This is a genomic window from Maribacter sp. TH_r10 (genome assembly GCF_033101095.1).
GTDB classification, from domain to species: domain Bacteria; phylum Bacteroidota; class Bacteroidia; order Flavobacteriales; family Flavobacteriaceae; genus Maribacter_A; species Maribacter_A luteus.
This window is the reverse complement of the sequence record NZ_JAWMPY010000004.1, coordinates 230,687-346,029: the sequence shown is the minus strand read 5'-3', so window position 1 is coordinate 346,029 and position 115,343 is coordinate 230,687. Positions and strand designations below refer to the sequence as shown.

Below are 115,343 nucleotides of genomic sequence, written 5' to 3'. Positions count from 1 at the left end.
ACAGCAATAATTTGGAGTTTATGTCAGATTTTAAGGTAATGTTTTCTATCGCCGCGGAGATGAAGATTTCATCACCTTGCGCATAGGAATATTCTTTTCCGTTACAAAGTAGTGTGCCTTCCCCTTGGTACACCACGATCACATAAAAGCTTCCGTTTGCCTTTACCGTATATTCCCCGTCTAGATCCAGTTCACTAAGACCAAAGCAATCGGTATGTGCTTTATTGAAAATCGTGTTGAAGGTAAACCCTTCCGAGGCTTCTACAAGTTCAGGTTTCACCTTCCATTTGTCCATAGCCTCTTCGAGCGTATAATCGTCATAGTGGAAACAATCGAGCATCGTTTTTTCGCCCACTCCCTGATGGATCAGTTCATCGGTTATTTGAAGTCCGGCCGGTGTGGTTTTTTCAACCCGCATGGTATAATCGGTAGGTTCCTGTACTTCCATTAAAAAGCAGCCACTGCCGATAGCATGGGGTACTCCGCCATAGATCATAAAGGCGTCGCCCGGTTTTACCTCTATTTTATGCAGGCTGTTCAACATACCTTCTATATCTTGATCATAGAAATAGCCTTCCCACTGTTTCCGGGTAACCCCTTTCTTGAACCCCATATAAATGACACTTTTTTCACCATCGATTTCGCGGGTGTTCAGAACATACCAGGATTCTGTTTTTCCGAAGGAGGAATTTAAAATATCCTTGGCATAACGTTTATCGGGATGCACTTGAATGGTTAAGCGCTCTTGGGAATCGAGCATTTTTATCAATACCCCTGTTGTACCGAATTTTTCGGCCAATTTTTCACCTAAGTACAATTGCTTGTCCGAATCTATCAAATCTTTTAGAGGCAATAGTCCGGATGGGGTTTCAACTTTGGTAAGTCCTTCGTCCACAGGTCGATTCTTGCCCCTGGCGGTTACGGTGGACATGATCCATTCTTCGGGAAAACTATTATCTACTTCAGGAGAGTCTTTTTTCCAGCGATCGATCAAGGCACCGCCGGAATAGGTGCGCCAAACCCTATTGGTAACTTGTTTTAAAGGTATATGGGCGTATTGTTGTAAGTCTTTTTCCATTTTTTTAATTCATTAATTCTATTACTCCTTTAATTCCGGAGACCGATGTAAAAATCGCGAACAATAGGATAAGTGTCAATATAATATTGGAAACCTTACCCGCTTTATGTTCGCCCATAAGGTCTTTGCGATTTACCAGGTAAAATATACTTATCACGGTAAGGGGCAATATAATCGCATTCAACGCTTGGGAAATGATCATGACGAATACGGGTTGCGCATTGAATATGGGAACGACCAAGCCCAATAACGATATAAGAAAAACGATAAGCCTGTATTTTGGCAAACTCATATCGCGTTTGGTTTCATTATAGTCACAAATGAGCCAAGGTAGCATCAGGATATTGGGGAATTGTGAAGACACACCTGCAGAAACTATACCCACGGCGAAGATCGATGTGGCAAAACTGCCGGCCAAAGGTTGCAAAAGTTCGATCATTTGTGAAGCTTTGGAGAGTTGAATGCCCTCTACGTATAAAGTGCCTGCGGCGGCGGCCATAATGGATCCACTGATAATGAACATCAGGGTCACCGAAAAAATGGCATCGTTCCGTTGTTTTTTTATATCGGCCAATACCCAACCGGCTTCTTTTACCAAGGTCGTCCTAATAATGAAAAGACCTGAAAAAACCGTTGTGCCTATCAAGGAGGCAATAATCAAAAACGGACTCTTGTCACCACTTATCGTGTCGGGTACTTTAGGAATAAGTCCCTTTAAGATTTCTATGGGTGGCGGCATCATAATAAAAAAATTGAGGATAAAGCTGGCGGACATAATGGCTACAATCACAGCTAAGGCCCTTTCGAAAAATTCGGTTTTACCGTTCCAGAAGATGAAATAGACCAGCGTTATAAAGAAAAGGGCGAAGTAGAGCGGTGATATGCCCCCATCCACAATGGTTTTTGACCATTCGTAGCAGATGTCGGCAACAATGCCCATAACCCCCATGACACTACCGCATACCCCAACGGTCAAGGCAATGATAAAGAAAATACCGACGGCAGGATGAATGTGTTTTTTAAAGGCCTGTAGGGCTGTCTCACCGGTTACCAAGGTATATCGGCCGTAAAGGTTGATCATGAAATAAGTGGTAAGACAAGAAGCGAGGATCGTCCAAAGCAAAGACATGCCATAGTCGGCCCCGGCCTTTGCCATCGAGGTAACGCTACCTGTACCAATATTTAATCCGAGTAAGAAAATACCGGGTAAAAAAAGTGCGACGTAGGCGGAGAGTTTAGATCGCCAAGTTTGTTTTTCAGATTGCATTTAGGATTTTTTTATCAAAAAAAATTAAGCATGTGGGTCGGTTTGTCGTGTTACTTACATTATGCCTGTGAATTGTTTAAGCAAACAAGGTATGAAGATAGTCAACTATGCTGAATTAGGGTAATAAGACCATGTTTTAGTAAACGGTTTTTTGTTACGAAAATAACGATTGGGAACCCTGTTATTTAATAAGGACCTGTTTTATGCAGCCTCACTTATTCAGGAAGCGTGGGCATCTTGAAGATAACTGAAAAACCTCTTGTATGTTTCAAGGGTGCAAACTTGGTTAATAGGTCGTATTTCACTTGTTCGTTCTTCGGGGGTTTGGTAAGGTTCAAAGAATTCTACCTGGGGTAAATCTTTCGTAGATAAAACCTTTCTATTTGTCGGGGAAAGGCTCTAATTCGTTGATTGTGTTCTTGTTCTTAAGCTTCGGAAGATTACTTTGCGTAAAAATTTTAAAAACATTCAAATGAAATCGAAATATATTTTAATGGTCATGGCATGTGCATTTTTCGTAGTTGCGTGTAATGGTAAAAAATCACAAAAACGGCAGAATGATCAAGAACCACCTTCCGCCGATGAAATTATAAAACATATGGATAAAAATGAGGATGGAGTTCTTTCAAAAGAAGAAGTACAAGGTCCGTTGAAGGAAATGTTCGCGGAAATAGATAGTAATAAAGACGGTTCCCTTTCATTGGAGGAGATTGAAAAAGCGCCAAAACCAGAAGGAGGAAGGCCACAACGATAAAGGGAATTTTTTTAAAATCCTAACGGGGCCATGCGTACAGTTCCCTCCAAGTACGGCGTTGCCCTGAAGGGATTGTAAATATCAAAGAGGAAAGTGTTGAGGAGGGTTTAATATTTGGAGACAAATATGATGGAAGGAATTTTCAAAGCTGAATGAAGTGAAGAATGATTTAAATGATACTTATGTTCGGTAGAAACAGTAAAATATTGCGATTGCTTGTAGTAGGACTATGGCTATTGGTTCCGATAACGGTATTGGGCTACTCCCATCCAGAATCTAGTACTTCACTGTTTCAGGGAGAAAACGGTCAATGGATTCTCGAGATTCGGGCTGCACGTTCTGCCTTTGAGCAAGTGGTACAAGAAGAATATACGGTAGAAGGTTATTGCCCTCCCGAAGCATTTGAAGAATTGATTACCTCCTTGCTTTCTAAACACCTATCGCTTTATTTTAATGGTAGGAGCGTTACGCTAAACAACCCTATGGTCACTTTGGGAAACGAAGTCACCGTGAATTATAAAATAGATGACCCCGGCCAATTAGAAACCGTGGATATCGAAAACACGTTTTTCCGACATATATACAATAGTAGAAGTGCTATGGTCGTATTGAGAAACGGGATGGAAAGAAATCTACTTATATTAGATAGGAACAACGATTATATTGCCCACTTAACAATGGAAAATGACGGATTTGCGGTGGATGACGAACCCTATGGTATAGTGGGCAATTTTCAAAATATACTTTTTATAGTCGCTTTTGTGGTAACCTTAATGGCATTCGGATTGGTGGTGGGGTTAAAGCCTTTGCGTATAGCGAATGTCAGTTGATAAGAACCTAAATCCCTTACAACCGGAATACCGAAAAATTCAATCAATAAAGGGAAGTTTATTTTATGCATTCCTTTACTAGGGTACTTCCAATTTTGATATTATGATTGGCGAAAAAGGATGGAATATGTGTAGCGTAGACCTTTCAATTAAAACTGGTCCTAAATTTCATCGGTGATAGCTTTACTTTCTTTTTGAATAACTTACTAAATGATTGGGGGTGCCCAAAACCCAAACCGTAGGCTATTTCACTTACCGTTAGTTCGGTGGTGGATAGTTTCTCTTTCGCTAAGGCAATCAATTTTTCGTGAATGTGCTGCTGTGCGCTTAGGCCAGTGAGCGATTTAAGTAAATTACTTAAATAAGAAGGTGATAGGTTCAATTGATCGGCAATGAATTTGACCGATGGTAGCCCATTCTCAACCAAGTTTTCTTCCTTAAAATATGTACTCAATACTTTTTCGACCTGGATCAGTATATTATGGTTGCTTTTCTTGCGTGTGATGAATTGACGTTGGTAGTAGCGGTTCGCATATTGCAATAGTAGTTCAATCTGCGCAATGATGATGTGTTGGCTAAACTGATCCATATTGCCCTCTATTTCTTTTTTGATATTTAGAATGATACCTTCAATAAGGGTTTCTTCCTTTTTGGACATAAAGAGCGCCTCATTAATGTCGTAGTCGAAAAAATCATATTCCTTAATGGAGTTTGCCAAGGTGGTATTCCAAAAAAAATCGGGATGAATCAATAAAAGCCAACCAGAGGGTTTTAGGTTTTTCTTATTATTAGGTTCAATACTTAAACGCTGCCCTGGTGAGATAAAGGATAGGATTCCTTCGTTAAAATCATATTCTTGTTGTCCATAGCGAAGTGTGCCTACTTTTCTTTTTATTCCGATTGAATAAAAATCGAAGGTCCAATGTTCCCCGATATATTCGGGAAGAATTTTCGTTTTCCCATAATCGATAAGACTCAACAAAGGGTGTATTGGATTAGATAGTCCCCTAATTTTATGAAATTCGCTTATTGATTTTATTCTCCTGATTTTCATGGTTTAAAGGTACTGATTATAAGAATATGCCACCTGAAACCTCAATGCGTTGGCCATTGATCCACCCAGCCTCAGGGGCGCAAAGGAAAGCGACCACCCCACCGATATCCGAAGCTTCCCCAATTCGGCCCAAAGCCGTAAGGTTTGCGATCGCATGTCTCTTTTGTTCATTCTTCTTGTTCTCACCACCTCCAAAGTCGGTGCCAATGGCGCCCGGAGCAACAGTGTTCGCTGTGATTTTTCGGGATCCCAGTTCTTTCGCCAGATATCTGGTAAAAACCTCGACGGCCCCTTTAGCAGCCCCATAGGCCGATGAACCGGGAAAAGAAAACCGTGTTAGGCCAGATGAGATATTAATGATCCTTCCACCATTGTTCATCAGCTTTAGGGCTTTTTGGGTCAAGAAAAATACCCCTTTTAAATGAATGTCGATCATTTCATCAAAATCATCTTCTGTTGTTTCCAGAAAGGGTTTATAGATTCCTGTCCCGGCATTGTTCACCAAAAAATCAAAATGCGGCGTTCCGTATTCCTTGTTCAGGTAATCCGAAACGTTGCTAAAGAACGCATCGAATCCATCACTGTTGGCCGTGTTCAATGGAAAAGCCTTTACTTTTCGGTCGAGTGCCCCGATTTCGGCAACAACATCGTTTGCAGCGGAAAGGTTGCTGTTATAGGTGAAAATAATGTCTGTTCCTTTTTTTGCCAGCGTAATGGCCATATCCCTGCCTAGGCCACGACTGCCGCCAGTAATTAATGCAATTTTATTGGTTGTCATTGGTCTTGAATTTTGTTTTAGCTAAAGTCAATAAAAATTACAGTCCATAAGTAGCCAAATCATAGGTTGTTGTAGGCAGAACCATGATTGATTAATTTTTGGGCCACAGGAGGTAGATAAAAAAAAGGGTCAACCAAATTATTGGTTGACCCTTTTTTATTTATTAAACCGGATTTTAGACCGATGCCATGTCCAAGGCTATTTTAACGGATTCAGCGATTGGCGTAGTAGGTCTACCCAAAATCTTTGATAATTGATAGGAATCATCAAATAGATCGTCTTTTGAGGCGCTAACGTCCCAACTTGCCAAACCTAAAGCCAAACCATCGGGTAGACCAATGTTTTTAAGGATATTGGCATATTCCTCTTCAGAAATGTTATTGTAGGGAATGGTTTTTCCACATTGTTCGGAGATTATCCCCGCCAAATCCTGTAAGGTATAATAAGAATCCCCAGCCAGCTCATAGGTTTTTCCTTTATGGCCTTCATCGGCAATTACGATGGCAGCTGCTTCTGCATAGTCCGCACGTGGGGCAGATGCTATTTTTCCCTTCCCTGCACTTCCTAGAAAAGCACCTCCTCCTATTGCTCCGGGAATTGATGCGGTGTAGTTCTCTGAATACCATCCGTTACGAAGAAGGGTATAGTCAATACCCGATTCCTTCAATGCTTTTTCCGTGGCCAAATGTTCTCCAGCCAAGTTAAGACTTGAGGTTTCCAAATGTAAAAGACTTGTATAAACGATCCAATTGACCCCTGCCTCTTTTGCTGCATTTATGATATTGATATGCTGCTCTGTACGTTTGCCCAATTCACTTCCCGAAATGAGTAGTAAGCGGTCGATTCCTTGAAGGGCATTGGTCAGGATTTCAGGTTTACTGTAGTCAAACTTACGGACTTCAACCCCTAGGGCCGATGCTTTTTCAGTATTTCTGGCCAATGCGACGATACTATCCGATGAAACCCTATTTTTCAATTGTTCTACAACAAAGTTCCCTAATTGGCCCGTGGCCCCTGTTATTGCAATTTTCATAACTGTGTTTTTTAATGTTTAAATTTTACAGTTCAAAAGTACAGTGGGAGGTAAGGGTTGAAAAGGTAAAAAACTGCCGTCGTATGGTAAAATTGCTACTGACGTTGTTTTTGGTAATCGGTGGGCAACATGTTTACCCTTGTTTTAAAGTATTTCGTAAAATTCGTAGGATCATCAAAACCTATTTCATAGGCAATTTCTTTTATGGTGAGTGTAGAATGGACCAATAAACGTTTGATTTCCAGTATAACACGGTCCTCGATAAGTTGTTTTGCGGTAGTGTTCGTATATGATTTTAAGGCATTGTTTATTTGTTTTGGGGTTACGTTCAGCTTTTGGCAGATATCAGCAACCCGTATTTTGTAGTTGACGTTTTCATCCAATGTTTTTCGAAACCTCATGTATAGGTTGAGCGAGTCGTTACAGACAATTTCAACCCGTTCCCGTTTGTTGCGTTCTATTTGGATCAGAAAATTTTTAAGCAGATTGCGTTGGTATTCACCCGAGTCAAAAAGTAATCCCTTTTGTTGTTCGGTAATCATTTCCTTTAAGAGTGTCAGTACTTCCTTATTCGCGATATGGCTTTGTGGGTTAATAGCATGGTTGAATATAGTATAGTCGTAGAGGTAATGATAATCCTGTTCTTCCTTGATCAGGAATTCAGGCGTGAAAAGAACAGCATAACCTTCTAGCTGTGGGTTATTGGAAAATCGTTGTACTTGCCCCATGGCAACCGGGATAACCGTGTTTTCGGCATAGGCAATGGTTTCAAAATCAACTTCATGGATCCCACGTCCCTTGATGATAACAATAAGCTGATAGAAATTAAGGCGATGGGGGTCATATCCATTCTGGTCGGAGAAGTCAATGACTTTTTTTAGGGGGATTACCTCCAAACCTAAATTGGACTGATTGCTTTCAAAGTCAAATTCGGAAATTATTTCTTTGTCCATAAATGTAATTCAAACGGATATTTTTTTGAATGGCCTATATCAAATGACTAACTGTTTTACCTTCCCATTTGGCCAAATTTCCTATAAAAAGGAGTAGTAAGCAAATTAGGGTCATGAAAATCTTTATTTACTAAAGTGAAACAATTAATTGATATGGTATAAGGACATTACCCTGTTCAAATCCAATGAGCCATTGATTTCATAGAAATAGTCCAGTTGCCATTCTTGTGTTTTTATGGCCTGTTTATTATTGGCAATGTCCCATTTGGGATACACTCGGAATGCTCTTTTCCCTTCTTTGGTCTCGTTGGAGATAATACCATTTTTCAATAGTACGGATTTAGGAAATACGAATTGCCCTAACCTTTTGTCTGTACGTACATTCACCGTCAACAAATCAAAATTGTCGGTATGGTTAAAAGGTTCTATGGGTCCTATGCCTTGGCGTTTCCAGAAGGTAACGAATTGTCCGGCTTTTTTAGGGGTGATCTTGGCACTCCTGCTTCTGATGTTCCGTTTGTTCAATTTAAAGTTGCAAGCGCCATATGCTTTGCTTTCGGGTTCTAGAATCAAATCGGATAGTACAAACTTAAGCTGGTCGTAAATATGGATTTTTATTTGGGAGAGGTTCTTGTCCATTTAATTTATGCGCTACAAGCGTGAATTTAAAATACAAAGAGTTCGGTTTATCTGCCTAGAAAATCCTTTAACCTTTGTTTTATGAAATAGTTCCACCCCCCAACACAACTTTCCCTTTTGAACTCGGGAACATTTGTGGGGAAATCTTCAACGATTTCCATAGTGACTCTAAGGGTAACCCTATTCTTTTCTTCAATCAATTTAAAAGTAACGAAAGCATCTCCAGGATATTCGGCATATTTCCAGTTAAAGGTAATGCTCTGGTACGGTGTTACTTCCGTTATTTCCCAAAGATGGGTGAAAATTCGGTTCTCGTTTTTTACAACAAACCTGGTCTTAAAACCGACGACAGGGGTAAACCCGTCGATATTATCGAAAAACCAATGCTTCATTTGCCCTACCTCGGTCAGGGCTTTCCATATATCCTCAACGGGACGCTTAAATTCCTGTTCAATGATTATGGGAGAATCAGTGGTTTTCATGGTTTTGTTATTGCTATTTAATTTTATTGATTGTTCAATATTTTTGCCTTTACATCATTTAAATAACTACGTCCTATAGTATAGCGCGTATTGTCGATTTCGAGACTATTGCCCTCAACCACTTGTACTTTGTCAATACAGATAGTAAATGATCGGTGAATACGAATGAATTGATCCGCTGGTAGCTCTTCGGTAAAACTGCTCAAGGTTTTATGAACGATATATTTACCCGTTGTGGTTTTTATTCGTATATAATCCTTTAAACTTTCCACGACCACTATTTCGTCCAAATAGATTTTCTGTAATTTCTTTTTGTCGACCTTGACAAAAATACTGGGGTGGTCATTGTTACTGTTGCGTTCTACCGTTCCGTGTGATTTTTTCAGTTTTAAGATACGGTTGACCGATTTTAAGAACCTGGGAAAAGGAATCGGTTTTACCAAATAATCAATGACTTCCAAATCATAACTTTCCAAAGCGAATTCCTCATGTGCGGTGGTTATGACGATCATAGGGGCTTCATGCAATGTTTTCAGGAACTCCAAACCATCTAAAATAGGCATGTTGATATCCAGAAAAATAATATCTACACTATGGCTCTGTAAATAGGTAGATGCATCCACGGCATTGGAGAATGTATCAACAAGTTCCAGTTCTTTAACCTGTTCTATATAATTCTTTATTACATTGATGGCCAATGGTTCATCATCTACAATAATCACTTTTAATTCCATTATACCTTTATCTTTAATTCAACATGAAATACATTGTCCCTCTCATAAATCTGTAGGTCATAATCGTTTTTGGCATAAGCCAATTCTAACCGTTTTTTTACATTCGATAGCCCTATGCCACCATTTTTGGAGGAAGGTTTTTTCTTCTTTCTTTTTTCAGGAATGGTATTCGAGACCTTGAATAAAAGAACATCGCCTACGATTCTGATATTGACATCGATATACATTTTCCCAATACTTTGGCTGGCCCCGTGTTTAAAACAGTTTTCAATAAACGTTATAAGCAGCATGGGGGATATTTTCTTGTTCTCCAGATTGCCTGAGAGATTCATGTTCACCACCAAGGAATCATTAAAACGTATCCGTTCCAAATCTATGTAATTCTGTATACAATCGATCTCTTTTTTTAGGTCTTGTTTTGGTTTGTTCGACGCATATAAGAGATAGCGCATCAATTCCGACAGTTTTAGTACGACCTCCGGTGCCTTATCTGATTTTTCCAGAGTAAGGGAATAGATATTGTTCAAGGTGTTGAAAAAGAAATGGGGAGAAACCTGTGATCTCAAAAATTTTAATTCAGTGGTCAACTGCCGTTTTTCCAGATCGTGCAATTTATTGGTTTCCCGAAGCCAGTCCGCGGTGATTTTTATTGCTGTCACAAAGGATACCACGTACAATTCCCCGAGCATAGTGGTTATGGCATAGTTCAAGGTTAAGGTGTTTACAACCTCGGTCGCCTCTGGCATTACATTGGTACTGACGAAATAATACGTGAGATTGAATTTGACCAAGAGCATGATCAATAATGAGCCCAATACCAAGAGTGCGTAAGAGACGTATTTTTTATGGTAAACATACTTAGGCATAAGGTAATACACATTAAAATAGGAAAGGGCAATGTGTATGGGGAAACCGATAAGGTTTGTCTTTAAGGAATAGAGTAAATCACTATGAACATGACTCCATCTTAATGTGTTGAAAATAAAATAAATAGACCAAAATGTAATGTGGTGAACATAAGTGATGTCATAATCTTTGGACATCTTTTTCCTGAAAAAACCATTAACCCGTTCGTTTACGGGGGCATGTTTTTGTACAGGATTTAGTTCATTTTTGATGACGTTGGGCATTTGTCTGTCGTTGTTGGTCTAAAAATGTTCGGTTTGTAGTAAAAAGTACAAATATTTATGATGTCATAATTGCGGGGGTAAGTTACTTAAATTTTATAATAATCCTTCCAATTATGATATTCCGAAGTGTTTTATCCGGATTTCTAAACTAACCAATAAAGATGAAAAATTACTTGCTGTCAGCTTTTGTAACAATAGCTATTATTTCCTCTTGTACTGAGAAAAAAGAAACCTTAGGACAATCAAAGAGTATTGTTGATTACGTGGATCCGTTCATTGGAACGGGAGGGCACGGGCATACTTATCCTGGGGCCACTTCGCCTTTTGGTCGGGTACAGCCAAGTCCTGACAACGGTACTACCGGTTGGGATTGGTGTTCGGGTTACCATATTACCGATTCCATTATATCGGGTTTTGCACAATTGCACCTGAGTGGTACGGGTATAGGTGATTTGGCCGATGTGCTTTTGATGCCGACCAATTCGGAGATGGATCTAGGGTTGTTTGGAAAAAAAAGGGATTCTTTACCATATACATCCTATTTCTCACATAAAGATGAAGAAGCTTCCCCAGGGTATTATAAGGTACTTTTGAAAGATCCTGATATTGAGGTTGAGCTTACCGCTAATGATTATGTGGCGTATCATACATATACCTATAAATCGGCAGGTGAACCTTCTTTTGTTATCGATTTGGGATATGCGGTCAATTGGGACAAGCCACTCGAGAGTAGCATAAAGATGGAGGATAGTCGGCATATTGTCGGGTCTCGTTTTAGTACGGGTTGGGCAAAAAACCAAAAAGTGTTTTTTGCCATAGAAACTTCAAGCCCGATCATTCAACAGCGATTCATAGGGGATACACCGATAGGCATTGCGGCGACAGAAGTGAATGGGGTAAAAGCAGGAGGGCAGTTTTTCTTTAAGGATAATACGGAAAGCGTTGAGGTTAAAATTGCCGTATCATCGGTAAGTATCGAGAATGCCAAAGAGAATTTAAGGTTACAGGGCAATTCAAGCTTTGGGGATGTGCGTGAAAAAACACGGGGGGATTGGAGTGGTCTTTTGTCCAACATCAAGGTAGAGACCCCGACAGATAGTTTAAAGACAATTTTTTATACGGCACTTTACCATGCCCAAGTGGCCCCGACCATATTCAATGATCTTAACGGGGAATTCAGAATGCAGAACGATAGTATTGCCAAAACTGATTTTAAGATGTATTCATCTTTATCCTTGTGGGATATCTATCGTGCGGAAACACCTTTGTTAAGTATTATGGATCCCAACCGATTAGACGATATGGTCAAATCCATGTTGGCTTATTATGATGAGAGTGGGGTGTTGCCGGTATGGGTTTTATCCGGTAATGAAACAGGGACAATGCCCGGATACCACTCTGTTTCCATTATTGCCGAAGCCATTATGAAAGGACATTCGGCTTTTGATGTGCAAAAAGCATATGGTGCCATGAAAGCGACCATGATGGGCGATGAAAGGGGATTGAAAGCATATAAGAAATATGGATATATACCTTTTGAGGTAATGGATCAGTCCGTTTCCATAAGTCTTGAATATGCATATAATGATTGGTGTGTAGGGCAAGTGGCTAAGAAATTGGGCTACGAAGAAGATTTCAAATATTTTGATGAACGATCTAAAGCTTACCAGAACTTTTTCGACATCAGCTCAGGTTTCTTAAGGGGTAAATCGAAAGACGGAAAGAATTTTCACGAGCCTTTTGATCCCAAGTCATCAAACCATATTGAGGATACCGATTATACCGAAGGTAATGCTTGGCAACATAGCTGGTATGTATTGCATGATGTTAACGGATTGATAAACCTACATGGAAGAAAAGAGTCTTTTGCCCTAATGGTAGAGCAGCTTTTTACTGAGGATTCTGATTTAAGTGGTCATAATGTTTCCCCGGATATCTCAGGACTCATAGGGCAATATGCCCATGGTAACGAACCGAGCCACCATATCGCCTATATGTTGAACAAGGCAGGTGCCCCATGGCGTACCCAATATTGGGCACGAAAAATAATGGATACCCAATATAGTACTCAGCCAGACGGTTTGAGTGGAAATGAGGATTGTGGGCAAATGTCTGCGTGGTACATTATGAGTGCCATGGGTATTTATCCTATGAACCCAGCTTCGGGCGAATATGAAATAGGAAGTCCCATATTCGAAAAAACCACCATTAAGTTATCCCAGGATAAGACTTTCGTGATATTGGCCCCTAATACATCAAAAGAGAACATCTATGTACAATCCGTAAAACTGAACGGAGAACCTCTTGATAAAACTTTCATTACCCATAACGATATTATTTCAGGTGGTACCCTAGAGTTCGAAATGGGCCCTGAACCTAATAAACATTGGGGAGTACAAACCGCAACTAAATAAGGTCGTATGAACATTATAGATGTATCGATAATTCTTCTTTATGTTGTCCTTACCCTAGCTGTAGGTATTTGGGTATCTAAAAGGGCTTCAAAGGGTCTTAAATCTTATTTTTTAGGGGGCAACGGTATCAAATGGTATTATTTGGGTCTTAGTAACGGTTCGGGAATGTTCGATGTTTCCGGAACTGCCTGGATGGTAGGTATCCTGTTCCTTTATGGCGTAAAAAGTTTTATGTTCATGTGGTTATGGCCCGTATGGAACCAAATATTCATCATGATGTTCTTGGCCGTATGGATTCGGAGATCCAATATCATGACCGGTTCGGAATGGATGCTGACCCGTTTTGGTGATGACCGTGCAGGTAGGGCCGCCCATAGTATCGTGGCCATTTTTGCCGTAGTCGCGGCCGTAGGGTTCATAGCCTATTTCTTTGAAGGGGTAGGTAAGTTCATGACAGTTATTTTACCGTGGGATTTTGCATTGCAGGTCGGTGAATCTGTTTTGCTGAGTTCCGAGCAATCCTACGCTTTGATCATTATAGGTCTTACTACTTTATATACGGTAAAAGGGGGTATGTTTTCCGTTGTCGCTACCGAGGTACTGCAATATGTTATTATGGTAATAGCCGGTATTTTAGTGGCCGGATATGCTTTTTATGAATTTTCGGATGTTCAGATCAATTATATAATATCGGATGAATGGAAAAATGTCAGTTTTGGATGGGAGTTGGGCATACATTGGAGCGATAAGTTCGATTCATTCAACAAACTAATAGATTCAGAAGGGTATAAAATGTTCGGTGCTTTTATCGGCATGTCACTTTTTAAAGGTTTCTTTGCCAGTATTGCAGGCCCTACGCCTGGTTTTGACATGCAACGTATCCTTTCTACCCGCACGGTTAAGGAAGCTGCATACATGAGTGGTTTCACGGCTTTGGTGCTTTATATTCCTAGGTATTTGCTTATTGCGGGTATCGTGGTCATCGCATTAGTGGTTCTTGGTCCCGGGATGGCGGCCGATGCTGGTTTAACAGGGGCCGAATTGGAAGTTATACTTCCCAAGGTCATTAATTTTCATGTTCCAGTAGGGATCAAAGGGCTTCTTTTGGCTGGGTTGTTGGCAGCCTTCATGAGTACCTTTTCCGCATTCGTCAATGCAGGCCCGGCTTATATCGTGAATGATATCTATAAGAAATATTTTAAACCCGTGGCTTCGGATAAACATTATATTAAAGCAAGTCATATTGCTTCGATCTTAGTGGTTGGTCTTGGGGTTTTTATGGGCTTCTTCGCAGAATCGATAAATTCACTCACCCTTTGGATAACCAGCGCTTTGTTCGGTGGTTATGTTGCTGCTAACTTTTTAAAATGGATATGGTGGCGCTTTAATGGTTGGGGGTATTTCTGGGGTATGGCCTCTGGTTTGTTGATCGCGACCCTTCAGTTTATATTAGATCAGAACAAATCAAATTTGGAAGTGGGTACATGGTTGCATGATCTTGCCCAAATACCCGCCATTTACATCTTTCCGATTATTTTTGCGGTGTCCCTGTTAGGGTCGTTCCTTGGTACCTTTTTAACTCCTGCCACCCGTATGGAAACCTTGAAGGGTTTTTATAAGAACGTGCATCCATGGGGTTACTGGAAACCTGTTGTTGAAGCATTGAACAATGAAGGGGACCATATAAAAAAGAACGGCGAATTTTGGAAAGACATGGCAAATTGCGCCATAGGTATTATATGGCAGTCAAGTATGATCGTTTTACCGATATATTTCATGGTTAGGGATTATCCCAAAACATGGGCGGCATTGGGTATTTTTCTGGTTACTTCGATAATCCTGAAGTATACTTGGTTGGACAAAATCAGAAAAATCCCGAATTAAATAGTATAATTTAAATTAAAGAAAGAGATAGAATGAAAATTCCTTGGCAAGATAGACCTGATCATTGTAATGATGTACTTTGGCGGTATAGTGAGAATCCCATTATCAATAGGAACGATATACCTTCATCCAATAGTATTTTCAATAGTGCGGTCGTACCTTTCGAAGATGGCTTTGCCGGTGTGTTCCGATGCGATAACAAAGCCGTTCAAATGAATATTTTTGCGGGTTTCAGTAAGGATGGTATACATTGGGAGATAAATCACGAACCCATTCAGATGCAGGCCGGAAATACCGGAATGATAGAATCTGATTATAAATATGATCCCAGGGTCGTGTTCATCGAAGATAGATATTGGGTTACATGGTGCAATGGGTATCACGGACCAACCATTGGTATAGCCTATACTTTTGATTTTAAGGAATTCTTTCAGTGTGAGAATGCCTTTTTACCTTTTAATAGAAATGGAGTATTGTTTCCTGATAAAATTAATGGGCGTTATGCGATGCTAAGTCGCCCCAGCGATAATGGCCATACACCTTTTGGAGATATTTATGTGAGTTTCAGTCCGGATATGAAGTACTGGGGCGAACATAGATGTGTTATGAAAGTGACCCCTTTTGAAGATAGCGCATGGCAGAGCTGTAAGATCGGTGCGGGTACCGTTCCCATCCATACCAAAGAAGGGTGGCTCATTTTCTATCATGGGGTAATCAATACCTGTAACGGTTTCCGTTATTCGGTTGGTTCGGCAATATTGGACGAGAACGAACCTGATAAGGTCAAATATAGAACACAGCCCTACTTATTGGCTCCTACTGAATTGTATGAGCAAGTGGGGGATGTACCCAATGTGGTATTCCCTTGTGCGGCCTTACATTCTATAGAAGAAGATAAAGTGGCGCTTTATTATGGCGCGGCAGATACCGTTACCGCAATGGCATTCGGGCGTATTTCGGAAATCCTGGAATTTACGAAGAAGAATAGCCTTTAACGCAATACCCTAGTTATGGATCACGAATTGAATGCCAAGAAAATAATCAGCCTAATACTTCTATTGTTATACATGGGGACTGTTTGGCTGGTGGCACAAGAAACACCTAGGCAGTATGTGTCTTTTAAAACTGTGGATAAAATAAAAATTGACGGTTTAGGCAATGAGGATTCTTGGGAAAAAGCCGAATGGAGTGATTCTTTTATTGATATAGAAGGAAAAAAAGAACCTACTTATAAGACCCAAATGAAAATGGTTTGGGATGAAGATTACCTGTATTTCTTTGCAAAAATGGAAGAGCCAAACGTTTGGGGAACATTGAAGCAAAGGGACACGGTTATTTTCTATAACAACGATTTCGAGATTTTTATCGATCCCGATGGGGATACCCATAATTATATGGAGTTTGAAATGAATGCCTTGAATACGGTTTGGGATCTTTTCTTGACGAAACCTTACCGAAATCAAGGTAAAGTACTTGATAATTGGGACATTCAAGGTGTAATGACGGCGGTACATGTAGATGGCACCTTGAACAATCCCAATGATATAGATACGGGTTGGAGCGTGGAGATCGGGATTCCATGGGATGTTCTGAAAGAAGCAAACTCCCATAATGACATCCCTGTCAACGAATTCTGGCGTTTTGGTTTTTCAAGGGTCAATTGGAATTTTGATGTGACCGATGGAAGGTATTCCAGAAAAAAAGATGCAACCGGTAAATATTTACCGGAATACAATTGGGTTTGGTCCCCACAATGGGTTATAAATATGCATGAGCCCGAAAAATGGGGGTATGTTTATTTTTCTGAGAAGCAAGTAGGGTCAAAAGATGTTTTTACCATACCTGAAGATGAGCATGTTAAATGGTACCTCTACGAATTGTACCGTGATTTGATCAATAGTGATAAACAGGAAGTAGCTTGGAAAAAAGCGGACGGACAGGTTTTTGGGGAGTCAAAAAAAATCTTGGGAAAAAAGATAACCCCAATATTGGAAAACCAAAAATCAGGGTTTCTTCTTTGGGCAAAAAGTCCGTTTACGGGAAAAACTTTGATGATCAAGGATGATGGTAAATTTTTAAGTGTAGATTAATTCCATGCGTATATACAGAATTGTATTTTTTGTTTTTACAGGACTTTTGTTCCAAACATCTTGTAAAAAAGAAGGGCAACCCATTGTAGAGGAAAATTTGACCGAATTCGTAAATCCTTTTATAGGTACTGATGGTCCGGGTAATACGTATCCCGGTGCGACAGTGCCTTATGGGATGGTTCAGTTGAGCCCAGATATAGGAATCCCGGGATGGGATAGGATTGCCGGTTATTATTATCAAGATACCATAATCAGTGGTTTCTCGCATACGCATCTTACCGGTACGGGTGCCGGGGATCTTTATGATATTTTGGTCATGCCATCAAACAGCAGGTCGTCTAAAAGAATCAAGGAAAACGGATACCGGCCTTACTCAACCTTTGACCATGAAAAAGAGAGTGCTTCTCCGGGATATTATTCGGTTGATTTGTTGGATTTTGATATAAAAGCGGAAATGACGGCAACCAAAAGGGTAGGTGTACAAAGGTATACTTTCCCTGCCGATGACAGTACCAAGGTAACTGTGGATCTTGGTTATGCACTTAACTGGGATAAACCGACCGATACTTATGTAGAGGTGGTCAATGATTCATTTATAAGGGGGTACCGGATGTCGGCAGGTTGGGCCAAGGACCAACGCCTTTACTTTTCAATGCATTTTTCAAAACCCTTCAGAAGTTATGTGGTTTATAAAGACGGTCAGGAAGTAAATGCGCCCGTCAAAGGTGTCAATACGAAAATTGAGTTGAACTATGCTATGGTCGATCGTGAGCATTTGATTATCAAAACCGGACTTTCAACAGCTGGTTTTGAAGGGGCGGATGCTGCAGTAGCTGAAGAAACAAAGGGTTTTTGTTTTGATTGTTATAAAGAAAGTGCCAAAGAGGTGTGGCAGAAAGAACTATCGAAAATACGGGTTAGTAGCAACGATAGGGACAAAAAAGGTACATTCTATACTATGATGTATCAATCGATGTTGGCACCCACCTTGTTAAGCGATTTGGATGGAAAATATAAAGCGGCCAATGATACTATTGGTGTAGCAGAAGGTTTTGATCGGTACGATACTTTTTCCCTCTGGGATACTTTTCGGGCCGCGCATCCATTATACACGATAATCCAACAAGAAAAAGTACCCGATATGGTAAAATCCATGTTGGCGCATTATAAGGAAACTGGGATTTTACCGGTTTGGTCCATGCAAGGTAATGAAACGAATATGATGATCGGTTACCATGCCGTGCCGGTAATTGTGGATGCTTATTTCAAAGGGTTTCCTTTTGACAAGGAATTGGCATATAAGGCATGTAAGGAAAGTGCAATGGTCAATGATCGCCAAATAGATGTTTATCGGGAAAAGGGTTTCATCCCTGTGGATGACGGGCACGAGAATTGGTCGGTATCCAAGACGATGGAGTATGCCTATGATGATTGGTGTATTGCGATGTTCGCCAAGGATTTAGGTCATGAACAGGATTATAAGGAATTTTTGAAACGTTCCGAAAATTGGAAGAACCTTTATAATGAAAAGACCTCATGGTTACAGCCAAAAAATGAAAATGGCAGTTTTATTACACCATTTGTTCCCAAGGAATACTCACCCTATTTCTGTGAAAGTAACGCCTGGCAATACTATTGGTACGTGCCTCAGGATATTGAAGGGCTTATAGCCAAAACAGGGGGCAAGGAGCGTTTTAACCAAAAGCTCGATTCCATGTTCACCTATTATCCCAAAGCTGGTGACAAACTCCCGATTTTCAGTACGGGAATGATCGGGCAATATGCCCATGGGAACGAACCCAGCCATCATGTGGCATATCTTTATAATTATTTAGATCAACCATCGAAGACTCAGACTTTGGTGCGACAAATTCTGAAAGAACAATATGCCAATGCGCCGAATGGCCATTGTGGTAATGAAGATTGTGGGCAAATGTCGTCATGGTATATTTTTGGGGCACTTGGTTTCTATCCTGTAAATCCGGCACAAGGCATTTATGATTTGGGTATACCTTTGTTCAAAGAGGTTGAAGTTGAAGTGGGAGAAAGTAAAGTACTCAGGATAATCCAGAAGAATTTCTCGGCAGAAAACAAATACGTTGAATCCGTAATTTTAAATGGGGATACATTGGATAGGAATTTCATCACACATAGCGAAGTCATTTCGGGTGGTGAATTGGTTTATGTAATGACCAACGATCCCGAGAATATGGATGGGAAAAAATTGAAATCCCCCGAAAAAAATAAAATATATAGATAATTATGGGAACAGGAAGACATTTGAAAATCGGCATTTCCGTTATTATGGCCATGTTTCTCTTTACGGCCTGCAATGAGGCGGATTCTAAAACGGTTGTTACGGAAAGTAGTGAAGAACAAGATCTATTGGGTTTCGTTAATCCGTTGATGGGGACCGATTCCGATTTTAGTCTTTCGAACGGGAATACCTATCCGGCAATCGCAACACCATGGGGAATGAATTTTTGGACACCCATGACTTCAAAAATGGGTGACGGGTGGACGTACAAGTACCACGACAAAAAAATACGGGGAATCAAGCAAACGCATCAACCTAGTCCGTGGATCAACGATTATGCGGCCTTTTCCTTAATGGCGGTAACAGGCGATTTAAAATATCAGGAAGATGAGCGGGAGTCATTTTTCTCACATAAGGCTGAGACCGTACGACCAGATTATTACAGTGTGTATTTGGCAGATTATGATGTAGTCGCCGAGGTTTCCCCAACAGAACGGGCGGCACATTTTAAATTCACCTTTCCGGAAGACCAATCTTATATTCTTTTAGATGGATTTTTCAAAGGCTCAATGGTCAAGATAATCCCAGAAGAACGAAAGATTATCGGGTATTGTCGAAATAATAGTGGGGGAGTTCCTGAGAATTTCCATAACTATTTTGTGGCTGAATTCGATACGGATTTTGAACTGAACCATACCTGGGGCGACAATTGGAAATTGAGTGAAAATTCAAAAGAAAATGAAGGTGACCATGTTGGGGCGATAGTTGGTTTTAAAACAAAAAGAGGTCAGGAAATTCATGTAAAAGTAGCATCCTCTTTTATAAGCCCCGAGCAAGCACAGTTGAATTTGGATAGGGAAATCGGGGAAGATACTTTTGAAACCACTAAAGAAAAAGCCACAGCTGCTTGGCAAAAAGAACTTAGTAAAATCCAAATAGAAGATGACAATATAGATCATATAAGAACTTTTTATTCTTGTTTGTATCGCGTATTGTTATTTCCAAGAAAAATGTACGAATTGGATAAGTCCAACGAAATTGTACACTATAGCCCCTATAATGGCAAGGTTTTGCCGGGATATATGTTCACTGATAACGGATTTTGGGACACCTTTAGGGCAGTTTTCCCATTTTTCAATCTAATGTATCCGGAGCAGAATGGCCATATCATGGAAGGTCTTGCGAATACCTATAAAGAATCCGGGTGGTTGCCGGAATGGGCCAGTCCGGGTCATAGGGATTGTATGATCGGTTCAAACTCATCACCGATTATTGCCGATGCCTTTTTAAAGGGGATCGATATGGGCGATAGTGAGGTGTTGCTCGAGGCCATGGTCAAAAATGCTACAACATCGGAGAACAGGCCATTGTCTAATGGGAATGTGATTCGTTCCGTAGGTAGGGAAGGGATAGATTATTATAATAAATTAGGTTATGTACCTTACGATGTGGGCATCAACGAAAATGCGGCCCGAACCTTGGAATATGCCTATGCGGATTTCACCATTGGGCAAATGGCGACAAAATTGGGAAAAACCGAATTGGCCGATACGTTCTATAAGCGTTCCATGAATTATAAAAACCTATTCGATCCATCTACAAAATGGATGCGTGGTAAAAATGAGGACGGCACTTTTCAAAGTCCATTCAATCCCTTGAAATGGGGAGATGCCTTTACCGAAGGAAACAGTATTCATTATACCTGGTCAGTATTCCATGATATAAATGGATTGATCGGATTAATGGGAGGGAAAAAAGGCTTTGAAAACCAGTTGGATGCTGTTTTTGACATGCCCCCCGATTTTGATGATTCCTATTATGGGTTTACCATTCATGAGATACGGGAGATGCAGATCATGAACATGGGTAATTATGCGCATGGGAACCAACCCATACAGCACATGATTTATTTGTACAATTACGCCAATGCATCGTATAAAGCACAGGAAAAAATAAGAACCGTATTGACCAAATTGTATTCCGCCACTCCTGACGGATATTGTGGTGATGAGGATAATGGGCAAACGTCTGCTTGGTATGTGTTCAGTTCTCTTGGTTTTTATCCGGTCACACCAGGTGTGGATGAATATGTGATAGGCAGTCCGTTATTTAAAAAAGCCAGTATTTCTTTGGAAAACGGCAATCGTTTTGAAATTACTGCTCCTGGTAACGGCAAGAATGATTTTTATATTAAATCGGCAAGTTTGAACGGTGTCGATTACAATAAGTCCTATATAAAATATGAAGACATTATAAAGGGAGGCACATTGCAGTTCACAATGGATAATCAACCCAATAAAGAATGGGCAAGTGATGAGTCGTCGGTGCCCTATTCTTTAAGTAATCCAAAATAGGTTTTGGTTTTGAAGGACTTTGATTATTAAAAACATATAACTTAAAATGTTATGAAAAATAGGGCATTACTGGTAGTTTTTATATTGGTTTTCGGCTTGCTTTGCGCTTCGGTTTTAGCTCAGAACGCCTCGGTCAAGTATGGGGGCAAAACTACTTCAAAAGACCTTTTTGGCGGTAGAGTGATGGTTGCTGAAAATATCCCAAGTCCCATAGAAAATAATTCACCTTTACAGGAACCTAAAACATTCAGCGTTGAGGTTTTTAAAGATCAGCCAGTAAATTTTGGGGGTGAAACAGGTGATACCGTTACGGTAAAAAGGCTGCAAAATGGACGTGTTGTTTATAAAAAAATAAAAGTCCCTGTCTATAAGAAGGGAACCGATGTTTCGATTGAGGTCAAACTAAGGTCCAATGGGGACAAATGGGATAAATCCGGCTCCTGTTTTGTAGTTACGAACCCGGAACTCATAGGTGTTATCGATGTTTCTTTGGGTAAAGAAAAGTTTCCTGAAAACTCATTTGCGGACAAGGGTTTTGGAGGGGTGTTAAAGACCAATGAATATGTGCCTGCCTTGGAATTAATGCGTTTTATGTCTCCGTTCGGAGTGGGGCATTACAGTGATGAAAAAAAGTATCCCAAAATTGAATATAATAGACCGGTTTATATCCCCAAATGGGAAAACGAAGTAGTTTGGGAGAAGGATATCTCTGAGCTCGAATCTGTGGTAACTGGAGAGTTTTATATTGGAGTATGGATAGATGCTTGGACTCCAGATGGATATTCCGTGGATGTATCTTTGAAATATTCAGGAAGGCCTAGGCCTAAATTAAAAGTTTTGCCCTTACTGAATACGGTGTATTATGTTGAAGGTCAAAAAATACCCGATTTCTTCGCCGCCAAGACCCTTGATTTGAACTTTAGCACAAACCAGGAAATGAGGAATGTGAAGTTGTATTATACGACAACAGGGCATGGAGGTCATAGTGGGGGAGATGAATTCATTAAATTGAAAAACGAAGTGTTTTTTGATTCAAAATTGGTGTTTAGCAAAATTCCATGGAGGGATGATTGTGCATCATTCAGAAGGTTTAATCCATCTTCCGGGGTATGGACGAAAAAAGATTCAGCATATGCTTATAATGAAAATTTTGAACGGGAATTTAAGGAGATTGAAGAGCGTTTAGCTTCTTCGGACCTATCAAGGTCAAATTGGTGCCCTGGTTCCAGTGTAATGCCTTATAGGATTCCCTTGGGGGAACTCAAAAAAGGATTGCACGGTTTACAAGTTAAAATACCCGGGACAGCCAATAAAAAGGATCAATTCAATCATTGGCTTGTTTCAGCATATATAACATACACAGAGTAACTTAGAATATAGATTCATTAAGGGTATAAGAAATCAAAAATCAGGGAGCATGAAGAATAAACTAACAGTGGTATTTTTGTTGATCATTAGTATTTCGTTGGCCCAAAAGTCCCCTGTTGACTACGTGAATCCTTTTATAGGCACCTCCAATTTCGGAACCACCAATCCAGGCCCGATTGCCGTTCGTGGTATGGCGAATGTTTCCCCCTTTAATGTGGCAGGGCCTCAAAATCTACCGTTGGAGAAAGACAGTCGATGGCTTTCTACCCCTTATGTACATGAAAATACCTTTTTAACAGGTTTTAGCCATGTGAACCTGAGTGGGGTGGGTTGCCCTGAACTAGGGGTGATTTTGGCGATGCCGACTACAGGAGCCATTGTGACCGACCATTTGGAGTATGGCAGTACCTATTCCAATGAGATAAGTCAGGTAGGTTATTATTCCAATATTTTGGATAAATATGATATTAAGGCCGAAGCCACGGCTACTACAAGGGTTGGGGTCAGTAAGTATTCGTTTCCTGCTGGGGAGTCGAATATTCTACTCAATTTAGGTTTGGGGCTTACCAATGAGGAAGGCGCAAGTATTAGAGTAGTATCAGCCACTGAAATCGAGGGAGTACGTTCCGTAGGTTCCTTTTGTTACTATAAACCGGAAGAAGCTTACCCTGTATATTTCGTGGCACGTTTTTCCAGACCTGCCGATGAATTTGGGGTATGGAAAAAGCCAGCAACATACAAAGGGGTAGAATCTGAATGGATGGGATATAATGGTAAAACCCGATTGATGAAAGGTTTTACCAAAGAAGTAGTCGGTGATAGCATCGGTGCTTATATGCGATATAATTTTGAAAGTCCGACCGAGGTTGAAATGAAAATCGGTATTTCATATGTAAGCTTGGACAATGCAAGGGAGAATTTGGAGAAGGAAACCTCGGGAAGGACTTTTAATGAAATTTTACTTGATGCCCGTAAAGAATGGAACCAATACCTGTCCAAAATAGAGGTTGAAGGTGGTAGCGAAGAGGATAAGACCATTTTTTACACCGCTCTGTACCACACCTTGATTCACCCCAATACCTTAAACGATTTCAATGGGGACTACCCTAAAATGAAAACACGGGAAACCTTAAATACAAAAGGCACCCGATACACTGTATTTTCCCTTTGGGATACCTATCGAAATCTGCACCAATTAATGGGTTTGGTATATCCCAAGCAGCAATCGGATATGGTAAAGAGTATGCTGCAGATCTATGATGAAAGCGGTTGGCTTCCCAAATGGGAATTGAATGCCACTGAGACCACGACCATGGTCGGTGATCCGGCCGGAATCATTATTGCCGATTCATATTTGAAGGGCATCCGTGATTTTGATGTGGAAAAGGCCTATAAGGCCATGCTTAAAAGCGCTGGGCAGTTAGAGGACAATCCACTACGTCCCGGCCTTCAGGATTATATCGAAAAAGGATACCTCACTACAAAAACCACCAATAGTGGTTCGGTATCCACCACCCAAGAGTATAATATTGCAGATTATGCCATTGCCCAATTGGCAAGGGAATTGGGTAAGAAGGACGATTATAAACGCTTTTCGAAACGGGCAATTTCATATCGGAAACTGTTCGATAAGGAATTCAACCTCCTTAGGCCCCGAAATGATGATGGTAGTTGGTTAACTCCCTATAATCCCGAGTCGGGGGCCAATTTTGAAAAGAACCTTGGTTTTATAGAGGGCAATGCATGGCAGTATACCTTTATGGTGCCTCATGATATCAAAGGGTTGATGAAATTAATGGGAGGACCAAAACCTTTTGCACAACGATTACAGGATGTTTTTGATAAGGGGCAGTTTGATATGGCCAATGAACCGGATATTGCCTATCCGTATCTCTTCAATTATGTGAAAGGCCAAGAATATAGGACCCAGAAAATGGTTTCCGGTTTATTGAGCAAGCATTTTAAAAACAGTCCTGATGGTATTCCCGGGAATGACGATACCGGCACCATGTCGGCCTGGGCGGTTTTTTCCATGATGGGCATATATCCTGTGAATCCCGCAGAACCCATGTATGCTTTAACCAAACCTAAGTTCGATAAAATCACCATTCATTTGGATGGGGAATATTATAGAGATAAGGCTTTGGTAATCAAATCCGGTAAATCTTTCAAAGGAGAGGCTATTCAAAAAATCAGTATCGATGGCAAGCCCTTGAAAGGGTACTTTATTTGTCATCAGGATTTGGTGAGCACTTCAGAAATTATCATTGATTAGATATTGTTGAAGGGGTGATGGTTTTCACTCGATAATTCAGTGGTACTCGGGATGTTGAGTAGTCAAGCTTTATGGCTTTATTCCTCGTAGTGGAACTATGGGATAATTCTATGTTTCTTTTTACCGGGGTTTACTTGATAAAAAGGGTGTCTTGCAAAATTTGTCATCGTTTTACTGTTAAATTATGGTGCTCTAATTTGTGATAAATTAGGTTATTACGACCTAGGAGAAAAGAATAAGAGGCGCCTATCATAGTATTTTAAATCAATACCTTTTTAAAGAACTGTTCTTTAGCTTTTCTACTTAGTTATTGGTCGAAAACATTTCAAAATCAGGGGTGGAATTTCAAATTTAGTGTATTAACATTATTTTAATAATATTTTAAGGTGTTGTTAATATTTAATTGAGGAAATCAGAAATCATTTAACTAACAAAACTATTCTAGTATGAATCAAAAATTTAATTATGTATTGCTGTTTGTTGCGTTGCTCTTTATCCAAGGAGCAATAGCCCAAACCGTATCAGGTACGGTTATCGATAATTATGGTACGCCTGTTCCCAGTGTCAATGTGATTGAAAAAGGCACAACAAATGGTACATCGACGGATTTTGACGGAAACTATTCTCTTGATGTTTCCGATCTCTCAGGTACATTGGTATTTTCTTCCTTGGGTTTTGTGAGCCAGGAAATTAGTATTGGGGGTAAATCTTCAATAAATGTTACATTAACAGAAGATGTGGAGCAGCTAGGTGAAGTGGTGGTTACCGCTTTGGGTATTAAAAGGGAAAAGAAGGCTTTAGGTTATTCGGTTCAGGAAGTTTCAGGTGAAGATATCTCAAGTGCAGGGGATGGTAATGTCACAACTGCTTTACAAGGAAAAGTAGCAGGGGTGAACATCACAACTACTGGAGGTATCGGAGGTAATTCAAGAATTGAATTAAGAGGTAACAGTTCCCTTGCGGACAACAATGATGTATTGTGGGTCGTTGATGGTGTGCCTTTTTCTTCAGGTGATACTAGTGATGGTGGTATTTGGGGAGGTACTTCCAATGGTGGAGGCCTTTTAGATATCAACCCAGAGGATATTCAATCTATGTCAGTGCTAAAAGGAGGTAGTGCAGCAGCTTTATATGGCTCCCGAGGTGCTAACGGTGTTGTTGTCATTACCACAAAACAAGGGAGCAAATCTCAAGGTTTAGGGATTTCGTATACTGGTAGTGTTGTTGCTTCAAATGCAGCATATTTTTTGGATTTGCAAGAAGAATTCGGTCAGGGGTCCGAGGGTGTTTATGATAGATTAGGTACTTCTAGCTGGGGTCCGCAATTCGATGGTGAGGCAAGAGAGGCCTGGACAGGGGAAATGTTGCCTTATGTAGCTGAGAAAGATAGGTTGAAAAACTTTACAAGGACAGGGGTGACCAGTAGGCATTCCGTTTCTCTTTCTAATGGAGGGGAAAAAGGTTCTTATCGAGCCACTATTTCTAAAGATTGGACAGAAGGAATTTATGCCAACAATGAAATAAAGAAAACAAATTTTGATTTAAAGGCTTCTTACGAGATTAACCCATGGCTTAATATTGACTCTAAGATTTCTTATATTAATACTAAGGGGCAGCAACGTCCAGAAATAGGTTATTATAGTGTGGTTTCTTATTTTAATTCAATGCCTATGAACATAAGGCTTCAAGATTTGAGTCCAGGATACGAGATTATTGGAGGCGAACATGTTGAGACCTTATATACAACTGCAAATGCAAACTATCGAAACCCTTATTTTTTACAGGAACAAGTAGTTAATAATGATGAGCGTAATCGTTTCTTTGGTAATTTTACCGCGAACATATCCTTAACGGATGCTTTGAAACTACGATTACGGTATGGTCTCGATAACTATAGGTATGAGACAGAAAGTGGTTATCTCTACGGGGATAATGTTAGTGACCAGAAGCCTAATTATAATACAGGGGAAAAATTCTTCTCCGAAGAAAACATGGAATTATTGTTGACCTACAATAAAGATCTTAGTGAAGATTTTAATTTAGGGGTCAGTGCAGGAGCAAATAAAATGTACAGTGATTCTGATGAGTTGTCTGCGAGCTCTGGAAAATTGATTTCAGAAGAAACCTACTTTTTGTCAGGAGCTGAAGATTCTTCAACAATAAGCGCAACTGAAAATTTTACAGAACGCGAAATACAATCTGTATATGGTTTTGTGGATTTATCGTATAAAGGCTATTTGTTTTTAAATGCGACTGCAAGAAATGACTGGTCCTCAACCTTACCAGATGATAATAACTCATATTTTTATCCCTCGGTGAACCTTAGTGGTTTGGTTTCCGAAATGGTTGAAATGCCCGATTGGGTTCAATATTTCAAGTTGAGGGGTTCATGGGCCCAAGTAGGTAAGGATACCGATCCATACAATACTTCCCAAGTATATACCTTAGGTTCGGGAAGATTTAATTTGACTACATCCAGTGAGCCCAATTTATTGGTCAATAGTGATTTGAAACCTGAAATTTCAACTTCTTCAGAAGTTGGGGCTGAGCTTAGGTTGTTCAAAGGGATTTTAGGAATCGATTTTACATATTATTCAGAAGATACAGAGAACCAAATCGTAATTGTTGATCTTGATCAAAGTACAGGGTATCAAGGTAAATACGATAACCTTGGTTTGGTTGTAAATAGGGGTATAGAGCTTATGACCACGATTACCCCTATTAGAAAGGAAGATTTCAGGTTTGATATCACCTTGAATTATGCGAAGAACAAGGGTGAAGTGAAAGAATTGGTGACTGCTGAAGATGATGATGAGTTTTATACTTTTATTGAAGACAACGGAGGTGTCCAGGTAAGGGGAACAGAAGGAGAGAAAATGGGAGACATTTTCGGTTATGCTTATGAAAGAAGTGATGACGGTCAGATTATCGTCGATGAAGATGGTTTGCCTGTAAGGGCGGCCGAAAGACAGGTTCTTGGTAATATTCAACCTGACTTTACTGGTTCTATAGGACTTAATGTCAATTACAAGAACTTTTTCATAAGTGCGTTGTTAGGAATGCAAGAAGGTGGTGAAATCTATTCTTTGACAGAAGCCAGTGCTGTTGGCTCAGGAAATGCCTTAAGAACTGCAGAAAACGATAGAATGGCATTTTTCGTTGATGGTGTAATGGCAGATGGTTCATCTCCTACACAAATTGTTTCGGCCCAAGAATATTGGGGTAGGGTTTCAGGAATAACAGAGGAATTTATCTACGATGCCTCATATATGAAACTGAGAGAGGTTTCTATAGGTTACAATTTACCATTGTCACTTTTCGGAGGAGAGTCTAATTTCATTAGAGAAGCTAGAATATCATTGATAGGGCGTGATTTGTTTTATATTTATAGGGATACACCGGGAACTGTTCCGGATGCCAGTGCATTTAGCACATCATACGGTGCTAAGGCATTTGATTTTTCTCCTGTACCCGTAACAAGATCGGTTGGTTGTTCTGTAAACCTTAAATTTTAATAGTTAAAAACATGAAAAAAAGAATAATATTTTTAGGAATGGTGCTATTGACTTTTGTGGTTGGTTGTACTGAGGATTTTGAAGAGATGAATACGCCTAGTAATGTAATTACGAAGGTTGATCCTTCTTATGTGATTAATGGGATGTTCCAAAATCCACTTAGTAATTATCAAAGGAACATTAATCTATACCCTGATTTTTATTCCCAGTACTGGTCAAATATCGTGTCAGGTTTTGAATCGCCACGATATGAGTATGTTGATGGGTGGATAGGAAATCAATGGAATGAGTTTTATACGGGTCCTTTAGCGGATTATAATGCACAAATCGGTTTTTACGGAGAGGATCCCGCATATACCAATGTACTGGCCCAAATGGAAATTTGGATGTGTGCCGAATGGCAAAGAATGACTGATACTTATGGTGATATCCCTTATTTTGGGGCAGGTACCGGAGAGACTGTTCCATACAATTCACAGCAAGAAATTTATTATGATCTTATAAGTAGATTGAAAGTGGCTGTTGATGCTATTGATTCTGATGATTCCTCCCAATATGCCTTTCCAGCTAATTATGACCTTATTTATTCTGGAGATTTGGAAAAATGGAAGCGATTTGGTAATTCATTGCGATTAAGATTGGCCATGAGAATGTCCAATGTTGATCCTGATAAAGCACGTACCGAGGCTGCCGCAGCTATAGCTGATGGAGTAATGACAAGTAATGCGGATGGAGCCCATATTCCATTGTGGAGTTCGGGTTGGTATGATTATCATCATCAAATGGCTTGGAACTGGGATAATACAAGGGCATCTAGAACCTTTACAGATTATTTATACGGCCAATCAAGTGTAGGTGAGGATCCTCGGGCATGGAAATGGTTTACCTATAAAGATGATGACGATGTACTTGCAGATGAGAGTGTTATCACAGGTATCGAAAATGGATATAATACTTTACCCGCAAATGCTAAGGCATATGCAACTATTAATTTGGATGGAGGTTATGTAGGCTTTGTAGGTGATGGGGCCGATATCCTAATGTATATGCCTTATATGTTTTATTCAGAAACCGTGTTTTTGAAAGCAGAGGCGGCCCTTAGGGGATGGACAGCTGGAGATGCTAATGGACTATATATTGAAGGTGTACAGGCGTCTATGGATTATGTTGGTGTAGATGCAACATCAGCCAGCGATTATATTAGTGGTTTACCAAGTTTGACAGGGCCTAACGAAGAACAATTAAAACAATTGATTACCCAAAAATATATTGCCAATTTTCCAAATGGATCTGAAGCATGGGCAGATTTCAGAAGAACCGACTATCCAGACATTTCTCTGCCATTGGATGGTGTAAGTGGTAGTTCTAGTGTCGCAGCTGATACATGGGTGAAACGAATTAGGTATCCTGATAATCAGCATAGTTTAAATAGTATCAGTATGCCAAGTACCCAAAATACCGTCGATAGTGATAGGATGGACATACGACTATGGTGGGATACTGCCGATACCAAAACAAAATCTGGTGGTTTAATGAGTAGCAACTTTTAACCTTTAAAAAAGTATTATGAAAATTAAAAATAGAATAAATAAAATTGCGATAGGTCTATTATCGGTGACCATGGCTCTTTTCCTGGTAATTTCTTGTGATGATGATGACGATTCCACAGGAAGTTTCAGTCTTACTGAATTGGAAAGTGTTATTTCCCAAGCAGAAGCATTGATATCGGAAAGTGAAGAAGGTATAAATGCAGGTGATTATCAACCTGGTTCCAAGGCTGAATTGGAAAGTGTTGTTACTTGGGTAAATTGGAGAATAAACAATTCTAAATCTCAAGAAAACATCGATGATGCTGCTTACAAATTGAATGCGGCCATTGAGACCTTCTTAGCTAGTACTGTCTCACCCGCAATGCCATGGATTCAACAAGAAAATGATACCTATATTAGAATTTCCGATAATATCAAAACGGTATTAGACGGGGCTTTCACGATTGAAACGCAAGTGTATGCAGTTGATCTTAACCAAAAAGGGTACTCGAACAACTTGTTTTCTGCAGAACAGTCTGGACCCGATAGTGGCTTTGGAGTCAGGTATTTCGGTACGGGAAATATTCAGATCGTAACAGGTGATGGAAGTACTTGGTTAGATTCTGGCGATCAAGCTGCCGGTAAGATGGTTGGTGGTGAATGGATTGATCTGGCTTATACCAATTCCGGCTCTGAGCAAAAACTATATATTAATGGTGAATTAGTTGCTGAACAAAGTCATACGCACCTTTTGGCTGCAGATGTTTCTTTCGTAATAGGTAACAGTCCAACTTGGACAGATCGTGTCGTTAATGCTTTGGTAAGGGAATTTAAAATATGGGATACTGTATTGGATCAAAGTACTATTCAAGGTAATATTGGATCTTCAGTTGATGGGACCGAAGTTAATTTGGAATGTTACTTCCCGTTTGGGTCTGATCTAGGGTCTAGTTTCAGTGATGCTACAGGCAATTATACGGCCACCTTGGAGGGCTCAATTGATTGGGTTTCTGAACCGCCGGTGATTATATTGGATTATACGAATTTAAATGCTGCAATTGAGGAGATTACGGAGTTCAGGTCAAGTGTCGAAGAGGGTACTGAGGATGGTGATTATCCAGTAGGAACATTGGATTATCTTGATGAATTGATAGCTGAAGCAAATGAAGCTTTGGAAAGTGAAGGTAGGCAAACAGCTTTGGACGATATGGCTACATCACTATCATCAGCCATAACTTTGGTCAATAGTATGTTGGTAGGGGATACTGACGGTATTTATATTGACCGGGATAATGCTGATGCAATTGGTCTACAGATTACACCAAATTATACACCTCAAGGGGATTATACAGTAGAATTCGATGTAAAGGTTGAGTCATTGTTCGGTTATGGTACTGGCGAATTCTTTAATAACGGAACATTTGGAGTTTGGGTCTACGGATATGAGGAGCTTACCGAAGAAAATGTGTTGAATTCTGGAGGATTATGGAACTTTACCGATGCCGGAGCAGGTTGGCAAGGGCCAGATACGGACCCACTTGCTATTTCAGTTGATCAATGGCAACATGTGGCAATTGTACATGATGATGCAGCTCGTACAACAACACTGTATGTAGATGGAGAACAAATGGGGCAAGATTCTGATATAGGAGCACCAAATGTTTCTGGATGGGGTGAGATTTGGCTCGGTAATGGCTGGGGTAAAATGGATGGATTTATTAAAGATTTCCGACTATGGGACGTAGCTAGATCACAAGGTGAATTGGATGCTGAGATTTCTGGCAATGAAACGGGCTTGCACATTTATTTCCCATTGGATAAGGTTAATGGAGTTAAGTTTGTAGATGAGACCGGTAATTATAGTGCGGAAATGAGAGGAATAGAATGGAATAATTAAACTTCCAAATCTATTTTTAGATTGATTCTTATAAAATTAGGGGCGGGTTTTTCCTGCCTCTAATTTTTTTAAGCCTATAAGGTTAAAAACAGGCACCAATCGAAATTTTTCAGGTTTTAACCTATAATCCATTTTTTAACTTAGTTGCTTTTCGATACGTTTTATAGATAGGCAACCGAGTACTAGGATAATTGTAGGTATTATCATGCAATAAATCGAAAAGACTCCCATGTGGTACATGAGCATCTGATTTATTGATATGAACGCTGCATAAGCATATATAGCCCAACTTTGCATATGCCAAAATGCAATCATGCATGCCATGATAATCAATGCGCAAAGAATCAGATAGGGAGGATACCAGCTGTCAATGAGGTAGTCGGGCATTGTATATATAGAGAAAATAACGAGTAAGATTTCAATAAAACCAAGAGTACAGATTATAATAATGGGCAAAGGTCTTTTTGTTTCATCCATCATGGGAACACTAATGTTTTAATATGATACAAAAGGTATTGATCGTAGGTGTTAATTTCTACTTTCAATCGAATTGGTATACTCGTAAATAATCATTTTCCGGTGAAAACCAAGATGTAAGGATTATCCTTGTACAAGTTCTGATATTAATTAATGCAAAGGAAATAAAGAAAGAAAAATACCTGAAAACCAGTAGTAATAACTACCTATAAATAGGTATTGCTTAATAGAGGTGGTAAGTAGTTGTTCGGTAGGTTCAGATCATATGTTTTTCTATAGCGACTTTGATCAATGAAGCAGCATTTGAAACTTCTAGTTTTTGCATTAGGTTACGCCTGTGCGTTTCTACGGTCAGGGGGCTTATAAATAATTCCTCAGCAATTCTATTGGTGGTTTTACCTTCGGCGATTAAGGTGAGAATGTGTTTTTCCCTTCGCGTTAGTTTTGGCAAATCGCCACTGTCCTGGGTAACCGAATCTGCAAGTATTTTTTGAATTTCACTACTAAAATAGAAATCACCTTGGTGCACTTGTGTTATGGCGTCGACCAGCTCCTCTCCGGTCACATTTTTTAAAAGGTACCCTTTGACACCCTTTTTGATCATTTGATTGATTATGCTGGGTTCACTATACGTACTTAAGCCTATAATACCGATATTGGATTTGATATTTAGGATTTTGGGTACCATTTCAACCCCATTTATATCGGGCAAGTTTACATCGAGTAATACTATATCGGCAGAATTTTTCTCTAAATAGGTAAGGGTGTCGGTTCCGTTCATAAATTGGTTTTTTATGAGAACACGTTTATCGTCACTTAGTAAGGTTTTAAGCCCTTCGATCACCATAGGGTGGTCATCAATTATAATGATATGTATAGGTTTATGTTGCATCTAGGTTAATTTGAACATTTGCAGTGGTACCTTCGTTCATTTCGGAATGAAATTCCAACTTTCCATTTAAATAAGCTACCCTTGTTTTTAGGTTTGAAATACCCATGCCTTTAACTTTACTTGAACGGTCTTCATTCTCAAAGCCTATTCCATTGTCCTCAACGGTAATGTCGACTTTATTGTTGTCCCTAATGAATTGAACCAATATTTCCGAGGCTTTGGCGTGTTTTATGGCATTGTTTATCAGTTCTTGCATTATGCGGTACATGGTAACTTGTTGATTTAAGTCAATCCCTTTTTCCGTACCATAAAATTGTAGGGTAACCTTCGTGTCGTTACCCGTTCTACTACTACAGTAATCCTTTAAAGCGGCTTTTAGACCAAACTTGATCAAGGTTTCTGGCATCATATTTCGGGCAATGGTGCGAAGTTCGGTCAAAGAATCGTCAAGGTCTTTCATTACTTTCTTGAGTTTTGCCTTAGGGTATTCCTTTGGCTCATCCTTGTTTAATTTTGAGAGATTCAGGCTGATGCCGGATAATCTTCCACCAAGGCCATCGTGTAGATCTATGGCAAGCCTTTTCCGCTCATTCTCTTGACCTTCTATCATAGCCAAGAAGAGCTGTTTTTGTTGTTCTTGTTTTAAAAGAGAAACTTCAGTTTCTCGTTTTTGCTCCTTTTTTCGTGCCTTTCTGAGCTGGCTGTTATAACCGTAATAGCCAATAAATAGAATAAGGGCAAGAACACTTGCTATTGCCCAAAGCATATAGTTTTGTGATTTTTTCTTTTCAAGGGCAAGGGCCGTTTCATTTTTCTCATTCTTCAATGCTAAGATTTCTTTCTCTTTGGTGGCGGTTTTATACTGTATCTCGAGCTCTTGCATATCATTTTCCAATTCACTGGCTCTAACACTGTCCAAAGCGGTCACGTAACCTTTTAAGTAGCTATACGCCTGCTGATAATCGTTGAGTCCGGCTTCGTATTTTGCCAATTTATAATATGAACCTATTTTGTCATTAACGGAATGTTCGTTATCAGAAAAGTTTATATATTTTAAGGTGTACGCTTTGGCCTCTTTAAAATTGCCCATTTTATCATAGATATCCGCATATCTCTGATAGAGTAACTTGAAATAATAATTTGATTTATGGTCTTTATAATATTCAGAGGATCGGTCAAGGGCTTTTAATGCCTTGTCAAATTCGCCGGATCTTCCGTAGTAAAATCCGAGCTCCCCATAATAAAGGCCAACATAGAAAGAATTCGGAATCTTATCCAAATTTGTTTTGGCGATATCGAGTACTGACTTCATTCGATCCAGCGAATCCATTTGAGCCAATGAAGTAGCAAAGGATAAACTGTGGTAAATGATGTCTTCAGGATTTCCTATTTCTTTAAATTGTTCCTGGCTAATTTTGAACATTTCATAGGCCTTGTCAAAACGGGACATGTTATTGTATTTGATCGCTAAATTCGTATTCCCATTCGCCACGAACATTTTGTCTCCCATTTTCTGTGCTATCGGAATGGTCTTTGACACATATGCGATTTCTTTTTCTACATTTCCTTCATATCCATAGGCCACGCCTAAATTGTACTGACCTCGTAACCATATTTTCATGTTTTGCGCCGACGAATCCTTAGCTATAAGTTTATCAGCAAAATCATTTCCTATTTTAAAATATTTTTTTGCATTTTCAACATCAAAATAATCAAGATAACCACCAGCCAGATTAATATGGGAATCGGCTGCACCTTTCAGGTAATTGATCTTTTTGCTTAAGGCAATGGCCTTAAAGCCATTTTCAAAGCATTTTAGGGAATCTATGCCCCCATAACTTCTGGCCAGTTCACTTAGGATGTTTACCCTGGTGGTGTCATGCGCTGCAGTCCTTAGGGCACTTTCAAGACTGTCGATACGCGTTTCCCGTCCTGTTTGGGACATACCGGTCAATGAAATGAATAGAATTATGGTGAATAGTGTTAAACGCATTAAGTCGATTGAATACTTTATTTGAAAAGTGCCAATATACTATAACTATATGTTACAATGAATTTCCGGTCATCAATTTAAGGGAAAACCAGTAGGGAAAATATGACTATTGACAATTTTAAAGAAAAGTATGTTAGTAATTGATTCTTGACCCGGATAGGATTCACTTCGTTTTTGTCTACAAAGCTTCTGTTATATTAAAAAATCCGCCTTAATAAATTCAAGTAAGCTTGATTTTTAAGTGCGGATCTTTAATTAATCGTGACCTCGACAGGATAGTATATTCTTTGATGGGCAATGCTCTAAAAAAGAAATATCAAAGCTAACGCTTCGGTTTTTCCATTTTCATCCAAATACCTGAGCAAGCTCGGCTTTTCCTGATAATAAAAAACCGCACTTTAAGAGTGCGGTTTCTTGATTGATGTGACCTCGACAGGATTCAAACCTGTAACCTTCTGAGCCGTAATCAGATGCGCTATTCAGTTGCGCCACGAGGCCTTTTATAGGGGTGCAAATATATTTCTTTTTACCTTTACAACAAAATATGCTTAATCTATTTCTATGAATTTAAAAACCTTTATCCGTGATATTCCAGATTTTCCATCAAAAGGTGTTGTGTTTAGGGATATCACCCCACTTTTGAAAGACCCTAAGGCCATTAGGTATACCCAAGAAGCTTTATTAGACCTTGTAGGTGGTCTCAAAGTGGATAAGGTAGTTGGTATGGAGAGTAGGGGGTTCTTTTTTGCCCCAATGTTGGCAGCGCGGTTAGAAGCTGGTTTTGTTCCTGTTCGTAAACCTGGGAAATTGCCTTATAACACCATTCAGCAAAGCTATAATTTGGAGTATGGCAGTGATGTCCTCGAAATGCATTCAGACGCCATACAAAAGGGAGATAGGGTTTTGATTCATGATGATGTTTTGGCTACCGGAGGTACGGCTAAGGCTACCTGTGAATTAATAGAGAAAATGGGGGGCGAAATTGTGCAATGTAATTTTTTATTGGAACTCGATTTTCTAAACGGAAAGGATAAACTCCTTAAATTCGAAGTGAATTCCTTGTTACATTATTGATCCAGTGCCCTAGTGGTAACGAAATAACGCCAGCCGATAAGAGCCAATTGAAATTTAGAAGCTTTTGCCAAGTCTAGCCCTTGTTTTGTGAACGAAGGCAGAAGAAATTTATTGACTTTTGCCAATAGTCTGAATATCATGGTAATTTGGTTTGATAGATGTTTCAAATGTATAAAAAAAACCTTGACGGTCATGTCAAGGTTTTTGTGTTCGAGGGTTTTGGTTTCCGATTACAATTTGCTCTTCTGTTAAATCGTATAGCTGGGCACTTTCTTGCTTTTGGCAATTTGCCGATCGTGCCAACGATGATGAAAAGTAATCCTGTGTTGAAAATCGCAATTTGTAGTATTAAAAACTGAGCAATAAAATGAATAGTATTGCTGAAACCAGAAGTTTAATTAATGTTATCATTTGAAGGGTTTTGATGATTATTAGGTTTTAATTATAATCGATTATTCAAATAAGGTATAAAATTAAAATAGTCACTTCCAAAGAAATTGAAGGGATTTGATACAAGTGAATATAGTATTGTAAGTAAAATGATGGTATATATTTCGATTATTGTGCTTTGTTCTACAATTAAATTTAGAAATGTAATAATAATACAGCTAATACATTTTAATATGTAACAATTGAAGGGGGTTTTTATGTTTGTTTTGTTCGGTGTAGGCTAATTTCATTCATAAAATAACTTTTTTAGGGTGTTTCATTTCTAGGCCAAAAAAAACCGACCCAATTTATGGAGTCGGTTATAATTATGTTTTATGATGATTTTTTGGTTATTCTTCTTTTTTCGTGATTATTTCAATAACCCCGTTTTCACCTTTTTTACCATACTTTTCTTTTGCCGAGCCGTCTTTTAAAACATTTATAGATTCAATGCTCGATGGGTCAATGGAATGCATTTCCTTTTTGTTCGTTTCCCTACCATCTATAACAATCAGGGGTTCTTTATTGTCATCTTTATGAATGTAGGTTATTTCTCTTTCTTTTACAGAGGTTCCATTTGATAGCTTATCTTCATTTTTTTCTGATACCTTCAGGATAAAGTTACTTTCAGGTTCGGGTCTCTCTGTTTTCCTTATCTTAATATGTTTTTCCGTTGTACCATCTTTTTCCTTTAGGGATTCAAATTCTTTTCGACTTACCTTTTTACCGTTGACCTTAATGGTTTCTTTACCGTTTTCATTGGTGATTTCAATGGTTTTATGTTCCTTTTTGTTTCCGTCCGCAGAAATCCATATTACTTCATCGGTATCTTCGTCTAGTTCATTTGATATTTCTTTTTCGGTTTGATAATGAAGATCTTCGTTTTTGCCAATTGAGAATGAATGTGTGTCTTCATTGTAAACGATATGTATAGGCTCTATTCCTTCGTTATCGCTGGAGAAATTTGAAGAACTTTTGGTTTTCTTCCCCTCTTTGTTGGTCGTAGAGAAATTTACGGCTATATCAATGATTTCGTTCTCGGAATTGTGAACAACCGTATAAGAAAAATCGACACCTTTTTTTAAAAGGTCCTTTTTTAATTTCAATAACTCCTTATCCGTTGTGTTCTTTGTTATGATGATTTCGATCAATTTTGAAAGTTCCGTTTTAGATGATTGATCGGATTGTGTTATGGGTACGTAAATGGTTTCTGTATTGAAACTGACCATGAAGATGGCAAGTAACGGAAGTATCAGCATTATTTTAAAACTATTGCTTTTTTTCGATTTTGATTTGTTTAACATGACGATTCGTTTTTTGATTAATGAATTATAAAAATGATTGACGATTGGGGCGCAAAATTGATTGCCCGATACTTTTAACAAGGTATATTGGTAGTTCTTGATAGATGGTATTTCTTTTGTGGCACTTTCATCGGCCAAAAACTCGAGATTTTGTTTTATGTTGGTTTTGTATAACCAGCTGAACGGATTCATCCAGGTGAAAATAGTAATGATATGACATAAAATCACGTCTATGGAATGCCACTGCGAACTATGGGCCTTTTCATGTTTTATAATGGTTGATAACTCCCCCTGTGAATAACGTTCAGGATTATAAAAAATATAATTGAAAAAGGAAAATGGAGCAATATTCCTACTGATTTTTACATGATGGAACCTTCCCTGCTTTATTACGGAATTGTTTTTGATTAACCTTGATAGCGATATTAATTGAATTATGAAGTTAATGCCGAGAATCAGGACACCTATGAGATATATGATAGAGAATATTGTTACCCAATTATTAAGGTTGGTCGATTCCTCGACTGATTCACCCGAAATCTGATTTACGGTTTCTTCAATCGGGATTGTGGTAATTTCAACATAATCGGTCAATGTAACAAAGGGTAGGATAAAGGCCGTGAGGATGCCGGCAATCAGAAAATGTCTGTTGATCTTGAAAAAGGTCTCATTCTTCAAGAGGAACTGATAGGCCAAATAAAACAGCGCTAGAACAATTGACACTTTTAGTAGGTATGTTAATAGAGCTTCCATTACTTTTTCTTTTCGATAAGGTCTATGATTTCCTTGAGTTCCTTGACTGATATCTTTTCTTCTTTGGCAAAAAAGGAAACCATACTTTTATATGAATTGTCAAAATATTCGGCCAGTTTGGAATTGACGAAATTTTTGCGATAGTCTTCAAGACTGACCAAAGGGTAATATCTATGGGTCTTACCAAAAGCTTCATATCCTACGTAATTCTTTTCCTCAAGGTTTCGTACAATAGTGGAAAGGGTATTATAATGGGGTTTCTTGCCTTTGATATCGGCCATTATATCTTTTACGAACGCTTTTTTAAGGCGCCAAAGAATTATCATGACCTCTTCTTCTTTATTGGTTAATTTTTGCATTGGTGATGAATATTTTATCCAAACATAAAACGTTTTAAGTAGTTATGCAACTAAATTAATAGTTAATTAACTATAAAAATAGTTATATGGGTATTTTTCAAATTGCTGGATTCCTATTAGGAAACAAAAATCTTAGGTTATATTTGTTTAAATGACTTCTTAATGCAGAACATTCTTTTCTTAATCCTGGGTTTAACATTTTTGATTGCAGGGGGTAATTGGCTTTTAAGATCGGCGGTAGCACTTTCTTTACGGTTGAACATTCCAAAAATCGTTATCGGAATGACCATTGTGTCTTTTGCTACTTCGGCCCCGGAGCTTATTGTTAGTATTAAGGCCGCTGTTGATGGTTTTCCCGATTTGGCCCTAGGAAATGTGGTTGGGTCCAATATCGCAAATTTAGGCTTGGTTTTGGCCGTAATACTGTTGTTGGGAAGTATTGATGTAAAGAAAAGTTTCTATACAACGGATTGGCCTATTATGATGTTGGCCTCCTTACTCTTTTTTGGCTTTATTTTTTTTGATGGTGTTTTGGTGCGCTACGAGGGTATAATTATGGTTGTTGGCTTATTTCTTTTTCTGGTCTATCTTTTAAAATATCAAAAAACCGCTGTTGTAGATGAGGCAAAAGATGATGATATGCCATTGCCATTGTATAAGGCGGTTTTGTTTTTGGGGCTAGGTGGGCTCGCTTTATGGGGTGGTTCGGAATTATTGGTGAAAGGGTCGGTAGGTCTTGCGAACAATTACGGTGTTAGTGAACGTATAATAGGTATAACCATAGTGTCTATAGGGACTAGTATTCCAGAATTGGCTGCTTCGATAATAGCCATAATTAAAAAGGAAAAGGCGATTTCTTTGGGAAACCTAATAGGTTCCAATATCTTTAATATAATGGCCGTATTGGGTATTACCTCGTTGATTACGCCGATAAAAGTGATGGATCAAGGGTTGTTAAGCAATGATATCTTTTGGATGCTCGGTATTTCATTTTTGATCTTGCCATTGGTGTTCTTTCCGAAAGGACTTCGATTGGGTTGGAGAGACGGATTGGTGCTCCTTGTTGTTTACTGTTCGTTTATTTACTTTACCATACAATGAATAAAAAAACCCTGACGAAGAATCATCAGGGCGTATGGATAAAAAACAATTAATTTATTTCTGTATTTTAATTAAATCTTAGCGGATTTAACGGTTTTAATGATTCTGCCCGCAATTTTGTATGGATCACCATTAGAAGCAGGTCGTCTATCTTCTAACCAGCCTTTGTATCCTTTTTCAACAGCAATCAATGGAATACGAATAGATGCCCCTCTGTCGGAAACGCCCCAAGAGAAATCCGTAATGGCAGCTGTTTCGTGTAAACCTGTTAAACGTTGGTCGTTAAATTCACCGTAAACGGCAATGTGCTCATCAACAACATCACGGAAAGCTTCACAAATTTTAGCGTAAACTTCCTTATCTCCACAAGTTCTTAATGTGGTGTTAGAGAAGTTGGCATGCATACCTGAACCATTCCAGTCCATATCCCTTCCAAGAGGTTTTGGGTGGTATTCAATATAGTAACCATACTTTTCAGTTAGCCTGTCCAGTAAATATCTTGCGACCCATAATTCATCACCGGCCTTTTTGGCTCCTTTGGCAAATAATTGGAATTCCCACTGTCCGCAAGCAACTTCTTGGTTGATACCTTCAAAATTCAAACCAGCTTCTATACAAAGGTCAGCGTGTTCTTCGACCAATTGTCTTCCGTGGGTGTTCAATCCACCAACAGAGCAGTAATATAATCCTTGTGGAGCAGGGTATCCACCTCTAGGGAAACCTAAAGGTAAGTCGGTTTCTCTGTCCATGATAAAATATTCTTGTTCAAAACCAAACCAGAAATCATCATCTTCATCATCAATAGTAGCTCTACCGTTAGATTCGTGTGGTGTGCCGTCTGCATTGTAAACCTCGGTCATAACCAACCATCCGTTGATGCGCTCTGGATCTGGGTAAATCGCTACTGGTACCAACAAACAGTCGGAAGAATCACCTGTGGCCTGTTTTGTTGAAGATCCGTCAAATGACCAATTCCCCAACTCTTCTAAAGTTCCTTTGAAGTCTTCGTGCTCTTCAACTTTAGTTTTACTTCTCATGTTTTGGGTTGGGAAATAACCATCTAACCAAATGTATTCTAATTTAATCTTTGCCATAATATGGGTTGTTTATTAAAAATTTTAAGACAAACAAAAATATGTTTTTCTATGAATTTATCTAATTTTTAGGGGGGTAATTATCAACAAATAATCAATAATTTGATTTACCCCTGTTTTTTTTGGGGTATTTTATAAAAAAGTAATTATAACCTTGTTTTAATTATTAATTCCTTAATCATTATTTTTGTCCAAATTATTTTAAATATGTCCAAAATAAGGTTTACCGCTATCTCTGAAAGTCAATCCCGCACACCATTGACCATAGATGAAAATGGAAGGCGTTCCGAGCATTTTGCAACCAATGTCTTCAATGAGGAAAAAATGTTGCAATTTTTGACCAAAGAGGCTTATGACAGCGTAAAAGGGGCCATTTTTTCAGGTTCCAAGATCGATCGTAAAATCGCCGATCAGGTGGCCGAGGCTATGAAATGTTGGGCTATTAATATGGGTGCAACGCACTATACCCATTGGTTTCAACCGTTAACGGGGACCACAGCGGAAAAACATGATGCTTTTTTCGATTTATTGCCAGATGGTAGGGCTTTGGAAAAATTCGGGGGTGGACAATTGGTGCAGCAAGAACCGGATGCTTCGAGCTTTCCTCATGGGGGTATTAGAAATACTTTCGAGGCTAGGGGCTATACCGCTTGGGATCCTACTTCCCCAGCATTTTTATATGGGACAACACTATGTATACCAACGATTTTCGTTGCGTACACGGGAGAGGCACTTGATAATAAAGCACCATTGCTCAGGGCATTAAGTGCAGTGGATTCAGCAGCTACCGGAGTGGCCAAATATTTTGATAAGAATGTATCCAAAGTAAACGCGACTTTGGGATGGGAACAAGAATATTTTTTGATAGATGAATCCTTGGCCATGTCCAGACCGGATCTTGTAATGACCGGGCGTACTTTGGTAGGGCAAACGGCAGCAAAGGGTCAACAACTCGATGATCACTATTTTGGTGTTATTCCCAGTCGCGTATTGAGTTTTATGCGCCATTTGGAAAAGGAATGTACCAAATTGGGTATCCCCGTAAAAACCAGACATAACGAAGTGGCACCCAATCAATTTGAATTGGCACCTGTTTTTGAGGAAGCCAATCTGGCCGTGGATCACAATCTATTACTAATGGATGTGATGGACAAAGTGGCCGAGTCCCATAAATTGAAAGTACTGTTTCATGAAAAACCTTTTGCAGGAATCAATGGTTCGGGAAAACACAACAATTGGTCCTTGGCCACCGATACTGGTGTAAATTTATTGAGCCCGGGATCAACTCCGATGAAGAACCTTCAGTTCCTTACTTTTTTCGTAAATACGATCAAGGCAGTTGATACCTATGAAGAACTTTTGCGTTCCTCCATTGCTTCGGCGAGTAATGATCATAGGTTAGGGGCAAATGAGGCACCACCTGCCATATTCTCGATTTTCATCGGAAAACAATTGAGCACTGTACTTGATGAACTGGAGGGTGTATCCAAGGGCAAGTTGTCGCCAGAGGAAAAAACCGAACTTAAATTGAACGTAGTAGGTAAGATTCCTGAAATAATGCTCGATAATACCGATCGTAACAGAACGTCACCTTTCGCCTTTACCGGGAATAAGTTCGAAATGCGAGGAGTGGGTTCAAAAACCAATTGTGCCAAACCAATGATGGTTCTTAATACCATTGTGGCTAAACAATTGAACGACTTTAAAAAGGAGGTTGATGTGCTCATCGATAAAAAGAACCTTAAAAAAGACGAGGCCATATTCAACGTTTTAAGGGAGTATATAAAAACCTCCAAAAGAATACGGTTCGATGGTGATGGGTATAGCCAAGAATGGGAGAAAGAAGCGAAGAAAAGAAAACTGAGCAACAATAGGACCACCCCTGATGCCATTCAGGTTTTGACAGCAAAGGATAGTCTTGAGCTTTTCAATGCGATGAACGTAATGAGCGAGGTTGAGGTCAGGGCAAGACAGGAGGTTGAGCTGGAGTCGTACATCATGCACTTACAGATAGAAGGTAGGGTGTTCAATGAGCTGGTTTATGGGTATGTGATACCGGCTGCAATAGAATATCAGAATATTTTGTTGGCCAATGTTGGTGGACTTAAAGAAATTTATGGGGCCGGGTATAAAAAACTGTCCGATAGCCAATTAGATATAATTCAAAGGATTTCAGGTCATCTGGAGATACTGAAGACCAAGACCGATGCGATGGTCAATGAGCGTAAAAAAGCAAATGTCATTGCTGACAGTAAGAGTAAGGCCGATGCTTATTGTAATAAGGTGAAACCATATTTTGATGAAATACGCTATCACTGTGATAAATTGGAACGATTGGTCAGTGATAAGCATTGGCCATTGACCAAGTATAGGGAGTTGCTTTTTGTAAAATAACCATGGCTTAAAGGGTAATTCTGTAATCTTCTAAGTTTAAGAATGAAAAGCTCACGATTCGTGGGCTTTTTTTTAACTAATCCATTATTTTTGCCACAAATAAATTCTCATGGGGTCATCGAATAGCGAAAGGTATAAACAAAGAGGGGTTTCGGCTTCAAAAGAAGATGTGCATAATGCCATCAAGAATATTGATAAAGGACTTTTTCCTAAGGCTTTCTGTAAAATAGTACCGGATTACCTCACCAATGACGAGGATTATTGTTTGGTAATGCATGCCGATGGGGCAGGAACAAAATCGTCCTTGGCCTATATGTATTGGAAAGAGACCGGCGATGTTTCGGTATGGAAAGGTATTGCGCAAGATGCATTGATCATGAATATCGATGATCTGATCTGTGTGGGTGCCACCGATAATATCCTATTGTCCTCTACCATAGGCCGTAATAAGAATTTGATTCCTGGGGAAGTAATTTCAGCAATCATCAATGGCACTGAGGAATTGATCGCTGATTTGGCCGAACATGGCATGGTAATCCACTCTACGGGAGGGGAAACCGCCGATGTAGGTGATTTGGTGCGAACCATAATTGTGGATTCTACCGTAACGGCAAGATTAAAGCGTAAAAACGTAATTGACAATGCCAATATAAAGGCCGGGGATGTTATCGTTGGCTTGGAGTCTTTTGGACAAGCCGTTTATGAGAAAGAGTATAATGGCGGTATGGGCAGTAATGGGTTAACCTCGGCAAGGCACGATGTCTTTGCCAAGTACTTGGCTGAAAAATATCCCGAAAGTTTTGATGCCGCCGTGCCTGATGATTTAGTGTATTCCGGTAAAACTAGATTGACCGATGAAGTGCCGGGAGCTCCTTTGGATGCCGGTAAATTAGTGTTGTCACCGACCCGTACCTATGCGCCGATCGTAAAAAAGATATTGTCCAAGTATAACGCTACGGATATTCATGGTATGGTACATTGTAGTGGAGGCGCACAAACAAAGATCCTTCATTTTGTTGATAATCTGCATATTGTAAAAGATAATCTGTTCCCTATTCCTCCTTTGTTCAAATTGATCCAAGAGCAGTCAGGCACCGATTGGCGCGAAATGTACCAAGTTTTCAATTGTGGACATCGTTTGGAAATCTATGCTAATGAGACTGTGGCACAGGAATTGATTAATATTTCAAAAGAATTCGGTGTTGATGCAAGGATTATTGGTAGGGTAGAAGGTAATCCGTCTAAAAAACTTACCATAAAAAGTGAATTCGGCACTTTTGTTTATTCATGATAGTTGATTAAACCACTTGTGTTTTTGGTTTATGTTCAACGTAGGGTAAATTTTTGTTCTAGGCTTATTTACAGGTGTTTTGAGCTGAATAGGGGTTGCTCGTTGAGTAGTTGGCCGACTTTATGATTTCTCTTATACGATTCATTTAAATAAGACGTTGATAGTAGTAAAACCAATGCTATGGAAAGAAAGGAATTTCTAAGGACTTTAGGCGCCGGTGCCGCTTTTGCGTTGACTTTTCCTTGTTTACAAGGATGTTCTAAGGATGACGAGAACGGAGATAAGGTCGAAACGCCCACAGGAATTGATTTTACAATTGATCTAAACTCTACCGAAGGTCAGGCATTGGCCGAAAATGGAAGTTTTATTTTAAAGGAATTGGTGGTCGTGGTCAAGAATTTGGAAGGTAATTTTATTGCCGCAAGTCAGGTGTGTAGCCACCAACAAACTGAAGAAGTGCGCTTTATCGATAGTGAAGGTGGAATATTTGCATGCTCGGAGCATGGTGCTCGATTTGACCAATCAGGATTACCATTGAATAGTGTTACTGGCAACTCTTTGAAAATCTATAATACCGAACTCAATGGGGATATACTTCGGGTTTATGAATAGTCCTAGTTTAATCTTAATACTTTTTTAGTTTGAAAAAGTTGTTTTTTATTTTGTTTCTAGTGAGTTCAATGGTCGCTTCTGCCCAAGATTGGCAGGCCGACTATGCCCATGCCGTATCCGTTTCCCAAAAAGAGAACAAGCCTATTGTGCTTGTTTTTTCCGGGTCAGATTGGTGTGCCCCTTGTATTAAATTGGAACGTGATATTTGGCAATCACAAGAGTTTGTTCAATATTCCAAAGAGAACTATGTGCTTTATAGAGCCGATTTTCCTAGGAAAAAGAGCAATCAATTGCCTCCGGAAATGGCTCAGCAGAATAGTAAATTGGCGGAAACCTTTAATCGTAATGGATATTTTCCTTTAGTTGTGGTCTTAAACCCGAATGAAGAGGTCCTGGGGACTACCGGATATAAAAAAATATCACCGGATCAATACATTTCAATGCTAAACTCATTTATAAAGTGAGAAAACTGCTCCCCCTGTTTTTTGTTTTCTTCTTCTTCGTTATAGGCTTTGGCCAAGAACGAAAATATGTGACCGTTCATAAGACCCAAAAATTAATGGGAAGTCGTTTTGATATTACGGTGGTGGCTGCAAATGAGGAAATCGGATATATTAATATAGATGAAGCTGTAGCTGAGATAAAACGTATAGAAAAGTTGATTTCTTCATGGGACCCCGAATCGGAAACTGCCCTGATCAATAAAAATGCTGGTATTAAACCCGTAAAAGTTAGTCTGGAATTATTTAAGCTTATAGAACGTACGAAACAGATATCTGAAATTACCGATGGTGCCTTTGATATTTCATATTCCTCAATGGATGATATCTGGAAATTCGATGGTAGCATGACCAATATGCCTACTAAGGATGAAATAAAAAAATCGATGGCCAAGGTCGGTTATGAACAAATAATATTGGATTCGAATGAACAAACGGTATTCTTAAAACAAAAAGGAATGAAAATTTCTTTTGGGGCCATTGGTAAGGGGTATGCCGCTGATAAGACCAAAGAATTATTGGTGTCTAAACAAGTAGTGGCAGGTATAATAAACGCATCTGGCGACCTTACTACCTGGGGTACAAAAGCAAGTGGTGAAAAATGGTTGATAGGAATTGCGAATCCTTTAAGTAAGGATAAGATCTTTTCGTGGTTGCCCATTGTTGAGTCTTCGGTCGCTACTTCCGGTAATTACGAAAAATTCGTCATGTTCGATGGTAAAATATATACCCATATCATAGATCCGCGAACGGGTTACCCCTCACAAGGAGTGAATAGTGTATCTATTTTCTCTAAAAGTGCCGAACTCTGTGATGCCTTGGCTACCGCGGTTTTTATTATGGGAAAAGATGCAGGTCTCTCTTTAATCAATCAATTGGGGGGTACTGAGGTGATCTTGGTAGACAGTGATAATAAAATACATAAAAGTAGTGGTATCCTATTCGATAATAATCCATAATTTTAAATCATGAAAAAAATCGTATTTCTATTGGCATTTGCTGCTTTATCTACCTCTTGTGTGGTGGTTAGGGAATATGATAAAGTGTACCTGAATGATGAGGAAATGGTCTTAAGTGCCAAAAGTTCTGAACGTTTTGAGACCAATTTCCAAGTGTATCGTGAAGCTGCCGCAGGTGCAAACGGAGGTAAATCCGGAGGAGGTTGTGGTTGTAACTAAGTGAGATTGGGATTCAACTTTTTAATAAAAGCGCCATTATATAATTCAATATTTCTTTTGAAAAAGCTAAGTGTACTATTTCTCTTTTTGGTCTTCAACTTGGGTCTTGCCCAGGAAGATCCGTCAAATGCCTATCAAAAACGGGTTCTTGAGGCTGCAGAGGTTGATTTGCTCTTCAGTTATTATAATCAAGATGGAGAAAACGCAGCGGTAACAGGTGGGGAAGGAACCGAGGAATTAACAGATGCCACATCGAGTATTGTGGTTAAAATGCCATTGAACCCTGATGATGTACTTACAGTTGATGTGGGTATTTCGGCCTATTCGTCAGCATCCTCAAGTAATATAGATCCTTTTGATAAAATTAGCAGTACAGCGAGTCCGTTCAGTGCCTCTTCCGGTGCATCACAAAGCGATGCTTTGGTGCATTTTAATCCTACCTATGAACATAGTTCCAAAGACAGGAATTCGGTTTATTCGGCACAAGCATACGTGTCTAGGGAATACGATTACTTTTCCATTGGTTTCGGTGGTGGGTATACACGCTTGTTCAATGAGAAGAATACGCAGTTGGGTGCAAGTTTCCAAGTTTATTTGGATAGCTGGAATCCCCAATACCCAATTGAATTACGGGAAGGGTTCTTTGATTCGCGTATAACGGGTACGGGTACTTATGATCCTGGTTTTGTGGAGTTCGATGATGAGACACGAAATACGTATTCACTTTCTTTAAGTTTGTCTCAGATTTTGGGCAAACGGGTGCAGGGTTCTGTTTTTATGGATTTTGTGAGTCAGAGCGGCCTGTTGAGTACACCCCATCAACGGGTGTATTTCAGTGATGTCAATGATTTTTTCATTGAGGATTTTCAACTGGCCGATGGTGTGGAGCGTTTACCGGATTCCCGTTTTAAAATTCCTATCGGGGCCCGTCTTAATTATTATATGAACGATTTGATCGTACTACGTGGTTATTATCGTTATTATTCCGATGATTGGGGAATTACTGCACATACTGCAAGTTTGGAGGTGCCCATTAAGTTGAATGATAAGTTTACGCTTTACCCGAATTATCGTTTTTATAGCCAGACAGCGGCCGATTATTTTTATGGGAAGGAAATTGCGGTTTCCACCCTTGATTACTACACTTCCGATTACGATCTTTCCGCTTTTGATTCCCATCAATACGGAATGGGTATTCGTTATAAGGATATTTTTGCAGGAACCAAGATTTTTACTTTCGGTTTAAAGACCATTGATTTACGTTTTAATGCATATGATCGTAGTGACGGACTCTCTTCTTATATTTTTAGTCTAGGCACTACTTTTGTTGCCGATTGATTATAATTTTGAGGGTTTTAAGGTCCCTTTTTTATAAAACCATTGTTTATAAACTAATGTGCTTTAAGGAAATGGGTTTTAAGGCACATGTGTAAATTTATCGTAAATTCGCAGCAATACAGGAAAGAACATGATTGATAAATTAAATATAGTAAAGCAGCGTTTTGATGAGGTTTCAGACCTTATTATTCAGCCCGATGTGATCACGGATCAGAAAAGATATGTGCAGCTTACAAAGGAATATAAGGATCTTAAAAACCTAGTGGCCAAACGGGATGCATATATAGAGCTTACGAATAATATCAAAGAAGCCGAGGAAATTATTTCTGATGGTAGTGATGCCGAAATGGTGGAAATGGCCAAAATGCAGATGGAAGAGGCGAAGGCGGCATTTCCCATATTGGAGGAAGAGATAAAATTCATGTTGATTCCCAAAGACCCCGAAGATGCAAAGGATGTAGTGGTAGAGATACGTGCCGGTACCGGTGGAGATGAGGCGAGTATTTTTGCGGGAGACCTTTTTAGGATGTATACCAAATACTGTGAGAGCAAAGGTTGGAAAACCAATGTCATTGATTTAAGTGAGGGCACGAGCGGAGGCTATAAGGAAATTCAGTTCGAGGTCAACGGGGAAGATGTGTACGGAACCTTGAAATTTGAAGCCGGTGTACATAGGGTGCAAAGGGTGCCTCAGACCGAAACACAAGGCCGGGTGCATACCAGCGCCGCTACGGTAATGGTACTGCCAGAGGCTGAGGATTTTGATGTTCAGATCGATCCCAAGGATGTGCGAATAGATTTTTTCTGTTCTTCAGGACCTGGGGGGCAATCGGTGAATACCACTTATTCCGCAGTACGACTTACCCATATTCCTACGGGTTTGGTCGCTCAATGCCAAGACCAAAAATCCCAGCATAAAAACAAGGAAAAAGCTTTTAAGGTACTTCGATCAAGATTGTATGATCTGGAGTTGGCCAAAAAGCAGGAGGAAGACGCAGCTAAAAGAAATTCGCAGGTAAGTAGTGGTGACCGTTCCGCAAAGATCAGGACTTATAATTATCCACAAGGAAGGGTTACCGATCATAGAATCGGATTGACTCTTTATGATCTTCAGAATATCATCGATGGTGATATTCAAAAAATCATTGACGAGTTGAGTTTGGTTGAGAATACAGAGAAACTGAAAGAGGCTTCTGAAATATTTTAAGGGGTCCTCATTTTTTATGTCCGGTCGGGTGCAGTCGGGAATTTTCAGGACTTTACATTAAATATAACCTCTCGACTGCATTCGAGGGTATTTTTGGATCATGACTACCGAGCACTTAATTTCAGAGATTCACAAGAAACAATCCTTTCTATGTATTGGGTTAGATACCGATTTGGAGAAAATACCCCCTCATCTTTTAGAAGAGGAGGATGCCATATTCGCTTTCAATAAGGCAATAATCGATGCAACCCATCATTTATGTGTGGCTTATAAGCCGAACACCGCTTTTTATGAAGCTTATGGCATAAAAGGGTGGAAGGCACTGGGCAAGACGATTGCTTATTTGAATGAAAACCATCCAGAAATTTTTACCATAGCCGATGCCAAGAGGGGTGATATTGGGAATACATCAACACGATATGCGAAGGCTTTCTTCGAGGAGTTCGGTTTTGATTCTATAACCATAGCGCCTTATATGGGTAAAGATTCCGTAGAACCATTTTTGGCTTTTGAAAATAAACATACGATCTTGTTGGCCTTAACATCCAATGAAGGGGCGTTTGATTTTCAAACCCAGAAAGTGGATGGCGTACCTTTGTATGAAAAAGTGCTTCAGACTTCGCTTACCTATAAGAATGCAGATAATTTAATGTACGTGGTCGGGGCCACTAAAGCAAGTTATCTTGCTGAAATTCGTAAAATCGTTCCTAAAAGTTTTTTATTGGTGCCCGGAGTTGGTGCCCAAGGAGGTAGTCTTAAAGAAGTATGCCATTTTGGAATGAACCAAGATATTGGTTTATTGGTAAATTCTTCTAGGGGTATTATTTATGCTTCAAAAAATCGGGATTTTGCATCACAAGCCGCACTGAACGCAGAGGCGTTGCAGCGACAAATGCAGGAAGAGCTAAAATCAATGGATTAGAGATCTATCCTAGTTCTTCCAATCTTCTTTTGGTCTTTTTTGCCTTTAGCTCAAAAAACTCTCCCAATTTGGTATTACTGTATTTGATGTTCGAGGCTCTTTCCATAAAGCATTGATATTGATATTCCAATAAGGTTATGGCTTGTTTGCCGGCTAAAATAGAAGTTACCGATCCAACTTTGCAATATTGATTTTCCATAGTGTGTACGTGTTATATTGAATATACGTGCTAATTATGATTATAGATGTTGTAAAGCCTATTGATTCTTAATTTTTTAGATGATTTATCTATTTATTAACAATTATGTAATGTTGTTCATAAAAACATAACGAAATCGCTGTTAAAAAAATCCTTAATATAGCTTTGCTTTAAAAAGATTTAATACATTGCACAATTCCTTAGAACGGGACGCTCAGAGAACACTATTGTTAAACTACTATACATACTTACACAAAGAATCGACCACTTGGGTGACTTTTGTTCATGGAGCAGGAGGCAGTTCTTCCATTTGGTACAAACAAGTGCGCGAATTTAAAAAGCACTTTAATATATTGTTGTTGGATTTAAGGGGACATGGGGATTCAAAACCTTCCTTAAAGGATGCCTTTAACGATAAATACACTTTTGATTCCATTACACACGATATAGTAGAGGTCATAGATCATTTGAAAATCGAAAAATCACACTTCATAGGTATTTCCTTGGGAACCATTCTTATTAGAAACCTTGCTGAAAAATATCCGCATAGGGTTGAGAGTATGGTAATGGGCGGTGCAATTATGCAGTTGGATATTCGTTCGCAGATATTGATCAAGTTAGGAACCTTGTTCAAATCTATAATACCTTATTTGTGGCTCTATAAGTTCTTCGCATTTATTATTATGCCCAACAAGAACCATAGGGAATCGCGTTCTCTTTTCGTTAGGGAGGCAAAAAAATTATATCAGAAAGAATTTACCAGATGGTTTAAATTAACCTCGGAAATAAACCCACTTTTACGGTTGTTCAGGGCAGTAGATACAAAAATCCCCACATTATACGTAATGGGAGGGGAAGATTATCTGTTTTTGCCCGCAGTAAAGAAAATCGTGCAGAACCATACGGCTTGTAGTTTGTTGACCATTGAATATTGTGGTCATGTGGTCAATGTGGAACAACCTCAGATATTTAATAGAATGGTCATCTCTTATGTGGCCGATACGACTAGGTAGTAGGTAGTATTAAGAACTAAATTATCACTTCTTTTTCCCTAATCAAATTCCATATCCTTTCCATCTAGGGTAAGTTGAAAATATATTGCCCTTAAGATTTGATGTGGATAATAGGGCTGTGGATGCTTATTTTTACTATATGACGATTCCCAAAAGATTTACGCGAAATTGATCTATGGGTCAGGGAATAAAAAAAACCGATGCTCCCACCGGTTTTTTAACTAACTAACTCAAAAAATTACTAACTCAAATAATTCTGTACAAAGGAACTCAAAATATTACGACCTCTTAGTTAAATAAAGATTAGTAATATGTTAAAACTCTCCTTTCTTTACCAACGGGTTTAATTTACTTTTAGTATAATTAAATGTATATATATTTAAGAATCAATCCTGTAAGGTGAAAACCTTTCGCAGCAAGTCCGTAGTTCGGGATCCTACTTTTGTCCTGATTTCCTTTTCTTCTACGGCAATCATGGTATATACCCCGTCCAATGCCTCGTTGGTAACATAGTCCGTAAGGTCCGGATTTACTTTTTTAACAAGGGGTATACTATTATATTTAGTAATTAGGTTACTCCAAATTTGGTCCGCACCCACTTTTTCGAAAGAATTTTTGATTACAGGGTTGAACTTTGCGTACAAAGCGGTTTGTGTAGCATTGGTCAAATACTGGGTCGCAGCATCATCATTGCCCATTAATATGTTTTTGGCATCATCAAAGGTTATTCCTTTAACGGCATCTACGAATATTGGGGTTGCTTCACTAACAGCGTCTTCCGCAGCGCGGTTCAATACTTTTAGTCCTTCATCGGCCAAGTTGCCCAAACCAATATCCCTTAAGGTTTTGTCAACTTTCTGAAGCTCTTCAGGCAATACTATTTTCACTAATTCATTTTTAAAGAAACCATCGGTTTTGGTTAATTTGGCAACCTGTTTTTCAATGCCCATATTCAAGGCTTCCCTAAGTCCTTCAGCTATTTCAGCATTACCGATGCTTGTACTGCCTTGGGGCAATTGGTCTATAACCTGTTGTAGTTCGCCACAGGCTAAAAAATTTAAGGAAAGGAATAGAACGATTATCTTTTTTTTCATAGTATTTATTTTCAGATTAAGAGAATATTACGGTTTTGTTGTTATAGACCATGGTCTTTCGTTTTACATGTAACTTAACGGCCCTTGATAGTACTATTTTCTCCAAGTCCCTACCTTTTGTAATAAAATCCTTTATGGTATGGGTGTGGGTAACGGTGGTTACATCTTGTTCGATAATGGGCCCCGCATCAAGTTCCTCTGTAACATAATGGCTAGTGGCTCCAATGATCTTAACGCCTCTATCAAAAGCCGCATGATAGGGTTTGGCCCCGGCAAATGCAGGTAGGAATGAGTGATGTATATTGATTATTTTATTAGGGAATTCACTGATCAATCTGCTGCTGACAATCTGCATGTAACGGGCCAAAACAATAAAATCGACATTGTGTTCCTTAAGCAATTCCAATTGCCGTTTTTCGGCTTCTTTTTTGGTGTCCTTAGTGACGGGAATATGATAGAAGGGGATATTGAACTGTTCTGCTATATATCCTAGGTCTTTATGGTTGCTAATGATAAAGGGAATCTCAGCCCGTAATTCCTCGGAATGGTACCTGCTAAGTAGATCATAAAGACAGTGGTTGTATTTGGAAACAAATATGGCCATTTTAGGTAAAATACTATCTAAATGTAAGCTCCATTCCATTTGGTAGGGATTGGCCAGGGAAGATTTGAACTCTTCTTTAAACCTTTCCAGATTTAATGAATTGTCATCAAAATCACTTTCCAAACGCATAAAGAAAACATTGGCCGTTTTGTCAACATGTTGGTCCAGGTAAATGATATTGCCACCTTTTGCATGGATGAAACCTGTAACCGCACTAATGATTCCCGATTGATCGGGACAATGAATAAGTATTGTGGTTTTCAAACTCGATAATTTTTAAAGCCCAAAATTAGAACTAAAAAAGCATCAAATTAGTATGATAATGTTGGTTTTTTATTGTGGGCAATGCTATTATGGCATATACAGACTTAATATGGGAAAGAAGCGGTCCATTTTGTGAATGATTTCCTGAAGCTTTTTATTTCTTTTCTCAGTACGTTCAGGTATTCCTTTTCATGACCATCTCGCTCAAGTCCTATGCAATAAGAATTGATGTTCTTTAGCATAATATTTATAAAGGAAATATTTCTCCTTTTTTCATCTTTGGAAAGTGACCATTCGGTTTGGGCTATTTTTTGGGGAATCAATATGGCATCGGTCAATAACGAGTCAGCAACAATGTCCCGTAAACTATTGGAAGTATATAGTTTTAAAAGGTCTTTATTGAAGGTGACATAAGAGGCAATTGCCCTGCTTGTGGCACAAAGCTCAAGAGCCTTTCTGTATACCGGTACATGTCTCAAATTTTTCTTTGGCATTATTTCCGTAGCAATTAGAATAGAATAAAGTTACGCTCCATTTTACAAGATTCAATTTGGAATAAAAGGTAAAAGTGTATATTTACTTAATAAACGAAATAATTATATGGCTTATACTTTAAATAGTACTATTGATGAGCTAAATTGGCGCATACTGGGCTGCCTACAGGAAAATGCGAGGGAATCTTTTGCAAGTATTGGCCGAAAAGTGGGGCTCACCCCACCCGCTGTGGCCGAAAGAATAAAAAAATTGGAAGACCTTGGTATTATTAAAGGGTACAAGACTTTTCTTTCCCATACCTTAACAGGTCATCAACTAAAGGCGATCATAACCCTTAAGGCATTTATGGGTAAATTAAAACCGTTTTTAGAAATAGTAAAGGGTTACGATGAGGTCATAAATTGTTATAGGGTTACAGGAAATGAGAACATTGTTATGGAGGTTGTGTTGAAGGATCAATTTCATTTAGAACGGTTTATAGATAAGTTGATACAGTTCGGGGAGACCAGAACACATATTATTCTTTCAGAAGTGGTGTCGAACGCGTCAATTGTAAAGTAGGGTTTGTTGATATTCGTTATTTTCAGTGAACCAATTTGGCTACCAATGAATTTATCATTTATTTTAGGATATGGAGATGGATAAAGTCAATGAATACCTTCAGATAGCCATAAAAAGGGCCTTTAACGCCAATGAAATAAAGGTCGCGTATTCCGAGGGAATAGAAATAGGAAATATCGGGGAATAAATCTTATTTCAACATCCTTAATTTTTATCTTTGAGATATCTCTTTGGCGAGATTTTTGATAATTGATTTGGTATGAAAAAATATTTTTTCCTTTTCGTTCTCTGTTCGGTATATGTATCAACGGCCCAGCAATTTACTTTTAGAAAAGGAGTTGTCATAGATTCCGTTAAGGTCAATGATACCATTCCGGAAAGTTTCGCCCTTTATTTACCCACAAATTTTGAGGTGGGTAAACCAACCCCGATTATTTTTGTTTATGATGTAAAGGGCAGGGGAGCTAGTGTCGTGAGGATGTTCTCAATGGCCGCTGAGGAAAATCAATATGTGATAGCAGCTCCCAATAATGTTAGTGATACGCTATCCTTAAGTGAAAACGTTCTTGTTTCGAAGCGCTTGTTCCAAACGGTCTTCAATATCTTCAAAATCCAGAACGGAAGGGTTTATACCGCCGGCTTTGGTGGTGGGGCCCGTATGGCATCACTTATGCCAACTTTTTTCAGCCAAATTAAAGGTGTTGTTTCCTGTGGGGCCGGTGTTGCCAATAGCGAAGTCCTATCAAGTAAGAATCCTTTTCATTTTATTGGGATCGTTGGGGTAAAGGATTTTAATTATCCCAATATGCTCAGGAGTAAAAACCTATTTAAAACATTGAAGTTCAAGAATCAGAATTTGATATTTGACGGTGGCCACCAATGGCCACGGCAGGAATTGCTTTCCGAAGCAATGGAATTACTCACTATCGGGGCAATGGAAGATAAAATCATCCCAAAAGATTCAGTTTTTATAATGAGGACGTACACGGAAAATCTGAATAGGTCCAATCAACTTATTTCAGAGAACAAACCGTTGGATGCTTATCGAAAACTTGAGGAGATCATTGAGGTTTATAAGCCATTGATTGTTGTTGATTCTTTGAAGAACAGTTTAAAGGCTTTGAGGAGAAATACGGTATATCGAAGTCAAAAGCGAAATGAGACCGCTTTGTTTTTCAAGGAAGACTTAATCAAGTCTGACTATGATTATGCTTTGGGAGAAGATGTTTTTACTTATAATTACAATAATCTTGGTTGGTGGAAATACCAAATAGACGAGTTAGGGAAGTATAAAAAAAACCCGAATGTATATGAGCAATATATGGGGGTTAGACTCAAGTCTTATTTAGATGCTTTGATCGATGATAATATTGATTTAATACAATCTGATACCGTTGTTGATGAGGAGGCCTTGAATTTTTTATGGATGTTGAAAACCATAACCACTCCTGAGGAATATGCGAACTACCTTAAGGTGATATCGATTAATGCCAAGGTAGAAGATTTCGGTACGGCCCTTTTTTATCTTGAGGAATTACTTAAGATCGGCTACGACAATGTTGATGAGCTCTATGCTTTGGAAAATACCGCGCTTTTGAGGATTACACCGGAATTCAATGAATTGGTCGATAAATACCTTAAAAAGGCCCGTTACGATATTATTGAGGAATAAGTTTGGGAATCTTTGTAAGGTCCCAGTCTATAACCAATCCTTTGGCAATAGACTCCGCTATTTCCTTGCCGTATAAAATCTCGCATAAATAAAGTGATGCCTCAAAACTTTTGGCCCCACCTGCAGAGGTAATGTACTTATCATCATGAACGAATAAAACACTGTCTTTTACATTTAAATGGGGAAAGGTCTTTTGGTACAATTCAATATCACTGGGGAATGTCGTGGAAATTACATTGTCCAACACTCCGGCTTTGGCCAAAACAAAAGCCCCATCACAATGGGAGGTCATGAACAAGGCTTCCTTATCCACCTTGTGAACAAATTTCAACATAACAGAGTCTTTCAGGTCAGTATCCAAATGATGTTCGGCACTGGGAACCACTAAGATATCTATTTTGGGAAGCTTATCCTTGGTGTAATCAAAATCGGGTAAAATACGCACTCCTTCAAAAGTTGTAATGGGTTCCAGGGTATTGGCAATAGTAAATGTATTCATGGCCTTTATTCCCTTTCTGAATTTAGTGTGTTGAAAAATATCAAAGGGTGCGGTGAATTCCGTATTATACGTGCCGTTCATTATAAGAAAGGCAACATTGTAATTGCTGGGGTCTACTACCGGGAAATGCCTGGAACTTTTTTCGATAGGTCCTTTTTCGGTTTTCCTCGGATGGCAAGCCGTGGAAATAAGGCATAGCAATAATAAAGCGTATATGAATCTCATTCGTTTTCTATTTGTTCTTTAGGAGTACGTTTTTTAAAAGTAAAAGTAGCAATATACCCAATATACATACAACGGTAATACCGTACCATGTAATTTCATATCCAAAATGGGCAATACTCTGCATACCGGAATTATGACCGAAGATATGTGCCAAAGAGAAAGAAATGCTGTAAAGGGCCATATATTCACCTTGGTTTCCCCTTTTTGCACGATCCATGGCGAATGCATTGGAAAAAGGGAATGCTATCATTTCACCTATGGTCATTAAAAGCATACCAATCGCCAATACACCGATCCAAGAAATCATATTAAGGATTAGAAAACTAAGTGCGGTCAATACAAGTCCGAAAATAACATTCGATATTTTGGACCAAGCTCTACTTTCCATGAATTTGATCAAAGGCATTTCAAAGACAAAGATGAAAAAACCATTAAGGGCAAGAAGCATCCCTATCTCAAATTCGCTCAATGCATGTATCTCACTATAGTATACCGGCATGGTAGAAAAATATTGCACAAAGGCAAAACCGAACAATACCATCGCGGCAATGAACACTAGGAACTGGGAATCCCTATATGCCGATTTTGGGGATTGATGGTGCACTACATCCATCACTTTTGATTTTTTTGGATGCAGAATCAAGAAAAGAAGTGAGCCGGCGATCATACATGTAATGCCATCGACCCAAAAAAGTCCCCCATAGCCCAAAGATGTAATTATGATGCCCCCAATTGCGGGACCGGCCGAAAATCCCAAGTTGATGGCCAAACGTATTAAAGTTACTGACCGTGTTTTGTTTTCGGGTAGGCTATAAGCACTCAGGGCAACGAATACAGCTGGTCTAAAAGCATCGGCAATGGCCATAAGTATGAATATGCCAATGCATATAGGCCAGAAACCTTCCAGAAATTGAACACCGATAAATAAAAAACCTGTTGCAACAAGGCTGGCGAGCATAACCTTATAATATCCTATTCTATCGGTCAACCTTCCTCCGATCCAAGTACCGGCCAAAGATCCCAAACCGAAACTGGTCATTATACTACCCACGTTTTCCAAACTGAAACCTAAACTTTCTGTAAGGTAAAGGGATAAGAACGGTATAACCATTGTGCCGGCCCTATTCACCAATGTGATCAATGAGAGCCACCATACTTCTTTGGACAACCCTTTAAAAGAGTTAATGTATTGGGTGTAAAGTCTTTTCATTTTTCTATTAAAAAAAAGCCCTGATGGGTTTGTCATCAGGGCTTTATAATGTTATAAATGTCTATTCGATTTTAAACATAGCAGCGCTGGACCCATTTTTTTGGATACAGATTCACGTATTTATAAATCGATTTTTGTCTCATAAGTTGTTCAAATGAAGAGTAAAGCTAATTAAAAATATGATATGTTGTATTTTTGATCTTAAATTCATGATTATGAAGCATACATTCTTATTGGTATTTTTAATAATGACTTTGGTAAGCTGTAAACAAGGTAAAAAATATCATGATGAAAGTAAGGTTGTATTGGACGAAATAGTAGATACAACCCTTAAAGGTGTATTGGGGTTTCAGGAAAAGTTGAATGAAGAATTCAGGGACCCGGAGACGTCTCCATTACCAGATCGCTATCGAAAGGATTTTACAGGCCTCGAATTTTTTGAGCCGGATACGAATTATATTGTTAAGGCAAAGTTTGTACTTACCCCGGATGCTTTACCGTTTTTTATGCCTACAACGACGGAAAGGGAATCGGAAGAGACCGTGTATGGTATTGCATATTTTCAACTGAATGGGGTAGCGCATCAATTAGAGGTGTACCAGAATAAGCAATTAATGCTTGAGGAAGGATTCGAGGATTATCTTTTTCTTCCTTTTACGGATCAAACGAACGGGCAGGAAACATATGCAGGGGGTAGGTATATTGATTTAAGGATTCCCGAAGGTGATAGCTTGACCATTGATTTTAATAAGGCGTACAATCCTTATTGTGCCTATAATAAAAAGTATTCCTGTCCCCTTGTCCCTAGTGTAAATTCATTGGATACTAAGGTTTTGGCCGGGGTGAAGGATTTTAAGAAAGGTAAGGATAAATCATAAGGAGGTTTCTGTCTTATGGTAGATATTATTATATAAAAAAAAGGAGCGTTTGATAAACGCTCCTTTTTGTTGGGTTTTAATGTTGGTTCATCCTAAAATCAGGATAGGCATCCATTCCGTGTTCGTGAATGTCAAGGCCTTCAATCTCCTCTTCTTTAGAAACTCTTATTCCCATAGTTTTCTTAAGGGTGAAGATTATGATAAAGGCAGTTAGGCAGCAGAATATGCCAGCTGCCGCTACACCTGTAAGTTGATATAGAAATTGGCTTATGCCTGCCTTGGATCCAAATAAGCCCACGGCCAATGTTCCCCAAATACCACAGATAAGGTGAACGGTTACCGCACCCACCGGATCATCCAGTTTTACACGATCGATTAAGGCAACACCTAAAACGATGATGACGCCGGCTATCAATCCGATCATAATGGCTTCAAAAGGGGACATAAGGTCGGCCCCTGCTGTAATACCTACCAGACCACCCAGGATTCCGTTGAGGAACATGGTCAAATCAAAGTTTTTGTATAAAACCGTTGAGGTGAAAAATGCAGAAACCCCACCAGCTGCAGCGGCTAAACTCGTGGTAACTAAAACCAAAGATGTTAGGCCAGGGTCTGCCGAAAGTACCGATCCGCCATTAAAACCGAACCAACCTAGCCATAATATCAGCACTCCTGCCGCGGCCATGGGTATATTATGACCGGGAATCGCAAGTGCTTTTCCGTTTTCGTCAAATTTTCCCAATCTTGGGCCAAGAAGTATAATGGCTATCAATGCGGCCCATCCACCAACTGAATGTACTAGTGTTGATCCTGCAAAATCATAAAAGCCTGTATCTTCGCCCCCGAGGGTAGAAAGGAATCCGCCTCCCCATTGCCAAGAACCTACGATAGGGTAGACCAAGCCAACATAGAAAATTACGAATATCATAAAAGCCCCTAATTTAATTCGCTCGGCCACAGCTCCAGAAACTATTGTTGCTGCCGTTGCTGCAAACATTCCTTGAAAAAGGAAGTCTGTCCAATACGTATATCCCCCATCTGCATAAGCAGGGGTTAGGCCATCTTCCCCAATATTTAATCCAAAGCCTCCAAAGCCTAGAAATCCGTTAAATTCTCCGGGATACATTAAATTGAATCCTCCTATGTAATAAAGTAAAAGGCCTACACATATGATGAAGACGTTTTTAAAAAGTATGTTTATTGTGTTCTTCTCCCTGGTAAGACCGATCTCTAAAAATGCAAATCCTGTATGCATGAAAAAGACTAGAGCGGTACAAACCATCATCCAAACATTGTTTGCTGTAAATAATCCTGCGTCCATTTTATTCTAGTGTTTTTTTTGTTTTTAATTGATTCCGGCATGGCCGGCTTCCTTCGTTCGAATTCTGTAGGCTTCGGTAATTTCCGAAACGAATATTTTTCCGTCGCCTACTTTGCCGGTGTAGGCAGATTCAAGAATGGCTTCTAAGGTTCTTTCTAAAAATTCGTCTGAAATGACAATTGATAAATACCTTCTTTGGATATCGGCGGTACTATAAGAGATGCCCCTATATACGTGACCTTGTTTTTCGTTGCCAACACCGGTTACATCCCAGTAACTGAAGAAGTTGACTTCAACCCCATGCAACGCTTTTTTGACATCGTCAAATCTAGATTTTCTAATAATTGCTTCGATTTTTTTCATAATTGTTCTGTTTTATTCTAGGTTAGAATTATAAATATAACTAGTTCATTGTTAGATACACAAAAACCCTGACATTTCTGCCAGGGTATTGTCTCAACTTAAACTATAATAAAATCAATCAACTATATTTTAGAACGAATATATTGCTGCAATTAAGAATGATGATAAACTTTTGGAAGCCGCACCATCTGCATCAAAATAAGGCTCAACATCGCTACCCCAAGAATCCAATCTGATTTCTGGTTTAATGACTAGGTTTTCAACAGTATAACTACCTGTTATGGTAGCAGCGAAAACGCTTGGGTCATCATCGATAAAATCTGAACGGGTTGAGAAATATTCACCTCTTAGACCAATTGAAAAATCATCGGATGTTGCCAATTGTGGATATAGTGCCACACCGGAGAAACCTTCACCGTCATTATCGGCATAGGCTGCATTGATTCCTAAAAAGAAGTCATCAGATAAATCAAAACCTCCAGTATAATCTACTTCAAATCCTAATACTTCACCTCCGTCATAATAGAAATTCAAATACTGGCCAGAGTAACCCAATTGGGCACCGGCAGAATAAACTCCTGTTAAGTTGTTATTAGTGTCGGTAACATTCATTAAAGCCAACATTAAGCTAAAATCATCGGAAAGGGCGAAATCAGCTTTTAATCCAACATGTGAAAAAGGTCCGCTAGAGAATAGGTAAGAAGTGCTGTAGTTGAAGTTGCCAACCGGTGAAATTACTTCGTAACCCAAGAATGTGTTGAATCTACCCATGGTCAATGTAGTGGCATCGGAAACATTCCAATATGCATATAATTGGTTAAGGTTATATCCTCCCGTGGCGGACTCGCCTCTTGGACCAAAAGTTACATCGGCTACAGCACCGGTTTTTTCCCCTTCATAGGTTGCAATAATATTGGCCATACCTAAAGCAAACCCTAATTCATCGGCAAATGAGGTGCCGAAAGATTGTGCTTCAGTATCAGATGCACTTAAGTTGGTTTGGTAGTAAGCATCTACGCTTCCGCTAATGGAAACTTTTTTAGCTTCTTCCTCTTCTTGGGCAAAAGTTGCTGTTGCTGAAAAAAGAATAGCAAGAAAAGCTAGATTTTTTAAATAATTTTTTGTCGTTGTTTTCATATGTTAAGGATTTTGACAGCCCTTTTATTTGTGGGTTATCAGTTGTTGTTTATTTTTTTAGTTGAATTTTTATGTAACGGAGCATACGTGGTATGCTCCGTTTTTAGGTAATCTTAGTGAGAGTTCAATCTAAAATCAGGATAGGCTTCCGAACCATGTTCGTGAATATCCAATCCGTCCATTTCCACTTCTTTGGAAACTCTTAATCCGATGGTTTTCTTTAAGATGATCAATACGACGAACGTACCAAAGGCGGCCCAAGCGATGTATGCTAACGAACCGTAAGTCTGTACCCATAGAAGGCTGGCACCACCACCGTAAAGCAAGCCGCCATCCAAGGCAAATACACCAACTAAAACAGTACCAAGGAAACCACATACACCGTGTACGGAAATGGCACCTACTGGATCGTCAACATGAAGTTTTTTGTCAATGAATTCAATTGATAATACGACCATTATTCCACAAACCAAGCCAATTGCCAAAGCACCCCAAGCACTTACAGCTCCACAACCAGCGGTAATTCCCACCAATCCGGCCAAGGCACCGTTCAAGGTCATTGATACATCTGGTTTTCCATATTTCAACCATGTAAGAAGTAACGCGGATACCGCCCCTATTGCAGCGGCAAGGTTGGTGTTGATGATGACACTACCTGCAGCGATGGTATCGTCACCACCCCAGGCCAATTGGGAACCACCGTTAAAACCGAACCATCCTAACCAAAGGATCATGACGCCAATGGCGCCAAATGGGATATTGTGTCCTGGTATCGCTACGGCTTTACCATCTACATATTTACCGATTCTAGGTCCTACCATGATAGCGGCTACCAATGCAGCTCCACCACCAACGGCGTGTACTACTGATGAACCTGCGAAATCGATGAAACCTGCGGTGTTCAACCAAGCGTCATCATCGAAAGGCCAGTACCAACTTCCGGATATGGGATATATCAATGTAGTTAATACTGCGGATAAGATCAAGTAGGTAGAAAATTTTGTTCTACCGGCTACGGCTCCTGAAACAATCGTGGCCGCGGTAGCGCAGAATACGGTTTGGAAGAATAAATTGTACCAATCCGAGGCGCTAAAAAAGAAATAACCTTGGTCAGCTGGGCTAGTTCTAAAGAATCCTCCCATTACCAGATCGCTACCATACATGATGCCGTATCCTACAGCCCAAAACATAATTGAACCGATACAAAGGTCCATGATGTTCTTCATTATTATGTTACCTGCATTTTTACTTCTGGTAAAACCTATCTCTACCAATGTAAAACCTGCTTGCATAAAGAAAACCAGCACTGCGGCTATTGTAATCCATAATGCACCCATGTCGCCGTTGATAGTTTCAACAGCTTTATCCAATGCTTCTTGTTGTATTTCTGTCATAATTTTTTGATTTAGTGGTGATGGTTATATTAGTTGATGCCGGCGTGTCCGCTTTCTTTGGTTCTGATTCTGTACGCTTCAACTACTTCTGAAACGAAAACTTTACCATCCCCTACATTACCGGTATAGGCAGCATCCAATAAAGTGGCTACTGTTCTTTCTGCAAACTCATCGGAAACCACGATAGATAAATACCTTCTCTGGATGTCGCTGGTGCTATAGGATATGCCTCTGTACACATGTCCTTGTTTTTCATTGCCAACCCCTGTTACGTCCCAGTAACTAAAAAAATTGACCTCAATTTGATGTAAGGCTTTCTTTACTTCATCAAATTTTGATTTTCTAATAATTGCTTCGATTTGCTTCATAATTTGTCGTTTATGGCGCTAAATGTATATTATTTCATTTTATACCCATAAAAAAATGGGGGTATATTGATAATTATTATGATAATATCAAATTAACCCCTAAAAAAATAGGGATGGGTTAAAATAAAAACAAAAAATTGACGTTTGGTGATCTTTATTGTTGAATATCAGGTAGGGGGAGATCTAAAGAATAGGTTAGAACCTTCTTTATAAATGGAATAAAAAAGAAAGGATGGGTGTTAGTGAATAAGTTTTGCTAACCAGAACCCTAGTAAAACAGCTAAAATGCCCAAAGTAATGCTAGAAAGTGTGTAAAAGGAAAAGTGTAATATTTCTTCTGCTTTGATCAAGGAGTGGTTTTCAAATGCGAAAGTGGAGAAAGTGGTAAAACCACCACAAAACCCAGTAGTCAATAAAAGGGTTTGGTTTTGGGTAAGGAAATTGTTCTTTAAAGAGAGACCGAATACAAGGCCAATGATAAGACAGCCGATAATGTTGACGATAAAGGTGCCTAAGTAAAAGTTTTGAAAAAAATCGTTGAAGGTTCTTGATATAAGGTATCTAAACATACTACCTATTCCACCTCCTAAAAAAACAAGTAATAATTGTTTCATTCGTTTTTTACGTTCAAATTCGAGGCTATTGGAACCTGGAAAAGAAAAGAGGGTTCTTGCGGCTAAGGCTCGAAATTTTTGTTAAAGGTAAAAAACTAAACGGCCTTTTTGTAATCTGAGGTAGAAATATCCAAAGGGTATATCTTCGAAATTTTGGAATCGGCATGCCTGCCATTTGGTGTGCTTTTGCTTTTGTTGGCACTGTAAAGGCTAGTAAGAATCATTGCTATATTGATGAAAATCAATACAAAGACCAGAGTTAAAAATGTCGTCATGAGTTGAGTGCTTTAGTACAACAACGCAAAATTAGGTTGTTTGGTATTATATACGGGATAAAATGCCTCAATTGTTGTCAAAACGATGATTTTTGTGGTATGCGCAATTTTAGTATTAATTTTTGAGCAAAAACTTAATAATGAATAGGATTGTTAAAAAGATTATGAAGATTATTCCTACCCATTTAACACCTTTGTAATTTTTGTTGTGGAGTTTTTTGTCTTTTTTATAGGTTCCGGTGATGATTATGGCAAATACGATTATAAAAAGAATGGCAAAAATCAATTGTCCTGTGCTGAACATAATGGTTAAGGTAATTAGTTATTCATAATTTAAAAAAGAGGATGGTTTTTGTGTTGATGGGAGCCGATTTTTATTGCTTGTGTTGTTCTATTGTGAATAAAATCTTTCACGAACTTATCCTTTCTTTTATATTTTTAAGCAAAGCTAAACTAAATATAAGGATATGAAGCATAAAATAAGCGCGGTGGAAATTTTTCATAATTCTTTCGGTCTTGGAGTGTCATCTGAAATGAAGGCTGATTTGGGAGAACAGAAGAATAGGTTGAGGTTTAATTTGATGGATGAGGAGAACAAGGAATACCTAGAAGCGGCGAACAATAATGATTTGGTTGAGGTTGCGGACGCCTTGGGCGACATGTTGTACATATTATGTGGTACCATATTGGAACATGGTATGCAATATAAGATAGAAGAGGTCTTTGAAGAGATACAAAGAAGTAATATGAGTAAGCTAGGTGCCGATGGTAAGCCCATTTATAGGGAAGATGGAAAAGTACTTAAGGGGCCGAATTATTTTAAGCCCGATATTCAAAGTGTCCTTGATAAATGATCATGGGTATAATAAAAGGATGTTTTTGGTTTACTGACTTGTGGTCATGCCAAAGCCATAGCCAAAGTAGTCGGTTTTATTATAAAAGAGTGCTATACTCCAGATTGGAGTGTAAATGCTGGGTTCAGTAAGCCTTCCTCACCTTAGTTTGAAAATGTTTATTTTTTCAAAGGAGTAAAGAAGTCACTGGGGTCAAGATTGCAGGTATCTATCATTTCAATGGCATAGTCCAAAGTACCAAGGTCTTTATCGGTATTGTTGGTGCCCATACTGAATTTCACACCCGCCGCTTTTGCTTTTTTTATAAAAGTGGCAGAGGGAATTTTATAACGGGCATTTATTTCTATGGCAATGTTGTTTGCGACAGCGGCATCGATTACTTTTTGCATGCGTTCATTCGTCCATAATTCATCATATTCAGGTTGAAGGATGTCGGGCAGGTAGGTTGAGTTTACATAGATATCGATGGGTTCATTTTGCATAACCCCGACAATTTTGTCGACCAACTGATCCATGAAATCATCCTTGTCATCAACAAAAACTTCTTCTGGAATCCATAGGCGCATTCTTCTTCCTTTCTTATCGGTCCATGTCATGGCATCTGTAAATACATAATCGAAAGTGGCGATGTTTTCCTTAGAGAACATGGTAACCCATTCCCTTCCTTCCGCTTGCATTGCCATATATACGGGATACTTCTTATAGCGGTCGTAATTGGCCAAAAGTGTGGAATCGTTTGTAATGGGAAATCCGATACCCGCATTGAAAGCAACACCGTAATCAATTCCTGTTTCTTTGGAATGCTCCAAAAGGTCCTCCATGGTTAGCCCACCTTTTAAATGACCGTGATAATCAACGATATCATACCCTGCCTTTTTTAATTCGGCTATTTTCGTCAGTATAGGGTTTTGGACTTCTTTTTGTTGTTCTGCAGGTTTTTCTTTTTTACTTTTTGAATTACAGGATAAAGAACTAATCCCGATAATCATCAATGTTAAAAGGGCTATCGATTTTTTCATGGTTGGGTCAATTGGAATTTATTTTAAAACGGTAATATGGCTTAACCTTTAAAACGAGATAAAGGTTAAGCCTATTTAAATTAATAAGGAACAAATTCCAATTCTGGGTAGCATTGTAAGGTTTAAACCTTAACCCTCCATCCAAATTTGTCTTCTGCTCGGTTATATTGAATATCCGTAATTCTTTTCTTGAGCAACGATGCGTAATTATCACCTATTTCAGGTAAATCATAATCAACATCACGAAAACCGAATGCAGAAATCGGAGAAATTACGGCAGCGGTTCCCGCTCCGAACATTTCTTTTAAAGAGCCGTTTTTTGCAGCTTCCACAATTTCCGATACGGTAATTTTACGCTCCTCGACGGCAATACCTTCGTCTTTCGCAATTTTTAAAATACTTTTACGTGTTATGCCATCAAGGATCCTGTCACTTGTCGGTGCAGTTACCAAAGTGTCGTTTATTCGAACAAAAATGTTCATTGCGCCTGCCTCCTCAATGAATTCATGCGTGTTGTCATCTGTCCAAATAACTTGGTTGTACCCTTTTTCAAGTGCGAGTTGGGTAGGGTAGAATTGTCCGGCATAGTTTCCTCCGGCTTTGGCATAGCCAACACCGCCATTAGCGGATCTTGAATATTTTTCCTCGATCAAGACTTTTACTTTTCCGGAGAAATAGGCGCCGGAAGGTGCAAAGGCGATAATGAATTTGTATTCATCTGCCGGGGAAGCATGAAACCCTGTTCCTGAGGCAAAGATAAATGGTCGTATATATAAAGAACTTCCGGGCGTTTGCGGTATCCAATCTTTTTCCAACTTCAAAAGAGCGGTAAGTCCCTCCATGAAATAATCTTCAGGTATTTCAGGTATGGCCATTCTTTTTGCAGAGATGTTCAATCGTTTGCAATTGTCTAAAGGACGGAAAAGCCATATGTCATTGTTTTCATCTTTATAGGCTTTCATTCCTTCAAAAATAGATTGTCCATAATGGAATATTTTCGCAGATGGGTCTAGGCTTATCGGTTGGTAAGGAATGATTTTGGGAACGTTCCAAGAACCGTTTTTGTAATCACAGACCAACATATGGTCGGTAAAAACATTTCCGAAAGCTAAGTTGTCAAAATCTACTTTATCTATTTTTGAGGTTTTTGCCTTTTCGATTTTTATATTCATTGTCTTGGTCTCCATTGAAATACTATTTATTGAATAAAATTAGAAAAATATCGATAGAGGCTCTTCTTTTTTCTTTAAAATTGCTCAATTTTACCATGTCAATTGAAAAAATCGTAAATATGAAAAGAATTAACATATTCATTATTGTATCCTTATTGGTTGTTATTGGCCACGCCCAAGAAACCCAAACGGAAAGAGCGGCATTTGGAATCGCTTTTCAAGGGGAAGGGAGTTTAACCCAGGTGGAGATGTCTAAGAAGTACACGACAATGAAAATTTCGGATACGGTACAGACTAAATTTGTGGGTGTGGTCAAAGAAGTTTGCCAGGCCAAAGGTTGTTGGATGAAAGTGGCTTTGGATGATGGGGAAGTGGCGATGGTTCGGTTTAAGGATTACGGATTCTTTATGCCCAAAGACATTGCGGGCAAAGAAGTCGTGGTTAATGGATTGGCCTTTGTAGAGGAAATGAGTGTTGATGATCAACGACATTATGCAGAAGATGCAGGTAAGTCGGTAGATGAAATCGCAAAAATAAATCAGCCTAAAAGAACATTGGGTTTTGAAGCCGATGGGGTGTTGTTAAAGGATTGATGCAAAGGGAAATCATAACAACGGCCGATGGTTCAAAGACAATCCAGATAAAGGATTGGAATGAGCAGTACCATTCTAAACATGGTGCCATTCAGGAGGCATACCATGTTTTCATAAAACATGGCTTGGATCTCTTTCACAATAAAGAGGAGGTGGTTCATATTTTGGAAATCGGTTTCGGTACCGGGTTGAACGCTTTGATCACTCTATTGGAAACTTCCAAATCCGGCATGGTCGTAGAGTATTGTGGGGTTGAGGCCTATCCTGTTTCCGAGGAAGAATTATCCCAATTGAATTATATCGAGGAGTTGAACGCACAGGAGTTTTCAGGGCAGTTCAAAAAAATGCACGCAGCCCCATGGGAAGAGCGTACATTGCTATCCCAAGGTTTTTCAATATTGAAAATGCAGCGTGATTTTAAGGAAATAGCATTGGAAAATTGTATGAACCTTATCTATTTTGATGCTTTTGGTGCAAGGGTGCAGCCAGAATTATGGACAGAGGATGTTTTTGAGATCATGTTCAGGGCGCTTAAAAAGAAAGGTGTCCTAGTTACTTATGCAGCTAAAGGAAGTGTAAGGAGAGCTATGCAAGCTGTTGGTTTTGAGGTCGAAAGGTTGCCTGGGCCACCAGGGAAAAGGGAAATGTTAAGGGCGATAAAATCATAACGAAAGGTGTTGTTTCTTAAATTTTTTTAGAATTTCATCGATAATCCCATTCCTACATCGTTAAGATTGTTAAATCGAAATTAAAATAGGCCACCACCGTTTCTAGATCCCATACCTTTATCTTATGAAATTATTGATTACCGGTGCTACAGGATTAGTTGGGAGGGCTATTGTTGAAATCAGCAATAAGCATGGGATCTCTGTAAATTACTTGACCACAAATAAGGACAAAATAGTTTCTAACGAGAATTTTCAAGGTTATTTTTGGAATCCAGAACAGAATGAAATCGATTTGGATTGTTTTAAAGAAGTAACTGCGATAATCAATCTTGCGGGAGCTAGTATTTCTGAAAGATGGACGGCGGATTACAAGAACGAAATCCTTTACAGTAGGATAAACTCCTTGAAAACACTCAACTATGCACTAGGTAAAATCGATGCTAAAGCCATTAATTCTTTTGTATCCGCTTCGGCAATAGGTATTTATCCCAGTTCCCTTGATCATTTTTATACAGAGGAAGACCAGGCTGTCGATGATAGTTTTTTGGGTGAGGTAGTACAGAAATGGGAAAAGGAAATCGATGCTTTATCCCATTTTGGATTTCCGGTCGCAAAGGTCAGGATCGGTTTGGTTTTGTCAAAAGACGGGGGCGTTTTGCCTAAACTCGAAAAGCCTATTAAATCGTATGTTGGGGCTACGTTCGGTAATGGAAAGCAATGGCAATCCTGGATACATATCAACGACCTGGCAAGACTTTTTCTTTTTATAGTCGAAAACCAATTGGAGGGTGTTTTTAACGGCGTAGCCCCCAATCCTGTTATGCATAAGAAAATGGTTAAGGAATTGGCAAAAATATTCAAGTCACCCCTTTTATTGCCCAATATACCTCGATTTGCCCTGAAATTAATCTTAGGGGAAATGTCTTACCTGCTCTTTGCGAGTCAGCGCGTAAGTAGTAAAAAAATTGCGGAAGAAGGTTTTGTTTTCGATTATCCTAATTTAGGTAATGCCCTAGAGGCTTTTTATATGGAAGGATAAAACCAATTGAAATTACATTTCTTCCATGTAACTGAAATCCATTCCAGATTAAATTTTTTGTCCACTATTTATCTTTTTTGTCAATCTACTAGGGTTAAAATGGTAAAGTTTAGTGACATTTTGACATTTTTAAATAAATGGCAGTACTTTTGCCATCGAAAGAAATAAGATCAAAAATCAGTATCCTAAAATGAGTGATAAAAATAAAGCCGAAGAGGTTAACGAACCTATCTTAGATGGGGAAACGGTAAACGATTCAGGGAACGAGCAAGAAGAAGTGGTGAATGAGCAGGATGTACAGTCCGTAGAAGAACAACTTCAGGGCGAACTGGCCAAAGAAAAAGATAAATTTCTTCGATTGTTCGCCGAATTCGAAAATTATAAAAAACGCACATCAAGAGAACGAATGGATTTGTTCAAAACAGCCGGACAAGAGGTTATCGTATCCTTGCTTCCTGTTTTAGATGATTTTGAACGTGCCTTAAAGGAATTGTCCAAATCCGAGGATAAGGAAATGTTCAAAGGGGTAGAGTTGATCAATGGAAAGTTCAGGGATGTGTTGAAATCCAAGGGCATGGAAGAAGTAGGTGTTAAGCAGGGTGACTCTTTTGATGCCGAGATACATGATGCCATAACCCAAATACCGGCTCCTGATAAAAAGTTAAAGGGCAAGATCATCGATGTTGTGGAAAGAGGTTATAAGTTGGGTGACAAGATAATACGTCATCCTAAAGTAGTTGTTGGTAACTAAAATTCAAGGATGAAGGAAGACTATTACGAAATACTTGGCATAAGTAAAAATGCCACGGCTGCAGAAATTAAGAAGGCATATCGGAAAAAGGCCTTGGAACACCATCCCGATAAAAACCCAGGGGATGCCAAGGCAGAGGAACTTTTTAAAAAATCGGCAGAAGCCTACGAGGTACTTAGTAACCCGGATAAAAAAGCACGGTATGACCAATATGGGCATGCAGCTTTTGATGGTGCTGGCGGTTTTGGCGGCGGCGGAATGAACATGGATGACATCTTCAGTCAATTTGGGGATATCTTCGGTGGGGCATTTGGCGGCGGTTTCGGTGGTGGTTTTGGCGGTTTTGGCGGTGGAGGCCAAAGACGTGTTAAAGGGAGCAACCTCAGGATAAGGGTTAAATTGACCTTGGAAGAAGTGGCTAATGGTGTCGAGAAAAAAGTCAAGGTAAGGCGTAAAATGCAAGCACCTGGTGTTACGTATAAAACCTGTAGTACCTGTGGGGGGCATGGGCAAGTAACCAAAATCACCAATACCATACTTGGAAGAATGCAGACCGCGGTCGCATGTTCTACATGCGGCGGAAGTGGTCAGGTAATAGATAATAGGCCAAGTAATGCCGATGGTCAAGGACTTGTTGTCAAAGAAGAGACCGTATCGATAAAAATTCCGGCAGGGGTAGAAGATGGCATGCAATTAAAGGTTCCTGGAAAAGGGAACGAAGCGCCTGGAAACGGAATTCCAGGAGATCTTTTAGTGGCCATAGAAACCCAAGACCATGAGACACTTAAAAGGGAAGGTGATAACCTTCACTACGATCTTTATGTAAGTTTTCCTGAGGCTGTTTTAGGAACATCCAAAGAAATAGATGCGGTAGGTGGTAAGGTGCGTATAAAATTGGAACCCGGTATACAATCGGGCAAGATATTGCGATTAAGGGGAAAAGGTATTTCCAGTATAAACGGTTATGGTAGTGGGGATCTTTTGGTACATGTCAACGTATGGACCCCTAAAGAACTCAATAAAGAACAAAAGGAATTTTTTGAACGTATGGACGGAGCTGACAATTTTGTTCCGAAACCGGAAAAATCAGATAAATCCTTCTTTGAAAAAGTAAAAGATATGTTCTCTTAAGGATATTGATTCGAGTATAAAATAAAAAACGTATATTTGATTCAATATTGGATTACCAATATTAATTTTCTTTTTCATAGCAATTTTTTTCCCATCCTTGATTTTATCAAGGGTGGGTTTTGTTTTTTGGTCAGGTTTCAAGTTTAAACCAATTCCTGCCCAAAGGTATTTTCGATGCGGTGTCCGGGGCGTTTTTGTGCTACGATGTAGGTAGGGCCGAAGCTATCTGCCCCATCATTTTCGTTTTGAACGGCCCATGGTTTCAATTTGTACTTCAATCTGTTTTGTTTGATTGGGTTACCTTATGTTCAGGTTAAAGAACAATGTAGACTTTAATGCAATTACAAGCGAGTTATTGTTAGTATAATCTTAATTTAAGAAGTGTCTTTTAAACCAATTCTATATCTTTGGCAAAATTGCTTTCATGGATAACATTTTGGTCACTAAGGAGGTTACCAAACAATACGGGAAACATACAGCTTTGAACGGTGTTTCCTTGGAAATACCTAAGAACAGTATCTATGGTCTTTTGGGCCCAAACGGTGCTGGTAAAACTACCTTGATCCGTATAATCAACCAAATTACCTATCCCGATAAAGGAGAGGTGTATTTTGATGGGGAACTTTTAAGACCCAAGCATATTTCACTTATAGGTTACCTTCCGGAAGAAAGGGGTTTGTATAAGGGGATGAAAGTGGGTGAGCAGGCTTTGTATCTTGCACAATTAAAAGGTTTGGGTAAAGCAGAAGCCAAAAAGCGTTTGAAATTTTGGTTCGATAAACTGGATATCGGTGATTGGTGGAACAAGAAGGTACAGGAATTGTCAAAGGGAATGGCCCAAAAGATACAGTTCATAGTTACCATACTGCATGAACCCAAATTACTTATATTTGATGAGCCCTTTAGTGGTTTTGATCCAATTAATGCCAACATTATCAAGGATGAGATCATTCAATTGAAAGAAAATGGCACATCTATAATTTTTTCTACCCACCGAATGGAGTCGGTCGAGGAATTATGTGAGTACATTGCTTTGATACATCAGTCCGAAAAGATACTCGATGGTAAGTTATCCACTATTAAAAAAGCATATAAGAACAATATGTTCAAAGTAGGTCTCCATGCCCAGGACGTAAATGCGTTATTGAACGTAATTTCCAATAAGTTCAATATTTTGGAACCCGTTATAGATCCATTGGAAAACCAGTTGGATTTTACCATCCAAATTCCCATTGAGGATTCTAGGGACTTTTTGGCCTATTTGGCCAGCCAGTCGAATATTTATCAATTTAGTGAGATTATTCCTTCTGCGAACGAAATATTTATTCAATCCATTCAAGATAAAGATGCAAATGAATAAACTGCCCATTATTATCAAGAGGGAATATTTGGCGAAGGTTCGTAATAAATCCTTCGTGATCATGACTTTTCTAAGTCCAATATTAATGGTCGGCATGATCGTGCTTATAGCTTATTTGACCAAAATAAACGATAATGAAAAGCGTATAATCGGCATTTTCAACGAAAGTGATTACTTCTCTAATGATTTTAACACAACAGAGAGTACTTCTTATGTTCATTTTAAAGATGTGACTTTACAGGTAGCTAAAGATTCTACCGCCAAAATGGGGTATTACGGTCTTTTGCATATACCTCATGAAGATGAGTTGGAGAAAGTTGCGGACCATTCTTATTTTTATACGAAAGAAGCGCCGAGTACTTCTGTCCTTGATAAGCTAGAAGATGTTTTTCAAGCAAGACTCAGGGAAAGAAGATTGCAGAATATGGGGGTTTCTTCCAAGGAATTTGCCATGATGGATAAGCGGTATGAGATAAATACCGAAACTTTCGGAGGGGAGCAAAATCTAAAGGGTATAAACGAGATCAAAGCGATAATCGGTGGTGGTTTCGGTTATTTGATCATGATGTTCATCATTATCTATGGTGGTTTCGTAATGCGTAGTGTCATCGAGGAAAAGACCAGTAGAATAATAGAAGTGATCATTTCCTCAGTGAAGCCCTTTCAATTGATGATGGGAAAGATAATCGGTACTTCCTTGGCAGGGATTACCCAATTCGCTATATGGATCGTTTCTGCCTCAATACTTTTGATGATAGCCTTTGCTATTTTTGATATTGATCCGGCTACTTTGGGCGATGGTGCCAACGTTCCGGGTATTGCAGGTAATATGGCTTCGCCCGTACCTACGCCAAATCAGACCATTCAGGCATATGCGCAGGAGCTTTACAAGATTCCATGGGCCATGTTGATTTGTTTTTTTGTTGTTTATTTTATACTTGGTTATTTGATTTACAGTTCAATTTATGCGGCTATAGGTGCGGCTGTGGATAATGAGACCGATACACAACAGTTTATATTTCCTATTATCCTTCCGCTTATGTTGGCTATTTACGTCGGATTCTTTTCTGTTTTCAGTAATCCGCATGGTCCTATTGCGGTAGGTTTTTCCTTGTTTCCGTTAACATCACCAATAGTGATGCTAATGCGTTTACCAGGAGGTATAGGTGAAGGTGGCGTTCCTGTATGGGAATTGGTGACATCCTTAATTTTATTGATATTGACATTTTTGGGTATCGTTTGGTTTGCGGCAAAAATCTATAGGGTGGGCATTCTTATGTACGGTAAAAAACCAACCTATAAGGAATTGTTTAAATGGATAAAGTATTGATGTATGGTACAGGATGATTCCGGTAAATTGGAAGAGATTATAAAAGAAGATGTCTGGGGTTCTATCCAGGATATTCTTAACTGGGGAATCCATATAGGCACAGGTGATAAATCATTGAACATAACCGTTGGGTTGTTGATAATGATAACGGTAGCATTCATTGCAACGACTTTTGTGTTAAAATGGATTCGGCAGATCATTACCCATAAAATGGTCCAGGAAGATAAACTTAAGTTTGTCAGTATTTTCAAGTTTATTAAGTATGCGGCCTATTTAGTAGTGATTTTGATAACGCTGAGTATGGCGGGTATCGATATTACCATTTTGATTACGGCCTCTGCCGCACTCTTTGTTGGTTTAGGCTTGGCCTTGCAAGAACTCTTCCAGGATATCATTGGGGGTGTATTCATAATTATTGATAAATCGTTGAGTGTTGGCGATATTATAGAGGTAGAAGGTAAGGTGGGAAAGGTCTTTGAGATAAAACTACGTACCACTAGGGCCATAACAAGGGATGATAAGGTCATTATTATCCCCAACCATAAGTTCATAAGTGATACGATCTTCAACTATACGCAAAACCACAAAACAACTAGGGAAAAGGTTAATATCGGTGTTGCTTATGGTAGTGATGTAAATTTGGTCACTAAAATCTTAGAGGAAATAGCACAAAAACAAAGAGGCATTCTTAAGAACCCGAAACCGTTTATCATTTTCGAAGACTTTGGTGATTCGGCCCTAATGTTCAGTATTAACTATTATACCAATGACAGTTTTACCGATATGAGGATAAAGAGTGAGATGCGCTATTCAATAGACGCAAAATTTAGACAGCACAATATATCCATACCATTTCCCCAAAGAGATGTACATATCTTTCAACACCCGGATAATAAATGAAAGAGCACGGATTAAGTTTGGTCACTATACTGGTCTTTGCCTTAATTTTAGGGAGATGTGGTTCTACAATACAGGCCCAATCACCCGATATTTTCAGGTTGGAGTATATGATCATGCCCAAGAATAATGCAGATGCCCAACTTTCAAGATATAAATTGGTTGTAAACGTACCGTTCAAGGTGCGGGAATCGGATAATTTCATACTTGGCGCAGAATATAATTATTTGGCCTATAAACTGGGAAGTAACGAGTATTTTGATAGTGCTGGGCTAGAGAGCCTTCATGTGGTCGACTTAAATATGGCCTATGTGTATAAGCGCAATGAAGATTGGAGGTATATCGGGGTTTTGACCCCTAGATTGTCTTCAACCTTGACCAACCCACTTGAAAATGGGGATGTTGCGATCAATGTAACGGTCGGGGCCTTTAAGGAGAGGCAGAATATAGATAAGCCCATGCGCTTAGTCGTAGGAATTGCGTATAATTCAACGGTTTCGTTGCGAATACCTTTGCCTTTTGTGTATTACGAAAAAAGATTCCACCCTAATTGGTCCTATGTAGTCGGTCTGCCTAAAACGGGGTTTAAATATCATATAGATAATAATCATTTAATTCAGACAGAATTTATATTGGATGGCTATTTCGTAAACCTTCAAAATAATATCATTCTTCCGAATACCGGCTTTGCAGCTTCAATATCTTCATCGGCTGCATTGTTAACTATAGGGTATCAATATAACATATCAAAAATTATGTCGTTCTACGGTTATATCGGTCATACGGTTTTTCAGGACGGGGTCTTACGGGATGAGGATAGAAATGATATTTTTACATTGAATGATGAGCCTAGTCTGTATTTCAGGACCGGATTTAGAATAGGAATTTAAAAAGAATTGCAATATGTCAAAGATTTTGGTGGTAGAAGACGAATCGGCTATACGAAGGGTATTGGTTAAAATACTTTCAGAGGAGAACGATTCTTATCAAGTGGAAGAAGCTGAAGATGGGTTAAAAGGTTTAGAGGCCGTTAAGAACAATGATTATGATTTGGTCTTATGTGATATAAAAATGCCGAAAATGGATGGTGTTGAGGTGCTTGAGGCCGCTCGTAAAATCAAACCTGAGATTCCTTTTATCATGATATCAGGGCATGGGGACTTGGACACTGCCGTAAATACAATGCGCATCGGAGCATTTGACTATATTTCAAAACCACCCGATTTGAACAGGCTTTTGACCACCGTAAGGAATGCCTTGGATAGAAAGGAATTGGTGGTAGAAAATAAAAAATTAAAGAAAAAGGTTAGTAAGAACTATGAAATGATCGGTGATAGCAAAGAAATAAACGCTATTAAGGAAATCATAGAAAAGGTGGCGCCTACAGATGCCCGTGTTCTGGTAACGGGTTCAAATGGTACGGGAAAAGAGTTGGTGGCACATTGGATCCACGAGAAAAGCCCAAGAAGTGGGGCACCTTTCATTGAGGTGAACTGTGCGGCCATACCCTCCGAATTGATAGAGAGTGAACTTTTTGGTCATGTTAAGGGAGCGTTTACATCGGCTGTTAAGGATCGTGCCGGTAAGTTCGAAGCCGCAAATAAAGGAACCATATTTTTAGATGAAATAGGAGATATGAGTCTGTCTGCCCAAGCAAAAGTACTCCGTGCTTTGCAAGAGAATAAAATTTCGAGGGTAGGTTCGGATAAGGATATTAAAGTTGATGTTAGGGTAATTGCCGCAACCAATAAAGATCTTGCCGAGGAAATAAAGGAAAATAGATTCAGGGAAGACCTTTATCATCGATTGGCGGTTATCCTGATAAAGGTGCCCGCTCTGAATGATAGAAGGGATGATATTCCCTTGTTGATCAATCATTTCGCTGCTAAGATTGCAGGAGAACAGGGTATTTCCCCCAAAGAATTCTCCTCTGGGGCCATAAAACTATTGAAAGGGTACGATTGGACGGGTAACATTCGCGAATTGCGCAATGTCGTTGAACGTCTTATTATTTTAGGCGGACAACAAGTGACCGAAGAGGATGTAAGACTTTTTGCAAGTAAATAAATCGCTTGTTTATTTGCAAGATTCTAACCGTTCCAAGGCTTCTGCCGTAATTTCCTTGGTTTTATAGTTATAATATTTTTTTCCCTCCGAAAGGTTCGGAAGCAATAACTGTTGCTCACAATGTAAATAAATATTTTCAGCAAAGGCCCGTGCAGACGCACAATCTACCGATTTTACGATCCTATCAAGTGATTTTCGGTATTTTTCCAAAGAGGCATCTATTTGTTGTTCCATTTCTTTTTCACTTGGGATCCGCGTCGAAATTTTTTCCGTTTCTGAAATTGTGTTCATGGCCAATAGATCACTCCCATATTTGCTGGTATGGAACTCGTGTTCCCCTAAGGATTCGATACCGTCGATAATATGTTGTAAGGCCCTCTTTAGTAATATTCGCGTGCTGGTCAAGGAAGTTGCCTTGGTAGCCAAGATCAAGTCAGATTTACCGTCGGCTATATTGCCATCGGCATAAACACAACCACAATCCTTTAGTTGATTTTTCGATTTTTCAATTGAGTTGATGGCTTTATAAGCATAAAACCTGGCTTGGTTGATATCTTTCACATCGATGGATTTCTCTACTTGGGTCTTGGCATAGTTCATATTAGAACTTGCATACTCGCAACCCTTGTCTACCATAAAGGAAGAAAACAAAATCAGTGAAACTACTGCGACAAGTGAATAGTTCTTCATAAGATAAGCCTTTAGTTCGTTGTAAAATTTGGGAATAATACAAGTTAAAATTACATGGGAAAAAGCTATTCACCTATTTTTTTCGATAGAACGCAGGAAGTATCCTTTAAGTGGGTCAAGATGTATCTTTTTTGCAGGTGAATTACCATTTTTTCAGGGATTAAGGTCTTTCAACGATAAAATATTTTTATATTCAGAGCATGAAGAATATTGATATAAATAGATATAGGGCAGATAAGTCAACAGATTTGGCGGCAATGCCCACAATTGAGGATTTTGGGTCTACCGACAAACAATTGAAAAAGGAAATGGTAAAAGTTCGGGAAAAACTTGGGGAGTTCCAAGATACCTTATATGCACATGGTAAGTATAGTGTATTGGTTTGTTTGCAAGGAATGGATACTTCGGGAAAGGACAGCCTTGTGCGTGAAGTGTTCAAGGATTTCAACGTACGTGGCGTGGTAGTTCATAGTTTTAAAGTGCCCACCCCATTGGAACTGAAACATGATTACCTCTGGCGTCACTATATTGCACTGCCTGCCAAGGGTAAATTCGGGATTTTTAACCGAACGCATTATGAGAATGTTTTGGTAACCCGTGTTCATCCTGAATATATTATGGGAGAGCATTTACCGGGAATAGAAAAAGTGTCTGACATTGACCAGCATTTTTGGGATTCACGATTCGACCAGATCAATAATTTTGAAAAACATCTTGTGGATAACGGTACCATAATCTTCAAGTTTTTCCTTCACTTGTCCAAAGAAGAGCAACGGCAAAGGTTACTCCGTAGGTTGCGTTTAAAGCAAAAGAATTGGAAATTCTCCCCCGATGACCTCAAAGAAAGAAAATTATGGGCAAAATATCAGCAGTGTTATGAAGAGGCCATTCAAAGAACCTCGAAACCTAAAGCTCCTTGGTTCGTTATTCCGGCAGATAACAAGAAAGGGGCAAGGTTGATAGTGGCTGAAATTCTTTACCAAGAGTTAAAAAAATACAAAGATATCATTGCACCGGAACTCGATGATAAAATAAAAGCTAATTTAGACAACTACAAAAAACAACTGGAAAGCGAATGAAGTTTTTAAAGTACATCTTAATCGTCGTCGTGGTAACATGGCAAGGATATGCACAATCTGAGGACGAAAAACAAATAAAGGCTATTTATGAAACTGCTTTGACCCAAAGCAAATCTTATGATTGGCTCAATTATTTATCCAATCAGATTGGTGGTAGGTTATCCGGATCAATACAAGCCCAACAGGCGGTGGATTATACCAAGGCACAATTAGACTCAATGGGGCTCGATAAGGTTTGGCTGCAACCTGTAATGGTGCCTAAATGGGTAAGGGGTACTCCGGAATTTGCTTATGTTGAAACCGCTCCGGGAATTACAACCAACTTACCGATATGTGCTCTTGGCGGTTCGGTCGCCACACCTTTGCAAGGCATTAAGGCAAATATCATAGAGGTGAATGGTATCAAGGACCTGGAAGTTTTGGGTGCCGATAAGATAAAAGGTAAGATCGTATTTTTCAATAAACCCATGGATCCAACCCTAATAAGTACGTTCGAATCGTATTCAGGCTGTGTTGGTCAGCGATATGCCGGCGCTATGGAGGCGGTCAAATATGGAGCGGTAGGTGTTATTGTTAGATCAATGAACCTAAGGTTAGATGATTATCCGCATACGGGTTCTATGGGTTATGGCGATTTAGAGGTTTGGGAACGGATTCCTGCCGCGGCGATCAGTACAAAAGGAGCTGAGTTTCTAAGCGCTACGCTTAAACTGAGTCCTAATGCCAATTTCTATTTTAAACAAAGTTGCAAAGTATATAATGATGTTGAGTCTTTTAATGTCATAGGCGAAATCAAGGGAAGTACATACCCTGATGAAATTATAGTGGTCGGTGGTCACTTGGATTCTTGGGATCTAGGAGATGGGTCACATGATGACGGAGCAGGTTGTGTACAGAGTATGGATGTTCTAAGACTCTTGAAAGAAAGTGGATATACGCCCAAAAGAACAATTAGGGTGGTACTTTTCATGAATGAGGAAAATGGTCTGCGTGGAGGTAAGAAATATGCCGAAGTGGCCAAAAACAAGAAAGAAAAGCATGTCTTTGCCTTAGAGAGTGATGCAGGTGGTTTTTCTCCAAGGGGATTTTCATTTGATTGTTCGGAAGGGGATTTCAAGAAAGTCAAAAGTTGGGGGCCTCTTTTTGAACCTTATCTTGTTCATATGTTGGTTAAGGGATACAGCGGTGCCGATATTGGGCCTTTAAAGGATGATGGAATTGTATTGGCCGGATTACGCCCCGATTCTCAACGTTACTTTGATCACCATCATTCCGAATACGATACTTTTGATCATGTGAACAAAAGGGAATTGGAGCTAGGCGCAGCGGCAATGTCAAGTTTGGTCTATCTTTTTGATAAGTATGGAGTTGAAAAAACAAAATAGATACCATATTTAAATTTTGTCAAGGGAATTGGTTTTCGAAGAACTGTTTTCCGTTGGAACAATATGGATGGAATTCTTTTCCCTAACTAATTTGTATATCTTTGCAGCTCAATAAAAAAAAGCGAAAAATGCAAGACGGAATCTACGCAAAATTCAATACTTCAAAAGGAGAGATACTTGTAAAATTAACTTATGATAAAACTCCCGGTACTGTAGGTAACTTTGTTGCCTTGGCAGAGGGTAAACGTGAGAATAGTGCCAAAGCCATTGGTGAGCCCTATTATGACGGATTAAAATTCCACAGGGTAATTCCTGATTTTATGATTCAAGGAGGTTGTCCTTCCGGTACTGGTACCGGTGATCCAGGATACAAGTTCGATGATGAATTTCATCCAGATTTGGTTCATGATGCCCCAGGGGTACTTTCAATGGCCAATGCTGGGCCAGGAACTAACGGAAGTCAGTTTTTCATTACCCACGTTGCCACACCATGGTTAGATAATAAACATACCGTTTTTGGTCATGTAGAAGCCGGTCAAGAGGTGGTAGATGCCATTGCGCAATCCGATACCATCGATACTTTGGAAATCATTAGGATTGGTGCCGAGGCCGAAAAGTGGGATGCCTTGGAAGCCTTTAAAACTTTTGAAAGTTCAAAAGAGAAAAGATTAGCGGAAGAAAAGGAAAAACAGGCCAAGGAATTGGATAAGGTAGCTGCTGGTTTTGATGAGACCGAGAGCGGACTACGATATAAGATTATTCAAAAAGGAAGTGGGGATAAAGCTGAAAAAGCGAAAACAGTTTCGGTACATTATGAGGGTTCTCTATTGAACGGTCAGGTTTTCGATTCCTCCTATAAAAGAAATCAACCGATTGATTTTCAATTGGGCGTAGGACAAGTTATTCCAGGTTGGGATGAAGGTATTGCTTTGCTACAAGTAGGGGATAAGGCACGTTTCGTGATTCCATCGAATTTGGCTTATGGTAGTGCAGGGGCCGGTGGTGTCATTCCACCAAATGCCACTTTAATTTTCGATGTGGAATTGATGGATGTGAAATAGAAATCACAAGAATCATTTTATATAAGGAGCCTCGGTTTATACAGGGGCTTTTTTTTTGCCTAAGCTATTTATCTTGTGCCCGAACCAAACTGCTTATGAGCATAACGCTATTGATAAAGACCAAAACACAAACTATAGAGATGAAAGTTACCATGGCATAATTATTTTTAATGATCGTTGTTCCATTGTAACAACCACTAAAACTTAAACCCTACTTTTTCTTGGTTCAATACGGTTATTTTTTGGTACTCAGTATGCTCATTAATAAAAGAATGATGTTAATGACGAGAAGCGATAGTAAAATGGTTATAAAGGTGGTCATATAAAAATTGTTGTTTGAATTTCTTATTGAGGGGGAGTTGTTTTGTTTAATGCATGATGCAGAAAAAGGGAGGGGGTTGCGTTAAAACTTAAACAAAAATAAGAAAAAGAAAAAAATTAGTAAGAAAATACCACAAATAAAAACCCCCGATGCAGAACATCGGGGGTATATAAAAAAGTTAAAATCGTTACCTAGTCAACTACTTTCACATTAACGGCGTTTAATCCTTTTTTACCTTGTTGTAGTTCAAATTCCACAACATCACCTTCACGAACTTCGTCGATTAAGCCAGAAATGTGTACAAAATGATCTTCGTTCGAACCATCTTCAGTGATAAAACCATAACCTTTGGAATCATTGAAGAATTTAACTGTTCCTTTACTCATAATAAAAATTATTAAATATTAATTAAAGTGCAAATGTAGGATTTATTAATTTAATTGTATGATATTTTGGAAGTTATCTTTGTATTAACACATCCTTAAATTAATGGTTGAACTTTTGGATCGCTTAAAAAGGCGATTTTTAAGTCCAAGTTTCCTGTTTTCAAGCCGTAGGATCAGGGGTCATTCTCAAATAAGGTTTAACTTCCTCAACGCCTTTTGTGAATATTTTACGCGCTTCATCGGTAGGTATGGCCGGACTAACAACGACATCATTACCATGTTCCCAATTTGCAGGTGTGGCAACTTTATGGTTGGCCGTTAATTGTAAAGAATCGACAACCCTTAACAGTTCATAGAAGTTACGCCCTGTTGAAGCAGGGTAGGTCAATGTAAGTTTAACCGTTTTGTCCGGTGCGATAATGAATACCGAACGTACGGTTAAGGTGCTGTCCGCTTTTGGGTGGATCATATCGTAAAGGTCAGACACTTTTCTGTCCTCATCCGCAATTATCGGAAAGTTTACCGTGGTGTTCTGTACTTCGTTGATGTCTTTGATCCATTCCTTATGGGAGGCTGCCCCATCTACACTTAATGCGATCATTTTTACATTTCGTTTGTCAAATTCCCCCTTAAAATTAGCCGCAGTACCCAATTCGGTTGTACAAACGGGGGTAAAATCTGCAGGATGTGAAAATAAAATCCCCCAGCTATCACCTAGGTAATCGTATAAATTAATTGTGCCCATTGAACTGTCTGCAGTAAAATCCGGGGCTGTATCCCCTAATCTAAGTGTTGCCATTTTTGATTGTTTTTAATTATAAAACTATTTATCCGATAAAATTAGTAGATTTATGGTTTTCGTAGAATTTTCATTAGGTTAAAACTGTATTAAAATTTTTAAAGTAGTATGGATAAGATAGTTATGGAGGCTTTGAAGTACCCAATCGGGCATTTTGAATATTCAGCAAAAGTATCTAAAGCAATTGTAGATGGGTGGATTAAGGACTTGGAAGAACTGCCGTTAATACTTGAGCGTTTGGTGGGTGATTTAACTATGGAGCAATTGGAAACCCCTTATAGACCAGATGGGTGGACGATTAGGCAATTGGTACACCATATAGCGGATAGCCATCATCATAGTTATACCCGTTTCAAATGGGCGCTGACGGAAAATGGCCCCTTGATCAAGGCGTATGATGAAAAGAGTTGGAGCTCCTTGTCCGATGCCAAAACCGCCCCAGTGGAGCTTTCTTTGAACTATTTAAAGGCACTACATGCCAAACTTGTTTTTTTGTTGAAAAGTCTGGACGATCAACACTTGCAGAAATATTATGTGCATCCCGATGATAAAAGTAAGATTACCGTAAAAGAGAATATTGGAAAATATGCCTGGCATGGGCGACATCATTGCGCTCATATACAAGGATTGTTAGAGCGAAAAGGTTGGTAGGCCTAGTCTAGTTTAAAATAAGACCTACTTTATTTGTAACTATCCAGGATCAATCGGCAATCCATTTAATATTGCATCCAATACTAGGTTTCTGATCAGGATCTATTTCTTTTTCCGAGAGCAGGGCGTTTAGGGCATTTCGAAGATCTTTTCCGGTAACAGGGACGGCGTTTCCAGGTCTTGAGCCATCTAATTGTCCACGATAAACGAGGTTTAGGTCTTTATCGAATAAATAAAAATCAGGAGTACAGGCAGCATCATATTTCTTGGCTGTTTCTTGGGTAGCGTCATACAAATAAGGAAAAGGATACCCAACTTTCTTTGCTTGCAGTTTCATTAAGTCCGGTGCATCTTGAGGGTAATTGATAACATCATTACTAGAAATGGCAATAAAGGAAATTCCTTTAGATTGGTATTCCTTGGCCATTTTTACCAATTCCGGGTTCACATGAATAACAAAAGGACAATGGTTACAAATGAACATTATCACTGTCCCAATATCGCCTTTAAGGGTGTTCAGTGACAGTTCTTGGTCACTGATCGTGTCCTTTAGAATAAAATCTGGGGCTTTTGTGCCTAAAGGCATCATATTGCTAGGGGTGTTCGCCATGACTTATCATTTCTGATCAAAAAAATAAAGTTAAAAGTATTTGGTGAATTTTGGTCATCGTAATCACTATTTTTAAATTGAACGGCTATATAATATAAGATACCAAGATGATGAACGAAATAATAAGTTGGAATGATTTCAGTAAGGTCGATATGAGAATAGGTACCATTATCGAAGTTGGTGATTTTCCGAAAGCAAGGAATCCGGCTTATCAAATAAAACTTGATTTCGGAAAAGAAATAGGGGTTAAAAAGACTTCGGCCCAGATCACTACACTATATGACAAGGAGAAGCTTCTGGGCCGACAGGTAATTGCTGTAATTAATTTTCCGAAGAAACAAATTGCCGATTTTATGAGTGAATGTCTTATATTAGGAGCTGTTGAGGGTAAGGATGTGGTTTTAATACAACCAGATGCGGCAGTTCCCAACGGACTTAAAATAGCCTAACCGTTTGTCAGATACCGTACTAGATAATGTTCATATCAATTTTGATAGTCAAACCCTTTGGGTGTTGAATATTGCCTTGGCATTGGTCATGTTCGGCATCGCGTTGGAGATTTCAGTGAACGATTTCAAAAGACTCCTGCAAAATCCAAAATCCATATTCACGGGAATTTTCAGTCAGTTTATACTTTTGCCGGCTATTACCTTCGCATTGGTATGGATTATTGAGCCTATCTCCAGCATAGCCTTGGGTATGTTCATGGTTGCGGCATGTCCTGGTGGAAATATTTCCAATTTCATTACACATTTCGCTAAGGGCAATTCGGTCTTATCCGTTAGTCTAACGGCGGTAGCAACCTTATTGGCTGTTATTATGACACCCTTGAATCTTGAATTTTGGGGTTCGTTATATGGTCCTACATCGATAATATTGACCGAAGTTGCCATTTCACCTGTTGAAATGGTAGAATTGGTTTCTTTGTTGTTGGCCATTCCACTGGCCTTGGGAATGGGGTTCAATTACTTAAGACCCTTACTGGCAAAGAGAACTGCCAAGGTTTTCAAATGGGTTTCTTTGGTATTCTTTATCGCTTTGATCTTCCTGGCCCTTTATAATAACAGGGATATTTTCATAGATTATATTTTTTATGTCTTCTGGATAGTGGTATTGCATAATCTAGTCGCGTTTTTAACGGGATTCTCGTTGGCTAAATTTATGGGGTTGTCCCAAAGGGATACCCGATCGATCACCATAGAAACGGGAATCCAGAATTCCGGATTGGGCCTATTGCTCATTTTTACTTTTTTCGACGGTCTGGGGGGCATGGCCTTATTGGCTGCTTTTTGGGGAATATGGCATTTGGTTTCCGGGTTGTTGTTGTCTATGTTTTGGGGGTATAAACCCCTTGAGAAAGAAGAATTGGCTTCATGAGGATAGGTTATAACATCCTAAAGCTGTATGTGAAGATAGGCCTGTTTTGTTACTTCAAAAAAATAAAGGTGGTTGGTCTAGGGAATATACCTAAAGATAAACCGATACTATTTTTGGCCAATCATCAGAATGCGTTGATAGATGCCTTGATCATTGTTATGAATGTTGGGGTGGCACCTTTTTTTTTGGCACGTTCCGATGTGTTCAAAAAACCATTGATTTCCAAGTTCTTGAGGTATTTGCAAATGATACCCATTTACCGGATCAGGGATGGTCGGGACACCCTAAAGAACAATCCCGCAATTTTCAGTAAATGTGGTAGACTGCTGTCAGAGGGCAAAGCCCTGATGCTTTTTCCCGAAGGGAACCATGGTATTCAACGACGTGTCCGCTGGCCTATGCGAAAGGGTTTTGCAAAAATGATCTTCTCGGCTTTGGAGAACGACCCAAACTTGGATGTTCGAATAGTTCCTATAGGTTTGAATTACCTTAACGCTGAGTGTTTTCCCGATGGCGTGGCCATGTACATTGGGAAAGATATTTCCGTGCAGAAGTATTTTGACCCCAAGGATTTGTCGACTACTGAAGAACTCCTAAAGAAGGAGGTTTATAAAAGTTTAAAACAACTTACCACACATATTGAAGATGAGGGAACTTATGGCAATGTAGTGGTGCAATTGAATAACAGGAACGTTGATTATCTGGATCCAATTTCCGTCAATAATATCATTCAAGAAATAGATGTGACTTTTCAAGAGACTCCGATCCAAAAGAAAACCCCTTGGTATTCCTATGTTTTGAAATTTGTGTTTACGTTGGTCAACTTTCCGATTCTAGTCCTATGGGAAAAGAAATTGAAGTCAAGGGATATGGATATTGAATTCAGGTCAACGATGCGCTTTGCTTTGGGAGTTCTCCTTTTTCCGATTTATTTTGGCATATTGTTCTTGCTATTTGCCTATTTCTTGGGAATCGGAACGGCTTTTATGTTGTTGTTGGTACATTGGCTTATTAATGTAGCCTACGTGAAACTTGGTTAGCTTAAAATATACCAGTGTAGATGGTTGCTATATTTTATGGTGTACATATGAATTGGTGCTTTGTTTCGTGTGGTTAGCAGTCACTGCCTCTAAAATAGGATAAAGGTTTAGAGTAAGGTTTGGTAGGATGGGTCATAATGTAAAACGGCCCTGAACATTCAGGGCCGTTTTACACAATAATAAGTTTGAATTTTTTAAATGTCATCGAAATCAACATCGGTAAAGCTACCGGTTGTTGACATTTCACCATTTTCGTGGTATTCTTCTTTCTTGAAATCTTTTTGATGTCTTTCCGAGATTACCTCGGTGCCTTTTTCTTCAATGATGAAATTCATCATTTCTTCTACATTTTCCTTAAAAGCATTGAAATCTTCCTTGTAAAGATAAATTTTGTGTTTTTTATAATGAAACGAACCATCATCATGGGTGAATTTTTTACTCTCGGTGATAGTTAGATAGTAATCACCTGCTTTGGTGCTTCTTACATCAAAGAAATATGTTCTCCTTCCGGCTCTCAATACTTTGGAATGTATCTCTTCCTGATCTATTAATTCTTTGTCGCTCATTTTTCAAGTTTCTAGTTAGATAAATTAGTGTCCAATCCTCAAAATTGGAAAAAAAAAGCGTAGTTAGCAACAATATTGTCAGTTTTCTTTTTCAGAAAGTTGATGTAAATAAAGTTCTTTGTAGTATCCTTCAACACTGTTCAGTTTTTCGTGTGTTCCGGTCTGTAATAACCTGCCTTGGTCCAGTACCAGAATCTTATCCGCATTCTTCGCTGAAGATACACGATGACTTACGATTATCGTTGTTTTTGCCTTAGAGGCTTTTTGTAGATTATTGAGTATTGTTTCTTCGGTTTCGGTGTCGACAGCGGATAGGCAATCATCGAACAAATATATTTCCGGATCCTTTAAAAGAGCCCTTGCGATAGAGATACGTTGTTTTTGTCCGCCACTTAAAGTAATTCCACGTTCACCTAAAACCGTATCGTATTGTTTGTTGAATTCTATGATGTTGTTATGCACAACGGCGCTCTTCGCAACTTGTATTACATCCTCATCCGAAGCTTTAGCGTTACCGAATTTGATATTGTTCCTTATGGAGTCCGAAAAAAGGAAGGCATCTTGGGGTACCGCCCCTATTGACTTGCGTAAACTTGTGAGGTTTAGTTTTTTGATAGGGGTGTCATCAACTAGGATCTTACCAGAGCCAACATCATATAGCCGTGCTATCAAATCCAGTATAGTGGATTTGCCAGACCCTGTTTTACCCAATATGGCAACGGTTTGCCCTTCTTCAATGGTGAAAGAAATATTCTTGAGCGCTTCAATATTGGTGTCTTCGTACGTATAACTTACATTTTTGAACTCTATTTTTCCTTTTATCGGGGTATCTTCATCAACTTCATTTATGATTTCGGGTCTTTCTTTTAAGAATTCGTTGATTCTCTTTTGGGAGGCCTCCGCACGTTGAATGATCGAGGTCAACCATCCTACAATGGCAACAGGCCATGTGAGCATATTAACATAAAGTACGAATTCGGCAATAACACCAACAGAAGCTATTTCCCCTTTTATATATTGTTGTCCCCCGATATAGATAACAAAAATATTGCTGATACCGATAAGTAATATCATAAGGGGGAAAAACCATGCATTAACCTTTGCAAGATCCATGCTCTTTTGTTTTCCTTCCAAGGCCAAGGCCTTTAACTCCTCGTTGATCTGTGGTTCTATCGCATACGCCTTAATCACCGATACACCGGAAAAAACTTCTTGGGTAAAGGTTGAAAGGGTCGAAAGATACTCCTGTACTACCGTACTTCGTTTGTGTATGACCTTACTTATTTGATAAATAAGCACCGAAAGAATAGGTAGGGGAATTAAAGTGTAGGCCGCTAAGGTAGGGGCCGTAAAGAACATTATTGGTATGATACATGCGAACAACGTAATGGTGTTTATACCATACATAAGTGCAGGGCCTGTATACATACGTACTTGACTCACGTCTTCGCTGATACGGTTCATTAAATCACCGGTCCGGTTTTTTTTGTAAAAACTAAGGCTTAAAAATTGATAGTGATCAAATATTTCGTTTTTAAGGTCATATTCGATATAACGGGAAACATAAATGATCGTTTGTCGCATCAAGAAGGTGAAGAATCCCGATAATAAAGCAGCCCCGATGATTATTAGAATGAACTCCAATAACCTTTCCTTTGCCAATTCTTGTGTAATTTCCCCTTTTATGAAGTTCTCTACTGTGGTTATCGATTTTTGGACATATGAGGGCATGACCAACTGGAAAATCTTGGCAACGACCGTAATGATCATTCCTACCAAGAGTTTTAACCAATATTTTTTAAAGTATTTATTAAGATGTTTGAGTTCCTTCATAAAGCTTGTCGGCTGAGTGGGTTCGTTACGAACAAACCATTCGCCAAAGATAGAAGTTTGACTTAAAAACAGATGTTATAAAATTTATAAATAAGATAATAGTTGTAATAGGGGGCATAGATTAAAAAATGATTTCTATTTTTGCGGCTTAGAATGTAAACCAATCTTAAAAAAAGTTCTTCGAAATGCTTACAAGAAGGCACATACGCGTTAAGGTGATGCAATGTATTTATGCATTGACCCAGTCAAAGGATGATTCCCTTGAAAAACAGGAAAAATTTTTAAAAGTAAGCATAGAGAACATGTACTCGCTCTATTTACTTATGCTCAGTTTGCTGATAGAGATTCGACAATTGGCAGATGAGAAGGTAAAGCTTTCCTCTAAAAAGTACATGGCAAATGATGCCGATGCATTTCCAGATAACCAAAAGTTCGTAAACAACAAATTATTGTTGCAATTGGCCAATAATGAAAGATTGAAAGAAGCACTGGAAAAAAGGAAATTACAAAACTGGTATTTGAATGAAGAGTATGTAAAGTTGATTTATAAAGAGATTACCGAGAGTGAGGCTTATCTCGATTATATGAAAATACCTTCTAGAACCTATAAAGAGGATAAAGAATTGATCGCAGGGTTGTTCAAGGAGATCATTGCCCCAAATGAAAAGATCTATGATTATCTTGAAGATGATAAGTTGACTTGGGTAGATGATATCCCTATTGTAAATACATTTATCTTAAAGCAATTCAAAAAAATAAAGGAGGATCAAAATGAGTCCTATTTTTTACCAAAGCTTTTGAAAGATGATGAGGATATGGTATTCGCCAAAAGATTATTATCCAAAACGTTGTTGAACAACGGTAAATGGGAAAAGGAAATAGAGGGTAAAACTCCGAATTGGGATAAGGACCGTATAGCCGACATTGATTCTATTTTATTGAAAATGGCCATATGTGAATTGCTTAACTTCCCCTCGATACCCGAAAAAGTGACCATAAACGAGTTTTTAGAGATCGCCAAAGAATATTCTACACCAAAAAGCAGTATTTTCATTAATGGTATCCTCGATAAATTGGTAAAGGAATACAAATCCGAAGGGAAACTTAACAAGGTGGGGCGCGGACTATTATAAATTAATTCTTTAATTTTGGATTCAATTAAAAATATTAATCAATGAAAAGAGCTATTTTAGGTTTAGGACTAGTTGCGATGCTGGCTTTTGTTTCTTGCAAGGAAAATGCATCGAGCAAAGTAAAAACAGATAATGTTGCCGTTGCAGCTGAGCGAGATGAAGCAGCTAAACTTGTTCCTGTAATGGAATTTGAAAAGGTTGAGCATGATTTTGGTACGATCGTACAAGGAACGCCACAGGAAACCGTTTTTAAGTTTACCAATACAGGTAATGCACCATTAGTGATTACCAAGGCTACCAGTAGTTGTGGTTGTACGGTTCCGAATCCTCCAAAAGAGCCTATCGCACCAGGAGAAGTAGGGGAGTTGAAAGTTAAATTCAACGGTTCTGGTAGAAACCAGATAACAAAGACCATTACCGTAGTGGCGAATACAGTTAAAGGTTCTGAAATGCTAAAAATAAAAGCTTTTGTGAATCCTAAAGATGCAGCGCCATTAGGCCCTGTAAAATAATTAAACCTATAAACAGATAAAATGGGAAGTGGCAGTTTAATGGATTTTCTACCGATGATCCTAATTTTTGTGGTGGCATATTTTTTTATGATCCGTCCGCAAATGAAAAGACAGAAAGATGAAAAAAGGTTCGCCTCCGAACTGAAAAGGGGTGATCGTATAATAACCAAAAGTGGATTACATGGTAAAGTGGTAGAGTTGAATGATAAAGACTCTTCTTGTGTAATAGAAACCATGGCGGGTAAATTGAAGTTCGATAGATCGGCAATTTCCATGGAGATGAGTAAAAAATTGAATACTCCAGCCACTACTAAGTAAAATATTCAATTTTATCCAAATTGTAAAAAAAGCCGATGGTTTCCATCGGTTTTTTTATGGCCTATTGTTTCTTGGGGCGATATAGGTCATTAAGGCCTTTTTCCGCATTGATCATGGGTAGGATCTTTTCCAATCGTGTGAGCTTGGTTTTCATTTGTTTGGCATCTACAATATATTCAACATATTCCCGCTGTTTGTATGGGGTTAAATTGTTAAATTTCTTCTGTGTAACCGGTTCTTTTTTAAAGGCTTGTGTTAGTAGATCCGGAATTGTAAGTTTTTGTTTTTTCTCTTTGGTGGCCGATAATCGCAACCCCTTTTCTTGGTTATATAAAGCCTCTTCAATGTATGCCAGAACGATATTTGAATCGATTTGTTCCACAGCTTCGAATTTTAGATGTCGCATGGCTTGGGTCTTGCCTTTTTGGGCATTGATCAAGAGGCCTTTGGGATCCTTTAAAAAGACACCGTTGAAAAAACCGATACTGAAATGGTTTTTAAAGCGCGAGATCCAGAAGACATTTTTTCCGTGGAGGGTGTAAACTGGGGATTGCCATTTAAAGGTTTCCTTAGCTTTGGTCTTTAAGGCAATATCCCGCAATAAAAGAATACCTCCTTTAAAAAGGTGCTCTTTTTCATAGTATGCTTCTATTTTTGAAGCCTCGTTCACTGCCCTATACTTTTTTGGTTGTCAATTCACAGATTTTAATGATTACGGCCACGGCCTTTATCATGCTCTCAACGGGCACGTACTCATACTTTCCGTGGAAATTATGACCGCCTGCGAAAATATTGGGGCAGGGAAGACCCATAAAACTTAATTGGGAGCCATCTGTACCGCCCCTAATGGGTTTAATGATCGGGGTAATTCCTATTTCTTCCATAGCGGCCTTGGCAATTTCAACTATATGGAAAACAGGTTCTACCTTTTCCCTCATATTGAAATATTGGTCCTTTATTTCCAATGCTATGCATGGACCATGAACGGCATTTAGTTTTTCGGTTATTTTTCGTAACAACTCCTTTCTTTCCTCGAACCTTTCCCTGTCATGGTCTCTAATGATCATTTCAAACTCCGTGTGTTCTATTTCACCTTTAATTTGGTGGATGTGAAAAAAGCCTTCTCGCCCTGTAGTGTATTGCGGTGTTTCCTCTGGAGGTAATATTCCTATGAATTCATTTGCAATACTGATGGCATTGATCATTTTACCCTTGGCATAACCGGGGTGAACACTTTTTCCGGAGACGATAACCTTGGCCCCTGCAGCATTGAAATTCTCATATTCCAATTCCCCTACTTGACTTCCGTCCATCGTATAGGCCCAATCTGCACCGAATTTTTTAACATCGAATTTGTGGGCACCGCGACCAATTTCTTCATCAGGGGTAAAAGCAACGCGAATTTTACCGTGCTTGATTTCCGGGTGCTGTACCAAATATTCCATAGCGGTAACGATTTCTGCTATTCCTGCTTTGTCGTCAGCACCAAGTAAGGTGGTTCCATCGGTTGTAATCAAAGTTTGTCCTTTGTATTGCAAAAGGTCCTCAAAATAATCAGGGGATAGAACAATGTTCTTTTCCTTGTTCAAGATAATATCCTTGCCATCGTAATCCTTGATGATTTGGGGGTTCACATCAGTACCACTGAAATCGGGAGTGGTATCAAAATGCGATATGAAACCTATTACGGGTACCTCCTTGTCGATATTACTGGGAAGGGTGGCCATGATGTAGGCATTGTCATCAATGGTTACATCTTTCATTCCTATTCGTTCTAACTCATAGGCCAATTCCGTCGCTAAATTCCATTGTTTTTCCGTGCTTGGGGTAGTTTGGGAATTGGGGTCACTCTGTGTGTCGATTTTCACATAACCTAGAAAACGGTCGAGAAGTTGCTGCATAAACCTAATATTTTTCCAAAAGTACAATTTTGTTCATTTGTCACCCTCAAAATTTAAGGCCATTTACTTCCCGGTTCCTTTATGTTATCCATCATTTGTAATTAATTACTTACCTTATAATCAGAATAAACTCAAAACAACTCAATTATGAAAAGAAATTATCTAATTTTAATGGCCCTTTTATTAGGGGGCTTAAGTTTTGCCAGTGCGCAAATTTCGGGTACGGTAGTGGATGAGAATGGAGTGCCCCTTGGTGGTGCTTCAGTGGTTAAAAAAGGAACCTCGGTAGGTACTACAACTGATTTTGACGGCAATTTCAAGATTGTTGCCGATATGGGTGATACCTTGGTGGTTTCTTATATTGGTTTTGAAGTAAAGGAGGTTATTGTTGATTCATCGGCAATGAACATTACCTTGACATCAGGAATCCAGTTGGCCGAGGCAATTGTCATAGGTTCAAGGAATCCCAATCGGACAGCTTTGGAGAGCGCGGTTCCTGTTGATGTGATTGATGTTAAAGAGTTGAATAATGTTGCCCCTCAGGTAAATCTTAACCAAATACTGAATTATGTGGCACCTTCGTTTACATCGAACACCCAGACCATTTCCGATGGTACAGACCACATAGATCCTGCTTCCTTGCGTGGGTTAGGTCCTGATCAGGTTCTGGTTTTGATCAATGGGAAAAGACGCCATAATTCATCCTTGGTCAACGTAAACGGAACATTTGGCCGAGGAAGTGTAGGTACCGATTTAAATGGATACCCTCGGCTTCCATCAAACGGTTAGAGGTCTTACGAGACGGTGCTGCGGCCCAATATGGATCTGATGCCATAGCCGGTGTCATCAATATTGTCCTGAATGATAATATTAACGAATTAAGCGTAAATGTTACGACAGGTGCAAATTTCAGTAAAAATGCGAATGATCAAACCGGAGGAGTAGATGGGGAAACGGTGAACGTTAGCGCGAATTACGGATTAGGCCTTGGGGATAAAGGCGGTTTTATAAATTTTACGGGGGACTTCGACTATAGGGAAGACTATAGTAGAATGAAAGAGTGGGAAGGTGATGTGTTCAATCTTTACAATACCGTTGAACGTTTTGCCTTGAATGACCGGTATAATATTGCCAACCTCTTGGATGATGATGTAGATGATGTGATCAATTATGGGAATGAAGCAGGATTGGGTTTGAGTCCGACTGCTACAAAAGCGGAATTACAGGGAATCTTATCGGCCGATAATACCGAAAGTGAGTTAAGCGCTAGAGGACTTGAAAGGAGTGACTTTAATATGCGCGTTGGTCAATCCGCATTAAGGGGAGGAAGATTCTTTACCAATTTTTCCTTACCTCTGGATGATAATGGAACAGAATTGTATTCATTTGCCGGATTAAGTTCAAGAACAGGGAATTCTGCCGGTTTTTATAGACTGCCCAATCAAAGTAGGACTTATACACCCGCTTACATTAATGGGTTTTTACCAGAGATCAATTCCAAAATAACCGATAAGTCTTTTTCTAAGGGGATAAAGGGTATGATTTCGGATTGGAATGTTGACTTCAGTAATACTTATGGGAAAAATGCTTTTTTGTATACCATAGGGAACACCTTCAATGCCTCTATGCAAAATGCTTCGCCGACTGTTTTTGACGCTGGTGGATTCAATTTTATGCAGAATACCGTTAACCTTGATATTTCAAAATTCCATGATGATATTTTGTCTGGTTTGAATATTGCTTTTGGAGCCGAATATCGTTTGGAGAATTATGAGATCGTTGCTGGGGAAGAAGCATCATATGCACAATATACAGCTAATGGCCAGGCAATAACAATTGCTTCGCAGCAAGCCTCCCAAGACTTTTTTGGGGCCTCAAGGCCAGGGGGTTCCCAGGTTTTCCCCGGTTTTAGTCCAAACAATGAACTATCTAGGGGAAGAAGTAGTGTCGCTGGTTATTTTGACGTGGAAGCTGATATTACCGATTCATTTTTGGCTAGCTTCGCAACTCGTTTTGAAAACTATTCGGATTTTGGGTCGACAATCAATTTTAAATTAGCTACCCTGGTCAAGGCCACGGAAAACATGAACCTGAGGGCAGCATTGAATACAGGGTTCAGGGCACCTTCTTTGCATCAGCTCAATTTTAATTCAACATCAACTATTTTTGATCAAGATGGAAATCCGCAGGAAGTAGGTACGTTTGCGAACGATAGCAGGGCGGCACAGTTACTCGGAATTCCTCAATTAAAAGAAGAGACTTCGAAAAGTATCAGTGTTGGTTTAACCACTAAATTTCCCGAAGCTAACGTAACGGTTTCTTTAGATGGTTATTTTGTCAGTATTGATGATCGAGTGGTTTATACAGGTCAGTTTAGCGGTCCGGGAACCGGAAGTGAATTAGACAACCTTTTGCGACAGGCAAATGCTACGGCGGCGTCCTTTTTTGCCAACGCGATCGATACCGAATCGAAAGGAATTGATGCTGTTGTTACTTGGGATCTTGTAGTGGCCCATAATGCGAAATTGAAAAATACGTTATCCGCTACCTTGTCCAAAACAAAACAGGTAGGGGATATTAAAGCCTCTCAGGTTTTGAGGGATGCAGGATTGGTAGATACCTATTTTCCTGAAGATAGTAGGGTTTATCTTGAGGAAGCCGTTCCAAGGACAAAACTTAATCTTTCCCACATGGTAAATGTCGATAAGATGAATATCTTTTTAAGGAATGTCTATTTCGGTAAGGTTACCGAGGCGACGACTAATGTAGGGCTACAACAGGAATTCAGTTCCAAGGTTGTGACGGATTTATCCATTGGTTATAATTTATCAGAAAGTACGACCATAACAATTGGGGCCAATAACTTATTGGACATATTTCCGGACAGGGCCAAAGAATCCATAAGTTATATAGATTCGAACGGGGATCCCCAAACCGGTACCAATAGAAGTAGTGGGCGTTTTGATTGGTCGCGTAGGGCGCAGCAATTTGGAATAGGAGGAAGATTCTTGTTCGCTAGGTTGAGTTTTGCCTTGAGATAGTCGAAAATGTGTTTTATAGGAATAAAGGCCGCCTTTTTGGTGGCCTTTGTTATTTAATTTAACCAGCAGGGTATGTGCCGATGTGTTTTTTGCATTATCAGGAATGGGGGAAGGTATTAGGGGTTGATTGGGTTTAATGTCTTTATGGGGACCTTTTAATTCGGTCGATAAGTTGTCGTATAAGCCTTATGTATTTTTAATTTTAAGGATAATATTAGTATTTTGCTACGATACTTTTTATGATTGAAATAATATGCTGGTAAGAAAATTGTTGTTTTTGGTCTTTGTGTTTGCTGCACAGTTTATAAAGGCGCAGGATGATTGTATCCTCGGTGTCGGGATTACTCCCGATTCTACGTTGATCGAAATTTTCCAACTCAATGAACAACAAACCGAAAAGATAAGGAATTGGAGTGCTGAATTGAAATACCGGAATGAGCTTTTGACCAATCAGGCGGAGAACTTATTGAAACGACATCCACAAAATTCTGTAGGGGAATTAAGTGTTTTGGCCGAAAAGTATAAGGTAATCAGTGATAGTATAACCATAATCCAGCTCATGGTCGATAAGCGTACCTTGAAAATGCTCAATAAGAAACAATACGAGCTTTATCTAAATCTTTGTCAGCAAGCTTTTCGACAGCCTTACAGGGTGATTCCTACAAACTATCGGGATAGTATTCCATAGAAATGATATTAACTTAAATCTGTTGACAAAATTGGCGTTTATAGTGTATTTACTAGTATTGAGTTTGTACTTTTGTCAAAACTCCGTTGTAATTCATGTATAAAATTCTTGTTCGGCCAATTCTTTTTTTAATGGACCCGGAAATGGTTCATCATTTGACATTTTCGATGATACGGATTTTGGGCAAATTAGGCCTCACCAGTTTGTATAAATCGGCTTTTGTACTCGAGGACAAGGCATTGGAAAAAGAGGTTTTTGGTCTTAGGTTCAAAAACCCGATAGGACTAGCGGCTGGGTTCGACAAAGAAGCCAATTTATTCAATGAACTTTCCGATTTCGGATTCGGTTTTATAGAAATCGGCACATTAACACCGAAGCCCCAAAGTGGTAACCCTAAGAAGCGGATCTTTAGACTAAAAGCCGATGAAGCTTTGATCAATAGAATGGGCTTTAACAACAAAGGGGTCTTTGATGCCGTTGACCGATTAAAAAAGAAACATAAAGTCCTTATTGGTGGTAACATCGGGAAAAACAAAGTGACGCCCAATGACGAGGCTATTAAGGATTATCTCATATGTTTTGATGCGCTTTTTCCACATGTAGATTATTTTGTGGTCAATGTAAGCTCACCGAACACTCCCGGATTAAGGGAATTGCAAGATAAAGAGCCTTTAACGGCCTTGTTGAAGGAACTTAAGAACGAGAATAGGAAAGTTGCCGCATCCCAATCCAATGGGGCTGAAAAACCGATTTTGTTGAAAATCGCTCCTGACTTGACCGATGATCAATTGTTGGATATCATCAAGATAGTTGAAAATACGAAGATCGATGGTATAATCGCGACCAATACTACCATTGTAAGGGAAGGACTTAAATCCAATTTGTTTTTGACTGAAGAAAAAGGAGGTTTAAGTGGAAAACCCTTAAAGGATAGGAGTACTGAGGTTATCCGATTTTTATCAGAAAAAAGTAACAAGGCCTTTCCTATTATTGGGGTAGGAGGTATACATTCTGCGGAGGATGCTATTGAAAAACTTGAGGCCGGAGCCGATTTAATACAGTTGTATACGGGTTTTATATATGAAGGTCCTGCATTGATAAAGAGAATCAACAAAGCTCTTTTGGCCAAATAATTTGTGCTTTCAGCGTCATGGAAAGCGATTTTTCCGTCATTCTTAAAAATCTGGTATATTGTGAAATTTTCACGAATATAATCGATTGAAATGGCTTTGTGGCAACCGTATTTGTGTTTGTTTACCAATAACCTAACTGTAAATTGAATTACGATATTCTTACCGCTTTTATATTCGCTTCGGCAGCTTTGGCCATTGCACCTGGTCCGGATATTATCTATGTCTTGATGCAGAGTGTAATAAATGGAAAAAAATACGGTTTGGCTACCGCAAGTGGTTTGGTGTCGGGTTGTTTGGTGCATACCTCTTTATTGGCATTTGGGGTTTCGGCATTGATCAAGGAAAGTGATGCCCTTTTCTTACTTATAAAACTTTTTGGGGCTTTTTATTTGTTCTATTTGGCATTTAAGGTTTTCAAGAGCGATGAGCATTTGCAATTATCAAATGAAGAGGTGCCCAAAAAGGGACTGTTGAAATTGTTTAAACAGGGTTTTTGGATGAATGTGCTTAATCCGAAGGTCGCCATTTTTTACCTAGCTTTTTTTCCTGGTTTCCTATTCAGTGATTCTTTGGATACCATTGTTCAATTCTATGTATTGGGTCTTATTTTTATGTTGGTAGCTTTTATTGTTTTTGCTTTGATAGCTCAACTTTCGGGAGCTGTTTCAAAATATATAAAAGGGCATTCCAAATTAGGGTTCTTCCTAAAATGGCTTCAGGTCGTTGTATTTATCGGTATAGGGTTGTTTATACTATTATCAAATAAATAATAGTAATTTTGAAAAGCTCTCAAAGCGAATAGCATGACCGAAAAGGTGAAAATAATCGAATGTCCCAGAGATGCCATGCAGGGCATTAAACCTTTGATTCCAACAGAACAAAAGGCAAAGTATATTCAATCCTTATTGGGATGTGGTTTTGATACCATAGATTTTGGGAGTTTCGTTTCTCCCAAGGCCATACCTCAAATGGCCGATACTGCTGAGGTTTTGAAAATGCTTGACCTTTCGAGAACTACCAGTAGATTATTGTCGATTGTTGCGAATGTAAGGGGGGCTAAGGCAGCAGTGGAACATGATCAAATCTATTATTTAGGTTATCCGTTTTCGATATCCGAAAATTTTCAGATGCGTAATACCCATAAGACCATTTCCCAATCTGTTGACATTTTAAAGGAAATATTAGAGATTGCCAAAGCAAACGGTAAAGAGGTGGTCACATATATTTCCATGGGATTCGGTAACCCATATGGTGACCCCTGGAATGTTGAAATAGTAGGGGAATGGACAGAGAGATTAGCTCAAATGGGCGTACGTATTTTGTCTCTTTCAGACACGGTCGGGACCTCGACCCCGGAGAATATCCACTATTTGTTTTCTAATCTAATACCTCAATATCCCGATATTGAGTTTGGAGCCCATTTGCACACTACACCGACCAAATGGCATGAAAAGGTAAAAGCAGCATATGGGGCGGGCTGTAGAAGGTTCGATGGTGCCATTCAAGGTTTTGGGGGCTGCCCCATGGCCAAAGATGAACTGACAGGTAATATGCCCACCGAAAAAATATTGTCTTTTTTTACAGCGGAAAAGGTCGATACGAATGTGCATTGGATGACCTTCGAGGCTGCCTATAATAAAGCTACGGAGCTTTTCTCCCAATACCATTGATTTACTTTGCTTCTCTAATGGGTTAATAATCAAGTCTATAATTTTTGTTTGTTATTTATAAATAAATTTTGCCTAGTTCAATTTGGGATTTATATTTGCACTTTATTTTAAATAAGTCTAAATAACAACAACCAAGCAATGAGAAAGTCAATAGTTTTTCTAACAGTACTTTTTACCGCATTTTTATCTGCCCAGACCAAGACCGATTCAATTACTTTGAATCCGCAAAAACAGTTGAATGCGGCACAGCGTTTATTATCCGGAAATTATGCTTCGGCGGTAACTATGGGGGCTTATGGTGAAATGCTGTACAACCAACCTGAAGGGGACAATGGGGAGTTGGATGTACAACGATTGGTTTTGCTTGTGGGATATCGGTTTAATGATAAAACACAATTTGTGACTGAAATTGAATTGGAGCATGTTGAAGAAGTTTTCGTTGAACAGGCTTTTGTTAATTATAATGTGGCCAATAATGTGAACTTGAGAGGTGGACTTATGTTGGTGCCAATGGGTATTCTCAACGAATTTCATGAGCCAACAACATTCAATGGTACGGAAAGACCTGCAATGGATAATGCAATCGTACCAACTACATGGAGGGAATTGGGGATAGGTGTTAGTGGTCGTTTCAATAACATCTCTTTAGGTTACCAAGCATACCTGTTCAATGGTTTTAAATCTACACTGGCCGATGGTGAAGGAGGTATTTCCGGTGTATTGCAGGGTTCCAACGGTTTGCGTGGGGGTCGTCAAAAAGGGATTAAATCAACTATAGACAGTCCTACACTTTCAACTAAGTTCGATTATTATGGTATACCAGGCTTGCGATTGGGGCTTTCGACCTATTTTGGAAAAACACAGGCAGCGGATGAAATTGAAACCGTTGAAGGAGCGAATATCGGAATTTCGATGATAGGCTTGGATGCCCGTTATGCATATGATCGTTTTACTGCCCGTGGTCAATTCATTCATGCGTCATTGTCCGATACGGATGAATATAATGCCTTGACCGGTGCCGATTTAGGAAGTGCCCTCCAGGGTTGGTATGTTGAAGGTGCCTTTAATTTATTGCCTATTCAAAACGAACAGAAGTTATTTGCATTTGTACGTTATGAGATGTACGATACGCATGCTTCTACGGCTGGTTCCCTCTTGGAAAATGAAGCGTATGACCGCACCGATGTTACAACCGGACTTACCTATCATCTTGCCCCTGGTGTGGTTTTAAAAGGCGATTACCAATTCAGGAGTAATGCCGATGATAATAGTGATGTTCAAGATAGATTGAATTTTGGTATTGGTGTTTGGTTCTAGTAGAATAAACAAAGGGTTATTTTAAAAATAAAAGCCCAAATTTATTGAGATTCATTCTAAATTGATATTTTTACCTTATGCGTTATTCAAATTTTTTAATCGGACTCCCAATGTTAGCTTGTTTTTTGTTGATGGGTTTCGGATTACCAAAAAACATTGAGAAAAAGGTATTTAAAGAGCTGGAAAAGACTTTTGCCCAGGCAGATGTTCAATTGAAGGCTATAAACGTCGAGGCCGAATTGAACTCAAAATTGGCCAAGAAGATCAATGGGGATAATTTTTTTAGGGTAATAAAAGGGGAGGCGAATCTTGGGTATGTTTTCATAGACAAGGCCCCTAGTAAAACTGCAAAATTCGATTATTTGGTCGTATTCGATGAAGATTTGAAAATCGTTCATTCCAAGGTTTTGGTCTATAGAGAGGAATATGGTGGTGAAATAGGTAGCACACGTTGGTTGAAACAGTTTATAGGTAAAACGGTCGGTGATCGCGTAAGTCATGAAACCAATATTGACGGAATAGCTGGGGCAACCATTTCAGTAAGGTCTATGACCTCTGCCGTAGATCAAATTTTACAGACGATAGGCGAATTAAAAGAAAACGAAGTTCTATAATGCAACTGAATTACCGACTTTCCGGATTGCCTAAGGAGGTACGGATTTTTATCGCCTCATTTGTGGTGGTTCTTTCTGTTGGTTTTTATACGGGTTTGTTGTTCGTGAATGAAACAAGTACGGCTTCGCCGAACGGAATCGAGGAAAATTATTTGGGTAATGAACAGGATGAGGATGCCGAAATAATGAAGTTCAAAAAAAGTGATCGTGAAATGTTAACGATCGTCCATACCCATATTCTTTCAATGTCCTTGGTATTTTTCCTTTTAGGTGGTTTGGTTTGGATGACCAATATTTCCGATAAAGCTAAACTATGCCTAACCGTGGAACCTTTTTTGTCGGTCATACTTACATTCGGGGGAATTTATTTTTTGTGGAACGGAGTGGTATGGATGAAGTATGTCGTTATCATTTCTGGTATATTAATGACCTTTAGCTTTATGTTGTCTTCAATTGTGGTGCTTTATACATTGGTTCAAAAACCAAGTCCTTCCCATTAAATACGAACGTACCCCTATATTAGGTATAAAAGTAGTATATTTGCACGCAATTAATCCTTAATTGCATGGAAGCTCACCAAAACAAAATTCTCGGGGAAGGTTTAACGTATGATGACGTATTACTTGTACCTGCATTTTCAGAAGTACTGCCTAGAGAGGTCAGTATAAAAACAAAATTCACTCGAAATATTACGATCAATGTTCCTATTGTCTCAGCGGCAATGGATACGGTTACCGAATCTAGAATGGCGATCGCCATTGCTCAAGAGGGTGGTATCGGTGTTTTGCATAAAAACATGACCATTGAGCAACAAGCAATGAAGGTGCGTAAGGTTAAACGTGCCGAAAGTGGAATGATCTTGGATCCGGTTACCTTGCCTTCTACCGCATTGGTCAAGGATGCCAAGGCCAATATGAAAGAATTCAGTATCGGAGGTATTCCCATTATCGACGATGAAGGTAAATTAATCGGAATTGTCACGAACCGTGACCTTCGGTTTGAGAAGAATAACGAAAGACCGATTGCAGAGGTCATGACTTCGGAAAATTTGGTAACTGTAGGGGAAGGGACTTCTTTGGAGCAGGCTGAAGATATTCTGCAAGAAAGAAAAATAGAAAAACTTCCAGTGGTAGGTCCGGACAATAAATTGATCGGACTGATTACTTTTCGTGATATTACCAAGTTGACCCAAAAACCGAGCGCCAATAAAGATCAATTCGGTCGTCTTCGAGTGGCTGCGGCCTTAGGGGTTACAGCTGATGCTGTTGATCGGGCCGAGGCTTTGGTGAACGCAGGTGTTGATGCCGTTGTCATTGATACGGCACATGGTCATACCAAAGGTGTGGTGAATGTATTGAAGGAAGTTAAAAAGAAATTTCCACAATTGGAAGTTATAGTGGGTAATATAGCAACAGGTGAAGCTGCGAAGTATTTGGTCGAAGCTGGTGCAGATGCCGTTAAAGTAGGTATAGGTCCGGGCTCTATTTGTACTACGAGAGTGGTTGCGGGGGTAGGTTTCCCTCAATTTTCGGCTGTTCTTGAAGTTTCAGCAGCCATAAAAGGTAGTGGTGTTCCCGTTATTGCAGATGGTGGAATTCGTTACACGGGCGATATACCGAAAGCAATTGCTGCTGGTGCCGATACCGTTATGTTGGGGTCCTTGTTGGCCGGTACCAAAGAATCCCCGGGGGAAACGATAATCTATGAAGGTAGAAAATTCAAATCTTACCGTGGTATGGGATCTGTTGAAGCTATGAAAAAAGGTTCCAAAGACCGTTACTTCCAAGATGTTGAAGATGATATTAAAAAATTGGTCCCTGAAGGTATCGTAGGACGGGTACCTTATAAAGGCGAACTGTATGAGAGTATTCATCAATTCGTAGGAGGTCTTCGTGCAGGTATGGGGTACTGCGGTGCAAAAGATATTGAAACCTTAAAGGAAACAGGAAGGTTCGTGAAGATCACCGCTAGTGGAATCAATGAAAGTCACCCTCATGATGTGACCATAACCAAAGAATCACCAAATTATAGTAGATAATTCATTTTCAGGAATTATTGATTATAAAAAAAAGAGCTGTTGAAAAACAGCTCTTTTTTATTTGTCGTACATAAAGATTATTTGCTTTGGCCACTATAGGTCTGCCAATCTTTTTCCAGATAAATATTATCCCCGAAATAACGTGCAATATTTAAGAACGGTTCCGGTTTTTGATAACCTGGAACAGGGGACAACATATTCATTTCCTCATCTAGGAAAATGGTGGTCGGGTAACTCATTCGCCCTTGCATCAGTGCGGCAGCGAATTCATGATACCCTTTTCTCCCTGAGGGGACGAAATTATAGGTCTGGCCTTTGAATTCTATGGGTTCCTTACCTTCGCCATCCATCTTTACCATGTAAAAATTGTCGGCCATATAGGTAGCAACATCCGGATGCTGAAAGGTATCCTTGTCCATTTTCTTGCACCAACCGCACCAATCGGTATATACATCAATGAAGATTTTTTTGGGATTCTCATCGGTTTGTGCACGTTCCACGGCTTGGTCCCAACTCATCCATTCAACATCCTGTGCATTTCCCAAAAGGGAAAAAAGCCCTACACATAAAAAGAGTGCGAATTTATTTAAAACGGTCATACGTACATTCATTACATTAGGTTTTGCTACTTAGACGAACTATATCCACAAAGCTAACGAATATTTTAAACCTTTATTTTGCGGCTAATTCTTCTTTGGCGGGGGAGAAGATATCTTTAGGGTCTACTTGGTTTTTGATCAAATCATCAAACGTTTCCCTTTCCCTTATCAAAATAGCTTTTCTTTTATGCCATAGAACCTCTGGTGGCCTAAACCTTGAGTTGTAATTACTGGCCATGGTAAAGCAATAGGCGCCAGCGTTTTTAAAACAAAGAATATCCCCTTCAGAGATTTCGTTGATTCTACGGTTATTGCCAAAAGTATCGGTTTCACAGATGTACCCAACAACAGAGTAGTAACGTTCCCGGCCTTGAGGATTTGAGATATTCTCAATACTGTGGTTGGCTCCGTAAAGCATTGGCCGTATTAAATGGTTGAATCCGGAATCTACACTGGCAAAAACAGTTGAGGTGGTCTGTTTAACAACATTCACTTTGGCTAAAAAGAAGCCAGCCTCACTTACCAAGAATTTACCGGGTTCAAAGGCCAGGGTAAGTTCCTTACCGTATTCCTTGCAAAAAGAATTGAACCTATTGGTTAATTTATTGCCTAATTCCTCAACATTGGTTTCAATATCACCTTCTTTATAAGGTACCTTAAAGCCGCTTCCAAAATCGATAAAATCTAAATTTTTGAAGTTTTTAGCGGTTTCGAATAGAATTTCCGAGGCGTATAGAAATACATCGATATCCAAAATATCACTACCCGTGTGCATGTGAATACCGTTGATATTCATTTGCGTTAATTCAACGATCCGTAACAAATGCGGAATTTGATGAATACTGATTCCGAACTTTGAATCAATATGTCCTACCGAGATGTTCGAATTACCTCCTGCCATAACATGCGGATTAATTCGGATACATACAGGGATATCCGGATGCTTACTACCGAACTGTTCAAGAACCGATAAGTTGTCGATATTGATCTGGACACCTAGTTTTGCAGCTTCTTCGATTTCTTCCAAAGAAACCCCGTTTGGTGTGTATATGATCGATTCGGGCTTAAAACCGGCCAATAATCCGAGTTGCACCTCTTGGATGGAAACCGTATCCAAACCGCTGCCCAAACTGTTCATCAATCGTAAAATAGATATATTGGATAGCGCCTTTGCGGCATAGTTCAACCGTAGGTGGTTAACCCCTTTAAAGGCATTCGTTAACCTATTGAATTGTGAGATTATTTTTTCCGAATCATAAACATAGACAGGGTCGCCATATGTTTTTGCGATTTTTAATAAATCAGCATTCTTCATTGTTTTCCTTTTAATTTAGACAAAACTAGGGTTCTAATTCGATTTGCACAAAAAAACGAACTTATACTTTAGAAATAAAACAAAATGTTATAAATATAACCATCGGTGATCCACAAAGCATTTGTGACAATCATGGTGGAATTGTATTTTAGCCAAAATAGCAGTATGCAATTACCATTCTTTCCCTTAAGATCCATTTTTTTTCCTGGTGAAACCGTACCTCTTCATATTTTTGAAGAAAGGTATAAACAACTTATAATGGATTGTCGAAGTGAGGCCACAACTTTCGGTATCCCGGTATATATAAACAATGAGTTGGCATTTGGTACAGAGGTGCAGTTGGTAGAGGTAGTGAATACCTATGAAGGAGGGGAAATGGACGTGGTCTGTGTGGGTCGTCAAGTATTCAAGGTCTTATCTTTTCACAATAATTTGCCTAACAAGTTGTATGCAGGTGGTGAAGTTGGGTTTTTAGAGGATATATATGATGCCTCGGATGATATTAAAATCAAGGTGCTGGGTAAGATAAAAGTGCTTTATGATCTTATGGAAGAACCTTTTAAGGCTTTGCCGTTAGAGAAATTCAATTTGTACGGGTTAATCCATAAAATAGGGCTTTCCTATGAGCAGGAGTATCAACTTTTACAAATACAGAATGAAAGTGAACGGTTTAAATTGGTTGATACCCATCTGAACATAACCATTGATATTTTAAGGGAAATTGATAGGACAAAAGGCGCAATTAAGATGAATGGGGATTTCAAAAACTTTGATCCATTGGATTTTAAGGATTTCAAAATAAATTAAAACGGGGAAATTTCATTAGGGTAGATCCTGTGCGTTTCCTATTTTTGTTTCAAACAGATAATAAAAAAATATGAACCTTCACGAATATCAAGGAAAAGAAATTTTAGAAAGTTTTGGTGTACGTATACAGCGTGGTATAGTGGCACATAGTCCAAAAGAGGCTGTTGCTGCGGCAAAACAATTGACTGCAGAGACAGGAACAGGATGGCATGTTATCAAAGCACAAGTTCATGCTGGTGGTCGTGGAAAAGGTGGTGGTGTTAAGCTTGCAAAGAACCTTCAGGAAGTTGAAGAGATTGCGGGTAACATCATCGGGATGAACCTGATCACACCCCAGACATCGGCAGAAGGGAAGAAGGTTCACCAAGTATTGATCGCTGAGGATGTATATTATCCTGGAGATAGCGAGACCAGCGAATTTTATATGTCGGTATTATTGGATCGAGGTAAAGGCCGCAACATGATCATGTATTCTACCGAAGGTGGTATGGATATTGAAGAAGTAGCGGAAAAGACCCCACATTTGATATTTACTGAGGAAGTTGACCCTGCTACGGGTATTCTTCCGTTCCAAGCACGTAAAATCGCATTTAATTTGGGATTGTCAGGAACGGCATTCAAAGAGATGACCAAGTTCGTGACATCTTTATACAAGGCTTATGTGGAAAGTGATTCGAACATGTTCGAAATCAACCCGGTTTTAAAGACTTCGGATAACAAGATAATGGCCGTAGATGCCAAGGTTTCTATTGATGACAATGCCTTATATCGAAGAAAACAGTATGCTGAAATGCGCGACTTAAGGGAAGAGAACCCTATTGAAGTTGAAGCAAGGGCTGTAGGTTTAAGTTATGTTGATTTGGATGGAAATGTAGGTTGTATGGTAAATGGTGCAGGATTGGCCATGGCTACAATGGACTTGATAAAAATGGCAGGAGGAGAGCCAGCTAACTTTTTGGATGTCGGTGGTACTGCTGATGCCAAGAGGGTTGAGGAAGCTTTTCGTATTATCTTGAAAGACCCGGCTGTTAAAGCGATATTGATTAATATTTTCGGCGGAATCGTTCGTTGTGATCGTGTTGCCCAAGGTGTGGTTGATGCTTATAAGAATATGGGAGATTCAATTAAAGTGCCTATAATAGTCCGTTTGCAGGGAACCAATGCTGAATTGGCTAAAGAGATAATCGATAATTCCGGTTTAGCGGTTCATTCGGCTGTTCAGTTCCAAGAAGCTGCCGATAAGGTAAAAGAGGTATTGAGCTAAGTAGAAACAACTTAGTTATATTAAAAAAAGAGCGATATTTTAAAATATCGCTCTTTTTTTTGTGCTGTAAGTTTCCGAATTGTTATTTGTTTTAAGTTTTGGTTAAGCCTGTAATTCATGCTGTGGATATTACAGAAACTTGTTTTCCTTTGTTCTCGGATTTAAGAATAACATAAATTAAAATAATGTTAAATGAGGATATCCTTGTAACAATCCATAATCTTGGGCGTCTTTTTAATAATCATCAATTATTCATCAATCATTAAACAAACAAATCATGAGAAAATTAAGTTTAGTATTTGTAGCTGCGATGCTATTAATGAGTGCAAACATTTTAGCGAACGATGCAGTAGGCGAAAAGCCGATTAAGCAATTATCCACACAAATTGGGCAGCTTTTGGAAAATGCCCCCTTGACTTCTGATTTTATTGACCAAACAGCCCAAGTGCGTTTTACCTTGAACAATCAAGGTGAGATTGTGGTTTTGTCAGTAGATACGGATCTTAGGGTATTAGAGAATTTTGTCAAGACAAGATTGAATTACCAAAAGGTAAGTATTGGTAATTTCAAGGAAGGTGAAATGTATACCATTCCGATTAGGATCGCAGGTGCATAATGCTTTAAAAATTTATTGAATCCTGAATTGGGCCTATGGTCTGGTTCAGGATTTTTTATTGCCTTTAGATTGGGAGGGTTTGTTCTTATATTTTACGGGTGAAATATCCTGTTTAAAATCTTTTCGCTTTGCGGATTTAAAATCTCTTTTTTTTGGGGAAACTGCCGGTTTTGCAACCTTGTTCTTTGATAGTGCTTCTCCCGGTGTTGTGGGATTCTCTTTGGTTCCCCTCAGGTGGATGACAAGGCCGTTTAAGAAATTCCTGAGTATTTGGTCTCCACATTCCATATAGTTAGGGTGGTCTTCTTTTCTGAACAGTGCACCCAATTCACTTTTTGTTATATTGAAATCTACTAATTTAAGTATTTCTACAATCTCATCATCCCTTAGCATTAGGGCTACTCTTAATTTTTTAAAAATATCATTGTTGGTCATGTTCGCGATTTTTATTCAATATGGCCGCAAATTAAGGATAGCTCTTGGTATTTCAACGGAAAATGGCAATTTATTATACGAAAGCAAAGTAATATCAGTTATAGCATTGAATATATGGGAGTTACTAGATAAAATTATGGTGTTGGACCATGTGAAAGTACTAGAGGGTGATCCTACATTTTTTTAAAGGTTTGCAGGTCTCCTTTGTCATAGGTTGAACTAGTAAATTTTGCATCGGTTTATTGGGTAATCTTCGATAAACGTAATTTGGAATAGATTTCATAAGGGGAAAGAATATGGCTTCACGTAAAGAAAAACTTAGTATACTTTCGGAAATGATAGCTTTCGCTAAGGTCGATAATAAGGTGAAACCTGAGGAATATGGTTTTCTTCAAAGTGTGGCGGAGCAATTAGGGGTAGAACATAGTGTTTTCGACGGGCTTTTCCATAGAAAGGTCGAGCATGTTATTCCAAAATCAGAGGCTGACCGTATTTTGCAATTTCACCGATTGGTGTTATTGATGAATGTTGATAACAAGCAAGACCAAATAGAAATAGACCGTATTCATAATGTGGGATTGGAAATGGGGCTACCGCCTTCGGCGATAGAGCAGGTTTTGGCCATAATGCACCAATATCCCAATAAAATAGTGCCACCAAAAGTGTTGATCGATATTTTCAAGGCGCATTATAATTGAATATCCACGCACTGATATCCTCTTACATCAATTGAATAATGGTTGTAATATGTTAAAAAGCGTCATATTGTCACAAAAATACTCTAGAAATAAGACATAATGACATTTTATTGGGGTTGGTATATCTTTTGTCCTTTCACAATTGAAATTAAAATTTAACCCTAAAAAATAAATGTTATGAGTTTAGTTAAGAGAAACGATATTTTGTTCCCATCATTAATGAATGAAATATTCAAACCAGACTGGTTTGGTGGTATGGTAAATGAAAATACCAGTGTTCCTGCAGTGAACATCAAGGAAAACGATACCGATTTTGAATTGGAATTAGCTGTTCCAGGTAGAAAAAAAGAAGATTTTAAAATAGAGGTCAATGAAAATGTACTGACCATTTCTTCAGAAGTAAGTTCAGAGAAAAAAGAAGAAAAGGAGAATTATACAAGGAAGGAATTTTCATTCGCTTCATTCAAACGAGCATTCACTTTGCCTGAAACAATCGACGAGGACAATATCAAGGCTTCGTACGAAGATGGAATCTTAAAATTCAATCTACCAAAAAAAGAAGAGGCCTTACCAAAGCCAAAAAGAATGATCGAATTGTCTTAAGGATTTAAAAATATTATGTGGTGTCCTAATTGGGCATGGCATAATGGTTGGTTTGTTGGTTGATACTGATGGGCTGTTAGCAGACATCAGGGTGTTGGTTGCCTGCCTAATCGGGTAAGGACATCAGCATCGGAGAAGCGTCCTGAGCAATCGGGGCGCTTTTTTCGTTTATGTTTTATGATTATTTCGACCAGTGAGCAGGTTTGGATCAATTACCTCCTCAATCCTGTTTCTGTAACATTTTGATTTCATCTCGGAGTTTGGCAGCTGTCATAAAGTCCAATTCTTTGGCGGCTTTTTCCATGGCTTTACGTTTGTCCCTGATCATTTTTTCTATTTGTTCCTTCGTCAGGTAATCCATATCGGGTTCAGCGGCACGTAATTCTTCTTTTTCAAAATGATAGGTAGAAACGGAATTTTTGGCCAGAACACTGTCAAGACTTTTGTTCAAGGCCTTCGGTTTTAGGTTATTGGCCGTGTTATATGCAATTTGTTTTTCACGGCGGTAATTGGTGCCGTCAATGGTCTTTTGCATACTATCCGTAATTTTATCGGCGTACATGATAGCTTTACCGTTGAGGTGTCTTGCTGCCCTTCCGACGGTTTGGGTCAATGAGCGATTACTTCTTAAAAAACCTTCCTTATCGGCATCCAAAATGGCTACAAGTGAAACTTCAGGTAAATCGAGTCCTTCCCTCAGGAGGTTAACACCTATGAGCACATCGAAAATTCCTTTTCGAAGATCTTGCATGATCTCAACACGTTCCAAGGTATCCACATCACTATGAATATATCTGCAACGTACATTTATCCTGGTCAAATATTTGGTAAGTTCCTCGGCCATTCGTTTGGTAAGGGTCGTAACCAAAGTTCTTTCGTCCTTTTCGACCCTTTGTTGAATTTCTTCGATCAGATCATCTATTTGGTTTAAACTGGGCCGTACCTCGATAATCGGATCCAATAAACCTGTAGGGCGAATTATTTGCTCCACATAAACCCCTTGACAAAGTTGTAATTCGTAATCTGCCGGAGTGGCACTAACATAGATAACTTGGTTTTGTAGCATTTCGAACTCTTCGAATTTCAAAGGCCTATTGTCCATGGCAGCAGGTAATCGGAATCCGTAATCGACCAAGTTTTCCTTGCGGGAACGGTCCCCACCGTACATGGCATGCACTTGTGGTATGGTAACATGGCTTTCATCTATTACCATGAGGTAGTCATCTGGAAAATAATCCAATAGGCAGAAAGGACGTGTTCCGGGTTCGCGACCATCCAAATACCTGGAATAGTTTTCAATTCCCGAACAGTACCCCAATTCCCTTATCATTTCCAAATCAAAATTAGTGCGTTCTTCCAAACGTTTTGCCTCGAGTGGTTTGCCGATTTCTTTAAAAAAATCGATTTGATGAACAAGATCATCTTGAATTGACCGAATTGCATTTTGAAGAATATCGGGTGAGGTTACGAACATGTTCGCAGGATAGATATTCAGGTTTTCATAAACCTCGATTACCGAATTGTTGAAAGGGTCGAAAGCTTCTATCTCTTCTATCTCATCCCCAAAGAAATGGATTCTAAAGGCATGGTCCGCATAACTAGGGAAAATATCGACAACATCACCCTTTACCCTGAAATTGCCATTACGAAAATCTGCAGTGGTTCTGGAATAAAGGCTTTGTACCAGCATATGCAATAATTTGGTACGCGCGATAACTTGGTCTTTATGTATGCTGATGACGTTTTTTTGGAATTCAACGGGATTCCCAATACCATATAGGCAGGAGACGGATGCTACTACGAGTACATCCCTTCTACCGGATAGGAGTGAAGAGGTTGCACTTAATCTTAATTTTTCAATATCCTCATTGATCGAAAGATCCTTTTCTATATAAAGACCGGAGGTAGGTATGTATGCCTCGGGCTGATAGTAATCGTAATAGGAAACAAAATACTCCACTGCATTATCCGGGAAAAATTGTTTGAATTCCGAATATAATTGGGCAGCTAGGGTCTTGTTATGCGCTAAGACCAATGTTGGGCGCTGAACTTCCTCGATTACATTGGCTACGGTGAAAGTTTTACCGGAACCCGTTACACCTAAAAGTGTTTGGTAGGGTTCTTTGGTTTCAATCCCCTTGACCAATTGTTCAATTGCGCCGGGTTGATCCCCTGTCGGTTTAAAATCGGATACGACCTTGAATTTCATTTTTTAAAAATACAAAAGGACCGTGATTAAAAAGGGTAAGGCTATCTTAAAATTACTCCAAAGTAAGAATGTATCACCTAAACAGCGAATATTCATGGTCAAAATCGAGTAATTGAGTTACGGGATCTAACGCATGGCCTTTGGGTAATACATTCAATTAATGTTTTCTCGGTAACGGCTAAAGATCCCTTTTCTTCAGGAGGGCATACGACCCGTATATGAAAATTGTCGTCCAGCCCAATACAATCAGTATCTCATACCAATGCACACCATAATCCACATCGATTTTCTCTCCGATTTGATTGGCCACAGATTGTACGGCACTTAAACGGGAAAAAGGTTCATCGATCAATTTCCACATGGCATTTAAGGGGAAAAAGCCCATGACAAAATCGGTAGTATCGCCATCAAAAAGTTTCCAACGTATCATTCCTCGTGCAAATCCTTCAAATACTTGCCATAAAATCAGGAATCCCAGGGCAAAAGCAGAACGTTTTACCAAAATGCCAAGAAAAAGACAAAAAGAGAAAAACCCTAGAAGCTTCACGAAGAAGGCCAACAGGAATTCAAGGTCCGAAAAAATGATACTTATCTCGTTGTAGTCTGAATAAATTAGGCCCAAGATCAGTGAAACCACAAAGACGAATAGTGTGGATATCAAGGAGAAAGATATCACTGTTAAAAATTTGGAGAGAATGAACTCTTTTTTCGACAGTCCGTCAATCAAGTTTTGCTTAATGGTCTTATTACTGTATTCATTCGCCATCATGGATACGATGACGATTGCCAGGAACAGTTTGAAAAATGCGGTAATGAATGTATTGAAATGCCAGATGTAAGGGAAATTGAAAATACCCTGTTCCGCCAAATGGAATTTTATGGGGCCAATATCGAATTTAATCGCGGCTACCAAGGCTATGGAAGTAAGTAAAACAAAATATGCAATGATCAGAATCTTGCTGACCCTATTGTTCCAAAGCTTTATGAATTCTATATGTAATAATCTTAACATGTTATTTTTGGTTTAATTGGCTTGGGTTTTGGTCAGGGCAAGGAATTGTTCTTCAAGACTTTCCTTTCTTTTTACTAAATGGGATAGGACTATGCCTTTAGCCATAAGGGTTCTGTTTAAAACTTCCGAATTCATTTCTTCCTTAAGAAAAGCTGTGATCAATCCGTTTTCTTGGGTTACCTTCCCGAAACTGTCATTGTTTTCCAAGAATTGTAGCAGGCCGTCGGCATTTCCCGCTTTTAATTCAAAGAAACCGTAGCTCGCCATCATATCATCAACACGACCGGAATATAGTTTTTGTCCCTTTCTAAGAATCACGACATGGGAGCAGACCTTTTCCACTTCGTCCAAGAGGTGTGAAGCCAATAGGATCGTGGTCCCTTGTGAGGCCACTTTTTTTATGATTTCCCTAATTTGGTGAATACCTTGGGGGTCTAGACCATTTGTGGGTTCGTCTAAAATAAGTATCTCGGGATCGTTCAGTAGGGCAGAAGCTATGGCCAAACGTTGTTTCATACCCAAAGAATATGTTCTGAATTTACTGTTTTTACGATCTAGCAACCCTACTAGTTCCAATTTCTCTTCGATCTTCTGTTCGGAAACCTCCTTGATCTTACATACCAATTTTAAATTCTGGATAGCGGTCATGTAGGGATAGAAATTAGGGCGCTCAATAATTGCCCCAACTTTTTTCAACGCCTCATGGGTTGAGGTGCTTCCGTCAAACCAGGCGAATTCGCCTTTGGTACGGTTAACTACATTAAGTACGATGCCCAAGGTGGTGGATTTGCCACTTCCATTAGGTCCGAGAATGCCATAAACATTGCCTTTTTCTATAGTGAAGCTAAGATCTTTGACAGCGGTTAAATAGCCAAATTTTTTGGTCAGGTTGCTAACAGTGAGAATTGTGCTCAAGTCAAGTTTTTTTGAAGGTTATGTTACTACTTGACGACAAACCTGCACGAATGTTACACTTAAAGTTTAATTTCTGTTCACCCTATAGGTGATTCTCCTATTGGTAATGACGGTCGTTGGGGTGATTTTATTCACGGTAACCGTTTCTGAGGGGTCGTCCGTAGTGGTGTTGGAGTCTATTTGGTCCTGACTATTGGTCACCGTATTGGTGTAGTCCACGGTTGAGATATAAATATTGTCCAAACTGGCCTTTGTTACCAAGGTCAATGTTTCCAAGTCCCCGGGATCCATACTGCCAACGTTCCAGTCGGGATATGTAAAAGATCCTTTTGATATGGATGAGGATATCAATTCGAGTCCCGTCGGTAAAACATCGGTCAATACCAAATTGGAAACAGGGTCTATC

109 protein-coding genes, 1 tRNA gene and 1 pseudogene (2 of these 111 running past the window's edge) are annotated in these 115,343 nt (G+C 39.1%); 63 read left to right on the top strand and 48 right to left on the bottom strand.

The features are described 5' to 3' along the window. Both R3X28_RS12765 and R3X28_RS12760 read right to left on the bottom strand, forming a co-directional pair. Positions 1–1,078, bottom strand: the 5' portion of a protein-coding gene (locus R3X28_RS12765; protein WP_317664720.1) for a type I phosphomannose isomerase catalytic subunit. It extends 17 nt beyond the left edge of the window; the window shows 1,078 of its 1,095 coding nt (coding positions 1–1,078); it begins with the start codon at positions 1,076–1,078; its stop codon lies beyond the left edge, outside the window. 4 nt (positions 1,079–1,082) lie between these two features. Continuing rightward, positions 1,083–2,345 (bottom strand): Nramp family divalent metal transporter, encoded by a 1,263-nt coding sequence (locus R3X28_RS12760; RefSeq protein WP_317664718.1) that lies wholly within the window; start codon positions 2,343–2,345, stop codon positions 1,083–1,085. Positions 2,346–2,817: 472 nt separating this feature from the next. Here R3X28_RS12760 and R3X28_RS12755 point away from each other — a divergent pair, with 472 nt between their 5' ends. Further along, positions 2,818–3,099, top strand: coding sequence for an EF-hand domain-containing protein (locus R3X28_RS12755; protein ID WP_317664716.1), 282 nt, complete (start codon positions 2,818–2,820; stop codon positions 3,097–3,099). Between the two features lie 182 nt (positions 3,100–3,281). Beyond that, positions 3,282–3,929, top strand: a complete 648-nt coding sequence (locus R3X28_RS12750) for a hypothetical protein (RefSeq protein WP_317664715.1) — start codon at positions 3,282–3,284, stop codon at positions 3,927–3,929. A gap of 145 nt (positions 3,930–4,074) precedes the next feature. On the opposite strand, the gene R3X28_RS12745 is transcribed toward R3X28_RS12750, so the two are convergent. From R3X28_RS12745 to R3X28_RS12710, 8 genes are all read right to left on the bottom strand, one after another. Beyond that, positions 4,075–4,983, bottom strand: a complete 909-nt coding sequence (locus tag R3X28_RS12745) for a helix-turn-helix transcriptional regulator (protein ID WP_317664713.1) — start codon at positions 4,981–4,983, stop codon at positions 4,075–4,077. Positions 4,984–4,999: 16 nt separating this feature from the next. Beyond that, positions 5,000–5,761: an SDR family NAD(P)-dependent oxidoreductase gene (locus R3X28_RS12740; protein ID WP_317664711.1), complete on the bottom strand. Its 762-nt coding sequence runs from the start codon at positions 5,759–5,761 to the stop codon at positions 5,000–5,002. 175 nt (positions 5,762–5,936) lie between these two features. Beyond that, the gene (locus R3X28_RS12735; protein WP_317664709.1) at positions 5,937–6,794 is read right to left on the bottom strand and encodes an SDR family oxidoreductase; all 858 of its coding nucleotides are present in this window, start codon (positions 6,792–6,794) and stop codon (positions 5,937–5,939) included. A 95-nt stretch (positions 6,795–6,889) separates the two neighbouring features. After that, positions 6,890–7,747, bottom strand: a complete 858-nt coding sequence (locus tag R3X28_RS12730) for a helix-turn-helix transcriptional regulator (RefSeq protein ID WP_317664708.1) — start codon at positions 7,745–7,747, stop codon at positions 6,890–6,892. 144 nt (positions 7,748–7,891) lie between these two features. Then, complete coding sequence (locus R3X28_RS12725; protein WP_154367566.1) at positions 7,892–8,386, bottom strand: MepB family protein; 495 nt, start codon at positions 8,384–8,386, stop codon at positions 7,892–7,894. Positions 8,387–8,433: 47 nt separating this feature from the next. Next, positions 8,434–8,868, bottom strand: a complete 435-nt coding sequence (locus R3X28_RS12720) for an SRPBCC domain-containing protein (RefSeq protein ID WP_317664706.1) — start codon at positions 8,866–8,868, stop codon at positions 8,434–8,436. Positions 8,869–8,891: 23 nt separating this feature from the next. Next, a complete protein-coding gene (locus tag R3X28_RS12715) occupies positions 8,892–9,602 on the bottom strand; it encodes a LytTR family DNA-binding domain-containing protein (RefSeq protein WP_317664704.1) in 711 nt (236 codons plus the stop codon). Next, complete coding sequence (locus tag R3X28_RS12710) at positions 9,602–10,732, bottom strand: sensor histidine kinase (protein WP_317664703.1); 1,131 nt, start codon at positions 10,730–10,732, stop codon at positions 9,602–9,604. The genes R3X28_RS12715 and R3X28_RS12710 overlap by 1 nt, the downstream gene beginning before the upstream one ends. 161 nt (positions 10,733–10,893) lie before the next feature. Between R3X28_RS12710 and R3X28_RS12705 the strand changes: the two genes are divergently transcribed. From R3X28_RS12705 to R3X28_RS12655, 11 genes are all read left to right on the top strand, one after another. Continuing rightward, positions 10,894–13,146, top strand: coding sequence for a GH92 family glycosyl hydrolase (locus R3X28_RS12705; RefSeq protein ID WP_317664701.1), 2,253 nt, complete (start codon positions 10,894–10,896; stop codon positions 13,144–13,146). Between the two features lie 6 nt (positions 13,147–13,152). Further along, positions 13,153–15,030: a sodium:solute symporter family protein gene (locus tag R3X28_RS12700; RefSeq protein WP_317664699.1), complete on the top strand. Its 1,878-nt coding sequence runs from the start codon at positions 13,153–13,155 to the stop codon at positions 15,028–15,030. Positions 15,031–15,062: 32 nt separating this feature from the next. Continuing rightward, positions 15,063–16,025: a glycoside hydrolase family 130 protein gene (locus R3X28_RS12695; protein ID WP_317664696.1), complete on the top strand. Its 963-nt coding sequence runs from the start codon at positions 15,063–15,065 to the stop codon at positions 16,023–16,025. Between the two features lie 15 nt (positions 16,026–16,040). Further along, positions 16,041–17,120, top strand: coding sequence for a carbohydrate-binding family 9-like protein (locus R3X28_RS12690; protein ID WP_317664694.1), 1,080 nt, complete (start codon positions 16,041–16,043; stop codon positions 17,118–17,120). Between the two features lie 4 nt (positions 17,121–17,124). Further along, entirely contained in the window at positions 17,125–19,380 is a 2,256-nt protein-coding gene (locus tag R3X28_RS12685) for a GH92 family glycosyl hydrolase (RefSeq protein WP_317664692.1), read from the top strand. Positions 19,381–19,382: 2 nt separating this feature from the next. Further along, positions 19,383–21,731, top strand: coding sequence for a GH92 family glycosyl hydrolase (locus R3X28_RS12680; protein ID WP_317664690.1), 2,349 nt, complete (start codon positions 19,383–19,385; stop codon positions 21,729–21,731). A gap of 51 nt (positions 21,732–21,782) precedes the next feature. After that, positions 21,783–23,099, top strand: a complete 1,317-nt coding sequence (locus R3X28_RS12675) for a PNGase F N-terminal domain-containing protein (RefSeq protein WP_317664688.1) — start codon at positions 21,783–21,785, stop codon at positions 23,097–23,099. A 49-nt stretch (positions 23,100–23,148) separates the two neighbouring features. Next, positions 23,149–25,374, top strand: a complete 2,226-nt coding sequence (locus R3X28_RS12670; RefSeq protein WP_317664686.1) for a GH92 family glycosyl hydrolase — start codon at positions 23,149–23,151, stop codon at positions 25,372–25,374. A gap of 446 nt (positions 25,375–25,820) precedes the next feature. Next, complete coding sequence (locus R3X28_RS12665) at positions 25,821–28,889, top strand: SusC/RagA family TonB-linked outer membrane protein (RefSeq protein ID WP_317664684.1); 3,069 nt, start codon at positions 25,821–25,823, stop codon at positions 28,887–28,889. An 11-nt stretch (positions 28,890–28,900) separates the two neighbouring features. Further along, positions 28,901–30,439 (top strand): SusD/RagB family nutrient-binding outer membrane lipoprotein, encoded by a 1,539-nt coding sequence (locus tag R3X28_RS12660; protein WP_154367589.1) that lies wholly within the window; start codon positions 28,901–28,903, stop codon positions 30,437–30,439. A gap of 16 nt (positions 30,440–30,455) precedes the next feature. After that, complete coding sequence (locus R3X28_RS12655; RefSeq protein ID WP_317664681.1) at positions 30,456–32,315, top strand: LamG-like jellyroll fold domain-containing protein; 1,860 nt, start codon at positions 30,456–30,458, stop codon at positions 32,313–32,315. Positions 32,316–33,048: 733 nt separating this feature from the next. Here the strand turns inward: R3X28_RS12655 and R3X28_RS12650 are convergent. From R3X28_RS12650 to R3X28_RS12640, 3 genes are all read right to left on the bottom strand, one after another. Continuing rightward, entirely contained in the window at positions 33,049–33,684 is a 636-nt protein-coding gene (locus R3X28_RS12650; protein ID WP_317664679.1) for a response regulator transcription factor, read from the bottom strand. Beyond that, on the bottom strand, positions 33,674–35,677 hold the full coding sequence (locus tag R3X28_RS12645; RefSeq protein ID WP_317664678.1) for a sensor histidine kinase: 2,004 nt from the start codon (positions 35,675–35,677) through the stop codon (positions 33,674–33,676). The genes R3X28_RS12650 and R3X28_RS12645 overlap by 11 nt, the downstream gene beginning before the upstream one ends. Positions 35,678–36,101: 424 nt before the next feature. Continuing rightward, positions 36,102–36,175 (bottom strand) — tRNA-Arg (locus R3X28_RS12640). Positions 36,176–36,238: 63 nt separating this feature from the next. Here R3X28_RS12640 and R3X28_RS12635 point away from each other — a divergent pair. Then, positions 36,239–36,751: an adenine phosphoribosyltransferase gene (locus R3X28_RS12635; protein ID WP_317664677.1), complete on the top strand. Its 513-nt coding sequence runs from the start codon at positions 36,239–36,241 to the stop codon at positions 36,749–36,751. On the opposite strand, the gene R3X28_RS12630 is transcribed toward R3X28_RS12635, so the two are convergent. The 3 genes from R3X28_RS12630 to R3X28_RS12620 form a co-directional block, all read right to left on the bottom strand. Further along, complete coding sequence (locus R3X28_RS12630) at positions 36,745–36,891, bottom strand: SsrA-binding protein (protein WP_154367602.1); 147 nt, start codon at positions 36,889–36,891, stop codon at positions 36,745–36,747. The genes R3X28_RS12635 and R3X28_RS12630 overlap by 7 nt on opposite strands. Positions 36,892–37,530: 639 nt before the next feature. Beyond that, the gene (locus tag R3X28_RS12625) at positions 37,531–39,237 is read right to left on the bottom strand and encodes a M56 family metallopeptidase (protein WP_317664675.1); all 1,707 of its coding nucleotides are present in this window, start codon (positions 39,235–39,237) and stop codon (positions 37,531–37,533) included. Then, positions 39,237–39,596 (bottom strand): BlaI/MecI/CopY family transcriptional regulator, encoded by a 360-nt coding sequence (locus R3X28_RS12620; RefSeq protein WP_154367607.1) that lies wholly within the window; start codon positions 39,594–39,596, stop codon positions 39,237–39,239. The genes R3X28_RS12625 and R3X28_RS12620 overlap by 1 nt, the downstream gene beginning before the upstream one ends. Positions 39,597–39,758: 162 nt before the next feature. Here R3X28_RS12620 and R3X28_RS12615 point away from each other — a divergent pair, with 162 nt between their 5' ends. Continuing rightward, positions 39,759–40,697, top strand: coding sequence for a calcium/sodium antiporter (locus tag R3X28_RS12615; RefSeq protein WP_317664672.1), 939 nt, complete (start codon positions 39,759–39,761; stop codon positions 40,695–40,697). A gap of 71 nt (positions 40,698–40,768) precedes the next feature. On the opposite strand, the gene R3X28_RS12610 is transcribed toward R3X28_RS12615, so the two are convergent. After that, entirely contained in the window at positions 40,769–41,791 is a 1,023-nt protein-coding gene (locus R3X28_RS12610; RefSeq protein WP_317664670.1) for a glutamine synthetase beta-grasp domain-containing protein, read from the bottom strand. Between the two features lie 207 nt (positions 41,792–41,998). Between R3X28_RS12610 and R3X28_RS12605 the strand changes: the two genes are divergently transcribed. The 9 genes from R3X28_RS12605 (at position 41,999) to pyrF (ending at position 51,233) form a co-directional block, all read left to right on the top strand. Next, positions 41,999–44,185, top strand: coding sequence for a glutamine synthetase III (locus tag R3X28_RS12605; protein ID WP_317664668.1), 2,187 nt, complete (start codon positions 41,999–42,001; stop codon positions 44,183–44,185). Between the two features lie 109 nt (positions 44,186–44,294). After that, positions 44,295–45,476: an AIR synthase related protein gene (locus R3X28_RS12600; RefSeq protein WP_154367615.1), complete on the top strand. Its 1,182-nt coding sequence runs from the start codon at positions 44,295–44,297 to the stop codon at positions 45,474–45,476. A gap of 180 nt (positions 45,477–45,656) precedes the next feature. Then, positions 45,657–46,088, top strand: coding sequence for a ubiquinol-cytochrome c reductase iron-sulfur subunit (locus R3X28_RS12595; protein ID WP_317664666.1), 432 nt, complete (start codon positions 45,657–45,659; stop codon positions 46,086–46,088). 29 nt (positions 46,089–46,117) lie between these two features. After that, positions 46,118–46,552: a thioredoxin family protein gene (locus R3X28_RS12590; RefSeq protein WP_317664664.1), complete on the top strand. Its 435-nt coding sequence runs from the start codon at positions 46,118–46,120 to the stop codon at positions 46,550–46,552. After that, on the top strand, positions 46,549–47,547 hold the full coding sequence (locus tag R3X28_RS12585) for an FAD:protein FMN transferase (RefSeq protein WP_317664662.1): 999 nt from the start codon (positions 46,549–46,551) through the stop codon (positions 47,545–47,547). Before R3X28_RS12590 ends, R3X28_RS12585 begins: the two co-directional genes overlap by 4 nt. Before the next feature lie 9 nt (positions 47,548–47,556). Next, positions 47,557–47,766 carry a DUF4266 domain-containing protein gene (locus tag R3X28_RS12580; RefSeq protein WP_154367621.1) on the top strand — a complete coding sequence of 70 codons (210 nt, stop codon included), beginning with the start codon at positions 47,557–47,559 and terminating at the stop codon, positions 47,764–47,766. 57 nt (positions 47,767–47,823) lie between these two features. Further along, positions 47,824–49,104: a DUF3570 domain-containing protein gene (locus tag R3X28_RS12575; protein ID WP_282054350.1), complete on the top strand. Its 1,281-nt coding sequence runs from the start codon at positions 47,824–47,826 to the stop codon at positions 49,102–49,104. A gap of 130 nt (positions 49,105–49,234) precedes the next feature. Then, positions 49,235–50,311, top strand: a complete 1,077-nt coding sequence (prfA, locus tag R3X28_RS12570) for a peptide chain release factor 1 (RefSeq protein ID WP_154367626.1) — start codon at positions 49,235–49,237, stop codon at positions 50,309–50,311. Positions 50,312–50,411: 100 nt separating this feature from the next. After that, complete coding sequence (gene pyrF / locus R3X28_RS12565; protein WP_154367628.1) at positions 50,412–51,233, top strand: orotidine-5'-phosphate decarboxylase; 822 nt, start codon at positions 50,412–50,414, stop codon at positions 51,231–51,233. 4 nt (positions 51,234–51,237) lie between these two features. Here pyrF and R3X28_RS12560 read toward each other — a convergent pair whose 3' ends face one another. Then, positions 51,238–51,432 (bottom strand): hypothetical protein, encoded by a 195-nt coding sequence (locus R3X28_RS12560; RefSeq protein WP_154367630.1) that lies wholly within the window; start codon positions 51,430–51,432, stop codon positions 51,238–51,240. A 227-nt stretch (positions 51,433–51,659) separates the two neighbouring features. Between R3X28_RS12560 and R3X28_RS12555 the strand changes: the two genes are divergently transcribed. Further along, on the top strand, positions 51,660–52,445 hold the full coding sequence (locus tag R3X28_RS12555; protein ID WP_154367780.1) for an alpha/beta fold hydrolase: 786 nt from the start codon (positions 51,660–51,662) through the stop codon (positions 52,443–52,445). Between the two features lie 386 nt (positions 52,446–52,831). Here R3X28_RS12555 and R3X28_RS12550 read toward each other — a convergent pair whose 3' ends face one another. The 3 genes from R3X28_RS12550 to R3X28_RS12540 form a co-directional block, all read right to left on the bottom strand. Further along, positions 52,832–53,539 (bottom strand): DUF4197 domain-containing protein, encoded by a 708-nt coding sequence (locus R3X28_RS12550; RefSeq protein ID WP_317664658.1) that lies wholly within the window; start codon positions 53,537–53,539, stop codon positions 52,832–52,834. A 16-nt stretch (positions 53,540–53,555) separates the two neighbouring features. Then, positions 53,556–54,407, bottom strand: a complete 852-nt coding sequence (gene purU / locus R3X28_RS12545; protein ID WP_317664657.1) for a formyltetrahydrofolate deformylase — start codon at positions 54,405–54,407, stop codon at positions 53,556–53,558. Positions 54,408–54,511: 104 nt separating this feature from the next. Next, complete coding sequence (locus R3X28_RS12540) at positions 54,512–54,901, bottom strand: hypothetical protein (protein ID WP_154367636.1); 390 nt, start codon at positions 54,899–54,901, stop codon at positions 54,512–54,514. Positions 54,902–55,007: 106 nt separating this feature from the next. Here R3X28_RS12540 and R3X28_RS12535 point away from each other — a divergent pair, with 106 nt between their 5' ends. Together R3X28_RS12535 and R3X28_RS12530 are read left to right on the top strand one after the other, a co-directional pair. Beyond that, on the top strand, positions 55,008–55,463 hold the full coding sequence (locus tag R3X28_RS12535; protein WP_282054347.1) for an Lrp/AsnC family transcriptional regulator: 456 nt from the start codon (positions 55,008–55,010) through the stop codon (positions 55,461–55,463). A gap of 259 nt (positions 55,464–55,722) precedes the next feature. Further along, entirely contained in the window at positions 55,723–57,135 is a 1,413-nt protein-coding gene (locus R3X28_RS12530) for an alpha/beta hydrolase (RefSeq protein WP_282054346.1), read from the top strand. Here R3X28_RS12530 and R3X28_RS12525 read toward each other — a convergent pair. Together R3X28_RS12525 and R3X28_RS12520 are read right to left on the bottom strand one after the other, a co-directional pair. Then, the gene (locus R3X28_RS12525; RefSeq protein WP_317664654.1) at positions 57,122–57,859 is read right to left on the bottom strand and encodes a DJ-1/PfpI family protein; all 738 of its coding nucleotides are present in this window, start codon (positions 57,857–57,859) and stop codon (positions 57,122–57,124) included. The genes R3X28_RS12530 and R3X28_RS12525 overlap by 14 nt on opposite strands. 7 nt (positions 57,860–57,866) lie before the next feature. After that, a complete protein-coding gene (locus tag R3X28_RS12520; RefSeq protein WP_317664652.1) occupies positions 57,867–59,069 on the bottom strand; it encodes an MFS transporter in 1,203 nt (400 codons plus the stop codon). 215 nt (positions 59,070–59,284) lie between these two features. On the opposite strand from R3X28_RS12520, the gene R3X28_RS12515 reads away from it, so the two are divergent. After that, positions 59,285–59,947: a DUF1684 domain-containing protein gene (locus R3X28_RS12515; protein ID WP_317664650.1), complete on the top strand. Its 663-nt coding sequence runs from the start codon at positions 59,285–59,287 to the stop codon at positions 59,945–59,947. 76 nt (positions 59,948–60,023) lie between these two features. Here R3X28_RS12515 and R3X28_RS12510 read toward each other — a convergent pair whose 3' ends face one another. From R3X28_RS12510 to R3X28_RS12480, 7 genes are all read right to left on the bottom strand, one after another. Next, the gene (locus tag R3X28_RS12510) at positions 60,024–61,268 is read right to left on the bottom strand and encodes an ammonium transporter (protein ID WP_317664648.1); all 1,245 of its coding nucleotides are present in this window, start codon (positions 61,266–61,268) and stop codon (positions 60,024–60,026) included. 24 nt (positions 61,269–61,292) lie between these two features. After that, entirely contained in the window at positions 61,293–61,631 is a 339-nt protein-coding gene (locus R3X28_RS12505; RefSeq protein WP_282054341.1) for a P-II family nitrogen regulator, read from the bottom strand. Between the two features lie 129 nt (positions 61,632–61,760). Then, complete coding sequence (locus tag R3X28_RS12500) at positions 61,761–62,768, bottom strand: outer membrane beta-barrel protein (RefSeq protein WP_154367652.1); 1,008 nt, start codon at positions 62,766–62,768, stop codon at positions 61,761–61,763. A 113-nt stretch (positions 62,769–62,881) separates the two neighbouring features. Continuing rightward, a complete protein-coding gene (locus R3X28_RS12495) occupies positions 62,882–64,162 on the bottom strand; it encodes an ammonium transporter (protein ID WP_154367654.1) in 1,281 nt (426 codons plus the stop codon). 29 nt (positions 64,163–64,191) lie between these two features. Beyond that, positions 64,192–64,530 carry a P-II family nitrogen regulator gene (locus R3X28_RS12490; RefSeq protein WP_154367657.1) on the bottom strand — a complete coding sequence of 113 codons (339 nt, stop codon included), beginning with the start codon at positions 64,528–64,530 and terminating at the stop codon, positions 64,192–64,194. A gap of 239 nt (positions 64,531–64,769) precedes the next feature. Then, complete coding sequence (crcB, locus tag R3X28_RS12485; RefSeq protein ID WP_317664645.1) at positions 64,770–65,144, bottom strand: fluoride efflux transporter CrcB; 375 nt, start codon at positions 65,142–65,144, stop codon at positions 64,770–64,772. 95 nt (positions 65,145–65,239) lie between these two features. Next, complete coding sequence (locus tag R3X28_RS12480) at positions 65,240–65,419, bottom strand: hypothetical protein (protein ID WP_154367661.1); 180 nt, start codon at positions 65,417–65,419, stop codon at positions 65,240–65,242. A 467-nt stretch (positions 65,420–65,886) separates the two neighbouring features. Here R3X28_RS12480 and R3X28_RS12475 point away from each other — a divergent pair, with 467 nt between their 5' ends. After that, positions 65,887–66,273, top strand: coding sequence for a nucleoside triphosphate pyrophosphohydrolase family protein (locus R3X28_RS12475; RefSeq protein WP_154367663.1), 387 nt, complete (start codon positions 65,887–65,889; stop codon positions 66,271–66,273). A gap of 158 nt (positions 66,274–66,431) precedes the next feature. Here the strand turns inward: R3X28_RS12475 and R3X28_RS12470 are convergent, their stop codons facing one another. Both R3X28_RS12470 and R3X28_RS12465 read right to left on the bottom strand, forming a co-directional pair. Next, complete coding sequence (locus tag R3X28_RS12470) at positions 66,432–67,292, bottom strand: hypothetical protein (RefSeq protein ID WP_282054340.1); 861 nt, start codon at positions 67,290–67,292, stop codon at positions 66,432–66,434. A 122-nt stretch (positions 67,293–67,414) separates the two neighbouring features. Next, a complete protein-coding gene (locus R3X28_RS12465; RefSeq protein ID WP_317664643.1) occupies positions 67,415–68,479 on the bottom strand; it encodes a branched-chain amino acid aminotransferase in 1,065 nt (354 codons plus the stop codon). 104 nt (positions 68,480–68,583) lie between these two features. On the opposite strand from R3X28_RS12465, the gene R3X28_RS12460 reads away from it, so the two are divergent. The 5 genes from R3X28_RS12460 (at position 68,584) to dnaJ (ending at position 72,646) form a co-directional block, all read left to right on the top strand. Further along, positions 68,584–69,057, top strand: coding sequence for a DUF4920 domain-containing protein (locus tag R3X28_RS12460; RefSeq protein ID WP_282054338.1), 474 nt, complete (start codon positions 68,584–68,586; stop codon positions 69,055–69,057). Further along, positions 69,057–69,725 (top strand): tRNA (5-methylaminomethyl-2-thiouridine)(34)-methyltransferase MnmD, encoded by a 669-nt coding sequence (mnmD, locus tag R3X28_RS12455; RefSeq protein ID WP_282054337.1) that lies wholly within the window; start codon positions 69,057–69,059, stop codon positions 69,723–69,725. Before R3X28_RS12460 ends, mnmD begins: the two co-directional genes overlap by 1 nt. Before the next feature lie 124 nt (positions 69,726–69,849). Then, positions 69,850–70,764 carry a TIGR01777 family oxidoreductase gene (locus R3X28_RS12450; RefSeq protein ID WP_317664640.1) on the top strand — a complete coding sequence of 305 codons (915 nt, stop codon included), beginning with the start codon at positions 69,850–69,852 and terminating at the stop codon, positions 70,762–70,764. A 190-nt stretch (positions 70,765–70,954) separates the two neighbouring features. Continuing rightward, positions 70,955–71,515 (top strand): nucleotide exchange factor GrpE, encoded by a 561-nt coding sequence (locus R3X28_RS12445; RefSeq protein WP_317664638.1) that lies wholly within the window; start codon positions 70,955–70,957, stop codon positions 71,513–71,515. Positions 71,516–71,524: 9 nt separating this feature from the next. Beyond that, complete coding sequence (gene dnaJ / locus R3X28_RS12440; protein ID WP_154367677.1) at positions 71,525–72,646, top strand: molecular chaperone DnaJ; 1,122 nt, start codon at positions 71,525–71,527, stop codon at positions 72,644–72,646. Positions 72,647–72,789: 143 nt separating this feature from the next. Here dnaJ and R3X28_RS12435 read toward each other — a convergent pair whose 3' ends face one another. After that, positions 72,790–72,924 (bottom strand): hypothetical protein, encoded by a 135-nt coding sequence (locus R3X28_RS12435; RefSeq protein ID WP_317664636.1) that lies wholly within the window; start codon positions 72,922–72,924, stop codon positions 72,790–72,792. A 146-nt stretch (positions 72,925–73,070) separates the two neighbouring features. Here R3X28_RS12435 and R3X28_RS12430 point away from each other — a divergent pair, with 146 nt between their 5' ends. The 5 genes from R3X28_RS12430 to R3X28_RS12410 are packed head-to-tail and all read left to right on the top strand — an operon-like array spanning position 73,071 to position 78,300. Further along, positions 73,071–74,006 carry an ATP-binding cassette domain-containing protein gene (locus R3X28_RS12430; protein ID WP_317664634.1) on the top strand — a complete coding sequence of 312 codons (936 nt, stop codon included), beginning with the start codon at positions 73,071–73,073 and terminating at the stop codon, positions 74,004–74,006. Beyond that, positions 73,999–75,336, top strand: a complete 1,338-nt coding sequence (locus R3X28_RS12425) for an ABC transporter permease (RefSeq protein WP_317664632.1) — start codon at positions 73,999–74,001, stop codon at positions 75,334–75,336. Before R3X28_RS12430 ends, R3X28_RS12425 begins: the two co-directional genes overlap by 8 nt. A gap of 3 nt (positions 75,337–75,339) precedes the next feature. Further along, on the top strand, positions 75,340–76,236 hold the full coding sequence (locus tag R3X28_RS12420) for a mechanosensitive ion channel family protein (RefSeq protein WP_154367681.1): 897 nt from the start codon (positions 75,340–75,342) through the stop codon (positions 76,234–76,236). Further along, entirely contained in the window at positions 76,233–77,123 is an 891-nt protein-coding gene (locus R3X28_RS12415) for a DUF6268 family outer membrane beta-barrel protein (RefSeq protein WP_154367683.1), read from the top strand. The genes R3X28_RS12420 and R3X28_RS12415 overlap by 4 nt, the downstream gene beginning before the upstream one ends. Before the next feature lie 13 nt (positions 77,124–77,136). Beyond that, positions 77,137–78,300, top strand: coding sequence for a sigma-54-dependent transcriptional regulator (locus tag R3X28_RS12410; protein WP_154367685.1), 1,164 nt, complete (start codon positions 77,137–77,139; stop codon positions 78,298–78,300). Positions 78,301–78,309: 9 nt separating this feature from the next. On the opposite strand, the gene R3X28_RS12405 is transcribed toward R3X28_RS12410, so the two are convergent. Then, a complete protein-coding gene (locus tag R3X28_RS12405) occupies positions 78,310–78,990 on the bottom strand; it encodes a hypothetical protein (RefSeq protein ID WP_154367687.1) in 681 nt (226 codons plus the stop codon). Positions 78,991–79,190: 200 nt separating this feature from the next. On the opposite strand from R3X28_RS12405, the gene R3X28_RS12400 reads away from it, so the two are divergent. From R3X28_RS12400 to R3X28_RS12390, 3 genes are all read left to right on the top strand, one after another. After that, positions 79,191–80,069, top strand: coding sequence for a PPK2 family polyphosphate kinase (locus tag R3X28_RS12400; RefSeq protein WP_317664629.1), 879 nt, complete (start codon positions 79,191–79,193; stop codon positions 80,067–80,069). Beyond that, on the top strand, positions 80,066–81,454 hold the full coding sequence (locus tag R3X28_RS12395; RefSeq protein WP_317664627.1) for a M20/M25/M40 family metallo-hydrolase: 1,389 nt from the start codon (positions 80,066–80,068) through the stop codon (positions 81,452–81,454). The genes R3X28_RS12400 and R3X28_RS12395 overlap by 4 nt, the downstream gene beginning before the upstream one ends. 128 nt (positions 81,455–81,582) lie before the next feature. Further along, the gene (locus R3X28_RS12390; RefSeq protein ID WP_154367693.1) at positions 81,583–82,515 is read left to right on the top strand and encodes a peptidylprolyl isomerase; all 933 of its coding nucleotides are present in this window, start codon (positions 81,583–81,585) and stop codon (positions 82,513–82,515) included. A 513-nt stretch (positions 82,516–83,028) separates the two neighbouring features. Here the strand turns inward: R3X28_RS12390 and R3X28_RS12385 are convergent. Together R3X28_RS12385 and R3X28_RS12380 are read right to left on the bottom strand one after the other, a co-directional pair. Then, positions 83,029–83,223 carry a cold-shock protein gene (locus R3X28_RS12385; RefSeq protein ID WP_013304911.1) on the bottom strand — a complete coding sequence of 65 codons (195 nt, stop codon included), beginning with the start codon at positions 83,221–83,223 and terminating at the stop codon, positions 83,029–83,031. Positions 83,224–83,383: 160 nt separating this feature from the next. Continuing rightward, positions 83,384–84,022, bottom strand: coding sequence for a peroxiredoxin (locus tag R3X28_RS12380; RefSeq protein WP_317664621.1), 639 nt, complete (start codon positions 84,020–84,022; stop codon positions 83,384–83,386). A gap of 108 nt (positions 84,023–84,130) precedes the next feature. On the opposite strand from R3X28_RS12380, the gene R3X28_RS12375 reads away from it, so the two are divergent. Further along, positions 84,131–84,673 (top strand): YfiT family bacillithiol transferase, encoded by a 543-nt coding sequence (locus R3X28_RS12375; RefSeq protein WP_317664619.1) that lies wholly within the window; start codon positions 84,131–84,133, stop codon positions 84,671–84,673. 49 nt (positions 84,674–84,722) lie between these two features. On the opposite strand, the gene R3X28_RS12370 is transcribed toward R3X28_RS12375, so the two are convergent. Continuing rightward, positions 84,723–85,283 (bottom strand): thioredoxin family protein, encoded by a 561-nt coding sequence (locus R3X28_RS12370; RefSeq protein ID WP_317664617.1) that lies wholly within the window; start codon positions 85,281–85,283, stop codon positions 84,723–84,725. A gap of 110 nt (positions 85,284–85,393) precedes the next feature. Here R3X28_RS12370 and R3X28_RS12365 point away from each other — a divergent pair, with 110 nt between their 5' ends. The 3 genes from R3X28_RS12365 to R3X28_RS12355 are packed head-to-tail and all read left to right on the top strand — an operon-like array spanning position 85,394 to position 87,700. After that, positions 85,394–85,732, top strand: coding sequence for a tRNA-binding protein (locus R3X28_RS12365; RefSeq protein WP_317664747.1), 339 nt, complete (start codon positions 85,394–85,396; stop codon positions 85,730–85,732). A 4-nt stretch (positions 85,733–85,736) separates the two neighbouring features. Further along, entirely contained in the window at positions 85,737–86,660 is a 924-nt protein-coding gene (locus R3X28_RS12360; RefSeq protein ID WP_317664615.1) for a bile acid:sodium symporter family protein, read from the top strand. Then, complete coding sequence (locus R3X28_RS12355; RefSeq protein ID WP_317664614.1) at positions 86,657–87,700, top strand: lysophospholipid acyltransferase family protein; 1,044 nt, start codon at positions 86,657–86,659, stop codon at positions 87,698–87,700. The genes R3X28_RS12360 and R3X28_RS12355 overlap by 4 nt, the downstream gene beginning before the upstream one ends. A 194-nt stretch (positions 87,701–87,894) precedes the next feature. On the opposite strand, the gene R3X28_RS12350 is transcribed toward R3X28_RS12355, so the two are convergent. Together R3X28_RS12350 and R3X28_RS12345 are read right to left on the bottom strand one after the other, a co-directional pair. Beyond that, positions 87,895–88,266: a PUR family DNA/RNA-binding protein gene (locus R3X28_RS12350; RefSeq protein WP_154367705.1), complete on the bottom strand. Its 372-nt coding sequence runs from the start codon at positions 88,264–88,266 to the stop codon at positions 87,895–87,897. Positions 88,267–88,344: 78 nt separating this feature from the next. After that, complete coding sequence (locus R3X28_RS12345; RefSeq protein ID WP_317664613.1) at positions 88,345–90,099, bottom strand: ABC transporter ATP-binding protein; 1,755 nt, start codon at positions 90,097–90,099, stop codon at positions 88,345–88,347. A gap of 185 nt (positions 90,100–90,284) precedes the next feature. On the opposite strand from R3X28_RS12345, the gene nusB reads away from it, so the two are divergent. From nusB to yajC, 3 genes are read left to right on the top strand one after another with little or no spacing between them, the layout of a single operon-like run. Next, positions 90,285–91,232 carry a transcription antitermination factor NusB gene (nusB, locus tag R3X28_RS12340; protein WP_154367708.1) on the top strand — a complete coding sequence of 316 codons (948 nt, stop codon included), beginning with the start codon at positions 90,285–90,287 and terminating at the stop codon, positions 91,230–91,232. A gap of 41 nt (positions 91,233–91,273) precedes the next feature. Continuing rightward, positions 91,274–91,744 carry a DUF1573 domain-containing protein gene (locus tag R3X28_RS12335; RefSeq protein WP_154367710.1) on the top strand — a complete coding sequence of 157 codons (471 nt, stop codon included), beginning with the start codon at positions 91,274–91,276 and terminating at the stop codon, positions 91,742–91,744. 21 nt (positions 91,745–91,765) lie between these two features. Further along, positions 91,766–92,062, top strand: a complete 297-nt coding sequence (yajC, locus tag R3X28_RS12330) for a preprotein translocase subunit YajC (protein ID WP_154367712.1) — start codon at positions 91,766–91,768, stop codon at positions 92,060–92,062. 61 nt (positions 92,063–92,123) lie between these two features. Here yajC and R3X28_RS12325 read toward each other — a convergent pair whose 3' ends face one another. Continuing rightward, entirely contained in the window at positions 92,124–92,732 is a 609-nt protein-coding gene (locus R3X28_RS12325; RefSeq protein ID WP_179955121.1) for a YdeI/OmpD-associated family protein, read from the bottom strand. A gap of 4 nt (positions 92,733–92,736) precedes the next feature. After that, entirely contained in the window at positions 92,737–93,963 is a 1,227-nt protein-coding gene (gene pepT / locus R3X28_RS12320) for a peptidase T (protein ID WP_154367714.1), read from the bottom strand. A 147-nt stretch (positions 93,964–94,110) separates the two neighbouring features. Here pepT and R3X28_RS12315 point away from each other — a divergent pair. From R3X28_RS12315 to guaB, 9 genes and pseudogenes are all read left to right on the top strand, one after another. Then, positions 94,111–97,004, top strand: a pseudogene (locus R3X28_RS12315) (TonB-dependent receptor). Between the two features lie 253 nt (positions 97,005–97,257). After that, positions 97,258–97,692, top strand: a complete 435-nt coding sequence (locus R3X28_RS12310; RefSeq protein ID WP_317664609.1) for a hypothetical protein — start codon at positions 97,258–97,260, stop codon at positions 97,690–97,692. A 95-nt stretch (positions 97,693–97,787) separates the two neighbouring features. Next, the gene (locus tag R3X28_RS12305; protein ID WP_317664607.1) at positions 97,788–98,825 is read left to right on the top strand and encodes a quinone-dependent dihydroorotate dehydrogenase; all 1,038 of its coding nucleotides are present in this window, start codon (positions 97,788–97,790) and stop codon (positions 98,823–98,825) included. 143 nt (positions 98,826–98,968) lie between these two features. Next, positions 98,969–99,595: a LysE family translocator gene (locus R3X28_RS12300; protein ID WP_282054319.1), complete on the top strand. Its 627-nt coding sequence runs from the start codon at positions 98,969–98,971 to the stop codon at positions 99,593–99,595. A gap of 33 nt (positions 99,596–99,628) precedes the next feature. Continuing rightward, the gene (locus R3X28_RS12295) at positions 99,629–100,495 is read left to right on the top strand and encodes a hydroxymethylglutaryl-CoA lyase (protein WP_154367725.1); all 867 of its coding nucleotides are present in this window, start codon (positions 99,629–99,631) and stop codon (positions 100,493–100,495) included. 138 nt (positions 100,496–100,633) lie between these two features. Beyond that, positions 100,634–101,812, top strand: coding sequence for a porin (locus R3X28_RS12290; protein WP_317664605.1), 1,179 nt, complete (start codon positions 100,634–100,636; stop codon positions 101,810–101,812). A gap of 110 nt (positions 101,813–101,922) precedes the next feature. Further along, positions 101,923–102,426 (top strand): FMN-binding protein, encoded by a 504-nt coding sequence (locus R3X28_RS12285; RefSeq protein ID WP_154367729.1) that lies wholly within the window; start codon positions 101,923–101,925, stop codon positions 102,424–102,426. Further along, the gene (locus tag R3X28_RS12280) at positions 102,426–102,926 is read left to right on the top strand and encodes a hypothetical protein (protein ID WP_154367731.1); all 501 of its coding nucleotides are present in this window, start codon (positions 102,426–102,428) and stop codon (positions 102,924–102,926) included. The genes R3X28_RS12285 and R3X28_RS12280 overlap by 1 nt, the downstream gene beginning before the upstream one ends. 65 nt (positions 102,927–102,991) lie before the next feature. Then, positions 102,992–104,464 carry an IMP dehydrogenase gene (guaB, locus tag R3X28_RS12275; RefSeq protein WP_154367733.1) on the top strand — a complete coding sequence of 491 codons (1,473 nt, stop codon included), beginning with the start codon at positions 102,992–102,994 and terminating at the stop codon, positions 104,462–104,464. A 77-nt stretch (positions 104,465–104,541) separates the two neighbouring features. On the opposite strand, the gene R3X28_RS12270 is transcribed toward guaB, so the two are convergent. Then, a complete protein-coding gene (locus R3X28_RS12270) occupies positions 104,542–105,075 on the bottom strand; it encodes a thioredoxin family protein (protein ID WP_154367735.1) in 534 nt (177 codons plus the stop codon). A 61-nt stretch (positions 105,076–105,136) separates the two neighbouring features. After that, positions 105,137–106,378, bottom strand: coding sequence for a diaminopimelate decarboxylase (gene lysA, locus R3X28_RS12265; RefSeq protein WP_317664604.1), 1,242 nt, complete (start codon positions 106,376–106,378; stop codon positions 105,137–105,139). A 132-nt stretch (positions 106,379–106,510) separates the two neighbouring features. On the opposite strand from lysA, the gene R3X28_RS12260 reads away from it, so the two are divergent. The 3 genes from R3X28_RS12260 to R3X28_RS12250 all read left to right on the top strand — a co-directional run bounded on the left by R3X28_RS12260 (position 106,511) and on the right by R3X28_RS12250 (position 109,065). After that, the gene (locus tag R3X28_RS12260) at positions 106,511–107,185 is read left to right on the top strand and encodes an LON peptidase substrate-binding domain-containing protein (RefSeq protein ID WP_317664602.1); all 675 of its coding nucleotides are present in this window, start codon (positions 106,511–106,513) and stop codon (positions 107,183–107,185) included. A gap of 70 nt (positions 107,186–107,255) precedes the next feature. Continuing rightward, the gene (sucC, locus tag R3X28_RS12255; RefSeq protein WP_154367740.1) at positions 107,256–108,449 is read left to right on the top strand and encodes an ADP-forming succinate--CoA ligase subunit beta; all 1,194 of its coding nucleotides are present in this window, start codon (positions 107,256–107,258) and stop codon (positions 108,447–108,449) included. 277 nt (positions 108,450–108,726) lie between these two features. Continuing rightward, the gene (locus R3X28_RS12250) at positions 108,727–109,065 is read left to right on the top strand and encodes a hypothetical protein (RefSeq protein WP_154367742.1); all 339 of its coding nucleotides are present in this window, start codon (positions 108,727–108,729) and stop codon (positions 109,063–109,065) included. A 45-nt stretch (positions 109,066–109,110) separates the two neighbouring features. Here the strand turns inward: R3X28_RS12250 and R3X28_RS12245 are convergent, their stop codons facing one another. Beyond that, the gene (locus R3X28_RS12245; protein WP_154367743.1) at positions 109,111–109,500 is read right to left on the bottom strand and encodes a DUF1456 family protein; all 390 of its coding nucleotides are present in this window, start codon (positions 109,498–109,500) and stop codon (positions 109,111–109,113) included. Positions 109,501–109,796: 296 nt separating this feature from the next. Between R3X28_RS12245 and R3X28_RS12240 the strand changes: the two genes are divergently transcribed. Together R3X28_RS12240 and R3X28_RS12235 are read left to right on the top strand one after the other, a co-directional pair. After that, on the top strand, positions 109,797–110,198 hold the full coding sequence (locus R3X28_RS12240; RefSeq protein ID WP_154367746.1) for a TerB family tellurite resistance protein: 402 nt from the start codon (positions 109,797–109,799) through the stop codon (positions 110,196–110,198). A 177-nt stretch (positions 110,199–110,375) separates the two neighbouring features. Beyond that, positions 110,376–110,801 carry an Hsp20/alpha crystallin family protein gene (locus R3X28_RS12235; protein ID WP_154367748.1) on the top strand — a complete coding sequence of 142 codons (426 nt, stop codon included), beginning with the start codon at positions 110,376–110,378 and terminating at the stop codon, positions 110,799–110,801. Between the two features lie 220 nt (positions 110,802–111,021). Here the strand turns inward: R3X28_RS12235 and uvrB are convergent, their stop codons facing one another. The 4 genes from uvrB to R3X28_RS12215 form a co-directional block, all read right to left on the bottom strand. Beyond that, entirely contained in the window at positions 111,022–113,010 is a 1,989-nt protein-coding gene (uvrB, locus tag R3X28_RS12230; protein WP_317664598.1) for an excinuclease ABC subunit UvrB, read from the bottom strand. A gap of 178 nt (positions 113,011–113,188) precedes the next feature. Then, positions 113,189–114,022: an ABC transporter permease gene (locus R3X28_RS12225; protein ID WP_154367752.1), complete on the bottom strand. Its 834-nt coding sequence runs from the start codon at positions 114,020–114,022 to the stop codon at positions 113,189–113,191. A gap of 12 nt (positions 114,023–114,034) precedes the next feature. After that, positions 114,035–114,937 (bottom strand): ABC transporter ATP-binding protein, encoded by a 903-nt coding sequence (locus tag R3X28_RS12220; protein ID WP_317664597.1) that lies wholly within the window; start codon positions 114,935–114,937, stop codon positions 114,035–114,037. Positions 114,938–115,003: 66 nt separating this feature from the next. Then, a protein-coding gene (locus R3X28_RS12215; protein WP_317664596.1) for a DUF11 domain-containing protein crosses the window boundary here: on the bottom strand, positions 115,004–115,343 show its end. It continues 1,727 nt past the right edge of the window; the window shows 340 of its 2,067 coding nt (coding positions 1,728–2,067); its start codon lies off the right edge, out of view — the gene reads right to left on this strand; it ends in the stop codon at positions 115,004–115,006.

Coding starts and splice junctions, on each gene's coding strand:
- R3X28_RS12595 (WP_317664666.1), top strand. CDS start 45,657: ATGGAAAGAAAGGAATTTCTAAGGACTTTAGGCGCCGGTGCCGCTTTT.
- R3X28_RS12535 (WP_282054347.1), top strand. CDS start 55,008: ATGGCTTATACTTTAAATAGTACTATTGATGAGCTAAATTGGCGCATA.
- R3X28_RS12245 (WP_154367743.1), bottom strand. CDS start 109,500: ATGACCAACAATGATATTTTTAAAAAATTAAGAGTAGCCCTAATGCTA.
- R3X28_RS12280 (WP_154367731.1), top strand. CDS start 102,426: ATGCAACTGAATTACCGACTTTCCGGATTGCCTAAGGAGGTACGGATT.
- R3X28_RS12560 (WP_154367630.1), bottom strand. CDS start 51,432: ATGGAAAATCAATATTGCAAAGTTGGATCGGTAACTTCTATTTTAGCC.
- R3X28_RS12630 (WP_154367602.1), bottom strand. CDS start 36,891: ATGATATTCAGACTATTGGCAAAAGTCAATAAATTTCTTCTGCCTTCG.
- R3X28_RS12685 (WP_317664692.1), top strand. CDS start 17,125: ATGCGTATATACAGAATTGTATTTTTTGTTTTTACAGGACTTTTGTTC.
- guaB (WP_154367733.1), top strand. CDS start 102,992: ATGGAAGCTCACCAAAACAAAATTCTCGGGGAAGGTTTAACGTATGAT.
- R3X28_RS12240 (WP_154367746.1), top strand. CDS start 109,797: ATGGCTTCACGTAAAGAAAAACTTAGTATACTTTCGGAAATGATAGCT.
- R3X28_RS12750 (WP_317664715.1), top strand. CDS start 3,282: ATGTTCGGTAGAAACAGTAAAATATTGCGATTGCTTGTAGTAGGACTA.
- uvrB (WP_317664598.1), bottom strand. CDS start 113,010: ATGAAATTCAAGGTCGTATCCGATTTTAAACCGACAGGGGATCAACCC.
- R3X28_RS12305 (WP_317664607.1), top strand. CDS start 97,788: ATGTATAAAATTCTTGTTCGGCCAATTCTTTTTTTAATGGACCCGGAA.
- R3X28_RS12475 (WP_154367663.1), top strand. CDS start 65,887: ATGAAGCATAAAATAAGCGCGGTGGAAATTTTTCATAATTCTTTCGGT.
- R3X28_RS12395 (WP_317664627.1), top strand. CDS start 80,066: ATGAAGTTTTTAAAGTACATCTTAATCGTCGTCGTGGTAACATGGCAA.
- R3X28_RS12670 (WP_317664686.1), top strand. CDS start 23,149: ATGAAGAATAAACTAACAGTGGTATTTTTGTTGATCATTAGTATTTCG.
- R3X28_RS12540 (WP_154367636.1), bottom strand. CDS start 54,901: ATGCCAAAGAAAAATTTGAGACATGTACCGGTATACAGAAAGGCTCTT.
- R3X28_RS12470 (WP_282054340.1), bottom strand. CDS start 67,292: ATGAAAAAATCGATAGCCCTTTTAACATTGATGATTATCGGGATTAGT.
- pepT (WP_154367714.1), bottom strand. CDS start 93,963: ATGCAGCAACTTCTCGACCGTTTTCTAGGTTATGTGAAAATCGACACA.
- R3X28_RS12270 (WP_154367735.1), bottom strand. CDS start 105,075: ATGAATGTACGTATGACCGTTTTAAATAAATTCGCACTCTTTTTATGT.
- R3X28_RS12290 (WP_317664605.1), top strand. CDS start 100,634: ATGAGAAAGTCAATAGTTTTTCTAACAGTACTTTTTACCGCATTTTTA.
- R3X28_RS12515 (WP_317664650.1), top strand. CDS start 59,285: ATGAAGCATACATTCTTATTGGTATTTTTAATAATGACTTTGGTAAGC.
- R3X28_RS12460 (WP_282054338.1), top strand. CDS start 68,584: ATGAAAAGAATTAACATATTCATTATTGTATCCTTATTGGTTGTTATT.
- R3X28_RS12600 (WP_154367615.1), top strand. CDS start 44,295: ATGGGGTCATCGAATAGCGAAAGGTATAAACAAAGAGGGGTTTCGGCT.
- R3X28_RS12715 (WP_317664704.1), bottom strand. CDS start 9,602: ATGGAATTAAAAGTGATTATTGTAGATGATGAACCATTGGCCATCAAT.
- R3X28_RS12450 (WP_317664640.1), top strand. CDS start 69,850: ATGAAATTATTGATTACCGGTGCTACAGGATTAGTTGGGAGGGCTATT.
- R3X28_RS12675 (WP_317664688.1), top strand. CDS start 21,783: ATGAAAAATAGGGCATTACTGGTAGTTTTTATATTGGTTTTCGGCTTG.
- R3X28_RS12525 (WP_317664654.1), bottom strand. CDS start 57,859: ATGAGATTCATATACGCTTTATTATTGCTATGCCTTATTTCCACGGCT.
- R3X28_RS12345 (WP_317664613.1), bottom strand. CDS start 90,099: ATGAAGGAACTCAAACATCTTAATAAATACTTTAAAAAATATTGGTTA.
- R3X28_RS12260 (WP_317664602.1), top strand. CDS start 106,511: ATGGTGGAATTGTATTTTAGCCAAAATAGCAGTATGCAATTACCATTC.
- R3X28_RS12410 (WP_154367685.1), top strand. CDS start 77,137: ATGTCAAAGATTTTGGTGGTAGAAGACGAATCGGCTATACGAAGGGTA.
- lysA (WP_317664604.1), bottom strand. CDS start 106,378: ATGAAGAATGCTGATTTATTAAAAATCGCAAAAACATATGGCGACCCT.
- R3X28_RS12295 (WP_154367725.1), top strand. CDS start 99,629: ATGACCGAAAAGGTGAAAATAATCGAATGTCCCAGAGATGCCATGCAG.
- R3X28_RS12420 (WP_154367681.1), top strand. CDS start 75,340: ATGGTACAGGATGATTCCGGTAAATTGGAAGAGATTATAAAAGAAGAT.
- R3X28_RS12720 (WP_317664706.1), bottom strand. CDS start 8,868: ATGAAAACCACTGATTCTCCCATAATCATTGAACAGGAATTTAAGCGT.
- R3X28_RS12520 (WP_317664652.1), bottom strand. CDS start 59,069: ATGAAAAGACTTTACACCCAATACATTAACTCTTTTAAAGGGTTGTCC.
- R3X28_RS12235 (WP_154367748.1), top strand. CDS start 110,376: ATGAGTTTAGTTAAGAGAAACGATATTTTGTTCCCATCATTAATGAAT.
- R3X28_RS12665 (WP_317664684.1), top strand. CDS start 25,821: ATGAATCAAAAATTTAATTATGTATTGCTGTTTGTTGCGTTGCTCTTT.
- R3X28_RS12310 (WP_317664609.1), top strand. CDS start 97,258: ATGCTGGTAAGAAAATTGTTGTTTTTGGTCTTTGTGTTTGCTGCACAG.
- R3X28_RS12390 (WP_154367693.1), top strand. CDS start 81,583: ATGCAAGACGGAATCTACGCAAAATTCAATACTTCAAAAGGAGAGATA.
- prfA (WP_154367626.1), top strand. CDS start 49,235: ATGATTGATAAATTAAATATAGTAAAGCAGCGTTTTGATGAGGTTTCA.
- R3X28_RS12375 (WP_317664619.1), top strand. CDS start 84,131: ATGGATAAGATAGTTATGGAGGCTTTGAAGTACCCAATCGGGCATTTT.
- nusB (WP_154367708.1), top strand. CDS start 90,285: ATGCTTACAAGAAGGCACATACGCGTTAAGGTGATGCAATGTATTTAT.
- R3X28_RS12370 (WP_317664617.1), bottom strand. CDS start 85,283: ATGGCGAACACCCCTAGCAATATGATGCCTTTAGGCACAAAAGCCCCA.
- R3X28_RS12745 (WP_317664713.1), bottom strand. CDS start 4,983: ATGAAAATCAGGAGAATAAAATCAATAAGCGAATTTCATAAAATTAGG.
- R3X28_RS12400 (WP_317664629.1), top strand. CDS start 79,191: ATGAAGAATATTGATATAAATAGATATAGGGCAGATAAGTCAACAGAT.
- R3X28_RS12695 (WP_317664696.1), top strand. CDS start 15,063: ATGAAAATTCCTTGGCAAGATAGACCTGATCATTGTAATGATGTACTT.
- R3X28_RS12705 (WP_317664701.1), top strand. CDS start 10,894: ATGAAAAATTACTTGCTGTCAGCTTTTGTAACAATAGCTATTATTTCC.
- R3X28_RS12605 (WP_317664668.1), top strand. CDS start 41,999: ATGTCCAAAATAAGGTTTACCGCTATCTCTGAAAGTCAATCCCGCACA.
- R3X28_RS12495 (WP_154367654.1), bottom strand. CDS start 64,162: ATGACAGAAATACAACAAGAAGCATTGGATAAAGCTGTTGAAACTATC.
- crcB (WP_317664645.1), bottom strand. CDS start 65,144: ATGAAACAATTATTACTTGTTTTTTTAGGAGGTGGAATAGGTAGTATG.
- R3X28_RS12405 (WP_154367687.1), bottom strand. CDS start 78,990: ATGAAGAACTATTCACTTGTCGCAGTAGTTTCACTGATTTTGTTTTCT.
- R3X28_RS12505 (WP_282054341.1), bottom strand. CDS start 61,631: ATGAAAAAAATCGAAGCAATTATTAGAAAATCTAGATTTGACGATGTC.
- R3X28_RS12380 (WP_317664621.1), bottom strand. CDS start 84,022: ATGGCAACACTTAGATTAGGGGATACAGCCCCGGATTTTACTGCAGAC.
- yajC (WP_154367712.1), top strand. CDS start 91,766: ATGGGAAGTGGCAGTTTAATGGATTTTCTACCGATGATCCTAATTTTT.
- R3X28_RS12730 (WP_317664708.1), bottom strand. CDS start 7,747: ATGGACAAAGAAATAATTTCCGAATTTGACTTTGAAAGCAATCAGTCC.
- R3X28_RS12480 (WP_154367661.1), bottom strand. CDS start 65,419: ATGACGACATTTTTAACTCTGGTCTTTGTATTGATTTTCATCAATATA.
- R3X28_RS12615 (WP_317664672.1), top strand. CDS start 39,759: ATGCAGAACATTCTTTTCTTAATCCTGGGTTTAACATTTTTGATTGCA.
- R3X28_RS12285 (WP_154367729.1), top strand. CDS start 101,923: ATGTTAGCTTGTTTTTTGTTGATGGGTTTCGGATTACCAAAAAACATT.
- R3X28_RS12700 (WP_317664699.1), top strand. CDS start 13,153: ATGAACATTATAGATGTATCGATAATTCTTCTTTATGTTGTCCTTACC.
- R3X28_RS12610 (WP_317664670.1), bottom strand. CDS start 41,791: ATGGCAAAGATTAAATTAGAATACATTTGGTTAGATGGTTATTTCCCA.
- R3X28_RS12500 (WP_154367652.1), bottom strand. CDS start 62,768: ATGAAAACAACGACAAAAAATTATTTAAAAAATCTAGCTTTTCTTGCT.
- R3X28_RS12725 (WP_154367566.1), bottom strand. CDS start 8,386: ATGGACAAGAACCTCTCCCAAATAAAAATCCATATTTACGACCAGCTT.
- R3X28_RS12350 (WP_154367705.1), bottom strand. CDS start 88,266: ATGAGCGACAAAGAATTAATAGATCAGGAAGAGATACATTCCAAAGTA.
- R3X28_RS12760 (WP_317664718.1), bottom strand. CDS start 2,345: ATGCAATCTGAAAAACAAACTTGGCGATCTAAACTCTCCGCCTACGTC.
- mnmD (WP_282054337.1), top strand. CDS start 69,057: ATGCAAAGGGAAATCATAACAACGGCCGATGGTTCAAAGACAATCCAG.
- R3X28_RS12445 (WP_317664638.1), top strand. CDS start 70,955: ATGAGTGATAAAAATAAAGCCGAAGAGGTTAACGAACCTATCTTAGAT.
- R3X28_RS12620 (WP_154367607.1), bottom strand. CDS start 39,596: ATGCAAAAATTAACCAATAAAGAAGAAGAGGTCATGATAATTCTTTGG.
- R3X28_RS12225 (WP_154367752.1), bottom strand. CDS start 114,022: ATGTTAAGATTATTACATATAGAATTCATAAAGCTTTGGAACAATAGG.
- sucC (WP_154367740.1), top strand. CDS start 107,256: ATGAACCTTCACGAATATCAAGGAAAAGAAATTTTAGAAAGTTTTGGT.
- R3X28_RS12465 (WP_317664643.1), bottom strand. CDS start 68,479: ATGGAGACCAAGACAATGAATATAAAAATCGAAAAGGCAAAAACCTCA.
- R3X28_RS12690 (WP_317664694.1), top strand. CDS start 16,041: ATGGATCACGAATTGAATGCCAAGAAAATAATCAGCCTAATACTTCTA.
- R3X28_RS12550 (WP_317664658.1), bottom strand. CDS start 53,539: ATGAAAAAAAAGATAATCGTTCTATTCCTTTCCTTAAATTTTTTAGCC.
- R3X28_RS12430 (WP_317664634.1), top strand. CDS start 73,071: ATGGATAACATTTTGGTCACTAAGGAGGTTACCAAACAATACGGGAAA.
- dnaJ (WP_154367677.1), top strand. CDS start 71,525: ATGAAGGAAGACTATTACGAAATACTTGGCATAAGTAAAAATGCCACG.
- R3X28_RS12385 (WP_013304911.1), bottom strand. CDS start 83,223: ATGAGTAAAGGAACAGTTAAATTCTTCAATGATTCCAAAGGTTATGGT.
- R3X28_RS12680 (WP_317664690.1), top strand. CDS start 19,383: ATGGGAACAGGAAGACATTTGAAAATCGGCATTTCCGTTATTATGGCC.
- R3X28_RS12335 (WP_154367710.1), top strand. CDS start 91,274: ATGAAAAGAGCTATTTTAGGTTTAGGACTAGTTGCGATGCTGGCTTTT.
- R3X28_RS12425 (WP_317664632.1), top strand. CDS start 73,999: ATGAATAAACTGCCCATTATTATCAAGAGGGAATATTTGGCGAAGGTT.
- R3X28_RS12355 (WP_317664614.1), top strand. CDS start 86,657: ATGAGGATAGGTTATAACATCCTAAAGCTGTATGTGAAGATAGGCCTG.
- R3X28_RS12660 (WP_154367589.1), top strand. CDS start 28,901: ATGAAAAAAAGAATAATATTTTTAGGAATGGTGCTATTGACTTTTGTG.
- R3X28_RS12735 (WP_317664709.1), bottom strand. CDS start 6,794: ATGAAAATTGCAATAACAGGGGCCACGGGCCAATTAGGGAACTTTGTT.
- R3X28_RS12710 (WP_317664703.1), bottom strand. CDS start 10,732: ATGCCCAACGTCATCAAAAATGAACTAAATCCTGTACAAAAACATGCC.
- R3X28_RS12650 (WP_317664679.1), bottom strand. CDS start 33,684: ATGCAACATAAACCTATACATATCATTATAATTGATGACCACCCTATG.
- pyrF (WP_154367628.1), top strand. CDS start 50,412: ATGACTACCGAGCACTTAATTTCAGAGATTCACAAGAAACAATCCTTT.
- R3X28_RS12655 (WP_317664681.1), top strand. CDS start 30,456: ATGAAAATTAAAAATAGAATAAATAAAATTGCGATAGGTCTATTATCG.
- R3X28_RS12625 (WP_317664675.1), bottom strand. CDS start 39,237: ATGGAAGCTCTATTAACATACCTACTAAAAGTGTCAATTGTTCTAGCG.
- R3X28_RS12530 (WP_282054346.1), top strand. CDS start 55,723: ATGAAAAAATATTTTTTCCTTTTCGTTCTCTGTTCGGTATATGTATCA.
- R3X28_RS12490 (WP_154367657.1), bottom strand. CDS start 64,530: ATGAAGCAAATCGAAGCAATTATTAGAAAATCAAAATTTGATGAAGTA.
- R3X28_RS12755 (WP_317664716.1), top strand. CDS start 2,818: ATGAAATCGAAATATATTTTAATGGTCATGGCATGTGCATTTTTCGTA.
- R3X28_RS12740 (WP_317664711.1), bottom strand. CDS start 5,761: ATGACAACCAATAAAATTGCATTAATTACTGGCGGCAGTCGTGGCCTA.
- R3X28_RS12645 (WP_317664678.1), bottom strand. CDS start 35,677: ATGCGTTTAACACTATTCACCATAATTCTATTCATTTCATTGACCGGT.
- R3X28_RS12635 (WP_317664677.1), top strand. CDS start 36,239: ATGAATTTAAAAACCTTTATCCGTGATATTCCAGATTTTCCATCAAAA.
- R3X28_RS12415 (WP_154367683.1), top strand. CDS start 76,233: ATGAAAGAGCACGGATTAAGTTTGGTCACTATACTGGTCTTTGCCTTA.
- R3X28_RS12365 (WP_317664747.1), top strand. CDS start 85,394: ATGAACGAAATAATAAGTTGGAATGATTTCAGTAAGGTCGATATGAGA.
- R3X28_RS12510 (WP_317664648.1), bottom strand. CDS start 61,268: ATGGACGCAGGATTATTTACAGCAAACAATGTTTGGATGATGGTTTGT.
- R3X28_RS12580 (WP_154367621.1), top strand. CDS start 47,557: ATGAAAAAAATCGTATTTCTATTGGCATTTGCTGCTTTATCTACCTCT.
- R3X28_RS12250 (WP_154367742.1), top strand. CDS start 108,727: ATGAGAAAATTAAGTTTAGTATTTGTAGCTGCGATGCTATTAATGAGT.